The sequence below is a fragment of the Acidimangrovimonas pyrenivorans genome (genome assembly GCF_042643245.1).
Taxonomy (GTDB): Bacteria; Pseudomonadota; Alphaproteobacteria; order Rhodobacterales; family Rhodobacteraceae; genus Acidimangrovimonas; species Acidimangrovimonas pyrenivorans.
In genome coordinates this window covers 110,349-222,895 of record NZ_JBHRSK010000017.1, presented here as the reverse complement: position 1 = coordinate 222,895, position 112,547 = coordinate 110,349, and the positions used below count along the sequence as shown (strand labels likewise).

Here is a 112,547-nt window from a genome sequence, read left to right as displayed (position 1 = left end):
TATCACGCGTTAAGAGGATTTTCGCATTCCCTCGTGATGCTTTTCGAGATTGATGACTTCCTCCGGAAAATCAGGGGCTTGGCTGGCGAGTTCCCGTTCAAGCCGGCCGCAACGCAGCCGCGTCTCCTCGGTCTGCTCGGGCAGCGGCCCGGCCGAATCATGGAAACTGCGGCCGATATGGGCGTCGGCCGCCTCTGTCAGCGCCAGGTAGGTCCGCACGAAGAGCCGCCGCGCCGCCGCGCCCGACCAGCCCTCGGGCCAGGCCGCCCGCGGCAGCCGCGGATCGGCCAGCGCCGCCTGGCGGTAGAGGTGAACCAGCCGCAAGCGCAGCGCCAGGGCCAGCGGTGGCGCCGGGCGGGCACCCTCTGCCAGCGCCCCGGCAACCGGCGCGAAGACATCCAGGAAGGCGCGATAGGCGGCGGCGACCTCCTCGACCGGCCAGTGGCGGGCGGCGAAGTCCGGCACCCGCTCGGCCCCGGCGACGGTTTCGGCCGAGAGCAGCAGGCCCGGCGGCCGGGCGACGTCGCCGCGATTGGGGGCCAGCGCCGTCTCGGGGCCGGTCTGGGCCCAGCCGGGCAGGCTTGCCGCCCGCACCGCCCCCTCGCCCAGCGCCAGCAGCCAGCCGGTCGGCAGCGGCGGCGGCGCGTAGAGCACCCGCGCCGCACCGGCGAACTCGTCCAGCGCCGCCGGGGTCAGCCGGTAATAGCTCTTGCGCCCGATCCGCTCGCCTTCCAGCTGGCCGCCGCTCACCAGCCGCGACACGGCGGTGCGGACAAGGCTTTCGCTGATGCCGTGATCGGCGCAGCACTCGATCAGGGTGCCCATCCACAGCGTGCCGCCGCGCGGGCCGACCACGTCGCCATAGATGGTGACGATCAGACCCGCCGCCCGGGGCGGATCGCCCTCCAGCCCTTGGCGCAGCGCCGCCGGGGCGGCCCCGATCACGTCCAACTTCCGCGGCATCACCGCCTCGCTCCTGCTCTCACGTCACGGAAAACTACCATTTCCGCGGACGAGTGTCATGCTTGATCGACAGGCGGCCGCGTCGACAGGCGTCGGAGATCAGAAGTAATGGCGCAATTGCAGATAGGCGGTCGTCGGCTCGGCGCTGTAGGGGGCGCCGCTGCCGCTGGCGGGCAGGCCGCCGAACTCGGTGCCGCGCCGCCCGACCGGCGCCTGGGCACCGAGGATCAGCGTGGTGTTGTCGCTCAACGACCAGTCGGCCTCGGCGGTAAGGTAGAAGCTGCCGTCGTTCAGGTTGGCGATGACGCCGGGCGAGACAGTCAGCAGCGGCGTCCATTCCCAGGACAGCCCGCCGGCGAGATAGTCGCGCGACACGGTATAGAGCTGGCCACGCAGCAGCCGGGCCGAAAGGTCGGCGGGCAGACCAGCCAGTGCGTTCCCGGTTCCGGAAACGCCGAAGCCGTTATGGAAATACTCAGCGTAGTAAGTGGCGTTGCGGCCGGCGAGCGTCATCGCGCCGCTGATATTGAGCAGGCCCGAAACCTTGGTCGGCCCGGCAGCCTCGTAAGTCGGCACGATCTCGGCATTCCAGGTCGCGCCGCCCAGCGGGCCGGAGAGGCCCAGCCCGGCGGTCCAGTCGCCGCGGTCGCGGGCGGCCAGCAGCGACAGGCCGAGCGATCCGATGCTGCGGTGGTAATGCAGTGCATAGGTGCTGGCACTGCCGCTGATCGGCCCGCCCCCGGCCGGCTTGCGCGGGGCGGCGACGGCCTGCAGGTCGGACCCGTCGTTGAACAGCAGCTGGGCATAGACCATGTCGACGCCGGGCTTGTATTCGGTATCGACCGCGTTGGGGGCGAAGGGATCGACGAGGTCCATCGGGTGGAACACCTGCCCCGCGCCCCAGGTCAGCGCCTGGCGGCCGATACGGAGGACGAAATTCGGCGTCGAGTAGCCCAGCGACAGCCGGTCGATGCGCTGTGTCAGCTGGCGGTCGCCGCTGTCGGTGAGCGTGTCGGACAGGTCGAACAGGGTCGCGGGCGGCGGCGCGGGCAGCAGGGCGGCCTTGCTGCGGTCCAGCGCCACGCCGCGGCCGGCGGCACCGCTCAGGACGTAATGCAGGCTGAAATCCCATTGCCCCCAATGCGGTTCCCATGTCAGTCGCAGATTGCCGTGCAGGTCGGCGCGCGACCGGGTGCCGAGGAAGGCATCGACGCTGTCGGCCTTCGACGTGGCACCGAGGCCGGTGAATTCCAGCCGCCCGTGCAGGCCATTGTCGGCCCGGGCCGGGGCGGCCAGCCCCAAGCCGGCGACGAGGCTGAGCGCGAGGGCGAACAGGCTATTGCGCGGCATCGGCCAGGCTCCCGGTCGTATCGGCGGTGATCCTGCCGTCGACCATCTCGAGCCGGCGGCGGGCACGCTCGATGACGCGGCCGTCATGGGTGCCGATCAGGAAGGTGGTGCCCGAGCGGGCATTGAGCTCGGCCATCAGCGTCACCAGGTCGTCGGCGGTCTTGCTGTCGAGGTTGGCGGTCGGCTCGTCGGCCAGCACGATCGCCGGCCGCGCCACCAGCGCCCGGGCGACGGCGACGCGCTGCTGCTGACCGCCCGACAGGTGCGAGGGGCGCCGGTCCTCCATCCCCGCCAGCCCGACATCGGCCAGGGCGGCGGCGGCACGGTCGCGGCGTTCCTTGGCGCCGACGCCGAGCAGTTGCAGCACGAACTCGATATTCTCCAGCGCCGACAGCACCGGGATCAGGTTGTAGGCCTGGAAGACGAAGCCGATCTTGTGCAGCCGCAGCTCGGCCAGATGGGCGGTATCGAGCCCGCCCAGCTCCTCGCCATCCACCACCACCGTGCCCGAGGTCGGCCGGTCGAGCCCGCCGATCATGTTCAACAGCGTCGTCTTGCCCGAGCCGGACGGGCCCGACAGCGTGGCGAAATCGCCCGCCGCGATGTCGAGGTCGAGGCCGTTGACCGCCGGCACCTCGATCGCACCGTCGCCATAGATCTTGGACACGCCGCGGCAGGTGACGATGGCACGGTCCGGGGTTTGGGCCTGCGAGGGATCAGGTTGCATGGCTCATGGCCTCCACGGGTCTGGAATGGGCCGCCTTGCGCGCGGGCCACAGCGCGATGACGACGCCGAGGACCCAGACGAGGAGCGACATTTCGAAGAATTCGGACGGGGCGAGATGCGGGTAGAGGACATGGCCGGCGCCGACGAACTCGGCCCCGCGGGCAAGGAAACCAAGGTCGATGCCGCCCTTCAGCGCCGCGATGGTGGCGCCCGAGGCGACCATGCCGATGATGACGCCGACCCCGATCAGCAGCGCCGATTCCAGCAGCACCTGCGCCAGGATCAGCCGCGGTCGCATCCCCAGCGCCTGCAGCAGGCCGAACTCGCGCACGCGCTCGAACACCGCCATCAGCTGGGTGTTGACGATGCCGATCGCCATGAAGACGAACATCACCCACAGCCAGATATAGACGAAGGCGGTCATGAAGCTGTCGACGGCGGCGGCCAGCGGCGCCAGTTTCTTCCACGGCTCGACATCCAGCTTCGGCGCCGCGGCGCGCAGCCGGGCGATCTCGGGCGCCAGCGCAGCGCCATCGGCGAGGCGGAAGCTGATCTCGGAGATGCCATCGCCGATGCCCAGCATCTGCTGCGCCGTCTCGATGCCGGTGAAGGCATAGCTGTCCTCGGCCGACTGGTTGCCGGCAAACAGCCCCTTCACCTGGTAGGCGCGCTGGGCAAGGCTGCCATCGGCGCTCTGCGCCATCAGGATGACGCGTTTGCCGACCCGCGTCTTCAGCCGCTGGGCCAGGTGGCGGCCCAGCACGATTCCGGGATCATCGTTGCCGCTCAGATAGCTGCCCTCGACGATCTGCTTCGGCAGGAACGAGATCGCCCGCTCGGATTTCGGCTTCACCCCCAGCAGGGTCAGCGGCAGGGTCTTGTATTCGCTCTGGATCACCGCCGGCACGCGCACCCGCTCGGCCCAGCCCTGCACCTGCGGCACGTTCAAAGCGGCGGTCAGCCCGGCATCGGGCGGCGGCATCCGGCGGTCGACGACCGGATCGTCGAGGTAGCCCCGGGCGTGGATCTGGCCGCTGCCGGTCAGCAGGTTGAGCTGGGCGTCGCGACTCGACTGCGCCCAGGCGTCGAGCAGCGCGGCGAAGACGAGGATCGAGTAGAGCCCGACGGCGACGACGACCAGGGTGATCGCGGTGCGGCGCGGGTTGCGCCACAGGTTGCGCCAGGCCAGCGGGGCGATGAGTTTCAGGGTTTCCATCACGCCGCCCTCATTGCCTCTACCGGTTCCAGCCTGCGGATGCGCCGCATCGGGATCAGCCCCGCCACCGCCACCGAGGCGACGATGACTACGGGTCCGACCAGCGCCGAGACCCAGCTCAGCTCGGGGAACAGCCGTCCGGGCAGGCCCCATTGCGCCATCAGCCCCTCGAAGGCGCCGACGGCGATGCCGGCATGGCCGTACCACAGCGCCAGCCCGCCGCCGAGGATCACCCCGGCGACGGTGCCGATCAGCGCCAGCAGGATCAGCTCGAGCCACAGCATCCGCCCGACCAGCGGCGCCCGCATCCCGATCGCCATCAGCATGCCGAACTCGCGCGTCCGCTCGAGCACGGACATCAGCAGGGTGTTGAGGATGATGAAGACGACGACGACGACAAGGCTGACATACCACAGCATCGAGGTCGAGAAATCGAGGGTGATCGCCTGTTTCAGCCCGGGTTGCAGCCCGCCCCAGTCCTCGACGGTCAGGCCGCTGGCCCTGGCCAGCCGGTCGAGCCGCGGCAAGGCGGCGTTGACCGCGCCGAGACTGGGGCCGACCAGGGCGACGGTATTGGCGGTGTCGCCCATGGCAAAGCTGGCCTGGAACCGGCTCAGCGGCATCTCCGCGATCTGGCGGTCGAGCTCGTTGATGCCGGTGTGGTAAATGCCGACCAGGGTCAGGCTGTCGGCGGCGATGGTGCCGTCGAGGGCCGAGCCCAGCAGGGTCACCTTGTCGCCGAGCTTGAGCTTGAGGTTGCGGGCCAGCGCATCGCCCAGCACCACGGCGCCGGTGTCGCCCGGCTTCAGGTAGCGGCCCTGCTTCACCGTCGTCGCCAGGGTCGAGACCCGCTGCTCGCGCTCCGGCGACACGCCGACGATGGCGGCGCCGTAGCTGCGTTCGCCGTTGGCGAGGATGACATAGGAGGTCGCGCGCGGCGCGGCGGCCGTGACGCCCCTCACCGTCTCGGCCTTCGCCGCCAGCGCCTCGGGATCGGCGATGGTCTTGCGGATATCGGGATCGTCGGCATAGCCCGGCGGCTGGATCCGGGCGAAGCCGTCGAAGATGCGCAGGGCGTTGGACTTCATCGTGTCATAGACGCCCAGCTGGAACGACAGCATGAAGACGAGGAGGGCGGCGGCCAAGGCCATGGTCAGCAGGCTCAGCGCGGTGCGCATCGGCTGCCGCCACAGGTTCCGCCATGCCATTTCGAACAGCATCTCAGTCCCGCGGGTTCTGGAGGTTGGAGCGGGTGAAGACGTAGGCCGGGATCGGGATGTTGAACCGCGCCTGCGTCGTGACCAGCTGCGTCCACTGCCCCTTCTTGTTGGCCGGCCGCATCGTCACCACCACCGGGTAGTCGCGGCCGCCGATCCGGCCGACCTTGTCGGTCGTCATCTGGCGCACGACCTTCATGTCCTGGTCGAAGAAGGTCTCCTGCAGCAGCACGCCGTCGTCGCGCACCTTGGCCTGCTGCTTGCCCCAGACCACCGGCGCGCCGGGCTTGGGCAGCGCCTCGACCGTATAGACGGTATGGCCGCCGGCATGGCCGCTGCCGACGATCTTGTGCGTGTATTCGGTCAGGATGTCCTCGGCCTTCGACAGGTCGTTGTAGGAGAAATCCGATCCCATCCAGGACTGCGCCAGCATCGAGGCCGGCAGCTTGATCACTTGGTTGAGCTTGGGATTGAAGATCAGCGTCGTCTTGCCCAGCTTGAGCGTGGCGTTGCCGGCGTCCTTGGCCGGGGCGGTGAAGCGCACCAGCGCCTTGTCGTGCCCCTGGGTCCAGCCCTTCATCGTCAGGTGGCGCTCCCAGCCCGGCCGGTGAATGGTCATCGTCACCGTGGATTCGGACGAGTTGGCGCGCCAGTTGTCGAAAGCGGCGCGCAGCAGCGCGGTGGCATCCGCCGCCAATCCCGCCCCGGCGCTGAAGGCCAGTGTCGCAGCCCCCAGAACCACCGCCGCCGCGCCTTTCGCGATGAGCTGTTTCATCCGCTGCCCTCCTTGCCATGCCCCGCCCCGGCAACAGCCGGGCCCGAGCAGTCTACCAATATCCGCACCAATATTGTGGACCGGGTGGTCCACACCTCTGGTCGATACGCCCGACGAGTGCTACATGTCAAGCCATGAGCCGCCCCCGTTTCGATAAACTCGACCCCGCGCGCCAGCAGCGCCTGTTCGACAACGCCGCCGAGGAATTCGGCGACAAGGGCTATGACGGGGCCTCGCTCAACCGGATTCTCGAACGTTCGGGGATGAGCAAGAGCTCGCTCTACTACTACTTCGACGACAAGGCGGACCTGTTCACCACGCTGGTCGAACGCTCGGTCGGCTTCATGCTGCGCGAGATCGGCGGCTTCGATCCCGCCGACCTGACCGCCGAGACCTATTGGAGCGAGATGGAGGCGCTCTATCGCCGCTCGGTCGGGATGATGAACAAGAGTACCTGGTACGTGAAGATGGGGCGGATGTTCTACCGGCTGCGCGGCGACCCCAAGAAATCGGCGCCGACCGGGCGCCTGTTCCAGGCGGCACGGCACTGGGTCGGCGTCATCGTCGCCCGCGGCCAGGAACTGGGCGTGGTTCGCCGCGACCTGCCCGACTCGCTGCTGATCGACAGCGCGATGGGGCTGGGCGAGGCGCTCGACCGCTGGATCGTCGCCCATTGGGACGACTACAGCCCCGACGAGCGGCTGCAGATGGCCGAGCAGCATATCGGCCTGTTCCGCGCCCTGCTCGCCCCGCCGGTCGCGCCTGCGGCCGACTAGCGGCACCGCTGGCCCCGGCACTGCCCCCGCGCTAACAAGATGGCATGACACCAACCGGCGATACCTCCGCCCTTTCGGCGGCCCTCGACTACCTGGCGCGCGGCTGGGCGCCGGTGCCGATGGCGCCGCGCAGCAAGCGGCCGCTGGTGCCGTGGCGGGCCTACCAGGACCGCGCCCCGGGCGAGGCGGAGCTGCGCGGCTGGTTCGCCCGCTGGCCCGCGGCCGGTGTGGCGCTGGTGACCGGCGCCGTTTCCGGGCTGGTGGTGCTGGATCTCGACCCCGGCCATGGCGGCGCCGAGTCGCTGGCGGCGATCGAGGCGCGCCACGGCCCGCTGCCGGAAACGATCGAGGCGCTGACCGGCGGCGGCGGCCGGCATTTCTACTTCGCCCATCCCGGCGGCGAGATCCGCAACCGCGCCGGGCTGGCGCCGGGGCTCGACCTGCGCGGCGACGGCGGCATCATCATCGCCCCACCCTCGATCCATCCCAGCGGCAATCCCTATCGCTGGCGCCCCGGCCACGCCCCGGGCGAGGTCGCGCTGGCGCCGATGCCGGTCTGGTTGCTGCGGCCGCGCTTCGGTCCCGGGGACCGGCCCGGCCATTCCGTCGCCCATTGGCGCGAGCTGGTCCACCAGGGCGTGGCCGCCGGCCAGCGCAACGCGACCCTGGCCTCCTTCACCGGCCACCTGCTGTGGCACGGCGTCGACCCCGACGTGGTGCTGGAACTGCTGCTGGCCTGGAACCGGACCCGCTGCCGCCCGCCGCTGGCCGACGAAGAAGTGATCCGCACCGTGCGCTCGATCGAGCAGACCCACCGCCGCAACCGCGCACCCGGCGCGGAATAGCGGCCACGCCCGTCGCGGTTCTTGCGCAAAATCAAAGTAATGTCGCCCCGGGCCGATAGGCTGCCCGCATCAAGGACAAAGGTGCCCCGTGGACCCAGCAGACGACCGTTCCTTCCCGCGCGCCCTGGCCGATGCCCTGGGCCGCCTCGTCTTTCCCACGGTCGCCCTTTTGCTGGCGGCCGGGGGCGTGGCCCATTTCGCCGCCCGCCCCGAATTGACCGAGCTGCTGTGGATCGCCGGCACCGTGCTGGCGCTGCTGGCCATGCTGGTCGATATCGCGGTCCACCTGCGGCGCGGCGAATTCGGGCTCGACCTGATCGCGGCGCTGGCGATGGCCGGGGCGCTGGGGCTGGGCGAATACCTGGCCGGGATCATCATCGCGGTGATGTTCACCGGCGGCGAGGCGCTGGAAAGCTATGCCCAGCGCCGCGCCCGGCGCGAGCTGACGGCGCTCTTGGGCCGGGTGCCGCGCAGCGCCGCGCGCTATCGCGACGGCGCCATCGAGGAGGTGCCGCTGGAGGCGCTGGCGGTCGGCGATCGCGTCCTTGTCCGCCATGGCGAGATCGTCCCCGCCGACGGCACGGTCAGCGGCGGTGGCGCGGTGCTGGACGAATCCGCCCTGACCGGCGAGGCGCTGCCGGTCCATCGCCGGGACGGGCAGGCGGTGATGAGCGGCTCGGTCAACTCCGGCGACCCGTTCGACCTCGAGGTCTCGGAACGGGCCGAGCAGTCGACCTATGCCGGCATCATCCGCATGGTCCGCGCGGCGCAGCTGGCCAAGGCGCCGATGGCGCGGCTGGCCGACCGCTTCGCGCTGGCCTTCCTGCCGCTGACGCTGGCGATCGCCGGCGGCGCCTGGCTGGTCAGCGGCGACCCGACGCGGGCGCTGGCGGTGCTCGTCGTCGCCACCCCCTGCCCGCTGATCCTCGCCGTCCCCGTCGCCATCATCGCCGGGGTTTCGCGCTGTGCCAGTCGCGGTGTGCTGGTCAAGGGCGGCGTCGCGCTGGAAACGCTGGCCCGAGTCCGCACCGTGATGCTGGACAAGACCGGCACGGTGACCGGCGGCAGCGCCCGGCTGGTCGACCTCAAGGTCCGCGACGATCAGGACCCGGCCGAGATCCTGCGCCTCGCCGCCGCACTCGACCAGGGCTCGCAGCATGTCGTGGCCGAGGCGCTGGTCGCCGCCGCGCATGAGCGCGGGCTGGCGCTGGAAACCCCGGCGGAGACGCGCGAGACCCCCGGTGCCGGTATCTCGGGCCGGATCGGCGCCCGGCGGGTGGCGGTCGGCGGCTGGGATTTCGTCACCGCCGATCTGCCCGTCTCGCGCTTTCAGGACGAGATCGGCAGCTGGATCCGCAAGGAGGGGACGGTCAGTGTTCTCGTCGCCGTCGAAGGCGATCTGGTCGGCGCCTTCATCCTGGCCGACGAGGTCCGGCCCGAGGCCGGCACCGTGCTGCGCCAGCTCCGCGCCGCCGGGGCAGAGCGCATCGTTCTCGCCACCGGCGACCGCGCCGACATCGCCGAGAATGTCGGTTCGTTCCTCGGTGTCGACCGGGTGATCGCCGGTATGCGACCGGCCGACAAGATCGCCAATGTCGAGGCCGAGAAGCGCGCCCACGGCCCGGTGATGATGGTCGGCGACGGGGTCAACGACGCCCCGGCGCTGGCGGCGGCCGATGTCGGCGTGGCGATGGGCGCGCGCGGCGGCGCGGCCTCGTCCGAAGCGGCGGACGTCGTCATCGTGCTCGACCGGCTCGACCGCGTCGCCACCGCCATCGGCATCGCCCGGCGCTCGCGCAGCATCGCCCTGCAAAGCGTCTATGCCGGCATGGGGCTGTCGGTGACGGCGATGATCGTCGCCGCCTTCGGCTACCTGACCCCGGTCGAGGGCGCGATCCTGCAGGAAGCCATCGACGTCGCCGTCATCCTCAACGCCCTGCGCGCCCTCGGCCCCTCGGTCCGGACCCGCTTCGGCCGCGCCCGGATGCCGTCGGGCGAGCTCGAATCTCTGGAAGAGGAACATCGCGAACTGATGGACGTGCTCGACGCGATCAATGCCGCCGCCGAGCGCGCCCGGCGCATCCCCGGCTCCGAGCTGCTGCTCGAGCTGGAGGCGCTGGAGACGATGCTCAACGAGCGGTTGCTGCCGCATGAGGTCAAGGACGACCGCGAGGTCTATGCCCGCATCCGCCGGGGCACGGCCGATGCCGACGCGCTGGCCGGAATGAGCCGGACGCATATGGAAATCCACCGCATGGTGCGCTCCCTGCAGACGATGCGCGAGGCGATCGGCGGCGAACCGAGCGAGATCGAGCGTTACGAGTTGCAGCGCCTGCTGCACGGGCTGGCCGCCATCACCCGGCTGCATTTCGCCCAGGAAGAGGAAATCTACCGCTCGCTCGAGGCCGGCTGAGCCGCGCCCCACGCGTCCGGCCCGGCGCCTTGACCTGCATCAATGCCGGTCGCCGCACAACCTGCCATTGAAAGGCCGCAATTCGCCGGCAGATTTCGGCGAGACCTGGAAACCCGCCCAAGCGAGCCCGGCCCGATGATTTTGTCCCCCCGTTCTTTTCAGCCCGCGCTTCCCTGCCCGCCGGAAGCCGACCATGCCCCCTGCCCCTGCCGCGCCCTGATCGAGGAGCGGATGGCGCCGGACCCGAAGGCCGTCCTGGCCGCCTTTCTCGACCTCGACGTGACCGAGACGGAGATCGCGCGCTATTTCGGCATCCCGCAAGCCTGCATCGAAAGCTACCTCGCGGCCTAGGGAGCGGCCTAGGGGGCGGCCTCCGGGTGGCCTCTCCCGTCGCGGCAGGTTGCCGGCTGGCCCCGCCTGCGATCCTTCAGGCAGGCCGCGCGCTCATGCCCCCGACCCGAGCGCCGGGATGGGATCTGCCGCCTCGAAGTTCATGAAGTCCCTGCGCAGCCGCCTGGATTGGCGCTTGGCCTTGCTGTTCCACGCCAACTGGCCAAGAGACACGGCAAGACGCCCGAGCCGCGCCTCGAAAGAGAGCTGCGCCCGCCGGTCCTGCCGGTGCCGGGCCTCGTAGTCCGCCAGCAGCTCCGCACGGCCGTCACGCAACAGGCCGCGGACCAGCTGCGGCTGCTGCCGCAGACCTTCCGCCAGGATCGAGAAGCCCGACAGCACCCCCTTGGTGACGGTCGTGAAATAGAGCCGGCGCGCGCTGGCCAGCGCAAGCAGATCGGTGAGGGTGTCCAGATTCGCGTCGAATGCATTGTCCCGCGCGAGGGAATGCAGCGATTGCCCGCCCGTCTCGGGGACATCGAAAAGCGTCATGATCCGGGCACAGCCCCGCAGCAGTTCCGGCGCCTCGGCCTGCACCGCCCGGCTGTCGGTGCAAAGCAGCACGCGCCGCCCCCGCAACGCCGGCGCGATCCGTCTCAGGAACCTGCGGTAATCCGTCTGGTAGTCGCTGTGCCGAACGTGCACCGCGTCATAATCCGCCCCGAGCCTCTCGAGCCTTCGAAGGATTTCCGACGCCACCTCTTCGCTGAAGGCAAGATGGCGCAACAGGTTGAGCGCCGCCACGCCGCCGCCGCCCTGCTCGTAGACCAGCAGGTCCTCCCGGTGGTCGCGCGAGAAGTCGAACAGGACCGGAAGATCGCCGCCATCGAGCCGGAACCTGTTGTCAACGAAACTTGTCCGATAGCTCGCCAACCGCCCCGCCACCTCGGGAGGGACGACATACTGGAGCCGGTCGAGCGCCGCGGCGACGTCCTTCGACCATGGCAGCAGCTCCGGACCGAAATGCGGCAGGGGCTTGAAATAGCGGTGGAAGTCGTCCTTGAGCCCGCCCCGGCTCATGTCGACGACAAGACGGCGCCGGTGTTTCGCGGCATAAGCCCGGCACGCCTCGAGCTGAACCAGCGCATCGTTCAATCCACCTCGCGGACGACACAGCAGGAATTTTTCGGAAGTCATTCGTTCAGTCCCGGCATTCGCTGGATCACATCAGCCCCGCGGCCTCCCGGCCTTGGCCCCGGCCCGTGCAGCGGCGACGATCCCACGAGCTCTGCGTCAATCGCGCGATTTCAGGTGCTTGCGGCACAACAATGCATAGCCTTCCATCCTTGAATTTCAAAGCTTTTCTCCAGCCCCTGCAAACTCTCGCCGAGCCCGGCCGGGCCCGTTGTAGCGTTATACGGCGATGGCGGCCCCCCGTCTTCAGGGAGGTGCAGCTGCCGCTCCGCTCGCGCCGGGGGCCAGCGGACTGCCCCGACACGCAGCGACAGCCCAGCCAGCCGAGCGGTTACGGGCGAGCTGAGGACGCTCGCACCGATGCGACCTGCGGTGCCGGAGGGCCATGCGGGCTCCGGGTCGCGCGGCAAGGAGACGGGGTGGAGCGAAAGGGCGCAGCAGATCGCCGCGCTGCCCCCCGTTCAGCCTGCCCGATATCCGGGCCCTGGCCGGCGACGCGCAGCGCCATGGCGACGCGGCGCTGGTGCGGCGGTTGACTATGCCCAAGGAGCCTGCCGGCGAAATGGGGGCGGCAGGCTCAGATCAGCCCGGCGCGCAGCAGCTTGGTCCCGGCGCGGCGGGTGAAATCGGCGCCCTTCCGGGGCAGCAGGCGATTGGCGGCGCCCTGGCCGAATTTCCGCAGCCCCCGCAACGTGCCGCAGGGCCGCGTCCAGCGCTCGAGCGAGCCTTCGCAGAGCGGCCGGCTGCGGTTCGAGAATTCACGTTTGTAACGCTGGGTGCCGCGGCCGAAATCGAGCTCGATCATGCCGGTTGCCGCCGCCTCCTCGATGCAGAGCAGCATCAGGATCAGACCCGGCGAGTAGCTGCCCAGTTCCTCGTCATAGGTCGGGAACCACCAGTGCCAGACCCGCGCCGAGCGCAGCCCGAAATGCACCGCGACCAGCCGGTCGCCGGCATAGAGCGTCGACAGGTAGCCGCCGAACTCCGGCTCCTGCGTGGCGCGCAGATCGTCGATCAGCCCGGCCAGCCAGGGTTCGGCCAGAAAGCCGCGCACGCCTTGCTTGCCGAGCGACCGCGCCTTCCAGTCGAGGAAACTCTGCCACGCGGCGGCCGAGGGATCGTGGGCCAGGAAGCGCAACTCGCCAAGCTCGCGCGTGAGCTTGCGGCGCTTGCGTTCGAGGGTCTTCAACGCGCTCGACCGGGCCCTGACCTCGCCGCGCCAGGCCTCGATCCCGTCGGACAGGTCGGCGCGGGGCGAGGCCGAGTGCCAAAAGGCGCCGGCGGCGAAGGGGGCCTGTTCGGCCAGCGCGTGGTTGAAGTCATAGGCCCCGAGGCCCGCGGCCACCAGCAGGTCGCCGGCGTCGGGCAGGCTGTCCGGCGCGGCGATCACGCCCTGATAGTCGGAGATCTGCCCGCCGACCGGGGCGCCGCAGCCGCCGGGCTTGCGGTGAAAGGGAAACAGGCCGGTGACGGTATTGCCGTCGCGCAGCACCGCGACGCGCAGATCGGGCCGATGGCGTCCGACCGCCTGGGTGAAACCGGGCGAAAAGAACGGATTGGCCAGGGCAGGCGACTGCGCCTGCAGCGCGTGCCACCGCGCGACGAGGTCCGGGCTGAGGGCGTCGGCCGGGAGGGTTTCGAAGGGTTCAGGCACGGGAAGCGGCAGGAGCAAGGATCATGGAAGGCCCGGCCGCAGCGGCCCGGGCCGGAGAAGAGGCGAAGCGTGACCGCAGGCTAGAGGATAGTGCCGACCGGGTCCAAGGGTTTTGCCGCATCTCCACGGTCAGCGCCGGCACACATCGATCACCACCCGCCCGGCGGCAGCGTCGAGGTGATGGCAGCCGATGAGACCGGGGAGGAAATCGGCCGAGAGATGGCGAATACGGCGCTCCTCGTAGCTGGTCGGGCTCAGCGCGACGATCTCCATCAGGTTCAGGCCGCGCCCATAGCTCCGGCCGCTGTTGTCCTGCGAGGGCCGCAGGAGTCGGCCGCCGATCTCGACCACCCGTCCGCCGCCGCGGGCGACCTCCGAGCCGATGACCACGGGGTTGAGCGGATGAGGTTCGATCCATGTCAGATCGGGTCCGTCGATGCGGAACAAGTGCAGCTCGCTCGACAGGTCACCGATGCTGTCGTTGCACAGGTTGGCGAACAGCCACCAGTCGGCGCCGTGCTGCAGCAAGACGGGATCCGCCGCTCCGACGCCGTCCAGGGTGGTCGCATGCAGGGTCCAGCCGGTCGGAAAATCGGTGCACCGCCAGATTTCGATCCGGCCGGCCTGATGCGTCTCGGGCATCATGAAGATCTCGCCGGCATGGCGAAAGATGAAGGGAAAGGACAGGTGGTAGGGGCGCGTCAGCGCGGGGCCGATCTCGGTCAGCCCGTCGTCCTCGATCCGGCCGACGGCGATATGGCCCAGCCCGTCGCGATAGGAATAGGATTCGAAAAAGCAGTAGAGCGCCTGATCGTGTTCGAACAGGAAGGGATCGGCGCGATAGTGCCGGTTGCGGTTGGGAGCCTCGACCGTGCGGGCGGGATCGAAATCCTCGATCTGGCCCGGCCCCAGCCGCAGCGAAAACGGACGCGGGGCGCCGCCGAGACGATGGCGCAGCTTGCGCGCCGCGCGCCCCGAGGCTTCGCCGAGGATGCGCGCGGCATAGCCGGGCAGGCTGCCGCCGCCGGGCGGTCGTGGCGGCCGCTCCGCGAGGCCGAGATCGGCCGGGGCCCCGGTCAGTGCCAGGCGGGCGAGTTCGCGCAGGATCATCTGCATCGACTTTTCGCGGGCGAAATCGAGGCTGCGCCCCAGCAGCAGCTTGGGCTGAAACGCGGCCCTCGCCACCAGGCGCGGCTCGGCCCCGGCGGCGGGCAGCCGGACGAGGGCGCAGGGCAGCAGCGTTTCCCCGCGCAGGACCGCGCCGCTCGCCGCGCCATCGGCCGGGTCGTCGACCGACAGGCGCCACAGCCCCGTGGTGGCACGGTCGGCAAGGCCCTCGGGCGAGGCGCCGCTGAGGTCGAGGACGACATCGCAGGGCGCCAGCTCAGCGGCGTCGGCGGGAAGCGGGACCGGGTCGGGCCGGCCCGCTTTCCACTCCGGGGGGCCGGCGCGGTCCGGCACCGCGACCGCCCGCCGTTCGAGCCGCAGCGCCCAGCCGGGCGCACCGGACAGATCCGCGCTTTCAGGGCCGGTGAAGACCTGCTGCAACACAAACCGCGGGTCACCGACCAACGCGTTCAGCAGGCGGCGGCTGGCTGGGCAATCGACGCGACGCGCCGCCAGGATCACCGTCACCCTTGGCGCCGTCCTGATGCCCTCAGTCGATTCCGGATGCTGCACCGCCACCCTCCGCGCCCATTTCTTCCAGTCTGCAGACAGGTGGCGGGCTGACAATAACCCATAAGGCGTACATGAAGCGGGAAAATCGCCCAGGGGGCCGTGACGCCTGCATCCCTGATCTCGAGGCGAGGAGACCATTGTCGGCAAAGGCGACTGCAGCGATGGGCGCAAGCGGACCCCGGTCGCGCACCGCCGTTGCCGCCATGATCGGGATCGAGAAGCGCCGCCGCCGTGCCGCCAGTACCGATCACGCCTGCCTGTGCTGCCGGAAGATCTTCGCCTCAGAGGGCCCGCATAACCGCCTGTGCGACTATTGCCGCCAGGGCGATGCCGACTGCTTCGCGGATTGGTCGACACGGACGCCTTCTGACGTCGGACGGGCCAGTTTCCTTGAAGAGCATTTCTGCGAGCTATTTCAGAGTGTTACTGGCGATCCCACGAGGACTCGAACCCCGAACCTGCTGATTAGAAGTCAGCTGCTCTATCCAGTTGAGCTATGGGACCGCTGGCCTCTATTTGCGCGAGCGGCCGGCCTGGTTCAAGCAAAACCTCCGCGCGCGCCCCGCAGGGCGCCCCGGTCAATCCAGTTTCAGGGTCATGAAGACGCTGTTGGGATCCTCGCGGTAATCGGCGAAGGGCGGGCAGGTCTCGAAACCGGCGGCGGCGTAGAGCGCGCGGGCCGGGGCGAATTCGGGCTCGGCGCCGGTTTCCAGGCTGATCCGCACCATGCCGTCGGCCCGCGCCGTGGCGACGAGGTGGTCGAGCAGCCGCCGCGCCAGACCGCGGCCGCGCGCCTCGGCGGCGATATGCATCGACTTGATCTCGGCCAGCCCGCCGGCGTGCTCCTTGAGCGCCCCCATGCCCAGCAGCCGGGCGCCCTCGCGCAGGGTGAAGAAGCGGATGCCCGGCCCGGCCAGTTCGGCCGGTTCCAGCGCGTGAACGCTCTCGGGCGGCGAGGTGTCGCGCATCAACTGCAGGTGGCGGTCGAGCAGCACACCCACCTCGGGCGACAGCGGATCGTCGGGGACAATCATCAGCTCGGTCTCGGTCATTTGGCGTTCAATGCCCCCATGTCCTGCCCGTTGATCAGCAGATGCCCCGCGGACGAGGTTTCCAGCTTCCATTCCAGGCCGCCATCGGCATCGGGCCTGGCCAGCCCGCGGGCCATCATCATCGCCGGCACGATCTGCCGTTTGACCGCATCCGGCGCGGCGTTGAGCTTGTCGAGCACGTTGGCATAGCCCGTGGCGTTGATCAGGCCGGTAATCGTCGGCGCCGCGTTGGCCAGGCCGACCTGCATGTCGCCGGCCATCGCCAGCGAGTAGCCCGCGCCCGTCACGCCGCTCGACTTGGTCGAGAGCGTCAGCGTGCCGGACGGAAAGATCGCCTTGGTGAAGGCAGCGTCGCCGGGGTCCTTGGCGTCCGCCTTCGCCGCGTCGATCGCCAGCTTCGCCAGCTTTTCGAGGTTGTAACCCGTCACCGTAGCGTCGACGCGCAGCGTCTTCGGCAGCAGCGAGGAGGCCCAATCCGGCAACAGGCCTTCGGGCGGATGCAGCCCCTCGGCGGTCACTGCCGCGCTCAGCCGGCCGTCGGGCACGATCCCGTTCATGCCGACCTTCACCCCGACCTTGTCGAGGCTGACCGGCCCTTGCGGCGTTTTCGTGGTGAAATCGTCCAAGCCGACCGACAGCTGCAAGTGGTCGAAAACCGGCAGGAGGGCGGAGACCTTGGTCAGCAGTTCCGCCCGCCCCGCCTTGATCTCGGCTTTCGACGGGTGCGCGACGAGCCAGCGAACCAGCGCAGAGATCTCGGCCTGTCGCATACCGGTGCCGACAACGGTCTCCGAGAACCTGTCGGCTGTTATGTCAAGCGGCTCTGCCCCCTGGCCGGAGGCGGCATCGGGGCCGGTGGCGGGCCCGCTTGCAACCTGTTCACGGAAATCGTGGCCGGTCTCGGTGAACCTGATGTCGAGTCCGCTGGCCCCTTGCGTGACCACGGTTTCAGCATGCAACTCCGCGACCTGATGGGCGGTCTTGGTGCTTTCCTTGCCGTCCAGGAACGTCCGCTGCACGCCGGAGAGCTTCTTCATGTCGGCCACGGCATGGGTCATCGCCATCAGGTTGGCATCGAACACCCCGGTCTGGGTCGCGCTGGCAATGTGCATTTCCTGCGCCAGGCGGCCCTTGAGCGACAGCTTGATGTCTATCGGCTGCGCCGGCATATCGACGCCCCACAGCCCATTCCCCTGGTCGGCCAGTTCAACATCGATGGGCGCGATGGTGACGCTGACAGGCTCCGGCAGGGTGGCGAGCGCCCGCGACAGATCGAGATGCAGGTGGTAGCTGTCGCCGTCGGGCGTCACCGAGACGGTGCCCGGCGCCTTGCCCAGATAGGTCTGCAGCGCCGCTTCGATGTGCCGGCTTTCGGCCTCGGTGGCGGTGCCCGCAAAAGCCGGCACCGTTGCCAGCACGGCAAGGCCGAGCCCCGCCGCGACAGAATGAATTTTCATGAAACCGCCTCCCGAAATCGTATCACCGGCGCCGCCCCGAATGGCCGCGCCGGCCGATCTTGGAGGTCCGACCGGTGCTTGTCCAGCCCGGTCCGGCGGCCGGGCTCAGTGCGTCCAGACGGTGCGGCGGTCGGTGGCGAAATTCTCGCCATAGCCGCGGGCGCGGATGTTGGGCTTGCGCTGGTGCGGCCTGGCGACGGTGTAGTCGAGCCCGTGCTCGCGCGCGTAATCCTCGGCCTCTTCCAGCGTCTCGAAGCGCAGCCGCACCTGGCTCTGGGTGTCGGCCGAGCTGGTCCAGCCCATCAGCGGGTCGAGGTTGCGCGGCGCCGCCGGATCGAATTCCAGCACCCAGTTATGGGTCTTGGCGGTCCCGGACTGCATGGCGGTTTTCGCGGGCTGATAGATGCGTGCGCGCATGGTTCCCTCTCGGCTTTGGTCGGCCCGTTATCGTGAATGTTCGCCACCGGCGCAAGGGCTTCGATGCGCCGCTCCGCGCGCCGGCCGCCGCCCCGCCGGAAGCGCCCCGATCTCCGGCCTGCGACAGTCTGGCTCTCGACAGTTACACCCGCTTATGCGCATATGCGCATATAAAGGAGTTCAACGGATGATTCTTCCGATTCTCACCGCGCTTGCCGAACCCACCCGGCTGGGGGCGATGCGGCTGCTAGGGGACGGCGGCGAGCATTGCGTCTGCGAATTGATGGCCAAGCTCGACGCCACCCAGTCACGGATGTCGCGCCATATGGGGGTGCTGAAAGCCGCCGGTCTGGTGACCGACCGCCGCGATGCGCAATGGGTTCGCTACCGCGTCAATCCCGATCTCGCGCCCGAACTGCGCCGGGTGCTCGAGGCCGTGCTGGCGGCCGCCTCCGACAATGAAAGGAACGCCGCATGAGCGTGATCCCGCAGGAAACCCCGCAGGGCGGGATGCCCGGATGGACCTCGAGCGCGGCCGTCGCCGCCGGCGTCGCGGCCTGGTGGGTTGTCTACCGCCAGCTTCCGGCGCTGTCCGAATGGATCGTCTCGCTGCTGCCGGTCGATCGCGCCGGCCATGCCGGCGAAGCCCTGGCCTTCTTCTTCTACGACGTGCCCAAGGTGATGATGCTGCTGACGCTGATCGTCTTCGCCATGGGCGTGGTGCGCAGCTTCTTCAGCCCCGAGAAGACCCGCGCCCTGCTCTCGGGCAAGCGCGAGGGCGTCGGCAACGTGATGGCCGCCGGGCTGGGCGTGCTGACGCCGTTCTGCTCGTGCTCGGCGGTGCCGCTGTTCATCGGCTTCGTCTCGGCCGGCATCCCGCTCGGGGTGACATTCTCCTTCCTGATCGCCGCACCGATGGTCAACGAGGTGGCGCTGATCCTGCTGATCGGCCTGGTCGGCTGGCCCGTCGCCCTGGTCTACCTGGGCTTCGGCCTCGCCATCGCGGTGCTGGCCGGCTGGGTGATCGGCCGGCTGCATGTCGAGGGCTGGCTCCAGGACTGGGTCCGCGACATCCATTCCGGCGCCGCCACCCCGGGCGCGGTCGAAAGCGAGGCCCTGACCCTGCCAAACCGCTATCGCCAGGGCATCGAAGCAGTGCGCGAGATCTTCGCCAAGGTCTGGCTCTGGATCATCCTCGGCATCGCCATGGGGGCGCTGATCCACGGCTACGTGCCGCAGGACCTGATGGTGCGCATCATGGGGGCGGGCACCTGGTGGTCGGTGCCGGCCGCGGTGCTGATGGGGGTGCCGATGTATACCAACGCCGCCGGCGTGATCCCGATCGTCGAGGCGCTGCTGGGCAAGGGCGCGGCGCTTGGCACGGTGCTGGCCTTCATGATGTCGGTGATCGCGCTGTCCCTGCCCGAGATGATCATCCTGCGCCAGGTTCTCAAGCTGCGCCTGATCGCCGTGTTCATCGCCGTGGTCGCCAGCGGCATCCTCGGCGTCGGCTTCCTGTTCAACGCCCTGCTCTGAGGAGAGAGAAATGAAGGACATCAAGGTCTACGGTCCCGGCTGCAAACGCTGCCAGACGACCGAACAGATGGTCAAGGACGCGGCCGCCAGGCTGGGCGTCGAGGTCGCGGTCGAGAAGGTCACCGACATGGCCGCCATCGCCCGCGCCGGGGTGATGGCGACCCCCGGCATCAGCATCGACGGCAAGCTGGTCCATGCCGGCGGCCTGCCCGACGCCGCCAAGCTCGAGGACTGGCTGCAAGCCGGCTGAGCGGCCGCGCCCGGCCCTCCGGCTGCGCCGCGCCCTGCGCGCCGCGACGGCGAGGGGCTGTCTGCCCCTCGCGCTCCCCGAGGATACTTTTCCTGAGAGGAAGGAGAGACACCCCCCTTCCTCTCAGCGAAAATATCCCGGGGTCCGGGGCAGAGCCCCGGTCCTTCCGGCCGTTTCCGTGTCCCGGGGTTGAACCGGAACAAAAACAGATCAAATCTGGGGCAGCCCCGAGGAATCAGCCATGCCCCACAACAATACCAACGCCCCCGTCGCGCGGCCTGACGTGCTCACCCGCCCCAAGCTGGAGGGCGGCAAGCGGTTCGTGATGCAGACGCCGTTCAAGCCGGCCGGCGACCAGCCGACCGCGATCGCCGAGCTTGCGGCCGGCGTGACGGATGGCGAGCGTGACCAGGTGCTGCTGGGCGCCACCGGCACCGGCAAGACCTACACCATGGCCAAGGTGATCGAGGAGACCCAGCGCCCGGCGATCATCCTCGCCCCGAACAAGACGCTGGCGGCCCAGCTCTATGGCGAGTTCAAGGGCTTCTTCCCCGACAACGCGGTCGAGTATTTCGTTTCCTATTACGACTACTACCAGCCCGAGGCCTACGTGCCGCGCTCGGACACCTATATCGAGAAGGAATCGATGATCAACGAGCAGATCGACCGGATGCGCCACTCGGCCACCCGGGCGCTGCTCGAACGCGACGACGTCATCATCGTCGCCTCGGTCTCCTGCATCTACGGCATCGGCTCGGTCGAGACCTATTCGGCGATGACCCAGGACCTGGTGACGGGCGAGGCCTACGACCAGCGTCAGGTCATGGCCGAGCTGGTCGCCCAGCAATACAAGCGCAACGACCAGGCGTTCCAACGCGGCTCGTTCCGGGTCCGGGGCGACAGCCTGGAAGTCTGGCCCGCCCACCTCGAGGACCGGGCCTGGCGCTTTTCCTTCTTCGGCGAGGAGCTGGAGGCGATCACCGAATTCGATCCCCTCACCGGCGCCAAGACCGACACCTTCAAGCAGATCCGGATCTACGCCAACTCGCATTACGTCACGCCGCGGCCGACGATGCAGCAGGCGATCATCGGCATCAAGAAGGAGCTGCGCCAGCGCCTCGACCAGCTGGTCGCCGAGGGCAAGCTCTTGGAAGCGCAGCGGCTGGAGCAGCGCACCAGCTTCGACCTCGAGATGCTGGAGGCCACCGGCGTCTGCAACGGCATCGAGAACTACTCGCGCTACCTGACCGGCCGGGCGCCGGGCGAGCCGCCGCCGACCCTGTTCGAGTTCATCCCCGACAGTGCCATCGTCTTCGCCGACGAAAGCCACGTCACGGTGCCCCAGATCGGCGGCATGTATCGCGGCGACTACCGGCGCAAGTTCACCCTCGCCGAGCACGGTTTCCGCCTGCCGTCGTGCATGGACAACCGGCCGCTGAAATTCGAGGAATGGGACGCGATGCGGCCGCAATCGGTCTTCGTCAGCGCCACCCCCGCGGCCTGGGAGCTGGAGCAGACCGGCGGCGTCTTCACCGAGCAGGTGATCCGCCCCACCGGCCTGCTCGACCCGGAGGTGGAAATCCGCCCGGTCGAGATGCAGGTCGACGACCTGCTCGACGAGGTCCGCAAGGTCACCGCCAACGGCTACCGCACCCTGGTGACGACCCTGACCAAGCGGATGGCCGAAGACCTGACCGAGTACCTGCACGAGCAGGGCATCAAGGTGCGCTACATGCATAGCGACATCGACACGATCGAGCGGATCGAGATCCTGCGCGACCTGCGGCTGGGGGCCTTCGACGTCCTGATCGGCATCAACCTGCTGCGCGAGGGCCTCGACATCCCCGAATGCGGGCTGGTGGCGATCCTCGACGCCGACAAGGAGGGCTTCCTGCGCTCGGAAACCTCGCTGATCCAGACCATCGGCCGCGCCGCCCGCAACGCCGACGGCCGTGTCATCATGTATGCCGACCGCATCACCGGCAGCATGGAGCGGGCGCTGAAGGAGACCGAGCGCCGGCGCGTCAAGCAGATGGCCTATAACGAGGAACACGGCATCACGCCCGAGACGGTGAAGAAGAATGTCGAGGACGTTCTCGCCGGGCTCTACCAGGGCGACACCGACATGAACCGGGTGACGGCCAAGATCGACAAGCCGATGCACGGCGCCAATCTTGAGGCCCATCTCGACGGGCTGCGGGCCGACATGCGCAAGGCGGCCGAGAACCTGGAATTCGAGGAGGCGGCAAGGCTGCGCGACGAGATCAAGCGGCTGGAAGCGGTCGACCTCGCCGTCTCGGACGATCCGCTGGCCCGGCAGTCGGCCGTCGACGACGCGGTCGAGGCCGCCGGCGCGGCGAAAGGGCGGAGCACCGCCGGGCGGCCGGGGCAGAGAGGTGGGGTTAAGAGGAAGCGGGGGCGGTAAGACGCGTGAGCACAGACGAAACCAAAGACGTTCTCCGTCGGGCAGAAGAAACCTTGATGACAGCCGAATTTGGTCTGACAGACCTCTCTTCGAAGGATAAAAGGCGGCGAATGGTTGGGCTGCGCAATGTTATTGTGTTCGGGCGCTCTGTGACGTTCGTGCTTCAAAACCTTCGCGGTAAAGAAGCTAGGTTTGATGCTTGGTATGAACCAATTGTTGAACAAATGAAGAGCGATCCAGTGTTTCGGTATTTCCTCAACGCACGAAACAAACTGGAGAAACAAGGGCGCCTGAACACAACAACGGCCGCAAGCATTACATCCTTTTCATCGTCCGACATTGAGAAGTTTGGACCTCGGCCGCCCGGCACCGTAGGCTTCTTTATCGGTGATCAGCTCGGAGGTTCCGGGTGGGAGGTTGAGCTGCCTTCTGGAGAGACAGTAAAATACTATGTTGAGTTACCAAGTGAGATTGGAAGCGTAGAACAAACATTTTCTGATCTTGACGATGATCTGTATAGGCCAATCCAAGGCAAGACAGTCGATGAACTGTGCTCCGAATATATCCGCAAACTGTCTGCAGTCTTGGATTCAGCCCGATCCGAGTTTTTGTATGAACCACCGGCACAGTGGGTTGGGAAAAAGAGGCTTCCCAGCTATCTCAGGATCGTGAAGTAGCCCTTCAAACTCGTGGACCATTCCGCACAACACGATCAGATACGTTTTCACTCCCCTCCCCAATACAAAAGCGGGGACGCCAAGCGCCCCCACCCGTCACCCACCCATCACTTCCGGCTGGCCTTCATCATCCACAGTTCCTTCTCGTGCCATTCCAGCCGGTCGGTCAGCAGCCCGGCCGAGGGCTCGTCGCCGGCCTCCTGGGCCGTGGCGATGGCGGTGCGCAGCTCGTCGGCCAGCGCCTCGTGGCCGGCGATCAGGGCGGCGACCATGGCGTCGGCCGATTGCGCCGGCGCCGGGGCGTCTCCGGCCAGCGCCACCAGTTCGGCCAGCGAGGCCGGGGCATAGGCGCCGAGGCTGCGGATGCGTTCGGCGATCTCGTCCAGCGCCTCCCACAGGTTCTGGTACTGCTCCTCGAAGGTGGCGTGGAGCTGGCGGAATTCCGGCCCTTCGACATTCCAGTGATAGGCATGGGTCTGGGCATAGAGGCCGAAGCTCCCGCCCAGGATGCGGGACAGGGCGTCGATATTGGCTTGCTTGGCGGTCATGGGATCACTCCTTGTCGGTAATGGGTTGTGTCAGAACGGCCTTGGAAAGGGCCCCGGCAATCCTGCTGCCGGGGCCGGGCGCACCGGTCAGAGGGTGCGGGTCGAGAAATACCAGTCGACAGTGTCATAGCCCTCGTCGGCGCGCGCAAGGGCACCTTCGGGCGTCGCCGGCGGCGGCACGATCACCGCGTCGCCCGGCCGCCAGTTCTCGGGCATGGCGCATTTGTTCTCGTCGGCGGTCTGCAGCGCGACCAGCAGCCGGTGGATCTCGTCGACCGAGCGGCCGGCATTCATCGGGTAGTAGACCATGGCGCGCAGCACGCCCTCGGGGTCGATGATGAAGGTGGCGCGCACCGCCGCCGTGTCCGAGGCGCCGGGCTGGATCATGCCATAGGCCTGGGCCACGGCCATGTTCAGGTCGGCGATGATCGGGAACTTGATCTCGACGCCGAACTTCTCCTTGATGTTCAGCATCCAGGCGATGTGGCTGTAGTGGCTGTCGATCGACAGGCCGAGCAGCTCGGTATTCCGGGCGGCGAACTCGTCCTGGCGCTTGGCGAAGGCGATGAATTCGGTGGTGCAGACCGGGGTGAAGTCGGCCGGGTGCGAGAACAGGATCAGCCACTTGCCCTTGTAGTCGGCAAGGGTCTTGCGGCCGTCGGTCGTGGGGGCGTCGAAGGCCGGCGCCGGGGCGTTCAGTTGCGGCATCTGCGGTTGGATCACTTCGGACATTTTCAGGTTCCTCATGCGGGTTTCTGTCTTGCGGTGACCCAGATTTAGGGGCTGGCGTATGATTGGTGAAATTGATTATACATCTATCAGTAATAGAGGCCTTCTATATGATTCCAGGCATCACCCTGCGCCAGCTCGGCTTCCTTGTCGCGGTGGCGGATACTCTGAATTTCTCGCGTGCCGCAGAGACCTGCTTCGTCACCCAGCCGACGCTGAGCGCCGGGCTGAAGGAGCTTGAGGAACGGCTGGGCGTGGTGCTGGCCGAGCGCACCAAGCGTTCGGTGATCCTGACCCCGGTCGGCAAGGAGATCGCGGCGCGGGCAAGGGCCGTGCTGCTGGCCGCACGCGAGATCGAGGAACTGGCCAAGGTCCAGGCGGCGCCCGAGGGCGGCGAGCTGCGGCTGGGCGCGATCCCGACCATCGGCCCCTACCTGATCCCGCGCGCCCTGCCCGGGATCCGCAGCGCCTTCCCCGACCTGCGGCTGCTGCTGCGCGAGGAGATGACCGAGCAATTGCTCGACGGGCTGCACAAGGGGCGGCTCGACCTGATCCTCTTCGCCCTGCCCTTCGACGCGCCGGGGATCGAGGTGATGGAGCTGTTCGACGACGGCTATCACCTGGCCGCGCCGCCGGGCAGCTTCGGCCCCGATCCGGTGCGCGGCGCCCAGCTCGACGGCGCCAAGCTGATGCTGCTGGAGAAGGGCCATTGCCTGCAGCGCCACGCGCTTTCGGCCTTTCCCGACCGCGATATCGAGCAGGACGAGAGCTTCTCGGCGACCTCGCTGGCGACGCTGATCTCGATGGTCAGCGAGGGCTTGGGGATCACGCTGCTGCCCGACCTGGCGCTGGATGCCGGGGTGCTGGGCGGGCAGGAGGTGGCGATTGCGCCGCTGCCCGACGCCTGCCCGCGCCGCGTCGTCCTGGCCTGGCGCGCGACCTCGGCCCGGGGTGCGCTGTTCCGCAAGCTGGGCGAGATCCTGCAGCGGACGCGGCAGCTGACCCGGCAATAGGGCCTCGAGACCCGGTGCATCCAGGAAAAGGGGCCGCTCGCAAGAACGGCCCCCGCAGTCGATCCCGGTGTCGGCGGTCAGGCGGTCTGGTCGTCCAGCTTGGCCTCCGGCGCGTTCTTCTTGACCGACTCGATGCCGTTGTCGCGGGCGCTTTCGCTGCTGTAGGATTCGCTGGTGCCGATCACCTGGCCGTTGGTGGCCTTGAGGTTGAACATCGGCTTGCCCGACGACGTCTCCTTGCGCTCGTAGCGTTCGTCCACCGGGGCGTTCTTGCGCACCGAGGCGATGCCGTTCTCGGCGCTTGCCTTCTGCTTGTAGCCCTCGCTGACGAGGATGATCTCTCCGTTCCCGGCCTTGAGCCGGAAGCGATACTCGCCCGCCTTGTCCTGATAGAGCTCGAATTTTCCGGCCATCGTCATACCCCTTGAAAGAAATCCGTTTGCCGAACCGATTTGAGGCAAAAACGCGGGGAATGGCAACGAATTCCTGTCCCGGGCCGTCAGCCGCGCCGGCGGGCGGGCGCCGGTCAGAAGCGCAGCAGATGGGCGCGGCCGTGGTCGAACAGCCGCCGGTTCAGCGCCTCGGCCTCGGCCAGCCCGGCCTCGAGGGCGAAGACGAAGGCCTGGGTCAGGTAGAAGCAGGCGGCAGGGATGTCGCCCACCGCCTCGCGCGCGTCCCCGGCCCGGGTGTAGAGGGCGACCAGCGCGGCCGCATCGCCCTCGGCATGCGCCGCGAGCAGCTTGCGGTCCAGCTCCGCCAGTTCCACCGGCCCCGCTCCCACGCCTAGGACCCGGGCGCCGAGGCCCTGCGGCCGGCCTCGACCTGCGTCGCGACCCAGTGGTGGAAGTTGTGCGTCGGCCCGTCCATCGCCGGAGAGAAGCGGCCGCCGTCGAACAGCGCGCCATGGCGGCCCTTCTGCATGCCCTCGACGACGAAGACGTCCTCTTCGAACACCGTTTTCCACAGCTGCGCGTTCGCGGCGCGCAGGCCGCCCAGCTCGGGCGTGCTCCCGGTCGGCCGGGTGTAGTAGAGCTCGATCGTCTCGACCGTGCGCTCGCAATCCACCGGGTCGAGCACGAAGGCGAAGGCATGGTCGCGTTGCACGCCGAGCATCACGTTGGGATAGACGACGATGTATTCCGCGCCCTGCTCCCATTTCTCGCCCAGACCGGCGAAATCGGGCAGCGTCCGGCCTTCGTCGTCGGTGAGCTGGCGATAGACATGGGTGCCCTGCCCCGAATACCGGCCCAGCCTCTCGATGTTGTAGTGGTCCTCGAGCCGCGAATAGCTGTTCAGGCCCGGATGGACCCAGGGCAGGTGGTAGCTTTCGCAGAAATTCTCGACCGCCAGCTTCCAGTTCGCGGCCAGCTCGAGCCGCACGGTCGAGCCCTCGCCGCCATGATACATCGGCTGGTCGAATTCCTTCCAGCGCCCCATCAGCTCGCCATGCACGTCCTCGAATGCGGGCGCGGTGCCGTCGATATTGACGAAAACCACGTCGCGCCAGACGAAGGAGCGGATGCGGATCAGGCCCAGCTCCTCCTGCCTGATATCGGTATGGGTGTTCTGGCCCGGGCCGCCGACATGCGGCGTGCCGCGCAGCGCGCCGTTCAACCCGTAGCACCAGCTGTGATAGGGGCAGCGGATGGCGCCGCGGATTGTCCGCGGCGCCTCGACCAGGATCATGCCGCGATGGCGGCAGGTGTTCTGGAACACGTTGATCGACCCGTCGCGGTCGCGCACCATCAACAGCGGCATGCCGAGGAAATCCACCGGCCGGGCGTCGCCGGTCTCGGGAATGTCCTTGCCGAAGCCGATGCCGGACCAGTTGGCGAACAGGACCGAGCGTTTCTCTTCGGCGAAAACGGCCGGGTCGGTGTAATGCGCGTTCGGCAGGCCATTGGCGACATTGACCGATTGCAGGACGGAACCAAGGGGGCCGTGCTTGTTCATCCGACATCCTCCTGAGCGGGCACGCCCGGAAAAATGCGGCACGGGGGCGACCCCTCTCAATACGGGAAAAGCTAAATCTGGGGTGAACCCGGCTCACCTGAGCCCGCTGTTCACCTCCTGCACGATCCAGTCCCGCAACCGTCGCGCGGCCTCGGACAGCTCTTCTTCCGGCCGCCCGACGAGATGGAAGCGGTGGGCGGCGGCGCTGACATGGGGCCCGATCGGGTGGAGCTGCCCCGTCATCAGCAAGGGCCGCACGAGGCGCTGCCACCCCAGCGCCAGCCCGGCGCCGTCCTGCGCCGCCTGCAGCGCGACCGAGTAGTTGTTGACGCGGATGCCGGGCGCGATCGGCCCGTCATAGCCCAGCCCGAGAAACCAGTCCTGCCAGGTGGCCCAGCTCTTGTTGTTCGACTCGAGATGGATCAGGCGCTCGCCCGCCAGGGCCGCGAGCGCGCAGCCCGCCAGGCGGTCGGCATGTTCCCTGTCCCCGACCGGCAGCAGGTGATCGCGGAACAGTTCGGTCTGGGTCATGCGGCTGTCCGGCTCGCGGCCGTAGCGGATATAGAGGTCGACCTCGTTGGTGTTGAGGAACTGCTCGTCCTGGATGCTCTGGTTGACGTCGACATCCGGGTGCGCGCGCCAGAAGCGGATCACCGTCGGCGACAGCCAGAGCGAGGCGACGGCCGAGGTCGAGCCGACGGTGACCTTGTTGCCGCTATGGCGGTCCTGGATGCTCTTCAGGCATTGCGAGACCTTGGCGAAGCTCGACGCCAGCGCCTCGTAGAGGCTTTCGCCCTCGGCGGTCAGCTCGACCCCCCGGTGCTTGCGCCGGAACAGCTGCGCCCCCAGTTCGCCCTCCAGCGCCTTGATCTGGTGGCTGACGGCGCCCGGCGTCACCGAAAGCTCCTGCGCGGCGTTCTTGAAACTGAGGTGCCGCGCCGCCGTCTCGAAGGCGGCGAGCGTCGTCAACGGCGGCAGATGGTAGTAGCGGCGGGACATGGCCTCACGCTCCGGCTGCGCGCTCGGTTGAGATCGCTTCAATCGAGCATGAGATTTTCTGCCATCGAAGGCGCGGCCCTGTTCGCCGGAATGCGACCGGGGCGACGGGGTCAGCGACATCCTGCGCCCGCACAGCAGGCAGGAGAGCCGAATGGAAACGCACCGCGCCGGCCTCGTCGGCAAGACGCAGCTGAGCCCGGGCAGCGCCGATTTCCGCTTGCAACTCGAACCCGGACGGTGCACCGGCCTCGAGCCTGGCGCCCTTGGCTACAGCAGCCGCAGCCGGAAGGCGCAGAATTGCAGTTTCCTGGCAGTCTCATGGCAGTCTCGACACCTGGCGCGGGCCCCGGTTGCCCATCCGCCACACTTGCACGACTTCCGCCACCAGCAGGCCGCTGAGGGCGGCGGCACAGTCAAGATGAACAAAATATCATTTGTCAGAATATAATGACATATGTATCTTCACCGACGAAACCGACCCTGACCGCAAGACCGAAAGCGAGACCCCGCCGTGGAAAACCAGAAGACCACCGAAGAAGTCGCGCGCGGCATCCGGCGCCGCGTCTTCGAGCATTCGATGCGCAACAATGGCGGCTATCTCAGCCAGGCCTGCTCGGCCGCCGAGCAGCTCGCCTTCCTCTACAACGAGGCGCTCAATCTCGGACAGCCGACCCTGCCGGAAGTGCCGCGCCCCTTTGGCGGCGTGCCCTCGGCAGACAATCCCGACTATGTCACCGGCGCCGGCTATAACGGCCCGTTCGAGCCGCATTACGACCGGCTGTTCATCGCCCCGGCCCATTACGCTCTGGTCGCCTATGCGACGCTGATCGAGGTCGGGCGGATGGCACCCGAGGGGTTGGAGATGTTCAACAAGGACGGCTCCTCGGTCGAAATGATCGGGGCCGAGCATTCGCCGGGCATGGAGGTCCATAACGGCACGCTGGGGATCGGCCTGTCGACCGGCGCCGGCCTCGCCTGGGGCCGCAAGCGCAAGGGCGAGCCTGGCGAGGTCTGCGTCTTCATGTCGGATGGCGAGGTACAGGAAGGCCAGACCTGGGAGGCGGTGCAGGCCGCCGCCCATCACGGCATCGACAATCTGTGGGCGATCATGGACGTCAACCGCCAGCAATGCGACGGCGCGATGGACAGCGTGATGGAGGTCGGCGACATCGCCACCAAGCTGCGCGATTTCGGCGCGGTGGTGGTCGAGATCGACGGCCACGACCTCGATGCGATGCGCCAGGCGAAAGCCGAGCCGCATGAGGGCCGGCCGCTGATCATCCTCGCCAATACCTCGCCGACGCAGGGCATGAGCTTCCTGCAGCGCCGCTTTCCGCGGCTACACTATGTGCGCTTCAAGAGCGAGGAAGAGCGTGCCGAGATGAACCGGGAAATCGCCGCCGAGCTGGGCATCGCCCCGATCGACTACGGCCACTGAGGAGAGACGCGATGGTCGAAATGGTCAACCGCCCCTATGCGGGCGCCTTTGAGAAATACGCGGTGCAGCATCCCGAGGTGCTGTGCCTCTCGGCCGACCTCACCTCGAGCTGCGAGATCGACGGCTTCCGCGACCGTCATCCCGGGCAGTTCCTGTCGATGGGCATGGCCGAGCAGAACATGCTGAGCTTCGCCGGCGGGCTCGGCCTTGCCGGGTTCCGGCCCTTCATCCACACCTTCGGCGTCTTCCTCTACCGCCGCCCCTATGACCAGCTGATGGCCTCGATCGCCTATCCCCGGCGCAAGGTGCGGCTGATGGGCTTCCTGCCCGGCGTCACCACTCCCGGCGGCATGACCCACCAGGCGATCGAGGACATCTCGATCATGCGCACCATCCCCAACATGACGGTGCTGGAGGCCGGCGACGCGACCGAGGTCGAGGGCATCGTCGAGGCCGCCGACAGCATCGACGGGCCGGTCTATTGCCGGGTGCTGCGCGGGTCGGTGCCGCGGTTGTTCGACAGTCCGCTCAAGGTGGGCGAATTGCGGGTGCTGTCCGAAGGAACCGACGTGCTGGTGATCACCGCCGGCATCACCACCGAGGAGGCGATCCGCGCCCGCGGCGCGCTCGAGAAGGCCGGGGTATCCGTGCGTCATCTCCATCTCAACACGCTCAAGCCCTTCGACGCGGCAACGATCCTCGCCCATGCCGCCGAGGTCCGCCACGGCATCGTCACCCTCGAGAACCATCTCGTCGCCGGCGGCATCGGCTCGATGACCGCCGAGGCGCTGGCCGAGGCGGGGATGGCGAAGCGGCTGATCCGGCTCGGCCTGCAGGACACTTACGCCCATGGCGGCTCGCGCCCCTATCTGATGAAATACTACGGCATGGACGCGCTGGCCCTGGTCCGCGCGATCGAAGAACTGACCGGGCAGCAGACCGGTATCGGAGAAGAGGCACTTGAAGCGGTGCGGGTCGATGCGGTCCATTCGGCGGTGAAGGCCGAGGCGCTGTGATGCGGTTCGCCGTCAGCTACCGCATCTTCGCCGCCGATCCCGCCGAGGCGCGGGCGCGGGCCGAGGGCATCGCGCTGGAACAGACCGTCGAGATCCCGCGCGACGTGGTGCCGGCGGGCTTTGTCGAGGACGAGATCCTCGGCCGGATCGAGGAGATCGGGCGCGAGGGCGAAGGACGGTTCCGCGCCACGATCTCCTACAGCCCGGCCAGCGCCGGGGACGAGATCACCCAGTTCTTCAACGTCATCTTCGGCAATTCATCGATCCAGCGCGGGCTGCGGGTGATCGGGATCGAGCCGGGCGAGGAGATGGCCCGCCGCCATCCCGGCCCGCGCTTCGGCAGCGCCGGCATCCGCGCGCTCTGCGGCCGGCCCGCCGGCGGGATGATCGCGCCGGTGCTGAAACCCCAGGGGCTCGACGCCGAGGCGCTGGCCCGCATCGGCTATCTCTGCGCCAGGGGCGGGGCCGATATCGTCAAGGAAGATCATGGCATAACCGACCAGCCGATGGCCCCGTTCCGCGAGCGGGTCGAGAAGACCGCCGCCGCGGTCGCCCGGGCCAACGCGGAGACCGGGCGCAGGGCGCTCTATTTCCCGTCGCTCGCCGGTCAGGCAGACGAGCTCGAGGCCAATATCCGCTTCGCCAAGGCGGCCGGGGCGGACGGGCTCCTGATCATGCCGGGGCTGCTGGGCTTCGGCGTGGTTTCGCGGATCGCGCGCGACCCGGCGCTGAACCTGCCGGTGATGACCCATCCCAGCTTCCTCGGGCCCTATGTGCTGTCGCCCGACACCGGCTTCGACCACGGGGTGATCTTCGGCACGCTGCAGCGCATCGCGGGGGCCGACATCTCGGTCTTTCCCAATGTCGGCGGCCGCTTCGGCTTCAGCGTCGCGGAGTGCCGCCAGATCGCCGACGCCTGCCGCGTGCCCGAAGGCCCCGGCCGGGCGATGCTGCCCAGCCCCGGCGGCGGCATGAGCGTCGAGCGGGCGGCGGACATGGCGGCGATGTATGGCCCGGATGTGGTCTATCTGCTCGGCGGCTCGCTGCTGCGGCTGGGCGAGCGGATCGGCGAGGGCATCGCGGCGATGCGCGCCGCGCTCGACGCGGCCGAGGCGGAGCGGGCCTAGAAGGTCGTCCATCTGCCCCGGCCTCTCGTTGCCATTCGACCGGAAAGGCAAGCCGCGCCGGAGCACGCAGCCCGCAAGCGCGTGCAAGGTGCCCTAGAAAATCACGCCCTTGCGCAGGATGAAGCAGCCGAAGGGCCGCGTCTCGGTGCAGCGCAGCACGGCGAAGCCCCCGGCCGCGCGGGCGTAGAAGTCCTGCCGCCCGATCGAGCCGATGGCGCCGCCTTCGGGCATCTCGGCCTCCAGCACCGCCAGCGCCTCGGCGTGCACCGGGTCCGGCTGGTCCCCCTTGCCGTCCACCTCCATCCACAGCGCGCCGGCGGGCACGAAAGGGTCGAGCGGCAGCAGGGCGCAGATCAGCGAAATCGCCTGCGGCGCAGTGAAGCCCGGCAGCTCGACCACCCGGCCCGAGACGGTGGCGGCGGCGGTCGAATGGGCGGGGTAGTTGCAGTCGACCACCGCGATCTCGTCGCCATGGCCCATCCGCATCAGCGTGTCCAGCAGCTCTGCCGGCATCCGCGGGTCGATCCCCTTGAGCATGATATCCTCCCGATAGGAATGGGCCGGGGCCCGAAGGCCCCGGCCCGGCTGCCGTGAGTGGTCGGTGGTCTTAACGCTGCGGCAGCGGCATCCAGGCCGGCACCGAGACATCGGCATGGGCGAAGGCCGGAACCTTCTTGCCCAGTTCGGCCATGTTCTTGATATCCAGATCGTTGAGCATCTTCTGGGTGATCAGGGTCGGCGGCACGATCACGTTGTGGCCCGGATCCTGCCCGGCCAGCAGCATCGCCAGCGAGCGCACCGAGACCTCGCCGACCACCGCCGGGTTGGTCGCCGCCGTCGCCTTCCAGGCCGAGCCCGGCTCGCGCATCGACTGGATGTCGGCGGTCGAGATATCGGCCGAGTAGATCGAGACCCGGTCCGACATGCCGGCCTCGTCGACCGCGATCTTCACGCCCTTGGCGAATTCATCGTAGGGGGCGAACATCACGTTGATGTTGGGATGCGCCGAGAGCACCGAGCGCGCCTGGTTGGCGACCGAGTTGGCGATCGGGTTGTCGAGCGTGCCGAATTCGGCGACCTGCTTGATCCCCGGATTGTCCTTCTTGACCTGCACCCAGGTCTCGTTGCGGCGGTCGAGCGGCGCGATGCCGGGCACATAGACATAGCCGGCGGTGAAGCTGTTGCCATTGTCCTTGATCGCCTGCTCCAGCGCCAGCCGGGCGAGGTCGCGGTCGGACTGCTCGATCTGCGGGATCTTCGGGTTGTCGACATCGACGTCGAAAGCCACGACCTTGATCCCGGCCGCTACCGCGCGCTGCGCGGCGTTCTTCATCGACTCGGTCAGCCCGTGCTGGATGATGATCCCGTCGACGCCCAGCGCGATCGCCTGATCGACCATGTCGGCCTGCAGCGCCGCGTCCTGGCGGCTGTCGAAGATGCGCAGATCGACGCCGAGCGCCTTGGCCTGGGCCTGCACGCCGGACAGGTAGGCCTCGAAGAAGTCGCCCGTGGACAGGTAGCGCACCAGCGCGATCTTGACCTTGCCCGGGTTGTCGAACGGCTTGGGCATGTCGGCCGCCCAGCCAAGCGACGGCATCAGCGCCACGGCCCCCATCAGGCCGGCAAATGTTCTTCTGTTAATCATGTATTCCTCCCGAGGTCCTTGTTGTTCGGATTCAGCCGCGCCCCCGGCCTCCTCTGCCGGAAAGCGCGAAAGTGAAGACGAGCGCGACGACAAGCACGGCGCCCTTGACGAAATCCTGGGTGTAGTAGGGGGCGTTCATCATCGTCAGACCCTGCAACAGGATGCCGACGAAAAGCGCCCCGACGGCAGTGCCGAAGGCGTTGGGCTTGGAAGCGCCGAGCACGGCGAAGCCGATCAGCGCCGCCGCGACCGAGTCGAGCAGCAGGTTGTTGCCCGAGGCGACGTCGCCCCGCCCCAGCCTGGCAGCCAGCAACACGCCCCCGAAAGAGGCCAGCGTGCCCGAGATCATGTAGGCGAGGATCTTGTAGCGGTCGACATTGGTGCCGGCCAGGCTGGCCGCCTGCGCATTCGACCCGATGGCATACATCAGCCGACCGTGGCGGGTGAGTTCGAGGAACAGCCAGACGCCGACCGCGATCACCACCAGGAAGATCACCGACAGCGGCACCAGGTTCGGCGCGAAGAAGTCGACACGGTGGCGGCCGAGCATCAGGAAGGTTTCCGAGAAATGCCCCTTGGCGACATCCCCATCCGACAGCGTCATCCCGGTCGAGATCGAGCGGCCCTGGGTCGGGATGCGCTGCAGCCCGACCAGCAGGAACATCATCCCCAGCGTCGCCAGCAGGTCGGGCACCTTCATCTTGACGATCAGCAGCCCGTTCACCAGCCCGACGACGGCGCCCATGGCCAGGCAGAGCAGCACCGCGGTCACCGCGCTCTGCTCCCAGACCACCATGACATAGGCCGACAGCATCAGCGCCGAAGTCGCCACCGCGCCGATCGAGAGATCGAAGCCGCCGACAACGAGGGTCGCGGTCACGCCAAGCGCGAGAATGCCGGTGATCGCCACCGATTGCAGGATGAACACCGCGCTGAACGGGGTGAGGAAGCCGTCAGCCATGGTGCCGAAAAAGGCGATCAGCCCAGCCATCAGCGCGAGGAAGCCGTATTTGATGGCGATGTCGATGAGAGTGCTGCCCTGCGTCATCTCAATTCCCTTCGGCGCGTGTCGCGGCGGCATCGACCACTTCGGCCATGATCGCGGACACGTCTATGTTTTCGTTTCGGTGTTCGCCGACGATCGAATGCTCGCTCATCACGAAGATCCGGTCGGCGATCTCGAGCGCCTCGTCCAGCTCGGCGACGAAGACGATCGTCGCCCGGCTGCCGGCGGTCTCGCGGATCTTGTGGCCGATGTCGCGCCGGGCCTGGATATCGACGCCCTGGAACGGCTCGTCGAGGATCAGCAGGCGCGAGGCCTCGGCCATCCAGCGCGCCACCATCACCTTCTGCTGGTTGCCGCCCGAGAGCGTCAGGATGCCGTCGCCCGGCCCCTGACAGACAACGCCCAGCGTGTCGATCATCCGCCGCGCCGCGCCCCGTTCCGAGCGCCTGCTGACAAAGGACATCCGGCTGTGGCGGCGGGTGAACGGCAGGGAGATGTTGCGGGTGATGTCGAAATCCGCGACCACGGCGTTGACCAGCCGATCCTTGGGGCACAGGAAGACGCCGGCCTCTATCGCGGCGCGGGCGCTGGCCGGCCGATGCGGCTTGCCGTCCAGCGTCACGGCCCCCGAGAGCGGCCGCTCGAGCCCGAACAGAACCGAGGCCAATTCGGACTTGCCGCTGCCGACGAGGCCGGTGACCGCGATGACCTCGTTCTCGCGCGCGGTCAGCGAAAAGGGCCGCGCGCCCTGCCGCAGCACCAGATCGCTTACCTCGACGACCGTGCGGCCCGGCGTCGGGACGGCGATATCGACCTCGGTGATCTCATGGCCCAGCATGGCGCGGACCGATCCGGAATAGTCCAGCGGCTTCTCTTCGAACAGGCCCGAGATCCGGCCGTCGCGCATCGAGACGATGCGGTCAGCGAGGCGGCGGATGTCGGACATGCGGTGCGAGATATAGAGCACGGCGACGCCGCGGTCGCGCAGCCGCTCGATCAGCGCGAACAGGCGCTCGGCCTCGAGGGCGGACAGCGACGAGGTCGGCTCGTCGAGGATCAGCAGTTGCGGATCGCGTGCCATGGCGCGGGCGATGGCGACCAGCTGGCGGTCGGCGAGCGTGAGGTCGGCTACCTGATGGCCGACGTCGATCTTCAGCCCGACCCTCAGGGCGATCTGGCGCGCCTCGTCCCGCATCCGGCGACGGCGCAGGAAGAAGCCGGCCCCGTCCGCCAGCGTGTCGAGCAGCAGGTTCGAGGCGACGTCGAGATCGGGCACGACGCCGTCATTGATGTTCTGGTGCACGGTCACCACCCCGGCGCGCAGCGCCTCGGACGGCGAGGCCGGCGCGAAAGGGCGATCCCCCAGCATCACCGTCCCCTCGTCGGCCGAATGCACGCCGCAGAGCACCTTGACCAGGGTCGACTTCCCCGCGCCGTTCGCGCCCATCAGAACGGTGACCTGGCCGGCCGGAATCTCGAGGTCGATCCCGCGCAGAACCTTGTTGCGCCCGAACGCCTTGTGCAGACCGGACAGCCGGATTGCGGCTTTTTCCAAGACGAATTCTCCTCCACTCGGCTTGAAGCTACCGCCGCAATCTTTCAAATGTCAATACAATTTGACAATTGCGAGAAAACTCGGAATTCTGCGCCCGAAGACACGCAGGCGGCGTCCGCGAAGCGCCGCGCGAGGGAGGACACCATGAGTGATGAAAGCTATGAAGCCCTGAGACCGGACACGCTGGCCGAGCGGCTGGGGGCGATCGACGCGATCCGCAAGCGAGTCGGCGATCCCGCCAGTTGGCAGGTGCGGGAGGTCGGCGACGGCAACCTCAACCTGGTCTTCATCATCGACGGCGCGGCAGGCAGCGTGATCGTCAAGCAGGCCCTGCCCTATGTCCGCCTGGTGGGCGAGGCCTGGCCGCTGCCGCTCAGACGCGCCTTCTTCGAATACAACGCGCTTGTTCGGCAGGCGGCGCGCGATCCCGGCGCGGTGCCCGAGCTGTTCCATTTCGACGAGGCCCAGGCCATGGTGGTGATGGAATTCCTCAGCCCGCACGTGATCCTGCGGAAAAGCCTGATGGAAGGCCGGCGCCACCCCGATCTGGGCGCGGTGCTGGGACGGTTCTGCGCCCGCACCCTGTTCCGCGGCTCGGATCTGTCGATGAAGACCGCCCAGCGCAAGGCCGACCTGGCGCTTTTCGCCGGCAATGTCGAACTGTGCGACATCACCGAGAATCTGGTGTTCTCCGACCCCTATTTCGCGGCCGAGATGAACCACCATACGCCGGGGCTCGACCCGATCGTGGCGCGGCTGCGCGCCGATATCGACCTCAAGATCGCCGCCCAGCACATGAAGGCGGCCTTTGCCAACAACGCCGAGACGCTGCTGCATGGCGACCTGCACACCGGCTCGGTGATGGTCAGCGACAGCGAGACCCGGGTGATCGACCCGGAATTCGCCACCTATGGCCCGATGGGCTTCGACATCGGGATGCTGATCGCCAACTTCCTGATGGCCTATTACGCCCAGCCCGGCCATGCCGAGGCCCCGGGCGCGCGCGCCGACTATCAGGAATGGATCCTCTCGGTCGTCGACGAAATCTGGGCGACTTTCAGCGACGAGTTCACCCGCCTGTGGCGCAGCGAGCGGACCGGCATCCTCTATCAGGCCAGCCTGTTCGAGGATCAGGGCCACGGCTTCGGCGCCGAACAGGCGCGGATCGAGCGGCTGGCGGCGATCTGGCGCGACACGCTCGGCTTCTGCGGCATCGAGATGCACCGCCGGACCCTGAGCCTCGCCCATATCGCCGAGTACGACCAGATTGCCGACGAGGCCAGCCGCGCGGCCTGCGAGGCGCGCGGCCTGGTGCTGGGCCGCGCCCTGGCCGTGGGGCGCGCCAATTTCAACGGGATGGCCGAAGTGCTCGGACTCGCCCGCCAGATCAACGGAGAGGACTACCTATGAAAATCGACGGCAAGCATTTCCGCTCGATCTGGCGCATGCCGACGGGAGAGGTGCAAATCATCGACCAGCGCTGGCTGCCGCATGATCTGCGCATCGTGACGCTGGCAACCCGACAGGATTTCGCCGACGCGATTCGCGAAATGTGGGTGCGGGGCGCACCGCTGATCGGCGCGACGGCGGCCTATGGCATGGCGGTGCAGATGGCCGCCGATCCCTCGGATGACGCGCTGAGGGAAACCTGGGAAATCCTGCACGAGACCCGGCCGACCGCGATCAACCTGAAATGGGCGCTCGACGAGATGACCCGGGTGCTGGCGCCGCTGTCCGCCGGGGACCGTGCCGCGGCGGCCTTCGCCCGCGCCGACGAGATCTGCGAAGAGGATGTCGAGACCAATCGCCAAATCGGCCTCAACGGGCTCGAGATCATCCGCGAGATCGCCCGCAGGAAAGGCGGCGGCCGGGTCAATGTGCTGACCCATTGCAATGCCGGCTGGCCGGCGACGGTCGACTGGGGCACCGCGACCTCGCCGATCTACCACGCCGTCGAGGACGGCATCGACGTCCATGTCTTCGTCGACGAGACCCGGCCGCGCAACCAGGGCGCCCAGCTGACCAGCTGGGAACTGAACAGCCACGGCGTCAGCCACGACCTGATCGTCGACAATGCCGGCGGCCACCTGATGCAGCATGGCGAGGTCGATCTGGTGATCGTCGGCACCGACCGGACCACGGCGCGCGGCGACGTCTGCAACAAGATCGGCACCTATCTCAAGGCGCTGGCGGCCAAGGCGAACGGGGTGCCGTTCTACGTCGCCCTGCCCTCGCCGACGATCGACTGGACCGTCAGTGACGGGGTCAAGGAGATCCCGATCGAGGAACGCGGCGGCGAGGAAGTGACGCATGTCCAGGGCCGCGATCCCGAGGGACGCATCATTTCGGTGCAGATCTCGCCCGATGGCACGCCGGCGCGCAATCCGGCCTTCGACGTCACCCCGGCCGAACTGGTGACCGGGCTGATCACCGAACGCGGCGTCTGCCCGGCCACGGAAGAGGGGCTGGCGGCGATGTTCCCCGACCTCAAGGGGCGCTGAGCGCGCGGGTGGGACGGCGCCGGCGCATGTGACGCCGGCAGCCGTCAGGCCCGCCTTGGGGGCACGGGCCGCCGGGAGGCAGGCCGGCCAGCCTTCCCGCCGGTCTCAAAGCAGGATGCCGGCCAAGGCAGCGCGCGCTCCGGCACATCCGGCAAGAGCCACGGGGCGCGGGCTGTCTAGGCGCTGGCAAGCAGCGCCTCGGCAACCCCGAGGCTGGTGACCATATGGCTGACATAGCCGCCGCGAATGGCGGCCAGAGAAGCCTCGACCTTGTCGAGCCCCGGCGTCACCAGGATACCCATCTCCAGCCCGACCAGCCGTTCGAGCGGAATGCCGATCATCCGCGGCTCAAGCGGGCCGTCGATGCCGCGGCCCGTGCCGTCGATGAAGCGGCCGCAAAGCACCGCCTGCGCGCCGCGAGCGACATACCATTCCAGATCCTCCTGCGACGCCACGCCGCTGCCGACGACATGGCTGTCTGGCAGGCAGGTGCCGACCGAGAACAGGAACTTGTTGCAGGTCTCGAGCCGGGCGAGCTGATCGTGGATGATCGGCTCGGCGCGCAGCTCGGCCGCCAGCTCGGCCCGTGACAGGATCGCCGGGGCATGCAGGTTGTAGCAGCGCGCCCCCAGCCGCTGCGCCAGCCGGGTCGAGCAGGCCTCGGCGGTGAAGCCGTAGGGTGTGGCCATCGAGCCGACCAGCTGCAGGACCGCCAGATCGTCGATCCGGGTCTCGGCGGTGGCCTCTGCCAGTTCGTAGATCGTCCGCCCCCAGGCGACGCCAAGCCGGTCGCCCGGCGCCAGCAGCTCGGGCAGCCAATCGGCCGCGCCCTGCACCACACGGTAGAAGGCGGTCTCGGTATCGGCGCTTTCGTCCGGCACCACATAGGCCGCCTTGAGCCCGAAGGCCTGGCACAGCTCGACCGCCGAGCGATGGGTGGTGAAGGCCTCGGAATTCAGCGAGATGCGGACAAAGCCCTGCTCGCGCGCCTCCTGAAGATAGTTGACGATGGTCGCGCGCGAGATGCCCAGGCGGTCGGCGATCTCCTTCTGGTTCAGCCCCTGCTGGTAATACATCCACGCGACCTCGATCACGACATTCTCGCCGCTGATCCGCCCCGTCGTCCTGCGTTTTGTGCCGGCCATCGCCTCCCCTCATTTTATTTATGACAGATGCCTTTGACTTTTGTATAACAGCCGCGAGAAATCAACAAGCGGCGCGCTGTGCCGCCGGCTGACCGCAACAGGAGCTTTGGAATGATCGCAAATCGTTGGCAAGACAGTGACGCACGCGCACTGCAGGACGCAGCGGGCCCGGCCCCCGAGGCAAGCGAGCTGGCGCTGCGAGTCTACAGCTCGCGGCTGATCGGTGCCGACCCCGACCTGGTGATGCACGGGGGCGGCAACACCTCGGTCAAACTGACGGCGTGCGACGTCTATGGCGACGAGGTCGAAGTGATTCACATCAAGGGGTCGGGCTGGGACCTGGGCACGATCGAGGCCGCCGGCCTGCCGGCGGTCCGGCTGGCGCCGCTGATGCGGCTGCGCGAGCTGGCGGCGCTGTCCGATGAGGACATGGTGAATGTCCAGCGCTCCAACCTGCTCGACTCGACCGCGCCCAACCCCTCGGTCGAGACCCTGCTGCATGCCTACTTGCCGCATAAATACGTCGATCACACCCATGCCACCGCCTTCCTCGCCCTCGCCAACCTGCCCGAAGTGGCCGAGGCGACGCGCGAGATCTTCGGCGACCGCCTCGCGCTGGTTCCCTATGTCATGCCCGGCTTCGCCCTGGCCAAGCTCGCCGCCGAAACCTACGAGGCCCATCCCGACGTCGAAGGGCTGTTGCTGATCAACCACGGCCATTTCGCCTGGGGACCGGACGCCAGGTCATCCTACGACCGGATCGTCGAACACACCAACATGGTCGAGGACTGGCTGGCCCAGCGCCGGCCCGAGCCGCTGCGCCCGGTGGCGGCCCAGCCCGAGACCGACCGCGCCGCCGCCCTGTCGGCCCTGCGCGGGGCGCTCGGCGCGCATCTGCCCGAAGGGGCGGCGATGCCGGTCTTCGACATCCGCGCCGGCAGCAAGGTGATGTCCTTCCTGGCCCGACCCGACCTCGACAATCTGGCGACGCGCGGCGTGGCGACGCCTGACCATGTGATTCGCACCAAGGGGCACCCGCTGGTGCTGAACGCCGCGGCGGTGGCCGGCGGGGCCGGCCCGATCGGCGCGGCTGTCGACAGCTTCGTGCAGGACTACACCGGCTATTTCGAACGCCAGGCGCCGCGCTTCGGCGGGGCCAAGACGATGCTGTCGCCGCTGCCCAACCTGGCCTGGATGGCCGGCATCGGGCTGGTCGGGATCGGCGCCGACGCCAAGGCGGCCTCGGTCGCCGCCGATATCGGCGAACAGACGCTGCAGGTGATGGGCGACGGAGAGGCCGCCGGCGGCTTCCGACCGATCGGCGAAGACGACCTGTTCGACATGGAATACTGGTCGCTCGAGCAGGCCAAGCTGGGCAAGGGCAAGAAACCCGAGATGCAGGGCCGCGTCGTGCTGGTCACCGGTGGTGCCGGGGCGATCGGGCTGGCCACGGCGCAAGCCTTCGCCGCCCGTGGCGCGACGCTCTTCCTGGTCGACCGCGACAGCACGGCGCTGGAAGCCGCGCTCGACCAGCTTGGCCGCGGCCATGGCGGAATCGCCACGGACATCACCCGCTCGGGCGCTCCGGCCGAGGCGGCGGCCGCCTGCGCGGCGCGGTTCGGCGGGCTCGACATCCTGGTCTCGAATGCCGGCGCGGCGATGACCGGCGACATCGCCACCCTGCCCGACGAAACCCTGCGCGCCTCCTTCGAGCTCAACTTCTTCTCGCATCTCGCCTTCGCCCAGGCTGCCACGGCGGTGTTCCGGGCGCAGGGGCGCGGCGGGCAGATCCTGTTCAACGTCTCGAAACAGGCGGTCAATCCGGGCAAGGGCTTCGCCGCCTACGGCCTGCCCAAGGCGACCACCTTCTTCCTGTTGCGCCAACTGGCGCTCGAGCTTGGAGCCGAGGGCATCCGCGTCAACGGCATCAACGCCGACCGCATCCGCTCGGGCCTGCTGACCCCCGAGATGATCGCGTCGCGCGCGGCGGCCCGCAAGGTCGACGAGGCGACCTATCTGGGCGGCAATCTGCTCAAGCGCGAGGTCGAGGCGCGCCATGTCGGTGAGGCCTTCGTCATGCTGGCACAGGCCGAGCGCACCACCGGCCATGTGATGACCGTCGACGGCGGCAATATCGAGGCCGCGCTGCGCTAGGCCCCGACACGCGGCCCTTCCGCAGCGAGGGCGCCGCGAAAATCTCCCGACGCCCGTCGGGAACCGGGCACGACGGAAACGGCGGGGAGAACTCCCGCCGTTTCTTGTTCCGTTTCTTGTTTCGGCGGGCGTTGTTGCACTGGTCCGGGACAGATCGAGCCGCAGCACCGGAGAGACCGGTTCTGTTCTGACCGGTTGGTCGTGCGGTGGCGGGGGGCAGAGGGCTTCGGCATGGATCAGAACCTGCACGCAGGATTCGCGGGATGAGCCCGGATCACCGACAAGTGCCACAACGCCCGGTGGCAGAGCCACTTTGACCGGCTCCAGGTAGAGAATTGATGGCGCCGTCGTTTACATCTTTGCCGAGATTGCCCAGTGTTCTTAAGCGAGTAACCCGTATGTGGACGCTTTGGAGCCGGCGCTGTGCAAGGTATCGAGTTTGATCTGGGATTAGCCCTTTCATTTTGCATTGGATGCTTGGATGGAAGGGGCGCGGCGAAAGTCTCCTTTTCGAGCGTGCCGGCGGCCACGTGCACCAGGGTGTCAGACTGATGCTTGCATGGCTCCCGGGGATACCTGTCGAGCGCCTGCGCTGGGCCGGATATCTATCTATTATTGCGGCAATATTTCTAACCTGGCCGGGCTCGTTCCCACTCGATGACGCCTACATAAGCCTTCACAACGCGCAATCTCTGCTCGCCGGATGGGATTACACCTTCGATACCGATCCTCTCGTCGGAGCAACCAGCCCAGTGCATCTGGCTTTGCTGTCACTTTTCGGGTTGGTTTTGCCGCTTCCTCTCGCGGCGATAGTTTTATGCGGCATTGCCGCCATTCTATACGCGGCGGGCTTGGAAGCGCTCGTCGTCAAGGCCGGTGCCAGAGGATGGAGGATTCCGGTGCTGGTCGGCATTGGCCTCCTCATCGGCACACTCCCAATTCAGCTGGCAAACGGTCTCGAAACCGGGCTCGCGATGGCCACCGTCGCATGGCTGGTCGCCCTCGAGGACGACAGGAGATTGCCCTTGCTTGCCGGCCTTGCGCCTTTCATACGCCCGGAACTCGGCCTGCTTTCCGCGGCGGTCATCTTGCGGCGGATCATTGGGCGGCCTCCAGCGGAAAGCGTGAAGATCGTGGCCCTCGCGATGGCTTCCGCGATGCCGTGGACGATATGGGTCTGGCTCGTGACCGGCCACCCCTTGCCGACGACCGCGAGCGCGAAGATTGCCTTTTATGCCGATACCGACACGCCGCTTTTCGAGCGCCTCCATGCACTCGGGTTTGCACTGCTCGAGTCGAAGCTGGCGCCGTTGGTTGCGCTTGGCAGCGTTGGTTTCTTGCGAAGCGGGGGATGGCCTTGCAAAGTCTTCGTCGCCGGGGTGCTTGGCGTTTCCATGACGGAGCTGCCACACTCGGTTGACTTCAACGATGCGCGCTATCTTGCGCCTCTCATGCCGATATTCGTAGCTGGTCTTGCTGCCTGGCGTCGGACCGAAAGCGCGATTGTCCTGGTCGCAGCCTGGACGCTGTTCTGGGCCCCTTCTGACTTGCATCGCCTTCAGTCCGAGCGGCAATTTGACAAGAGGCAGCTGGCCTTGGTCGGCCAGATGACGGCACCACTGCCGGCAGGGGCACGGGTCTTGATACATGATGCCGGCATGGTCGCCTGGGCCGCGCCGCGCTTGCATCTTGTCGATGCGGTCGGACTGGAGACCCCGAGCAGCATCTCGTGGCACGAGAAGTTCACCAAGGAAGCCTGCGCATGGTCGCGCGCGCTGGATCACATCGCGCGCGAAGGCAGAGTTCACTATGCGCTGATCCTGGAACAGCCGTTCTGGCGATGCATCGGAGAAAACCTGGCGCAGGCCGGTTGGCGGCTCACGCCTCTGCCGAGCAGCGGCAGCGTATACCAGTTGTTTAGGTTGACGGCCCCTGCGTCGATCGGCGAACGGGATCGCAACAAGGGGTAGGCGCAGAGGGGCGGGTGCCTGCCGGACCAGGCTGATTGTCCCGGCGCAAGCGGACGGGCGGCCGCAGGGCGAAGCGGAAGACCGGCCCGGGTAATGTGGCGCGCGTGACGGCGGCCCTGATGCGCGCCAGGGGGACAATGCTCTTGTCCCATACGGACTGGCCGTCGTCTCAATGACATCCGCCCGGAGCGAGATACCCTGATGCTCCCGAGAAACGAGCAACAGCAGCCCCGACTGGAGCTGCTGTTGCAATTTTATTGGTGCAAGAATTGCAGCCGGAAGGCGCAGAATTGCAGATTTACGGTTGGCTCAACACATCAACACTGTCCCGTCGGCTACAGTTTAGCCAAATCCTCCCCGAGGAGGAAAAATTCTCCAACAAAATCAATGATGAAATTTCGCGGGACCCGATTTCGGCGGCGAAAATTGCCAAAGAGTCGAAGAACAGCGAGCCGAACTCTTGCAGGGTCAGCGGCCCGGGCCCAAATGCGCCGCGGTGTTCCGGATATGAAAAAGGCCGCCCCGAGGGGCGGCCTTCCGTGAACTAACGAGATTTGGGTGATCTACAAATCAACGCGCCGGTAGTAGTCGCGCGGAAGTCGGCTCAATTCTGCGATCGGCGCGATCCCTTGATCGAGAAGTTCCTTCTTCACCTCGCGCGGCGTCTTCCCTTGGTTTTCCGCCAGTTCCACCAAGCTCACATAGTCCTGCGCGAAGCGCTCGACCTCTTCGGAGGCATACCGAAACCGAATAGTCCCCCGCGCGTTCGCGAGCGGCGTTCCATTGAGGAACGGGCGTCCGGTATCGTCGCACTGCGTTCGCAAGGCGTTTACATGCGACGACGTCAGACCAAATAGCGATGCAACCTTATCTTGGGCGAAGCCAAGATCTTCGCCGTTCTTTGATGAGACTTCGCGCACCTCATCCGGATCGACGAGCACGGAGCGGAAGCGGAGTTCTTCCGGGAGAAGCTCAAGCCTTTCCAGCTTTCCGTCCAGCACCAGTTGGACGATGTCGACGACCGGCAACCGCGCGATCTCTGAGGCGGCGATCAGATCCAGCATGCCGTCGCTCGCAACCGCGACAGCCTGACCTCGGGTCCGGAACCGCACCAGGAAAGTCTCGAGCTCGTCGATTGCGACGCCAGTCAGAACGCCGCCGCGATCGCCCAGATCGGGGCACAACTGACGGACGATCCCTTGTCGAACCAGAGCCTGCGCTTGGGTCCGGTTGCAGTTAAGGTACTCGGGCACCCTCTTGATCGGCAGCGAATTCCGGATGCGCAGGGCCAATGCTTCAGCCTCGGAAGCATCGGCACAAGCCGAATTATCGATCGTATCTTCGTTCTCGATGGATAGGAGGCCCGCCCGGGATAGCGCACGGTTCAGCGTCTTCGGATGCAGACCCGTTGCCTTGGAAAGGCTGCAGACCGAATGAAACCGGCGGCGGTCGACGATCTCACCGAAGAGATTTGTCCCGGCCTCAATGGCCATGGTATCCAAGATGTACTCGCGAACGACCGTGCGGATCGGCCCGCGATCCCGGTTGCTCTTGTTGAATTGCAGCCATTGGTAAAGCCGTCCGAAGACTGCTTGGGGGCCACCTTTCTTGTCGCCTTCACGGTGGTCCTGACGGATCTGATCCATCGCCAAACGGAGGCCCTCCTCGCCTTTCGCAGCAGCCTCGAATCCGGCAGCGCCTGCTTGATCCCATTGCGCGTCGGTCAGGTGGTCGAGTTTGCAGTGGGCGCCGAACTCGAGGCAGGCACCGACCATTTCGCAGGCCTTGGCGGCTTGATCTATCGTCTGGCCATCGAGCCATGCCGGACCGTGGGCGCCGTCGAACCGGTTCTCGACATAGAGCTGCAGAGGAGAGACCTTCCTCTGATCAGATTCATCAACCAGCCGTGCGAGTTCAACATCGCTCGGAGCGACGATGGCCATATCCTGAAAACCCTGCGAGTAGTGGGTGTTGCGCGTACGGGAGAGCTCGATCCCATGTTTCGGGCAACTCCTGACCGGCATGAAGAACCAGTTCACGCGACCCACGCGCATACTGGCCGAGAGGTTGCCCGGCCCGGTGTCATCGAGCAGGCAGGCCGGGCAGAAGGTCGTGAAGGCACTCGCGCTGAAATGCGTGCCGAAGCGTTCTCCCCGGTGGACGAAGGTGCGGTCGCGTTCGTGAACATACGCCCCCTCGCGGATGCGTTCCTTGGAAACGCCAGTCATGTCGCGCAGGCGCTCGACAGAGGAAGTAGAGCATTTCACGACGTCCTGTTGGCTGAGTCCGATAGCGGCAAGCCAGTCGCGGCTCTCACGACCGCTGTGGAAGGTCGCCAGACGTGCCACCCAGGAGATCGTACTTTCGCCATCGAGCATCGGAAGGTGCGGGGTAAGGTGCATGACTCAGGCCTTCTCGAGTTTCTTCTTCTGACGGCGCACCCGGGCGTCCTCGAACTCCTCGGCAGCAACATCGAGCGGGACCGAAAGCCAGTCGGGTGTGTCGAAGATGTTATCCACGATCTCGCAGCCCTCCTGCATCGCCCAGGCCTCGGAGAAATGGGCGTCAGTCAGGCTGCTATCCTCGTCGAGCAACGCACATTCGATCGCATTGACGATCGTCTCGACCGCACGCCCGAAACGCTGCCGACTACCCCTGATGAGCCGACTGGCGAGGTCGTCCGAGACTTTCGGCGCGAGCCCCGCGGCTTCGCAATAGCTGCCGATCAGGCTCTCCAGCCCTTCCTCGTCTGCGCCCATCTCGAGGGCGCGAGGCACGATCTTGGTGAAGCGGCGCGACACCTGCGGATCGAGGTTTGCCATTTGCGCCAACTGCTGGGTGCCGCTGAGCACAAGGACGACGCCGTTCTCGCCCTGCATGATTGACTTCAACATGCGGATCGCGTTCTCGGTTTCCTGGATCGACTTCGCGAGGATCAGGTCCTGGGCCTCGTCGAGCCAGAGAACGACGATGCCCAGCAGCTTCAGCCTGTGGCGCACCATGTCCCAGATTTCCCAGACCGGGGTCTTCTCCTTGACGCCGCTCATGCCCGTCGCGTCCAGAATGGCGAGACCAACGCTCTTGAGGGTTGCTGGGCTCGGCACCTGGATCTGAAGGTACCGAGGCATCTGGGTGTCCGGGTTGATACCCAGCGCCGCGGTCCCTTCGAGGACGCGGCGGATCGCGGTCGTCTTGCCGCCACCGGACGGCTCGATGACGAGGACGCCGCGGGTTTCCAGGTCCGCTGTATACTTGGCCGGAACACAACTCGGATTCCCAGTGCCGTCATCCTCCACGATGAGAATACGGTTCAGCTGTTTCCGGAAATCCCGGTCGCGTTCCGTTTCGACGTGAAAGCCACGGAGTTCCTGCACGACTTTCGAGGGGTTGAGGGTGATGGTCATCAGTTCTTGTCCTTGTTCTGGAGAAAGTTGGTGTTGAATTTCATCCGCGGCATGCGCGTGTCTTGAAGGTTGGTCCGGGGCTTGGAGGGCGAAGGCTTTTGTGACGCTTTTCCCGATTTGCGCTTGGGAAGCGTTTCCGCAGCTTCGATGGGCTTGGCCGCACCAATCGCGAGGCGGCTCTGCGGAGCATTTTGCGGCAGTTTCGTCTCCTCTGCCCTGGGCGAGATCACACGGCCACAGCCAATGCCGGCGGGTTGGGTTGTCGACTTCCCGCCCACGTGAAATCCAGCGAAGAGCGATGTTTCGATATTCCTGATGTTCTTCTCGGTCAGGGTGGTATCGACGAGATTTCGAGTGAGGGACTGCTTCGCGACCAGGGCCTCGATGTCATCGAGAGCCTTGAAGACGGTTTCCTCATCCCAATGCCTACGGCTGGCAGAGCGCGCCCGAAGAGCGCGGCGGGCCCGCAACCAGGTGTGCGCGTCGACCCCTTCGAAACGGTCATGGACGGCGGGGACCTCATACCAATTCCCATCGACGAACACTTCGATCGCTCCGAGGTTGGCCTGGTCCCAGCGGACGTCGAGTGCTCGTGCCCCCGTCATCGCGTAATGGGCTGCCAGTGCCTCGGAATGGTAGTTCACCCCCATGACCGTGACGCCCGTCTTGCGCAGGTTGCGTTGCAGCCTCGTTCCGAATGCAAGGCGCATGGTCCGGGTGTCGGGAAAGCCGCGCGCCGGAAAGTTTCCGTCTTCCATATCCGCCTCCCACTGTTCGAGAGGGGTGCGCCCACCGAGCCCTTCGTGGGGCGTGTTATGGTAGATGTCGACGATGTAGCGCACGAGCGCATAGGCTTGAGCGTCAGTATCGAGGCACGCCCGCTTTTCCGAGGGATGGTCTCCACGCTCCGCGACGCTACCGAAGGTACGACCACTGAGCCGTTCCATAAGCTGACCATTGATGGTACCGAAAGCGCGCTCAATGATTCCGCGCATCGAGGGCATCCCGGCGATGGTCCGGGTCAGGCTGATCCCGAGATCCATGCAGGTGCTGTTGAACAACCACGCCTTGAACGCGGCGCCGTTGTCGGTGACCAGGTTCTCGGGAACACCTGCCTGTGACCATGGGGTAAGGGCACCAACGGCATCCGCCCACTCGCCCTTGTCGGTCAACACCATGCGAAGGCACTCCAGCGCCGAACTGGTTTTGGGATCGCGAGTGAGTTTCATTCCGAGGAAGACACGTGTCCGGCAATCGATTGCCGCCACAAGCCACCATCTGCCTTTGCTACCATCGAGCCCAAAGGCTTCGAGGAGTTGAGGGCTCAGGATTCCCTTCAGCCCGGTGCTGGCAAAGAGGCCCATTAGATCGATCTTGCATTCGTCCATCTCGACGCGTTGGAGGGGACGCTCGACCTGCAATCCCGTGCTGACCGGGCGCAGCGATTTGATGGCCTCCTCGCGGCCATAGCGGGCGATCATCACCGTCAGTTTGTCGATCTTATTGATATGTGCTCGCACGGCGTCGCGCCCCGGGGTCCGGAGGCTACTCAGCCCATCCACTTTGCGCTGAGCGTTCTCCTTCTTGAACACCCGCTTGACGTCTTCGGTGGTTGCCTTGATCGATTTGCGTTCAAGCGTGAGATAGCTTTCCCGGATCGTCTGGGTGAGCAGGGCCAGTTCTTCCGGACGAAAGTAGCTGCTGAAATTCCCCGATCTCGTGAGGCGGTCTGCCAGCCCCGCGATGCCCTTCGTGTCGTAGGCTTTGACCATTTTTCGGATGGTCGAGGGATTGGGGACGTCGATTGCCTCAGAGACCTTGTTTCCGCGCGCACGACGTGCCTTTTCGCCGTTTCGGGCGGCATCGTGCTGTCGCATCTCCCGTTCCAAGGCGTGGTCCTGGAAGTAGGATTGCGCCCGCCGGCGGATCTCGTCGAGATGGGCCCTCAGATCATCGTCGTTGTTGCGAATGCCCATCTCCGAGATCATGTCCTTGACCGCTTGCACGAGGGCATGCCGGGTCTTGAGGCGTTTGAGGGCGTCGGGCGGGAGTTCCGCGAGAAGGAGCTCGACGTTTCCGTCGAGGGTCACCTTTTTCTGGTCGTCTGGCAGGTAGTATCCCACCTCATGCTTGATCTTACCCGCGGCGCTCAGCCTCGCGAGGTTAGACATCGCGAATTGCTCCGCCAGCTCCTCACCCTCGGCAGGTCGCAGAACAACGTTGGGACCCGATTTTCCGATAAGGCGGTAAGCCTTTCCTTCGATCGTGAGTCGATCATGGGCATCGATGCGGAATCCCGACTTGACGGGTGTCGGCGACTGGAATTCCTGAATTCCGGTAAAAGCGTTCATCTTGGTTATCCTTTCAGGCGTTGGACGTTTGGTGAGGGCCGCTCGCCTTTGCGAGTTCCCGGCGAAGATTGAAGGCGGCTCGCTCGAGGATCCGTTCCCTGCTCTCCTCCAGGTTCTCGAGGCTGACTTCGCCTTCCTGGATGAGGCCGATGACCGCCTCCAACACGGCGCGCTCCGAATAGAGTGTCTCCAGGTAGGCGCGTGTAGCTTTCGCGATGGAGCCTTCGGCAAAGCTTTCGTAAGGGCCTTCCGACCGTTCTTGCGCTTCCTGCTGGTATCGACCTGCCGAGTTGGCACTGATTTCGGCGGGCGTGGCGTCGCCCCGCCGCCTTGCGTTGGGGTTTTCGAACCGATCACGCGGCTGCCGGGGGAAAGCCTTGGCCCCACTTGCCGCGCCGGGCCGAGCCAGGAAGAATTGTTTGTTGGTATGGGTGTTCATTGTGTCATGCCTTTCCAGATGACGAGGGTGGAGGGAGTGATGCGATCCCGGGCGAATAGTGCGAGTTCGCCGGAGCGGATAAGCCTCAGAAGCGCGCGATAACCGCGCTCCTTGAGGTCGAGCTTGATAGTGAGGTCACGAAGGCTGACGGCGCCCCGGAAGCCTGACGCGATCTCGCGCGCTATGGCGTCGGCCTGGGGGTCTGTGTCGCGGAGCGAGGTCAGGAGTTCAGCGTTGTGCAGCGCCGTCCGGTCGATGTCTGCCTCCGTTAGGAGTTGCACCGCATCGGCGAACTTCTTGCGTTGGACCCAGTAGGCGACAAGCTGCATCTCTTCGAGGAAGCGCCCGGAAGAGAGCCGCACTTCAGGCTTGACCGTGTAGGCAATCCGAGCACCGCCTTGGTAGGTCGCCAGGATGTCGAAGTTGTGCTCCCACTCATCTCTGTAGCCAAAGCGGAACTTGGCCTGCTCCCTCAGCGCAATGATGCCGGGTTGCACCTGCAGCAGTCTTTGGTGGCAAAGTTCGAGATAGGATTCCGCATGAGCGTGGTTTCCGGGACCATCCCCGATTAGCGTGAGCGCGGTGCAGTGCTCCTTTGACGAGAGCCCAATTTCGCGTTCTGCTAAGGAAGGAGCGGGCAATACTCTACCCTCCGAAAAAATCGGCATTTCAAGACCTCTTCGCATGAGGAGACCGTTTGCCGGGAAGGCTCCCGACACTGCCCAAAGGCACCGGTCACGATGTTTAGGTTTCGTGGAAGGAGGCGCGCCCGATCAGGCCGACTGCCTTCCTGTGGCGGAAAACTCAGTCCCGCCGGCTTTCATCAGGTCGAACGGCCCATGGCTCGTTGGTTCCTTCTTCATCCCGATGTGGCGCGCCGTGTTACCGGTTGTGGTCTCTCGGCGTCGTCACCATCGATATTGGTCACTTTGAGTTCAGACGAAGAAGTTTTCCCCGCCGAGCCCGGCTTTTCTGAAGCCCGCTTGCGGCTTCGAAGACGAAGATTGCCTTTCGCCGCGCCTCCAGCAAGCGCCGATTTCAGGCCAAATAAATCTTCAGAAAATGTTTTGGCGCGAAGACGAATGAACCAATGGGGCTTCCAAGCAAAAAGGCATACCATTGATAATATTGCATATTTTTGAAAACACGGGTTCCTGGGCTTTGGGGCCGTTCATCCGCACTCTGGAGCCGTGACTTCGAAGAACCCAAAATGGCCGGGATGGGTGTTGCGTGTTCGCAACCAAGGACAGCGGTAGGCGAAAAGAGAGAGAGGTGGATTTCTCAACTGGAGCCGCCGAAGTGATTCCTCGCTGAGATATCGGCCCTGTGAGCGTCCCGCCGGTATCTGATATATGTGATAGCATCATTCACGAATAACTACTATTGCCATACTCGCTCAGGGCGGCTAAACACGCTCATGCGTGATGCACGAATGAGGTGATTTGCCATGGCCGGGATTTCGAAAGACTACGAGGCACTCTGCCGTCAGGAGGGGGCAATCTGCTTCGGATCGAAAGGAACCGGAAACATTGTCTGCTGCTTTTTTAAGGCCGGCTTTGCGGTTGCAGCGAGCTCACCGTCCGACCATCGAAACTACTTGAATGTCCGCAGCGCGATCAGGCGCCTGCACCGCTGAGCGAAAGGACCGGGACAGATGAAAACCAGCGAACACATGAGTGCGGAAGAACGCCGCGACACCTGGGTTAACCTGTTTGCCGTCAGCGATGGCAGCCACACGTGGGACTTTGCCCAGTGGTATGCCGAACTTCTGTACAACGCCTTGGAATATGTCGAAGGCTTGGTCGGGGCCGAACATGCCGCTCAACCCCTGCTCGATCTCGCAGCGCCTGTTGCCGAAAGTGGAGGCGAAGGTGGCGCGGATTGGCGCGAGGTGCTTGAGGACGTCATGTCCGCAGGAATGGTCTGGCCCATGTCTGAGCGGATCAATCATGCCGGTCTGTATGGCCTTTATGGCGTGACACCCGAGGCTGTGCCCCAGCATGAGAGAGCCGACTGGATCGCAGACATGGTGGCCACCGTTTCTGCATTCGCCGAACGGTCCGACGTGCGCGCCTTGGGTGATGGCAACAATGCGATCCTCCGCATTGCCAACATGGCTTCTTCGCGCCACGCGCTCGACACCGGCACGGGTGAGGTCGATATTCGCTCCATGGCGACACTTGGCGGCGTGTCGGAAGGTCGGGTACGCAACCTGCTGGCTGGTAGCGAGCCGACGCTGGAACGAGGACCACACGGAGGCGTGTCCGCCATGAGCGCTCTGGCCTGGCTGCAGAAGCGACAAGACTTCCTTGCCTCGATCTGGATGGAACAAGAAGGCTCCGATATCGCCGAAACCACCCGACACATCGACCCCGAGCGCATGATCTTCGTCCCTGTCGCACGTGATGGATCGACGTTTCATCCCGGCCTCAGACGAGGCGGCAGCTACCAGATTGGGGCCAAAGGTGAAGAACAGCATTTCGACGGTTTCGACGAGGCGCTTGCCGCATTGAACGCAATGCCGATCCCGCGCTGGCGGCGCCCGAACGAACATGGCAACTGGGGTATCGTCTCGGGGGTTGCGTGGCAACGCGTCGAGCGCAGCGGCGCCGCACAGTAACTATTGAAAGGCCTCACCTATGCGTTTCACTCCTGAAGCCCTGTTGGACGCCCTCCTGTCCGCCGAACCACGCCTGACAACCGAGGCGCCCCGGGACTGCCGCGGACTATACGGACTGATCGATCATGAAGGCCTTCTGCGCTACATCGGCTCGACCAGTTCCGCCAACGAAACCCTGCACAAGCGCATACATCAACGCCATCGCACTGGCTCGGAGAATACCAGCCACTACTTTTCGCACATGTACAACACCGGTCGAATGTGGCGTGACCGGGACGACGCGACGACAAAGTCGGATGGCGACATCGCCAAACGTCTGCGCAACGAATTCATCTCGGATCACTGCCGTGCCGTCTGGGTGGCGCTCTCCGATGATCGGAACATTGCTGCCCTCGAAGCCGAAGTCTTAGCCATTGCACCGCCTGATGCGATCGCGTGGAACAATCGCGGGATGGCCCCCTACGCCGAACCTGGCGAACTGGTTGACGCCACGCTTCGCCGGCTCGGGCTGAGCGATGCCGAACTCGCCGCGCTCGAGCGGCAGCGCCGCCGCAGCTTGGGTGAGAATATCCACCCTGCCCCGCCGTCGAGCAGACGACCGCCAGTTTCTTCTATGCCAAAGGGGCCATTCCGCTTCATCGCGCTCGATGTTGAGACCGCGAACAACGACCGGGGAAGCATTTGCCAGATCGGTCTCGCCTGTGTGCGCGAAGACAACAGCATCGAAACCTGGATGACCTATGTCGATCCCCAAGTAGATACTTGGCTATGGAGTGGCCTGCACGGGATTACGAAAGACATGGTTCAGGGTGCCCCGACTTTCGCACAGGTCCTGCCTGTCCTGGAGGAGGCTCTTAACGGCCACATCATCTATCAGCATTCCGGATTCGACCGTAGCGCCTTCGCGGCGGCCTGCAGTCATGCAGGTCGGGCAATGCCGCCGTGGGAGTGGCGTGACAGTGTGCGTGTCGCCCGGAACGCCTGGCCGGAATTGAAGGGAAACGGAGGTCATGGGCTGGCCAGCCTCAAGGTCCATCTCGGCCTCGACTTCACCCATCACGACGCTTGCGACGATGCACGAGCCGCCGCCGAGGTCGTCCTGAGGGCGGAGGGTTTCCAGCCTGCGGTGCGAGCGAAGCCTGCAAAGGCACCTGACATCCAGATCGACGAATTCGACGTGCTGGAGGAATTTAGCGACGGCAGCGTGGCCCGCGCTTCCAAGCAAACCAAGAAAACGCCGCAGGAGAGGTATTCCGCAGGCCCTGAACGTCGCCTGGGCATATCAACGGTCACGCAGGGCAACCTCGACAATTCGCATATCTATCTGAGGGAATTTTTCGAGAAGTTCCCAGCCGATGCGATCGGAGGCTCCAACCGCGCGGAAGCTGCCCCGCGGGAGATTTCGGTGGATTGGGGCGGTGAGACAGTCGTCGTGACGGACCTCGACGGCAAGAAGAAGTTCTTTCGCAAGCGAGGCTGGGTACGGTCCTTCTTTGAGCGGAACGGAGTGGCCGCGGGAGATCAGGTGGCTATCGATGAAGTCGCTCCCTACCGATATCGGATCTCCAGGGTAACAAGCTGAATGTCCTATTTGTCCGGCTATCCCCACAGATTTGCCCAAATGATACCCTATCAGCATGCGATCTGACAGGCAGCCCATCGTTCGTAGTAGGTCTTGGTATGCTTACAGCCATCGTGGTCACCGGCGCATTTTTCTACGGTGTGCAGATCTTTTTCCACCTTCCCGTCGGAACCGCAGGCACCCTTTCCCTCGGGGTCTGGGCGGCAACGAGTTGGATGTTTCGTCACTCCTGAGGAGCGCCTTAGACCACTTCCCCAGTGCTGCCCTCGGTGATCGGAATGCTTCCGCGATCGGAGCCACGGTCCCAGCTATCGCACCGCCGACATATGACCGCGTGTTCTGGAGTGGTACTCTCGACGCTTCTTGTGCGGGCGGCTCAAACTCGCCCCCACAGCTGACCTCATGACGACGGAGCGAACGCGAACCACCGGAAACGCGTACCCCAATTGTACGCCTCGCTGGTTGACCACGGTGTTGGGCAGGACATAGTCGGAACGAAACACTCTGCAGGGGACAACGATCAAAATGGCCGAGGATGAACCCAACCTGGTCACTTCGAGCAAAAGCCAAAGGGTCGTCGTCGACGGCTATCCCTTCTCGATCGAGATCTACCGGCTTGAAGCTGACAAGACCTGGACACTCGAGGTCGTCGACCACGAAGGGGCCAGCCATGTCTGGGACGACCAGTTTGGCTCCGATCGGGACGCTCGCGACACCGCAATCCAGACTCTCGAAAGCGAGGGAGCCATTGGCTTCATGCGAGGCGACAACGTTGTGCCATTTCGCAGGGGCTAACCTCTCCGCGGGATCGATACTGCAGTCAATTTGAAGTAGTGCGTTCTGGCTGCCATCTGCAAAATCCTGATTTTCTGTCCCCCAACTTCGCCGGTGACGGATGCCGTCTTTGTTCTGGACTGACGCTGGTTCTGCGCGCGCGTTGCGCGAAGCAGCCGGTGAGTTTGCCGTCGATGGGTGGGCAACCGAAGCGGAGGTCGTAAGGTGGATTGTCGAGCGGTATCCCGAACAGCTACCTGAGCAACATGGATGCGGCAGTTGGCGGCAGGTCGTGCATGAGGCCCGCATCTTCGAGCTTCGATATTTTAGGACGGATGGACGGCGCTCTGCGTGTTATTGTGAGGAGGAGTGTTCTGATAACTCGCATGGAGTGGCGTTTGCAGCGTAGTCGCCTGAAACGACAGAAGGAGGTGATCAAGATGGCCCAGTCTGCAAAACTCTCCGACGTCCTGCTCGAGATGAGCGATCTGAGCGAGGAAGAGAAAAGCTTCTGGCTCGCCATGTTCACAGACGCCATGAAGGTGCCCGGCCCAGGCGAAGAGGCTTTCTTCGCTCAGCGCCAGAAATGTGGTCTCGGGGTCGGTCTCGATGGCGTGGGCCGGCTCGCATACGCCAAGAACAAGCCCACTGGACGACAACCAAGATGACGGTGTTCGCAGGAGAGCGCTGATTAGGTAGCCTCCTGGCTTCGTGGATTGTCAATCGCCACCGAATCTTGCCCCCCTATTGGAGTGCCCCCCTTGGCGGGACGGGAACTGGCTCGATTTGGTGTAGCCTCCACACAGCGCAGCCGCGTCGGGCCGGCGTGGTTTTAACTACTCCCGGGTTTTGAAGCGCCAGCTCTCATTCCCGGTTTCGATAATGTCGCAATGATGGGTCAGTCCCGTCGAGGAGCGCGGTCGTCATGAATAAGGAGATCATCAACGGGGAAAGCTGGGAAAAGCGCAAGTTCATCGACGTGAGCTACGCCGCAGAACATTTCCGACGTCACGAGAGACCTGTCAGCGGAAGAGAAGCAGAACCGGGTGCCACCGGGGACCGAGTTCGCGGTGGCCAGGCTTCGCATCGAGAAGGACGCGCAGTTCTTCGATGTCCCGTCTGATGAAGAGATCGTGGTGACCGGTTCGCCGCAGGAGCTCCTGGAGGAAATCCGAGATCGACATGTCTTGCTCACATCGCCGGATCGTTCCGCGTGCTCCAGCACCCGAAGCTTCCGCCAGTTCTCCCGTTGATCCTCTGTCATTGAAAACACCCTCCCTCTCCAAGCAGGAGATTATCAAAGGTGTCTCGCTGGATGATGTCCCAGCTGATGGTGTAGCTGGCGGCGGGCCTCGCGCTCTGATGCGGGCCGAGCAGGTCAGTCGCGCTGCGCGGCAGGCAGGCTGACCATGACATCATCGCAGACCGGCGCGAGCGTTTCCAGCGTCATGTAACGGCCGCGCTGGACGGTCCATTCCTCGGTCTGCTCCATCAGGATCGCGCCGACCAATCTCCGGATCGAGGCCTCGTTGGGGAAGATCCCGACGACATCGGTCCGCCGCTTGATTTCGCCGTTCAGACGCTCGATCGGATTCGTGCTGTGCAACTTCGCGCGGTGCTGGGCGGGGAAGGTCATGTAGGCCAGCACGTCCTCCTCCGCCGTGTCCATGAGCGTGGCCAATTTCGGCAGCTTGGGACGCATCTGGTCCGCCACCAGCCGCCACTGGGTCTTGGCCGCAGCGTGGTCCGGCTGGGCAAAGGCCGTGGCGATGAAGGCCGAGACCACCCTGCGGCTGCTCTTGCCGGCATGGGCCAGGGCATTGCGCTGGAAATGCACCCGGCAGCGCTGCCACGTGGTCGACAGCACCCGCGCCGTGGCCGCCTTGATGCCCTCATGCGCATCGCTGATCACCAGCTTCACGCCCGAGAGGCCGCGGCGGACAAGATCGCGCAGGAACTCGGTCCAGAAGGGCTCCGCCTCGGAAGCGCCGATCGCCATGCCCAGCACTTCGCGGCGGCCATCGGTGTTCACGCCCACCGCGATCGTCACGGCGACAGACACGATCCGGCCACCCTGGCGGACCTTGAGATAGGTCGCGTCGATCCAGAGGTAGGGCCATTCGCCCTCGATCGGACGGGTGAGAAAGGCATCGACCCGCTCGTCGATTTCCTCGCAGAGCCGGCTGACCTGGCTCTTCGAGATGCCGGTGCCGCCCATGGCCTGCACAAGGTCATCCATCGACCGTGTCGACACGCCATGGACATAGGCTTCCTGAATGACAGCCGTCAGCGCCTTTTCCACCGAGCGCCGGGGCTCGAGAAAGGACGGGAAGTAGGAGCCGGTGTGCAGGCGCGGGATGCGCAGCTCGACACTGCCGGCCCGGGTCTGCCAATCGCGATCTCGATAGCCGTTGCGCTGTGCCAGCCGCTCGGGGTTTTTCTCGCCGTAGTCGGCGCCTGTCTTGGCGCCGACCTCCAGCTCCATCAGACGTTCGGCGGCGAAGCCGATCATCTCACGCAGCAGATCGGCATCTCCGCTCTTCTCCACCAGCGCTCGGAGGTCCATCATCGGTTTGGTCATCGGGTCTATCCCTCGGTTCAGGTTGGCTCAGCAACCCGACCCTACCGAGAAACCCGATGGCCACCGACACCTACACCACCACCCGGGACATCACCCATCGAATGTCTGATGAGGCCTGTCGTGCCCTACTATCAGGTTCAGTCCCCGGACTTCACAGATGGAGCTTTCTGGGCATAGCGGACGGTCGTGCCTGATGCAGCGAACGTCCGCTCTCCGCCCTTCCTGCCCAGCTGTCGCGAACGGCCCTTCGCCGACCTTCATGCCGCCCACAGCGGATGGCCAGAGTCCTCCTGTTGTTTATCATCGCAACCAGCCCAGTATGCAGTATGACCAGCCTCCTTGCTGCCACCAAGAAAGTCCGCTGTTGCGTAACAAGAGAAATTTCGATGTACTGGCTTTGCGCAGACGGGCTGACTATTCATTGCTCGGAAGCGATAATTAGGATTGCGGGACGCATGTGATGGAAGACTACAGTATCCGAGGGATAATCGAATCGGTTGGAAGCGGGCAAATTAGGATTCCAGCATTTCAGAGAGGGTTTGTTTGGGACTCTGAGCGTGTCGCGTATTTGATGGACAGTATTTATAAAGGATATCCCTTTGGGGCATTAATGTTTTGGCGGACAAAAGAGCAGTTAAAGTTTGATCGCCAACTTGGACCTTTCGCCCTTCCAGATCCCAAAGAGGACTATCCAGTTGATTATGTCCTCGACGGACAGCAACGCGTGACGTCAATTTTTGGTGTATTTCAGACTGATTACGAACCTATCCAGGGCGAGCACACCGATTGGATGGATATTTTCTTCGATCTGGGCGCGGATGAAACGGCGCAAGATAACCAGTTCATAGCCCTGAAACCAGATCAGGTCGATCCCGGCCGCCATTTCCCACTAAGAACCCTTTTTGACACCACCGCCTATCGCGCTGCCACTGAGGCACTCGAAGGGGATGCGATAAAGATCGTTGATGACCTTCAAGCGAGGTTCAAAGAAACGAAGATACCAGTTCAGGTAACTAAAACCGAAGAGAAGGAAACGGTCGCGATAATTTTTGAGCGCGTTAATCGCCAAGGCGTCGAGTTAGATACACTTCAACTTCTGTCTGCGTGGACGTGGAGTGAAGATTTCCAACTCGCCGATCAATTTGAGGAACTTTCGGAGGTCTTAGCTCCATTCGGCTTCCAGGGCGTGGGTAGTGATACTGACCTCCTACTGAGGTGCTGTGCAGCGATCCTCACTGGAGACGCATCTCCCTCGGCACTGATGAAGTTGAATGGCGCCGAGGTTAGAAAGAAATTTGATCTAATTAAAAATGGAGTACAGTACGCGGTTGATTACCTGCGAAACCAGTTCTCTGTCCAGAAGCTCGACAATCTCCCCTACGTCACGCAGCTTGTGCCTCTTTCAGTTTTCTTCGCTATTGATGGTGAAAAAGAGGCTTCGGTGAGCGATGCTCAAAGAAAAGTAATAAATCGGTGGTTCTGGCGCTCATCTTTTTCTCGGAGGTATAGTTCTGGAGTTCTAAGAAACTTGAAAGCCGACATTGAGCAAATGAACAATCTCAGAAATGATGCAGATTCAAGTCTTGGAGGCTTCGCAACAAACGTTACTTCAGATTTTTTCCTTCAGCACGTTTTCAGGATAAGCAATGTTAACACTAAGACGTTTCTTCTGTTACTTTCCACGAAATCTCCAAGATCATTTATTTCCGGCCAAAAGGTAGACTTGGCGGACACCCTTAAAAGAGCAAATCGCTCAGAGTTTCATCACATGATGCCGCGGAGTTTTTTGGAAAGGAGTGGCCAGAAAGAGCCAATTGGCGATAGCATTCTTGCAAACTTCTGCTTCCTTTCGCGAGCCGATAATCGCAAGCTCGGAGGTGAAGCGCCCTCGGACTACAAACAGAAGATGCCAACTGACGAAGCGGTTCTGGAGTCAATTTTGACGTCTGCGGTAGCGAATGAGCTACTTTGGGACGATAACTATGAAGCCTTCGTTAAGTCACGCGCCGAGAATCTCGCAGTCATTGCCCGAGATCTTTGCCAACTTTAGATATTGTGGAAAGTGTATAGGCCCTGTCGGAGCTTGTTGAACTGCTGGCGCTTCCTGCGCGATAGCTGAGTTTAGGTCCCATGCAACTTCCGATCCTCGGCACTGGAAACTCCAGCGTTAGCACAAGTGATCTGCGATCATCCGCTCTCCGCCCTTCGTGTCAACGATCTTGCTGCGGTCGCCGCCGTCACGCGCACCAATGCCAGCACTCTAAGGAAGGCGTAACAATCACTCCCAAGCGAAGACTTGGACACCGACCTTGCTATTCCGCCGGAGACCATCGAAGGGGGGGCCGAAATGAGACTTCCAATAGGCTTCCCGCGACTTGCCGCTTTGCGCTTTGGATAGCCTTGGGGCACTACAAGGTATCATTGGGCGGGGCTAAGGCCCGCCCAATGAGCAGCTTATCTGTCCACATTGTCCGTGGTCGACTCGAACTCTTGCATCGCTTCCTTGAGAAGCCATGCAATTGCTGTCAGTTCCGCTCCGTGGCGCGTCGTTTTCCAATGTGCACTGTAGGGGTCCACAGGTCGCGCGCGCATGTAGGCTTCTTCACCCTTCATCTGCTCCAGTTGCATATGACGCTGAACATGCCGGCGCATGTTCTTGCATGCTTTGAAGCACGCGGTTTCGTCGGCGCTGGGGTCGAGCATATCGTGGTAGTGTGACACGCTCGGAGAGAAAATGGGCGCCGCCTTATTGGCTTGGAATCGAATGAGCGTCAGCCATTGAGCCGCCATTCGCGCAAGGGCGTGCCCTCGCCCGGCATCCTTACTCGCGCCAATATTCATCACGCGGCCTCCCGCACATTGGAAAGGCCCGCGAGCCGGAGTGCTTCAAGGGCACGGATGCCTCGGTCCAGAGCTTCAGCGCAGAGTCGGGCCTCGTCCGCCCTCGGATCGTCCGGGTGAATGGCGGTAAAGCGGGCGGCCTCTTCACTCTCGATGTCATCCACGAGTTCGAGATTCAGAAGACGCCGCAGGGCATCAAGCTCCTGACGCCGCGCCGTAATGTCGTGACCCGCCCGCGCACAGGCCACCACGATATGGGCCCGCTTGGACCATTTGTGCCCGCCGAGCAGGGTAGCCGCGGCAATCAGGCTATCGCCCTCCTTCCGAAGCCAGCCCAGGAAGAGGCTGGTCTTGTTCAGATTGCGAAGCAGAGCTTGAAGTTCGGGAGTGTGTTGCATGTTTCACCTCTCTGGTGTGTGCGATCCCACGCTTGGATCGCGTCAAGAAATTCCCGATCTGGCACCCTTCGCTCAGTCCTGGGCCTACCGACAACCTGCCCGTTTGCGCCACTGGCGTGATGTTCTCTGCTCCTTGGATGCTGTCCTCTCTGTGTCGTGCTGTTTTCCAATCTCATGGGATGTTACGACGGACGGCGCGGCTTCACCGTAGATGCCGCGACGATTGTCGAGATATCCCGCACCTGCTTGGCCAGGATTCAAAGAAAAACGCGCCGGTCCTGGAGGGGAACAGCGCGCTCTCAAATATACGTTTAATTTCAGACGGTTACGAACCTTGGCTCTGAGACCCCCCAACTTTGGACGTCAAACAGCGTCGTTTTGGCTAAACTGTGCTCAACGGAACAAACACCCCCCGTCCGCGCCCTTCAGCCGCACTTGGAATAGCCGCAGCTGCCGCAGGTCATGCAGCCCTCGACCATCCGCATCTCGTAGCTGCCGCAGCTCGGGCAGGACTTGCCGCGCGGGCGTTCGCCGACCGCCATGACCTCGGCCTTGGGGTCGGTCTTCAGTCCCATGCCCTCGCCGTCGATGAAGCCGATCGAGATCAGGTGATGCTCGATCACGCCGCCGATCGCCGCCAGGATCGAGGGGATGTACTTGCCCTGCATCCAGGCGCCGCCACGCGGATCGAACACCGCCTTCAGCTCCTCGACCACGAAGGACACGTCGCCGCCGCGGCGGAACACGGCCGAGATCATCCGGGTCAGGGCCACGGTCCAGGCGTAATGCTCCATGTTCTTCGAGTTGATGAAGACCTCGAAGGGGCGGCGGTGGCCCGAGATGATGATGTCGTTGATCGTGATGTAGATCGCGTGCTCGCTGTCGGGCCACTTGAGCTTGTAGGTATGGCCTTCCAGCGCCTGCGGCCGGTCGAGCGGCTCGGACAGGTAGACGACATCGGCGCCCAGATCGGCCTCGGGCGCTTTCTCGTCGCTCTCGCTGACCGAGAGGACCGAGCCGGTGACGTCGTTCGGCCGGTAGGTGGTGCAGCCCTTGCAGCCCTGATCCCAGGCGGCCATGTAGACCTCCTTGAAATCGTCGAAGCTGATATCCTCGGGACAGTTGATCGTCTTCGAGATGCTCGAGTCGATCCATTTCTGCGCCGCCGACTGCATCCGCACATGTTCCAGCGGCGCCAGCGTCTGGGCGTTGACGAAATAGTCGGGCAGCGGCGCGTCGCCCTTGAGGTCGCGCCACATCTGCACCGCGTAGTCGACCACTTCCTCCTCGGTGCGCGAGCCGTCCTTCTGCAGCACCTTGCGCTTGTAGGCATAGGCGAAGACCGGTTCGATGCCCGAGGAGACGTTGCCGGCATAGAGCGAGATCGTCCCGGTCGGCGCGATCGAGGTCAGCAGGGCGTTGCGGATGCCGTGGGCGCGGATCGCCTCGCGGACGTCGTCATCCATCTGCATCATGTTGCCCGAGGCGAGGTATTTCTCGGCGTCGAACAGCGGGAAGGCGCCCTTTTCCTTGGCAAGCTCGACCGAGGCGAGATAGGCGCAGCGGGCAATCTGCTTCATCCAGGCTTCGGTCTGGGCCGCGGCCTCCTCCGAGCCGTAGCGCAGCCCCATCATCAGGAGCGCATCGGCCAGGCCGGTGACGCCGAGGCCGATCCGGCGCTTGTTCTTCGCTTCCTCGGCCTGCTGCGGCAGCGGGAAGTTCGAAGCGTCGACGACGTTGTCCATCATCCGCACCGCCATGCGGACGAGGTCGTCCAGCGCCTCGGTGGCGATGCAGGCCCCCTTCTGGAACGGCTTGGTCACCAGCTTGGCAAGGTTGATCGAGCCGAGCAGGCAGGCGCCGTAGGGCGGCAGCGGCTGCTCGCCGCAGGGGTTAGTGGCCGAGATCGTCTCGCAATAGTTCAGATTGTTCATCTGGTTGATGCGGTCGATGAAGATCACGCCCGGCTCGGCATAGTCGTAGGTCGAGCGCATGATCTTGTTCCACAGGTCGCGCGCCTCGACCGTGTGATAGACCTTGCCGTCGAATTTCAGCTCCCACGGGCCGTCGGCCTTGACTGCCTCCATGAAGGCGTCCGTCACCAGCACCGAGAGGTTGAACATGCGCAGCCGGGCCGGATCCTGCTTGGCCTCGATGAAGGCCTCGATATCCGGGTGGTCGCAGCGCATCGTCGCCATCATCGCGCCGCGGCGGCTGCCGGCCGACATGATGGTGCGGCACATCGCGTCCCAGACATCCATGAAGCTCAGCGGGCCCGAGGCGTCGGCGGCGACACCATGGACGATGGCGCCGCGCGGCCGGATGGTCGAGAAGTCATAGCCGATGCCGCCGCCCTGCTGCATGGTCAGCGCGGCCTCCTTCAGCATGTCGAAGATGCCCGACATGCTGTCGGGGATCGTGCCCATGACGAAGCAGTTGAACAGCGTCACCGAGCGCGCAGTGCCGGCGCCGGCGGTGATCCGGCCGGCGGGGAGGTATTTGAAATCCTCCAGCGCGTGGTAGAATTTCTCTTCCCACTCCGCCGGCTTTTCTTCGACCGTGGCCAGCGCCCGGGCGATCCGGCGCCAGCTATCCTCGACGGTGCCGTCGATGGCCGTCCCGTCGGCCTCCTTCAGGCGATATTTCATGTCCCAGATCTGTTCGGCAATCGGGGCGGAGAAACGGCTCATACGGGCGTCCTTCAGGTCTTCGGCATCATTGGAAAAGGCTCTCCGGCGGCACCGGTGAGGGAACCCACGATACGCCGGCCGCTCAGAGGGGTCAACGCATTGAAGGCCGTTCGGCCGCAGTATATTGTGACGGCAAGGAGTCGACATGGCCGATTTTGTGAATCTGATCAAACTTTGCGTCGGAGCCGACCGGGTCGAGGACATGGAAGCCTGGCAGGCGGCCCGGCGGGGCGAGCGGCCGGACTATGTGCCCGAGCACGTCACCCGGATGTGGCCCAAGCGCGAGGCCGAACTGCTGAACGGCGGCTCTTTATACTGGGTTTTCAAGGGGGTGATCGGTGCGCGCCAGCGCGTGGTCGGGCTCGAGGAACGGATCGGCCAGGATGGCATCCGGCGCTGCGCCCTGATCCTCGATCCCCAGATCGTCCGCACCGAAGGGGCCCCGCGCCGGCCGTTCCAGGGCTGGCGCTACCTCGCGCCCGAGGATGCCCCGCGCGACCTCGCCGCCCCGCGCGAAGGCGAGGATTCGCTGCCGCCGGGCATGGCCGAGGCGCTGGCCGAATTCGGAGTGCGGTGAAGGGGCATCGGCCCTTCCTGCCAGAAACCCGCTCAAACGCCGTCACGATAGGCAGAGCGAGGATCGCGCCCGACCTCGAGGCTGGGCGCGGGGACGTTTGCACCGGCATCTCGACGAAGCCCCAGCCGTCGTGTTCGCTGCACCGGTTGCACCATATCGCGCCTGCCCTGGGGGGGGCGAGGTCGGGCGCGATCCGGGGCTGAAGCCCCGGAAAACAGGTAGAGAGGGCCCCCGCCCCCCAGCAGCTCGCCCCACTCAGTCCGCGTCGGCGTCCTGCAGCCCCAGCCGCTCCAGCAGCCCGCGATAGGCCGGGCGGACCTCGGACCAGTCGGCGGCGCGGCTGGCGAACAGGGTCGCCTCGCTGCGGTGGATCAGCCCGTCGGCGAGGATCTTCAGGTGGTTCGCCCGCAGGGTCTCGCCGGTCGAGGTGATGTCGGCGATCGCCTCGGCGGTCAGGTTCTTCACCGTGCCCTCGGTCGCGCCCTGGCTGTCGACCAGCTGGTAATCCGCCACGCCCCGCTCGCGCAGGAACTCGCGCACCAGCCGGTGATACTTGGTGGCGATGCGCAGCCGGTGGCCGTGATGGGCGCGGAAGGCGGCCGCCGCGGCGTCGAGGTCGTCGAGCGTGTCAACGTCGATCCAGAAGGCCGGCACGGCGAGGATCAGGTCGGCATGGCCGAAGCCCAGCCGCGCCAGCTCGGTCGCCTGCTGGTCCCAGTCGGCCAGCTTCTCGCGCACCAGATCCGAGCCGGTGACGCCGAGGTGGATCCGCCCCGCCGCCAGCTCGCGCGGGATTTCCCCGGCCGAGAGCAGCACCATCGAGACGCCGTCGGCGCCGTCGATCCGGCCGGCATATTCGCGCTCGGAACCGCTGCGCCGCATGGTCACGCCGCGCGCCCCGAACCAGTCGAAGGTCTTGTCCATCAGCCGCCCCTTGGACGGCACGCCGATCTTGAGGCTCATGCCCGGCCCTCCCTGGCGGCGTTCAGCTGGGCGACGAGGCCGGGACGGATCACGCCGCCGACCGCCGGGATCTCGCGCCCCTGCCCCAGCACCCGGGTCAGCGCGTCGTAGCGCCCGCCGGTCGCCACCGGCGGCAGCTCGGGCCGGCCCTCGGCATGGAAGCTGAAGACGAAGCCGTCGTAATATTCCAGCGTGCTGCGGCCATGGCTGGCCTCGAAATCGAGCGCGTCGACATCGACGCCGCGCGCCGCCAACGCGTCGAGCCGGCGCGCCAGCCGCTCGACCGCCGCGGCGATCGCCGGCATGTCGACGGCGATGTCGCGCAGCTGGCCCAGCGCCACCGGCGCCGCCGCCCGCAACCCTAGGATGTCGTCGAGGATCGCCGCCTCGCCCGCCGCGATCGCCGGCACCTCGGCCTCGTCGATCAGCGCCTGCGCCCGCGCCGCGACCTCGTCGGGGCCGCGCAGCCCGATCGCCGGGCCGGCCGCCGCCATCATCTCCTCGGCCGAGCTCTTCTTCAGCGCCGCCAGCAGCCGGCTCCGGCTTTCCGCCATCGGCACCCGGCCGCCGAAGCGGTCGAGCAGCGCCCGGAAGCGGCGCGGCCGCCAGACATGGCGCAGCAGCGCCGCCTTGCGCCGGTCGCTGGTGGTCAGCCCGCGCACCGCCGCCGTCAGGATGCCGATATCGCCGGTCGCCGGGCGCAGCCCCAGGGGCGCCAGAACCTCGGCGAAGAGGGCGAAGACCTCGGCATCCGCCGCCTCGGGCTCTTCGCGGGCGAAGAGCTCGAAACCGACCTGGAGGTATTCGCGATGGCGCGGGCCCAGATGCTCCTGCTTCCGGAACACCTCGCCCATGTAGCAATAGCGCGCCGGCTCGGCCCCGCCTTCCATGTGCATCTGCACCACCGGCACGGTGAAGTCGGGCCGCAGCATCATCTCGCCCGCCAGCGGGTCGTCGGAGACATAGGCGCGGGCGCGGATATCCTCGCCATAGAGATCGAGCAGGGTCTCGGCCGGCTGCAGGATGTCGGCCTCGACCGGCCGCGCCCCGGCTTCGCGGAACTTGGCGAACAAGCGTTCGGCTTCGATCCGGACGCTTGCCTTGTCGCTGGTCATGTCGGGCATCGGCTCAGGCCCCGTTCAGGATGCGCTGCACGGCGGCGACCAGATCGGCGCGCGGCACCTCGGTCTGGGCCGGTTGCGACTTCCACTCCTCGAGGCTGGCCTCCTGCGCGATCCTGGCGCCCAGCACCAGGTCCTTGATCTGGACGACGCCGCCCGCGGCCTCGTCGGCACCCTGGATGATCGCCACCGGAGAGGCGCGCTTGTCGGCATACTTGAGCTGGTTGCCGAAGTTCTTCGGGTTGCCCAGATAGACCTCGGCGCGGATGCCGGCGTTGCGCAGCTCGTTCGCCATCGCCATGTAATCGGCCATCCGGTCGCGATCCATCACCGTGACGACGACCGGCCCGCGCGCCGCCTCGCCGCCGATCCGGCCCTTGGCCCGCAGCGCCGCCAGCAGCCGGTCGACGCCGATCGACACGCCCGTCGCCGGCACCGCCTGCCCGGTGAAGCGCTTGACCAGATCGTCATAGCGCCCGCCGCCGGCGACCGAGCCGAACTGGCGCTTGCGGCCCTTCTCGTCGAGGATTTCGAAGGTCAATTCGGCTTCGAAGACCGGGCCGGTATAGTAGCCCAGGCCGCGGACGACTGAGGGGTCGATCTCGATCCGGTCGGCGCCGTAGCCCTGCGCGGCCATGAAGCTCGCCATCGCCTCCAGCTCGTCGATCCCCTGGGCCCCGATCTCGGAGCCGCCGACCGCGGCGCGCAGGTTGGCCAGCGTCTCGGCGGCCGTCGCGGCGCGCGAGGTCAGGAAGGCAATGACGGGCTCGGCCTGGTCGGCGCTGAGGCCGACGCCGTCGATGAAGGCGCCCGAGGCGTCGAGCCGGCCCGTCGTCAGCAGCTCGCGCACCCCGGCCTCGCCGGCCTTGTCGAACTTGTCGATGGTGCGCAGCACCTCCTCGCGGCGCTCGCCCTCCTCGGTCAGGCCCATGGTCTCGAGCACGCCGTTGAGCACCTTGCGGTTGTTGACCCGCACCAGGTAGTCGCCGCGCGGAATGCCGACCGCTTCCAGCGTGTCGGCCAGCATGCCGCAAATCTCGGCATCCGCGGCCACCGAGGCCGAGCCGACCGTGTCGGCATCGCATTGATAGAACTGGCGGAACCGCCCCGGCCCCGGCTTCTCGTTGCGCCAGACCGGGCCCATCGTGTAGCGCCGGTAGGGGCTGGGCAGATCGTTGCGGAACTGCGCCGCGACCCGGGCCAGCGGCGCCGTCATGTCGTAGCGCAGCGCCAGCCAGTCGCCGTCTTCCTCCTGCCAGGCGAAGACGCCGGCATGGGGCCGGTCGACATCCGGCAGGTATTTGCCCAGCGCCTCGAGCGTCTCGACGGCCGAGGTCTCCAGCGGCTCGAAACCGTGACGATGATAGACCCCGGCAATCGCGCCGAGCATCTCGCTGCGCTCGGTCACATCCGCGCCGAAATAGTCGCGGAAGCCCTTGGGGGTCTCGGCCCGGGGACGCCGGGGGCCCTTTGCCTTCGCCATGGTTCCATCGCCTTGCTGAGGCCGCGTGCGCGGCAGTCGCCGGTCGTCTAGCGGATGGGCGCCGCCGGGGCAAGGCGCGGGGGCGTCACGCCCCGGTCACGCCCCGGTCACGTCGCCCCGGCGCCACTCCGATTCGAACGAGCGTTTGAGCCCGGCGCCGCCCGGGGGTAGAGTGGTCTCCTCCGATCAAGCGAAACGAAGGCCAGGACGATGCGCGACAAGACCGAAGCAATGGAAGAGCAGATCGCCCATCTGACCCGGACGGTCGACGACCTGTCGGAAGTGGCCGCCCGCCACGCCCGCGAGATCGAGGCGCTGAGCCGGCGGCTGGGGATGCTGTTGGAGCGCGAGGCCGAGCGCGAGCTCGATGCCGGCGGCACCATCCCGCTCGCCGACCAGAAGCCGCCGCATTGGTAGGGCCTCAACCCTTCGCCTCAGACCTTCACCTCGGCCCGCCGCATGTTGCCCAGCACCACCAGCAACCCGATGGCGCTCATCATCGCCGGCGGGATCCAGATGATGATACCGCCGATCTGCTGATCGGTGACCGCGTCGATGCCGGGGAAGTAGCGGCCGCAATAGGCGTAGTAGGGAAAGATGTCGGTGGTCGCGAAGGTGATCAGCGCCCCCAGCACGATCTGCGGGAACATCACCGCCACCGACAGCGCCGCACGCACCCCGAACCGCGCCGAAGCCGGCGGCCGCGGCCGCGTATCCAGCACCATCGCCCAGAACAGGATGCCGTCGACCACCATCGACCAGTTCATCACCTGGTAAAGCCGCTGGTCGAGCATGGCGACGAAATGCACCGGCGGGATCAGCCAGAAATAGAACAGCCCGACGAACAGGATGGTCGCCACCGCCGGCTGCTGGATCACCGCCATCACCGCGCCGACGGGCCGCGACCGCGTCACCCGGCCCAGCCAGTCCGGCCCGCCGGCGACGATCACCGGCCCGGCCATGCTCAGCCCGATCAGCACCGGGCCGACATGGTGCATGACGACATGCTGGATGCGGTTGAGAAAGAACATCCGCTGGGCGACGTATTCATAGCCGGTCTGCACCGCGATCCAGATCAGCAGCACGCCGGCCGCGAAGGCCAGCCGCCGCCACAGCGCCGGCCGCGCCCCGGGCGCCAGCCGCGCCAGCCCGCGCAGGTACCAGAAGACGGACAGCGCCACGGTCAGGTAGATCGGCCAGGAAAACTCGTAAGGCCCGATGACCGGCATCTCGGCCGGGTAGCGCCAGGAGACGGTGAACAGCAGCGCCCCGAGGGCGACGATCGCGCCATAGGCGGCCCAGCCCGCGGGACCGCTGCCCGCGCCTGCCGCCTGCATTTCCGGGGTGGTCTCGCTCATCCGCCTGCCCGTTTCCGCCCGTGCCCGCCCTGAGGCCGAGGGACGCTCCGGCGCCCGATTGTTCGGCAAAAGGCGAAACTCCTTCAGCCAGTCGCAGAAACGTTCCGCTTGCCAACTGGCTTTCGTCACGGCTTCATGACAGAAGGGAACAAGGGCGCGCAAGTCGCTTTACGCCGCATCGGGCGGTTGCGCAATGGCCTTGGACGGGGAGAAGGCGGCAGGTTCAATGACATGTCCGAGATCGCGTTTCTGCTGAATGGAACGCCGGTTCGCGTTGCCGACGAGGCGCCGACGCGGACCTTGCTCGACTGGCTGCGCGAGACGCGCGGCCTGACCGGCACCAAGGAAGGCTGCAACGAGGGCGACTGCGGCGCCTGCACGGTGATGGTCACCGACGCCGAGGGCAGCCGGGCGCTGAACGCCTGCATCCTGTTCCTGCCACAGCTGCACGGCAAGGCGGTGCGCACCGTCGAGGGCCTCGCCGGCCCCGACGGCAGCCTGCACCCGGTGCAGCAGGCGCTGGTCGACCATCACGGCAGCCAATGCGGCTTCTGCACCCCCGGCATCGCCGTCTCCCTCGCCGCCGCCCACCTGCAGGGCCGCACCGACCACGACGACGTGCTTGCCGGCAACCTCTGCCGCTGCACCGGCTACGCCCCGATCCTCCGCGCCGCCGAAGCCGCCGTCGACGCCCCGATCCCCGACTGGATGAAAGCCGACCGCAAGGCCCTTTCCGCCTTCATCTTCACGGAAATATCCCGGGGGTCCGGGGGCAGCGCCCCCGGCCCGGTCCGCCCCACCAGCTCGGACGAGCTGGCCGAATGGTACGCCGCCAATCCCGACGCCACCCTGATCGCCGGCGCCACCGATGTCGGCCTCTGGGTCACCAAGCAGCTGCGCGAGCTCGCCCCGGTCGCCTTCCTGAACGGCGTCGCCGACCTGCAGCATATCGAACGCCGCGGCGAGCTGATCGGCATCGGCGCCGGCGTCACCGTCGAGCAGTTGCGGCTGGCGATGGTCGACACCCATCCCGATTTCGCCGAACTGCTGCGCCGCTACGCCTCGGTCCAGATCCGCAACGCGGCGACGATCGGCGGCAACATCGCCAACGGCTCGCCCATCGGCGACGGTCCGCCGGCGCTGATCGCGCTCGGCGCCACGCTCTACCTGCGCCACGGCGACGACATGCGCTCGCTGCCGCTGGAAGAGTTCTTCCTCGACTACGGCAGGCAGGACCGCAAACCGGGCGAATTCGTCGCCGCCGTCACCATCCCGGCCGAGGCCCCCGCCCTGCGCTGCTACAAGCTGTCGAAACGCTTCGACCAGGATATCTCGGCCGTCTGCGGCTGCTTCAACGTCACCGTCCGCAACGGCAAGGTCGCCGCCGCCCGCATCGCCTTCGGCGGCATGGCCGGGGTGCCGAAACGGGCCGCGGCGGTCGAGGCGGCGCTGACCGGCGGGGCCTGGAGCGAAGAGGCGGTGCGCGCCGCGCTGCCCGCCTTCGCCGAGGACTTCACGCCGATGAGCGACATGCGCGCCAGCGCCGGCTACCGGCTGGAGGCGGCGCAGAACATGGCTCTGCGCTATTTCCACGACCTTGCCGGAACCCCGGTCGATGTGCTGGAGGTGCAGCCGTGAGCGTGACCAAACCCCTGCCCCACGACGCCGCGCCGCTCCATGTCACCGGCCAGGCGCGCTATATCGACGATATCCCGACCCCGCGCGGCACCCTGCACCTCGCCTTCGGCCTCTCGGCCGTGGCCCATGGCGAGATCGTGGCGCTCGACCTGTCGGCGGTGCGCGCCGCGCCCGGTGTCGTCGCCGTGCTCGCGGCCGAGGATTTCGACACGGTGCCCGACGTCTCGCCCTCGATCCATGACGAGCCTCTATTGGCCGACGGCGCGGTGCATTACGTCGGCCAGCCGGTCTTCCTCGTCGTCGCCGACAGCCACCTCGCCGCGCGCAAGGCCGCCCGGCTGGGCAAGGTGGACTACCGGGAACTGCCGGCGCTCCTGACCATCGACGACGCGCTCGCGGCCGACAGCCATTTCGAGGACGGGCCGGTGATCTGGGCCAAGGGCGACGCGGCGCAGGCCATCGAGAAAGCCGCGCATGTCGTCGAAGGCAGTTTCGAGATCGGCGGCCAGGAGCATTTCTACCTCGAGAGCCAGGCCGCGCTGGCGCTGCCGCAGGAAGGCGGCGACATGGTCGTGCATTCCTCCTCCCAGCACCCGACCGAGATCCAGCACAAGGTGGCCGAGGCGCTCGAAGTGCCGATGAACGCCGTGCGGGTCGAGGTCCGGCGCATGGGCGGCGGCTTCGGCGGCAAGGAGAGCCAGGGCAACGCCCTCGCCGTCGCCTGCGCGCTGGCGGCCCGGGCCACCGGCCGGCCCTGCAAGATGCGCTACGACCGCGACGACGACATGACCATCACCGGCAAGCGCCACGATTTCCGCATCGACTACCGCTGCGGCTTCGATGCCGACGGCCGGGTGCAGGGGATCGAGTTCCTGCAGCTGGCCCGCTGCGGCTGGGCCCAGGACCTGTCGCTGCCGGTCGCCGACCGGGCGATGCTGCATGCCGACAATGCCTACCACCTGCCCGACATCCGCATCGAGAGCCACCGGCTGCGCACCAACACCCAGTCCGCCACCGCCTATCGCGGCTTCGGCGGGCCGCAGGGGATGATCGGGATCGAGCGGGTGATGGACCATGTCGCCCATGCCGTCGGCCGCGATCCGCTCGAGGTCCGGCGGCTGAATTTCTACGACGAATGTCCCGAGGCGGCGGGGCTGTCTGCCCCCCCGAGCCCCCCCGAGAGTATTCCCGCAAAGAAGAAATGGCAGACGACGCCCTATCAGATGCCGGTAGAGGATTTCATCCTGCACGGGCTGACGGCGCGGCTGGAGGAAACTGCCGAGTATCGGGCCCGGCGGCAGGCCGTGGACGACTGGAACGCGGCCAGTGCTGTGCTGAAGAAAGGGCTGGCGCTGACGCCGGTGAAATTCGGCATCTCCTTCACCCTGACCCATCTCAACCAGGCCGGCGCGCTGGTCCATGTCTACCAGGACGGCTCGATCCACATGAACCATGGCGGCACCGAGATGGGACAAGGGCTGTTCCAGAAGGTGGCGCAGGTGGCGGCGGCGGCCTTCGGGGTCGATGTCGGGCGGGTCAAGATCACCGCCACCGACACCGGCAAGGTGCCGAACACCTCGGCGACGGCGGCGTCCTCGGGCTCGGACCTCAACGGCATGGCGGTCAAGGCGGCCTGCGACACGATCCGCGAGCGGATGGCGGGGTTCCTGGCAGAGCGTCACCAGGTGAGCCCGGCCGAGGTGTTCTTCGAGAACAGCCGCGTCTTCGTCGGCGATGCCGATTACGGCTTCGACGAGGTCGCGGCGATGGTCTACCAGGCGCGGGTCTCGCTCTCGGCCACCGGCTTCTACGCCACGCCCAAGATCACCTGGGACCGGGTCAAGGGCCAGGGCCGGCCGTTCTACTACTTCGCCTATGGCGCGGCGCTGACCGAGGTCGTCATCGACACGCTGACCGGCGAGAACCGCATCCTGCGCGCCGATATCCTGCACGACGCCGGCGCCTCGCTGAACCCGGCGCTGGACAGGGGCCAGGTCGAGGGCGGCTACGTCCAGGGCGCGGGCTGGCTGACCACCGAGGAACTGGTCTGGGACGACACCGGCCGGCTGCGCACCCATGCGCCCTCGACCTACAAGATCCCGGCCTGCTCCGACCGGCCGCGGGTTTTCAATGTCGATCTCTGGGACGGTGAGAACCGCGAGGAGACGATCTATCGCTCGAAAGCGGCGGGCGAGCCGCCCTTCATGCTGGGCATCTCGGCCTTCCTGGCGCTGTCGGACGCGGTGGCGGCCTGCGGCGACGGCACGGTCTACCCCGCGCTCGACGCCCCGGCGACGCCCGAACGGGTGCTGGCGGCGGTCAAGCGGGTGCGGGGCGATGTTTGATCTCGCCGCCCTCCGCGCCGCGGTGGCGGAACATTGCCGCGTCGCCCGCGTGGTGATCGCCGGCCATGACGGCTCGTCCCCGCGCGAGGCCGGGGCGGCGATGCTGGTCTGGCAAACAGGCAGCTGCGGCACCATCGGCGGCGGCGCGCTGGAATGGGAGGCGATGGCGCGGGCGCGGCGGATGCTGGCGGGCGACGGCGCGCCGCGGCTCGACCGGGTTTCGCTCGGCCCGGCGCTGGGGCAATGCTGTGGCGGCGCCGTGACGCTGCTGAGCGAGGTCTATGATGCCGAGGCGGTGGCGGCGCAGGAGGGGCGAGAGGTGATCGCCCGGCCGGTTTCCGGCCCGGCCGAGATGCCGCTGGCGGTGCGGCGGCTGCTCAACCGGGCGCGGGGGGCGGGCGAGATGCCTTCGGCGAAACTGGTCCAGGGCTGGATGGTCGAGCCGATGGCGCGGCCGCGGCGCGCCCTGTGGATCTGGGGCGCGGGCCATGTCGGGCGGGCGATCGTCGGCATCCTCGCACCACTGCCGGACTTCGCGATCACCTGGGTCGACAGTGGCGCCGAAAGGTTCCCCGATGCAATTCCCGAGGGCGTCACGACGCTCTGGGCCGCCAACCCGGCCGACCTGGCTGCCCATGCGCCGGCGACGGCCGAGCACCTGGTGCTGACCTATTCCCACGCGCTCGACCTCGAGCTGTGCCACCGCCTGCTGAGCCACGGCCATGCCGGGCTCGGCCTGATCGGCTCGGCCAGCAAGCGGGCGCGATTCCGCAGCCGCCTCCGGGCGCTCGGCCACGGCGATGCCCAAATCGCGGGCATCACCTGCCCGATCGGCGATCCGGGGCTGGGAAAACACCCGCAGGCCATTGCCCTTGGCGTGGCGGCGGCACTGATAAGACGTGACAGCGCAGAACAATCCGCTAAGGAGGGCGCAAAATGACAACGGGGACGGAAAAGGTGCTTCTGACAGTCGAAGGGGTGACCAAGGCCTATCCGGGCGTGGTCGCCAATAGCGACGTCTCGTTTTCGATCCGGGAGGGCGAGGTCCATGCCCTGCTGGGCGAGAACGGGGCCGGCAAATCCACTCTGGTCAAGATGATCTACGGGCTGATCAAGCCCGATGCCGGGCGCATGACCCTGCACGGCGGCGCCTTCGAACCGGCCGAGCCGCGCGCGGCGCGGGCAGCGGGCGTGGCGATGGTGTTCCAGCATTTCAGCCTGTTCGACGCCCTCAACGTGGCCGAGAACGTGGCACTGGGGATGGAGAACCCGCCGCCGCAGCGCGAGCTGGCCCATCGCATCCGCGAAGTCAGCGAGGAATACGGCCTGCCGCTCGATCCCGACCGGCTGGTCGGCGACCTGTCGGCGGGCGAGCGCCAGCGGGTCGAGATCATCCGCTGCCTGCTGCAGGACCCCAAGCTTCTGATCATGGACGAGCCGACCTCGGTGCTGACGCCGCAGGAGGTCGATATCCTCTTCGAAACGCTGCGGAAACTGTCGGCCGAGGGCACCGCGATCCTCTATATCAGCCACAAGCTGGAAGAGATCCGGGCGCTGTGCGACGAGGCGACGATCCTGCGCCGGGGCAAGGTGGTCGCCACCTGCACCCCGCGCGAGAAATCGGCGCGCGAGCTGGCCGAGATGATGGTCGGCGAGACCCTGACCCCGCCGGAACGGGCGGCGGCCGAGAAAGGACCGGTGCTGCTCGACGTCGTCGGCCTGTCGGTGCCCTCGCCCAACCCGTTCGGCACCGCGCTGAAGAACATCGCCTTCACCGTCCATGGCGGCGAAGTGCTGGGCATCGCCGGGGTCGCCGGCAATGGCCAGGACGAATTGCTGCTGGCGCTGTCGGGCGAGGTCCTGTCGGCCGAGGAGGCGGTGAGCATCGCCGGCGCGCCCTGCGGCCAGATGGGGCCGAACGCCCGCCGCGCCGCCGGGCTGGTGGCCGGACCGGAGGAGCGGCTGGGCCATGCCGCCGCGCCGGACATGAGCCTGACCGAGAACGCCCTGCTCTCGGCCGCCACCCGCAAGGCGCTGGCCAGGAGCGGCTTCATCGACTGGGGCCGCACCCGCGCCTTCGCCGAAGAGATCGTCGCCGGCTTCGACGTCCGCACCCCCGGCATCGGCGTCGCGGCGCGGGCGCTGTCGGGCGGCAACCTGCAGAAATTCGTCATCGGGCGGGAGATCCTGCAAGAGCCCTCGGTGATCGTCGTCAACCAGCCGACCTGGGGTGTCGACGCCGCTGCGGCCGCCGCGATCCGCCAGGCGCTGCTCAACCTCGCCGCGCGTGGCGCGGCGGTGGTGGTGATCAGCCAGGACCTCGACGAGCTGCTCGAGGTCGCCGACCGCTTCGCCGCCCTCAACGAGGGCCGGCTGAGCACGCCGCGCCCGGTCAAGGGCCTGACGGTCGAGGAAATCGGGCTGATGATGGGCGGCTCGCACGGAATGGAGGTGGCCCATGCTGAGGCTTGAGAAACGACCGGCGCCGTCGCGCGCCTGGGCGGCGGCGACGCCGGTGATCGCGGTGATCGCGACGATGCTCGCCGGCGGGTTGCTCTTCGCCGCGCTCGGCAAGGACCCGGTCGAGGCAATCCGCACGATCTTCTGGGAGCCGCTCTTCGGCCAATACGCCAGCTATTCGCGGCCCCAGCTGCTGGTCAAGGCCGGGCCGCTTGTGCTGATCGCGATCGGGCTGTCGCTCGGCTTCCGCGCCGCGATCTGGAACATCGGCGCCGAGGGGCAATACATCATCGGCGCCATTTGCGGCGCCGCCGTCGGCCTTGCCTTCTACCCGGCCGATCACTGGTACATCCTGCCGCTGATGGTGATCGCCGGCGGCCTGGGCGGCTGGGCCTGGGCGATGATCCCGGCGCTGCTCAAGATCCGCTTCGGCACCAACGAGATCCTGGTCTCGCTGATGCTGGTCTATGTCGCCGAGAACATCCTGTCCTGGGTCTCCTTCGGCCCGCTGCGCAATCCCGAGGGCTACGGCTTCCCGGGCAGCCGCAACTTCCAGAACTACCCGGCGGCCCATAATGCCGAGCTGATCTCCGGCACCGGGTTGCACTGGGGCGTCGTCACCGCCTTCCTGGCCGTGATCGGCGCCTATATCCTGCTCAACCGCCACCTGCTGGGCTTCCAGATCCGGGTCGCCGGCCAGGCGCCGCGCGCGGCCCGCTTCGCCGGGGTCAGCCCGGCGCGGCTGTTCGCCTTCTGCATGGGCACCTCGGGCGCGCTGGCCGGTCTGGCGGGGATCTTCGAAGTCAGCGGCCCGGGCGGCCAGATCACGCCGGACTTCAATTCCGGCTACGGCTTCACCGCGATCATCGTCGCCTTCCTCGGCCGGCTGCACCCGGTCGGCATCCTGCTGGCCGGCCTGTTGATGGCCCTGACCTATATCGGCGGCGAGCTGGCCCAGCTCTCGCTCGGCCTGCCCGCCTCGGCGATCCAGGCCTTCCAGGGCATGCTGCTGTTCTTCCTTCTCGCCTTCGACCTGCTGTCGAATTACCGCATCCGCATCGGGGAGCCCGCGCTATGAGTATCGGTGGAATCGACCTCGTCGTCCTGATCGCCTCTCTGATGGTGGCCTCGACGCCGATCCTGCTGGCCGCGATCGGCGAGCTGGTGGCCGAGAAATCGGGCGTGCTGAACCTCGGCGTCGAGGGGATGATGATCATGGGCGCGATCTGCGGCTTCATCGTCGCGGTCCATTCCGGCAGCCCGGTTCTGGGCTTTGCCGCCGCCGCCGTCGGCGGGGTGGTGATGGCGCTGCTCTTCGCCCTGCTGACCCAGCTGCTGCTGTCCAACCAAGTGGCCACCGGCCTCGCCCTGACCCTGTTCGGCCTCGGCCTGTCGTCGCTGCTGGGCCAGGGCTACAACGGCGTCAAGCCGCCGCCGACGGCGAAGCTCGACCTCGGCCCGCTGAGCGACATTCCCGTCATCGGCCCGATCCTGTTCCACCACGACTGGGTCGTCTACCTGTCGCTGGCGGTGGTCGCCGCGGTCTGGGCGGTGCTGCGCTACAGCCGGATCGGCCTGATCCTGCGCGCGGTGGGCGAGAACCACGACGCCGCCCACGCGCTGGGCTACCGGGTGCGCACCGTGCGCATGCTGGCGCTGGCCTTCGGCGGCGCCTGCGCCGGGGTCGGCGGCGCCTATATCAGCCTCGTCCGGGTGCCGCAGTGGACCGAGGGCATGACCGCCGGCGCCGGCTGGATCGCGCTGGCCATCGTCGTCTTCGCCTCGTGGCGGCCGTGGCGGGTTCTGCTGGGCGCCTATATTTTCGGCGGCGTCACCGTTCTGCAACTGCGGCTGCAGGCGGCGGGCATCGCCATCCCGGTCCAGATATTGTCGATGGCCCCGTATCTGATAACGATACTCGTGCTTGTCATCATGTCGGCCCGCCGCGGCCGCGCCGCGCTGGGCGCGCCGGCATCGCTGGGCCGCATATTCCACGCCTCGAACTGAGGCACGCCAACCGGGCCAACGCGCCCGTCCAATGGGGAGAGTGAAATGAAACGCAGAACGTTCCTTGCCAACACCGCGGTGGCCGGCGCGGCGATGGCCTCGGGCCTCGCCAGCCGGGCCATGGCCGCCGATCCGCTGAAGGTCGGCTTCATCTATGTCGGCGTGCCGGGCGACGGCGGCTGGACCTACCAGCACGACCAGGCCCGCCAGGACTTGGAGAAGCATTTCGACGGCGCGGTGAAGACAAGCGTGATCGAGAACGTTCCCGAGGGCGCCGATGCCGAGCGCGCCCTGACCCAGCTGGCGCTGGCCGGCAACAAGCTGATCTACGCCACCTCCTTCGGCTTCATGGACGCGGTGATCAGCGTCGCCAAGAAATTCCCGCAGGTGAAGTTCGAGCACGCCACCGGATACAAGCTGGCGCCCAACGTCTCGACCTACTCGGCCCGCTTCTACGAGGGCCGCACCGTCATCGGCACCATCGCCGGCCGCATGACCAAGTCGAACAAGATCGGCTACATCGCCTCCTTCCCGATCCCGGAAGTGATCCGCGGCATCAACGCGGCCTACATCGCGGCCAAGAAGGTCAACCCGGATGTCGAGATCAAGGTGGTCTGGGCCTATACCTGGTTCGACCCGGCGAAAGAGGCCGACGCCGCCCAGGCGCTGATCGACGAGGGCGTCGACGTGCTGCTGCAGCATACCGACTCGACGGCGCCGATGGCCAAGGCCAAGGATGCCGGCATCATCGCCTTCGGCCAGGCCTCGGACATGGCACAGTACAAGCCGACGCCGCGGGTCAGCGCCATCATCGACAACTGGGGCCCCTACTACATCGAGCGCACCCAGGCCGTGATCGACGGCAGCTGGAAGAGCAAGAACTCGTGGTACGGCATCGACGAGGGCATGGTGAAGATCGGCGAGATCACCGACGCCGTCCCGGCCGAGGTCAAGGCCGAGGCGCTCAAGGTCAAGGACGAGATCGCCTCGGGCGCGCTCAAGCCCTTCACCGGCCCGCTGAACAAGCAGGACGGCTCGGTCTGGCTCAAGGACGGCGAGAGCGCCGACGACGGCACGCTGGCCGGGCTGAATTTCTACGTCGAGGGCATCAAGGGCGACATCCCGAAGTAAACTTGCCGTGGGCTCCACCGAAAGGCCCGGCCCCGCGCCGGGCCTTTTGCGTTGCCGCGGCCGGTCCGCATGCCCTTTTCCCGGCCGACGTGCTATTGCCCAGGCAGCCCGACCGGAAGGACCGCGCGCCATGCACCCGTCCCGCGACGCCGAAACGCTGGAATTCTACGCCGCCTCGGCCGAGGTCTATGCCGGCAGCGGCCCGGGCGGGGTCAACCGGCACCTGAACGGTTTCCTGCAGCGGTTGCCCGCCGGGGCGCGCATCCTCGAACTGGGCTGCGGCGGCGGCCGCGACGCCGAGGCGATGCTGGCCGCCGGCTTCGCGGTCGAGCCGACCGACGGCACGCCCGAGATCGCCGCCCGGGCCGAGGCGCGCCTGAACCGCCCCGTCCGGGTGATGCGCTTCGATGAATTGCAGGCCGAAGGCGCCTATGACGCGGTCTGGGCCAGCGCCTCGCTGCTGCAAGTCCCCCGCCCCGAACTGCCCGACATCCTCGCCCGCATCCGCCGGGCGCTGAAGCCGGGCGGGCTGCATTTCGCCAGCTACAAGGGCGGCGGCAGCGCGGGCCGCGACCGCCACGGGCGCTACTACAACTACCCGTCCCGCGAAGACATCAGCCGCTTCTACGCCGCCTCGGGCGCCTGGCAGGCGCTGTCGGTCGTCGAGCACATGGGCGGCGGCTACGACCCGGGCGTGCAGGGGCCCTGGATCGCGCTCACCCTGCACCGCCCCGGCTGAACCTTGCCCGCGCGCGGCGGCGAATATGCACAGGTTAACTGCGCCAATTTGACTCCGATCAAAAACATATTCGCAGGATATGATAAATCTGCGGGATCAATCCGGGGCCTCCAGCCCCGCTAGGAGGGGAACCAAATGGCTCACATCGTTGTGCTGGGCGCGGGTCTCGGGGGGTCGATCATGGCCTACGAACTCAAGGACCAGATCCGCAAGGAAGACACCATCACCGTCGTCACCAAGGACCCGAAATACCATTTCGTGCCGTCCAATCCCTGGGTCGCCGTCGGCTGGCGCAGCCAGCAGGACATCGAGATCGACCTCGCCGACACGATGAGACGCAAGGGCATCGCCTTCAAGCCGGTCGCGGCCGAGAAGGTGCACCCGGACGAGAACCGGATCGAACTGGTCGACGGCAGCTCCGTCTCCTACGACTACCTGGTCATCGCCACCGGCCCCGAACTCGCCTTCGACGAGATCGAGGGGCTGGGCCCGCATGGCGGCTTCACCCAGTCGATCTGCCATGTCGAGCACGCGGCGCTGGCCAACCAGGCCTTCGAGGAGTTCTGCAAGAACCCCGGCCCGATCGTCGTCGGCGCGGTGCAGGGTGCCTCCTGCTTCGGCCCGGCCTATGAATTCTGCTTCATCCTCGACACCGAGCTGCGGCGGCGCAAGATCCGCGACCAGGTGCCGATCACCTTCGTCACCTCGGAACCTTACGTCGGCCATCTCGGCCTCGACGGCGTCGGCGACACCAACGGGCTGCTCGAATCCGAGATGCGCGACCACCACATCAAGTGGATGACCTCGACCCGGGTGAAGAAGGTCGAGGAAGGCAAGATGACGGTCGAGCAGATCAACGACGACGGCTCGGTCAAGGCCGAGGTCGAGCTGCCCTTCGGCTTCTCGATGATGTTGCCGGCCTTCCGCGGCATCAAGCCGCTGATGGGGCTCGAGGGGCTGTCGAACCCGCGCGGCTTCACCATCGTCGACCGCCACCAGCAGAACCCGAAATACCCCAACATCTTCGGCGTCGGCGTCTGCATCGCCATCCCGCCGATGGGTCCGACCCCGGTGCCCTGCGGCGTGCCGAAGACCGGCTTCATGATCGAATCGATGGTCACCGCCACGGCGCATAACATCGGCAACGTCCTGCGCGGCCAGGAGCCCGACGAGATGGGGACCTGGAACGCGGTCTGCCTGGCCGATTTCGGCGACAGCGGCATCGCCTTCGTCGCCCAGCCGCAGATGCCGCCGCGCAACGTCAACTGGTCGTCCTCGGGCAAGTGGGTCCACCTCGCCAAGATCGGCTTCGAGAAATACTTCATGCGCAAGGTGCGCAAGGGCACGTCCGAGCCGTTCTACGAGAAGGCGACGATGAAGATGCTCGGCATCGACAAGCTCAAGACCGTCGAGAAGGGCTGACCGGCCGGCGGGAAGGGGACAGACCCCCACTTTCTGCTGACAAATATCCTCGGGGGGCGCGGGGGGCAGACAGCCCCCCGCCCTTTTCGTTTGCGCCGCCGTAAATTCCCTGCCGCGCCCCGCCGCCCCCCTTGCCATCGCCGCGCAAACTTCCAAGATGCGCGCCATGACCTACGACTTCCTCATCATCGGCGGCGGTATCGCCGGCATCTCGGCCGCGGCGCGGCTTTCGTCCCTCGGTTCGGTGCTGCTGCTCGAGTCCGAGGATCAATTCGCCCATCACGCCTCGGGCCGCTCGGCCGCGCTGTTCGAGCCGAGCTACGGCCTGCCCCCGGTTGTCGCGCTCAGCCGCGCCAGCGAGGCACACCTGCGCCATGAAGACGGCGGCGTGCTGTCCCCGCGCGGGCTGATGATGGTCGCCGGCCCCGAGGAAAAGGACGCGTTCGAGAAGGACGCCGCCGGCATGGAGCTCGCCCCGCTGCCGGTCGAGGAGGCGCGCCAGATCGTGCCGATCCTCAACCCCGAGACCGTCGCCCACACCGCGCTGGCCGATCACGCCTGGGACATCGACACCGATCTGCTGATCCAGAACTTCCTGCGCACGGCGCGCGACAACGGCGCCGAGGCGCTGACCAGGGCGCCGGCAACCGCCATCGCCCGCGAAGGTGGACAGTGGCGGGTCGACACGCCGCAGGGCCGTTTCGCCGCCCGGGCGCTGGTCAATGCCGCCGGTCCCTGGGCCGGCCAGGTCGCCGCCATGGCCGGGGCGACGAAGATTTCCTTCACCCCCTATCGCCGCTCGATGGCCCGGATCCCGGCGCCCGGCGGCCACGACATCTCGGCCTGGCCGATGATCTTCGGCGCCGGCGAGACCTGGTACGCCAAACCCGATGCCGGCGCCCTGATCGTCTCGCCGGCCGAGGAACACGCGATGGACCCGCATGACGCCTGGGCCGACGACATGGTGCTGGCCGAGGGGCTGGCGCGCTACGAGGAGCGGGTGACAGAGCCGGTGACGCGGATGCTGGCCAACTGGGCCGGGCTGCGCACCTTCGCCCCCGACCGGGTGCTGGTGATCGGCGCCGACCCGACCGTCTCCGATTTCTTCTGGACCGCCGGCCAGGGCGGCTATGGTTTCCAGACCTCGGCCGGGGCCAGCCAGCTGCTTGCTGACCTCGTCGCCGGCCGCGCGACGGCGCTGGAGGCCGACATCGTCGCCGCCCTCTCGCCCAGCCGCTTCGGATGAGCGGCCTCGTCCTGCCCGACAGCGCGGCCGCCCGCGCCACGGGCTGCGGCGCCTGCCGCATCGCCCCTTCGGCGATGCGCAATGTCGGGCCGATCCTGGCTCAGCTGGAGGCCCATGCCCCGAAGCGCGGCCGGGCGCTGGAACTGGCCAGCGGCACCGGCCAGCAAGTGGTGCGCTTTGCCGCCCGCCGACCCGGGCTGGTCTGGCAGCCGACCGACCTCAACCCCGCCAACCTGGACAGTATCGAGGCGTGGCGCATGGCCGCCGAGATGGCGCATATCCGGCCCGCAAGGCAACTCGACGCCGCGCAGCCCGGCTGGGGCGCCGAGCTCGGGCCGTTCGACCTGATCGTCGAGGTCAACATGCTGCATCTCGTCAGCACCACGGCCGCGAGAACCATCCTGGCCGAGATCGGCGCGGCGCTGGCGCCGGGCGGCCGCGCCTTGCTCTACGGTCCCTTCCTGCGTGGCGGACAGGCGACCAGCCCGGGCGACGCCCGCTTCCATGCCAGCCTGCAGGCGCAGGCTCCGGACCTGGGCTACAAGGATGTCGCCTGGGTCGAGGCTGAACTGAAAAAGGCAGGTCTGAAAATGGTTTGCCGCATGGAGATGCCGGCCAACAATCTTATGTTGGTGGCAGAGCAGCCGCGCTGACGCGCCCATTTCAGCACAGGAGGTCCCGATGGACGACTGGAAGACCCGCATGCACGATCTCAAGAACGAGATCCGCGTTCTCAACAAGGCGATCCCCGAGACGACCAAGGCCTTCGGCGGCCTCAGCAAGTCGGTGCACGACGCCGAAGTGCTGGACCTCAAGACCAAGGAATACATCGCCATCGGCATCGCCCTGGTTCAGGATTGCGAGGATTGCCTGGGCTGGCATGTCGAGCAGCTGATCCGCGCCGGCGGCACCCGCGAGGAACTGGCCGAGGTGCTGGCGATGGGGATCCAGATGGGCGGCGGCCCGGCGCTGATGACGGCGGCACGGGCGCTGGCGGCCTGGGACCAGATGACGGCGGAAGAGGGCGCGTAGGCCGCTCCGGCGCGTCGATCAGGAAAAGCTATCGCTTCAGGTCCGCTCTGCGTTTCAGCGCACGCCGGAGCAAGGCGCCATACCGCCCGGTACGCGCGGGAACCGCGCAGGGCGAGCGCCTGCCCGTCCCGGCGGGCTGGCGAGCGCCCCGCTCATGTTGCGCTCGAGATCAATGCCGATTGTGGGGCCATGGCCGCCTTATCGGTCAACGAAAAAGCCCCCGGACCCTCGGCTCGGGGGCTTCCTCCTCTCCGGCGCCGCGCGCCCTACCCGTCGATGCGGATGCGGGCGTTCTTGGGATCGTAGGGGCTGTCCTCGACCACCTCGGCCGGGAACAGCCTGCCCTGCATCCGCACTTCCAGCTTCTGGCCGACTTCCGCCAGCCCCGGCTCGACATAGCCCATGCCGATCGACTTGCCGAAGGCCACCGAGTAGCCGCCCGAGGTCAGCCGGCCGACCTTGCGGCCGTCCAGCACCAGCGCCTCGCGGCCCCACGGATCGGCATCCGCCGGCCCGTCGATCAGCACGGTGACGCATTTCGAGCGGATGCCCGTCTCGACCATCGCCTGCTTGCCGTGGAATTCCTTGGACAGGTCGACGAACCGGTCGAGACCGGCCTCGAGCGGCGTCGCGTCGCGCCCCAGCTCGTTGCCGAAGGCGCGGTAGCTCTTCTCCTGCCGCAGCCAGTTCTGCGCCCGGGCGCCGACCAGCCGCATGCCATGGGTCTCGCCCGCCTCCATCAGCCGGTCGAACAGGTAATTCTGCATCTCGATCGGGTGATGCAGCTCCCAGCCCAGCTCGCCGGTATAGGCGACGCGGATGGCCCGCACCGGGCACATCTTCAGCTCGATGTCGCGCATCGTCAGCCACGGGAAACGCTTGTTCGACAGCCGCGTCTCGGGCTGGGCATCGCAGACCAGCTCGTTGAGGATGGCACGCGAATTCGGCCCGGCAATGGCGAAGACGCCCCACTGGTTGGTGACGTCATGGATGTCGATCCAGCCGAACTCGTCCCTCTTGTCGGCCGCGGCCTTGAGCAGGAAATCCTGGTCATAGGCCTGCCAGGCGCCTGCCGAGACGAGGTAGTATTCGTTCTCGGCCAGCCGGACGATGGTGTATTCGGTCCGCGTCGTGCCGGCGTCGGTCAGCGCGTAGGTCAGGTTGATGCGGCCGACCGCCGGCAGCTTGTTGCAGGTGAACCAGTCGAGGAAGGCGGTCGCGCCGGGGCCGCGCACGAGGTGCTTGGTGAAGGCGGTGGCGTCGATCAGGCCGGCGGTCTCGCGGACCGCCCTGGCTTCCTCCTCGGCATATTTCCACCAGCCGCCGCGGCGGAAGCTGCGCGCATTGTGGTCGTCGAACTCCATCGGCGCATAGTAGTTCGGCCGCTCCCAGCCGTTGACCTGGCCGAATTGCGCGCCGCGCTCGGCCTGGCGGTCATAGGCCGGCGAGGTCCGCAGCGGCCGGCAGGCTTCGCGCTCCTCGTCCGGGTGGTGCAGGATGAAGACGTGCTCGTAGCATTCCTCGTTCTTGCGCGCGGCATATTCGGTCGTCATCCAGTTGCCGTAGCGCTTGGGATCGAGCGCGGCCATGTCGATCTCGGCCTCGCCCTCGGTCATCAGCTGGGCGAGGTAGTAGCCGGTGCCGCCGGCGGCGGTGATGCCGAAGCTGAAGCCCTCGGCCAGCCACATGTTGCGCAGCCCCGGCGCCGGGCCGACCAGCGGGTTGCCGTCGGGGGTGTAGCAGATCGGGCCGTTGAAATCGTCCTTGAGGCCGACCTCCTCCGACGACGGCAGGCGGTGGATCATGCTCATGTATTCCGCCTCGATCCGCTCGAGGTCGAGCTGGAACAGATCGGCGCGGAAGCTTTCCGGCACGTCGTAAAGGAAGCGGGCCGGGGCGTTCCGCTCATACGGGCCGAGGATCCAGCCGCCGCGTTCCTCGCGCACGTACCACTTGGCGTCGGCGTCGCGCAGCACCGGGTGCTCGGGATTGCCCGCCTTGCGCCATTCGACCAGCGCCGGGTCGGGTTCGGTGACGATATACTGGTGCTCGACCGGGATCGCCGGGATCTTGATGCCCAAGAGCCGCGCGGTGCGCTGCGCGTGGTTGCCGGTGGCGGTGACGACATGCTCGGCGGTGACGACCATCTGCTCCTCGGTCGGGACCAGGTTGCCGCCCTTCTCGCCCATCCTGGTCAGCGTCACCTTCCATTCCGAGCCGGTCCACTCGTAGCCGTCGACCTGCCACTTGCGCTCGATCGTGGCACCGAACTGGCGCGCGCCCTTGGCCATCGCCTGGGTGACGTCGGCGGGGTTGATGTAGCCGTCCTGCGGGTGGAACAGCGCGCCCTTGAGGTCGTCGGTGCGCAGCAGCGGCCAGCGATCCTTCATCTCCTGCGGGGTCAGGAACTCGTGATAGACCCCGGCGGTCTCGGCGATCGAGGAATAGAGCTTGTATTCGTCCATCCGTTCGTCGGTCTGCGCCATGCGCAGGTTGCCGACCACGGCGAAGCCCGCGTTCAGCCCGGTCTCGGCCTCGAGCCCCTTGTAGAAATCGACGCTGTACTTGTGGATATGCGTCGTGGCGAAGTTCATGTTGAACAGCGGCAGCAGCCCGGCGGCGTGCCAGGTCGAGCCGGAGGTGAGCTCGTCGCGTTCGACCATCATCACGTCCCAGCCGGCCTTGGCCAGGTGGTAGAGGATCGACGCGCCGACGGCCCCGCCGCCGACGACCAGAGCTTTGACATGGGTTTTCATCGGGCGACTCCCTCCCCGTGTGGCGTTTTGCTCCTTATGGGGCCGAAGCCGGGGGGACTGGCAATGTGCGCCCGACGCTTGGGTGGAGAAAAGCGACATCGGGGCGTGACGCGCCGTTGTCATGCAAGGCCGACTGCTCCGTGCCCTTTAGTTGCCCGATCTCAGGCTTTCTGCAAAACTACTTGAGGTAGTATCCTTCTGATCGGGAACCACATGAAATATTCGCGAACCGCCTTCCTTGTCGCCTGTATCCTTGCGGCGGCTCCAGGCCACGCAGACCCACGGGACTGCGCCAAGATCGCCAACGACACCGTGCGACTGGCCTGCTACGACGCGATCTTCGGAAAACCGAAAGACGGAACCGAAGACAAGAGCGTCTCGGCACCGTCTTCCGACACCGATCCGGCCGCCGATGCAGGTGATACCGGCAAGTGGCAGATGCGCACGGACACTTCCAAGATGACCGATCAGAAAAGCGTGTTCCTGTCTCTGGAAAGCGAAAACGATGTTCCGGGGCGCTTTGGTGGTGGAGGCGGGCCGGCCACACTGGTCCTCCGCTGTATGGAAAACACCACCGCGCTGCTCTTCAGCATGAACAATCAGTTCATGGCAGACATTCAAGGATACGGACGCGTCGAATACCGGATCGACGATCAAAAAATGGGTCGCGTCAACATGAACGAAAGCACGGACAACTCGATGTTGGGCTTGTGGAGCGGTGGACGGTCAATTCCATTCATCAAGAAGCTGATGGGCCATGACCGCCTTGTCCTGCGCGCCACCCCTTACAACGAGAATACCTATACGGTGAGCTTCGACATCAAGGGGCTGGACAACGCAATAGGCGAACTGCGTCAGACCTGCCACTGGTAGCCTCCCCCTCACATCACCCCCGGCACCACCTGGTCCGGCGGCCTGTGCCCGTCGGCGAAGGTCTTGATGTTGATGATCACCTTCTCGCCCATCTCGACCCGGCCCTCGACCGTGGCCGAGCCCATATGCGGCAACAGCACCACGTTTTGCAGCTCGCGCAGGCGCGGGTTGATCTCGTGGCCGTGCTCGAAGACGTCGAGCCCGGCGCCGGCGATCTCGCCCGCGCGCAGGCCCCGGGTCAGGGCGTTCTCGTCGATCACCTCGCCGCGCGAGGTGTTCACGATCACCGCCGAGGGCTTCATCAGCTTCAGCCGCCGCGCGTTGAGCAGGTGGAAGGTGGACGGCGTGTGCGGGCAGTTGACCGAGACGATGTCCATCCGGCTGACCATCTGGTCGAGGCTTTCCCAATAGGTCGCCTCGAGCTCCTCCTCGATCTCGGGCCGGACGCGCTTGCGGTTGTGATAGTGGATCTGCATGCCGAAGGCGCGCGCGCGCCGGGCCACCGCCTGGCCGATCCGGCCCATGCCGAGGATGCCCAGCCGCTTGCCGCCGATCCTTCCGCCCATCATCGCGGTCGGGGCCCAGCCCTCCCACTTGCCCGACTGCATCAGCGCCAGCCCCTCGGGGATGCGGCGGGTCACCGCCAGCATCAGCGCGATGGTCATGTCGGCGGTGTCCTCGGTCACCACGCCGGGCGTGTTCGACACCAGCACCCCGCGCTGGCGGGCGCTGGCGATGTCGATATGGTCGATGCCGGCGCCGTAATTGGCGATCAGCTTGAGCTTCTCGCCGGCCTGGGCCAGCAGGCTCGCGTCGATTTGATCGGTGACGCAGGGCACCAGCACGTCGGCCCGGCGCATCGCCGCGGCCAGCTCTTCCCGCGTCATCTTGGTGTCCGGATCGCGCAATTCGACATCGAACAGCTCTTTCATCCGGGTCTCGACGACCTCGGGCAACCGTCGCGTCACGACAACACTCAGACGCTGAGCGGGCATTCGGATCCTCCCTACGCTTTCCGTGGCAAGCTCATGATGGCAAAGTGGCGGATAGAGCGGCAAGGCACAAGCACTGCCGGCAAGGGCGACAAAAAGACCGGCCGGCAACGCATGAAAAAACACCGCGAAAGACGGTACGGGCAAAACGGGCAGGCAGCGATGAAACGGCGCGATTTCATGGCATTGACGGCGGCGACCGTCGGTTCCTTCACCCTTGGCGGGCCGCTGGCGGCCTCGGTCCCCGAAACCGGCACCGGGCCGGTGACCGGCCTGCCGCTGCCGCGCTACGTCTCGCTCAAGGGCACGCGCGGCAATGTCCGGCGCGGCCCCGGCCTGTCGAACCGGATCGACTGGGTCTATACCCGGGCCGGGATGCCGCTGCGGGTCACCGCCGAATTCGAGCATTGGCGCCGGGTCGAGGACAAGGACGGGCTGGGCGGCTGGATCTACTACACGCTGCTGTCGGGCATCCGCACGGTGCTGTTCACCGATCCGATGACCGACCTGCACGACCGACCCGATTCGAAAGCCCCGCTCGACGCCAAGGCCGAGGAGGGCGTCGTCGCCCGGCTGCTCGAGGCCAATCGCGACTGGTGCCGGGTCGGCGCCGACGGCAGCCGCGGCTGGGTGCCGAAGGCCGCGGTCTGGGGTGTGGACCCGGACGAGATCATCGGCTGATATGGGCTTGCCCGGCGGTCGGCCGATCGGCTAAGAGCGCCGTCCCGATGTCGGCAGGCGGTGTTTGACCCAGCGCCGGACGCCGGAACGAACCAGTCATGGCAAGCGGCCGCACCCTGCGGCTACCGCCCTGCCCGATGCAAGGACGCAGGCCCGATATGAGCGCGGAGCGCGGAACCCATCTCAACGTCTCGGCCGGGATCGCCTCGGTGAGTGTCGCCGCCGTGCTGGTGGCGCTCAAGCTCTGGGCGCTCGGCGTGACCGGGGCGCTGTCGGTCGCCGCCTCGCTGGCCGATAGCGGGCTCGACCTGATGGTCTCGCTGGGCGGGCTGGCGGCGATGATCTATGCCGCCCGGCCGCCGGACGAGGACCACGCCTTCGGCCACAGCTCGGCCGAGGATCTCGCCGCGCTGGGACAGGCGCTGTTCATCACCGTCTCGGGTTGCGTCATCGGCTGGGCCGCCGTCAGCAGGTTACTGTCGCCCGAGCCGATGAAGCTGGCCGACGAAAGCGCCGGCATGGCGGTGATGACGGTTTCGATCGTCCTGACGGTCGCGCTGGTGCTCTGGCAGCAACGGGTCGCGGCCCGCACCGGCAGCCGGGTGGTGAAGGCGGATTCGCTGCATTACCTCGGCGATCTGTTGCCCAATATCGGCGCCATCGTCTCGCTCTTCGCCTCGGCGCGCTGGGGGCTGACCCAGATCGACAGCGTGGTGGCGCTGGGGGCGGCGGGGATGCTGATCGTCGGTGCCGCCTCGATCGGCAAGGGAGCGTGGGACGCGCTGATGGACCGCCGCGCCGATCCCGCCATCACCGAGGGCATCGCCAGGATCGCCCGCGACTGGCCCGGCGTGCGCGGCTTTCACGACCTCAAGACCCGGACGGCGGGCAGCCGGGTCTTCGTCCACCTGCATATCGAGCTCGACGGCAGCCAGACGCTCTACGAGGCGCACGAGACCGGCGCGGCGCTGCGCCGGGCGATCCTTGACGCCTATCCGCAGGCCGATGTCATCATCCACAAGGATGTCTGGCACGGCGACGACGCGCCGGCGGGGAAGACCGGCTAGGGCAGCGCCTGAATCCCCGCACGTCCCGCCTGCGATGAAGATGGAAGGGGTCCCCTCTGCGCGGATTCAAGGCCACAGGCCGCCGCGCAAGCGCCGGACCGTCACGGCGGTCCGGCGCTTGCACCGCTTGTCCTAGCCCATTGACCGGAGGCGAGAGGCCAGAAACAGCATGCCCGCGCAGGTCAATTGGCGACGGAGGGCTAGCCCTGCTCGCGAAAAGCACCCACCCGGCGCGAACGCCGGGTGGGACGGGTGGTCAGGGCATTCCCGGCATGCCACCGCGCTTACACCGCGTCGGCCAGTCCCCGGCCGCGCAGCAGCGCCTCGACCCCGGGCAGCCGGCCACGGAAGGCGGTGTAGAGCTCCTCGGCCTCCTGCGAACCGCCGGCCGAGAGGATGAACCGCTCCAGCTTCTCCGCCACTTCCGGGTCGAAGGCGCCGCCCGCCTCCTCGAAGGCCTCGAAGGCGTCGGCATCCATGACCTCGGACCACATGTAGCTGTAATAGCCCGAGGAATAGCCGTCGCCCGAGAAGACATGGGCGAAATGCGGTGTCGCGTGGCGCATCCGGATCGCCTTGGGCATGCCGATCCTGGCCAGCACCTCGGCCTGTTTCGCCATCGGGTCTTCCGGCGCCTCGCCCTCGTGGAAGGCAAGGTCGACCAGCGCCGAGGCGACATATTCGACGGTGGCGAAACCCTGGTCGTAGGTCGCGGCATCGAGCAGCTTCTGCAGCATCTCGCGCGGCATCGGCTCACCGGTCTCGACATGGCGGGCATGCCTTTCCAGCACCTCCGGCACCTCGAGCCAATGCTCGTAGAGCTGGCTCGGCAGCTCGACGAAGTCGCGCGCCACCGATGTTCCGGAAATGAAGGAATAGGTCACGTCGGACAGCATCTGGTGCAGCGCATGGCCGAATTCGTGAAACAGCGTCCGCGCATCGTCATAGCTCAGCAGCGCCGGCTCGCCCTCTGCCGGCTTGGCGAAGTTGCAGACATTGACCACGATCGGCCGCATCTCGCCGCCCAGCTTGCGCTGGCTGCGCATGGCCGAACACCAGGCGCCCGAGCGTTTCGATCCGCGGGCGAAGTAGTCGCCGATGAAGACAGCCATGTGCCGGCCCTTGCGCGTCACCTCCCAGGCGCGGACATCCGGCTGGTAGAGATCGGCGTCGATCTCGTGGAAGTCGAGCCCGAACAGCCGGTTGGCGGTGTCGAAGGCGGCGTCGATCATGGCGTCGAGCGACAGGTAGGGCTTCAGCTCGGCCTCGTCGAGATCGTGCAGGTCCTTGCGCCGCTTCTCGGCATAGTAGCGCCAGTCCCAGGCCTCGAGATCGCCGTTGATGCCGTCCTCGTGCATCATCGCGGTCAGCACCTCGGCATCGGCATTGGCCTTGGCCCGGGCCGGGCGCCAGACCTTCATCAACAGTTCGCGCACCGCCTCCGGCGTCTTGGCCATCTCGGGTTCGAGCTTGTAGGCGGCGAAGCTGGGATAGCCCAGCAGATGGGCCCGCTCCTCGCGCAGCTCCAGCACTTCCTTGGCGATGGCGCGGTTGTCATGCGCGTTGCCGTTGGCGCCGTGCGACACCCAGGCCTCGTAGGCCTTTTCGCGCAGGTCGCGGCGGGGCGAATACTGCAGGAACGGCACGATGAGGGACCGGTTGAGGGTGATCGCCGGCCCCTGCAACCCGCGCTCGGCCCCCGCCGCCCGGGCGCTGGCGGTGACGAAATCGGGCAGGCCGTCGAGGTCGGCCTCGGCCAGTTCCATGAACCACTCGGCCTCGTCGGCCAGCAGGTTCTGCGCAAACTCGGTGCCCAATACCGCCAGCCGGCTTTTCACCGCGCGCAGCCGCTCGGCCTGCTCGCCTACCAGCTCGGCCCCGGCGCGGACGAACATGCGGCGGTAGAGGGTCAGCAGCCGGCGCTGCTCGGGCGTCAGGTCGAGCGATTCGCGCTCGATCCACAGCGTCTCGATCCGCTTGAACAGCGCCGGGTTCATGGTGACTTCCGACGAGAAGGCCGACAGCTTCGGCGCCAGCTCGCGCTGCAGCGCCTGCCGCGCCGGGTTGCTGTCCGCCCCGGCGAGGTTGAAGAACACCCCGGCGACCCGGTCGAGCGTTTCGTCCGACTGTTCCAGCGCCTCGATCGTGTTGGCGAAGGTCGGCCGGTCGGGGTTCTCGGCGATGGCGGCGACGGCGGCGCGGGCCTCGACCAGCGCGGTCTCGAAGGCGGGGGCGAAATCCTCGTCGCGGATCTCGGCGAAGGGCGGCAGCTCGAACGGCCCCGCGAAGGGGGCCAGCAGCGGATTGGTCATGGGCGCTCTCCTTTGCCTTCATTGCTAGGCGCGGGCGCGGCGAAGGTCCAGTGCGGCGAAAGCGGCCGCGCGAAGATGTGCGCGGTTGGGGGCCCAGAGCAAGTCGCGCAAGCGCCGGACCGTGGGCTGGCGCCGCGACAGACGAGCGGGGCGCTCTATCGCTGCCGCGTCCGGACGCCTATACGAGCGTTGCGCCAGTTTCACCAGAGCGCCAGACCGCCGGCACGGTCCGGCGCTTGCGCGGTGGCCGTTGGCCTTGACGCCGCGCAAACGGGCTGGCCCAACGCCAGCACGGCAATCATGGCATCAGCAGAGCGGGCGGTCGCCCCTACCCTTGTCCCATCCCGCCGCAGACCGGGCAATCCGCCCGCTTCTCCAGGGTGAATTTCCGGGTCTCGCTCCACAGCCCGTCATAGACCAGCATCTCGCCCTTCAGCGTCTGGCCGGCCCCGGTGATATGCTTGACCGCCTCCAGCGCCATCATCGCGCCGATAACGCCGGGCAGCGGCGCCACCACGCCGGCCTCGGCGCAGCTCGGCACCAGCCCCGGTGCCGGCCGGGCCGGGAAGATGCATTCGTAACAGGGCGTGCCATGGGCCGGATCGTAGAGCGATATCTGCCCTTCCCATTGCGTGATCGCCGCCGCGATCAGCGGAATGCCCAGCTTGGCCGCCGTCCTGTTGGTCAGATAGCGGGTGTCGAAATTGTCCGAGCCGTCAAGCACGAGGTCGTAGCCAGCGAACAGCGCCTCGGCATTCGCCGCCTCCAGCCGCAGCTGATGCGCCTCGACCTCGATATGCGGGTTGAGCGCCCGCATCGCCTGCTCGGCCGAGGCGACCTTGGGTGTCCCGATCCGCTCATGGGCGTGGATCACCTGGCGCTGGAGGTTGGAATTGTCGACCACGTCGTCGTCGACGACGCCGATCGTCCCCACCCCCGCCGCCGCGAGGTAGAGCAGCGCGGGCGAGCCCAGCCCGCCGGCGCCGATCACCAGCACGCGGGCGTTCTTGAGCGCCTTCTGCCCCGGCCCGCCGATCTCGCGCAGCATGATGTGGCGGGCATAGCGTTCGAGTTCCTCGCTCCCAAACGTCCCCGCGGGCCTGTCTGCCATCGTCCTCTCCTTCGCTTGCGTCGGGATCACCCGCGCCGCCGCCCGCATCCGCAGCCGCCCCAGCAGCGCGCGGTAGCCCAGCACCAGCGCCGCCGCGCCGATCAGCAGCACCCAGTTCTGGGCATTGCCGCCGGTGGCGGCGCGGAACGGGTGGCCGTCGGGCAGCCCCAGCTGGGCCAGGATCACCCCGGCCAGCAGCAGCCCGACCATCCCCACCCGCGCCCACACTGGCGCCTTGAACAGCCAGCCCAGCGCCCAGAGCCCGGCCGCCAGCGCAAGAACCAGCCCCATCAGCGCCGCCCGGTCGAGCCGAAGCCGCCAGCGCCGCGCGCGGTCTCGCCCAGCGCCGCCACCGGCTCGAGCCGCGCCTGCACCACCGGGGCGACGACCATCTGGGCGATGCGGTCGCCATGATGCACGGTGAAAGGCTCGGCGCCCAGGTTGACCAGCAGCACGCCCAGCGGGCCGCGATAGTCGCTGTCGATCGTGCCCGGCGCGTTGACCAGGCCGATGCCATGCTTCAGCGCCAGGCCCGAGCGCGGCCGGATCTGCATCTCGAAGCCGGGCGGGATCTCGACCCGCAGCCCGGTTGGCACCAGCGCCCGCGCCATCGGCGCCAGCACCAGCCCCGCCGCCCGGTCCTCGGGCTTCAGGTTGGCGCGGATGTCGGCCCCGGCCGCCCCCGCCGTCTCATAGGACGGCAGCGCGATGGCGCGGTCGGCCCAATCCTCCCATACCACCTGAACGACCGGCACCGTCATGCGAAGGCTCCTGCTTTCATCTTCATCCAAATATCCTCGCCGAAGGCGGCGCGCCCTCGCCGCATTCCCGACATCCGGGCAAAGGCCCCTACTCCACCAGCGCCTTGGCGATCCGCGCCGCCAGCCAGCGGGCGACCTCGTCCTTGCCCATGCGTGGCCAGCTTTCCGAGCCCTCGGCCGTAATCACCGTGACCGCGTTCTCGGCCCCGCCCATGATCCCGGTGCCGGCGCTGACATCGTTGGCGACGATCCAGTCGCACCCCTTGCGCGCCCGCTTGGCGGTCGCGTTCGCGACCACGTCATCGGTCTCGGCCGCGAAACCGATCACAAGTTCCGGCCGCCCCGTTTCCATTTTCGAAACAGTCGCCAGGATGTCCGGGTTCTCGGCGAAATCCAGCGCCGGGGCCTTGCCCGAGCCATCCTTCTTCATCTTGCGCTCCGCAGCATTGGCGACGCGCCAGTCGGCGACGGCGGCGGCGAAGACGGCAGCATCGGCGGGCAGCGCCGCCTCGACCGCCGCCAGCATCTCGCGCGCGGTCTCGACCTGCACCACCCGCACGCCCTCGGGCGGCGGCACCGTTGCCGGACCGGAAACGAAGGTCACGTCAGCCCCCAGCGCCGCCAGCGCGGCGGCAATCGCCGCGCCCTGCGCGCCCGAGGACCGGTTGGCGATGTAGCGCACCGGGTCGATCGGCTCATGGGTCGGGCCCGATGTCACCACCACATGCCGGCCCTTGAGCGGCCCCGTGCCCAGCGCCGCCTCGATCGCCGCGACGATCTCCAGCGGTTCGGCCATCCGGCCGGGACCGTATTCGCCGCAGGCCATGTCGCCGTCATTGGGGCCGACCACCAGCACGCCGTCGCCCCGCAATGTCGCCAGGTTGCGCTGCGTCGCCGGGTGCTGCCACATGCGCAGGTTCATCGCCGGCGCGATCAGCACCCGCTTGTCGGTCGCCATCAGCAGGGTCGAGGCGAGATCGTCGGCATGGCCGCCGGCCATCTTGGCCATCAGGTCCGCCGTCGCCGGCGCCACCACCACCAGGTCGGCGGCGCGGGAGAGCTGGATATGGCCCATCTCGGCCTCCTCGGTCAGGTCGAAGAGCTCGGTGTAGACCTTGTGACCGGCCAGCGCCGACAGCGACAGCGGGGTGACGAACTCCGTCCCCGCCCGGGTCAGCACCGGCACCACCGCCGCGCCGCGCTCGCGCAGCCGGCGGATCAGGTCGAGCGCCTTGTAGGCGGCGATGCCGCCGCCGACGATCAGAAGAATACGCTTGCCCGTCAACATCAGAGGCCCTCCTGTCCTTCCCTTCCGGTTCTAGGGCGCCGGGGCGATGCGCACAACGGCAACCGGCCGGGGCGCTGCCCCGGACCTGGCTGTCAGTTGCGGGTTTGTCGCGAAGCGATTGGCCCAGTGTGAAGCATAGCCTCCTGCCGAAAGCAAACTGCCGAGACCCCAGTGGATCTCGGCAGCGACGCCGTCTTGAGCTGTGTCGTCCGGCCTGAGCTCGATCCGCTGGATCAGGGCGGCCAGATGCTGATGGGCCTGATCGACGAAGTCCGGGTGGCCAAGGAGGTCCTCAAGTCGTCGGAGCACCTCGGCGTAGGCGATGACGGGATCTGGAGGCGGTGCCGCGGCTGCCTGCTGTGCCGCCAGGGTCTCGGAGATCCGGGCCTCCAGGGCCTCGATCTCGGCCTCCAGGGCTTCGATGCGCGGCTGGAGCCGCTTGAACGGGGCGCCCTCCTCGATGGCCTTGAAGTTGTTGTCGAGTTTGCGGCTGAGGTCCCCGCGATGGCGTCGCAGGGCCTTGAGGGTCTGGTCGCGCTCGGTTGGCCGCATCTTCTTGCGCTCGGCGCGGATCGCGGCCTCGAAGCTCTCGGTCAGCTCCGGCGTCAGGAATGCGTGGCGGAGACGGTTGAAGACGCGGGCCTCGATCCGATCCCGGCGGATGCCTTTGCTGTCCCGGCAGATCCCCTTGCGGAAGTTCTTGCAGCCGTAGCGGTTCTGGGCGCGGATGACGTAGGGCTCGCCGCAGCAGCCGCAGACGAGCAGACCGGAGAGCAAATAGAGGTTGCGGTGGGCAGCGCGGGGATTGCCGGCCGCATGGACCTTCTTCGCGCTTCGGTCGAGCTGCGCCTGTGCCGCATCCCAGAGCTCCTGCGGGATGATCCGCAGTTCCGGGATCTCGACCTCGAGGATCTTCTCCGGCGTCGTCGAGACATGCTTGGCGCCGGTCTCCGGGTCGTTCTCGCGATGGGTGGCGCCGTAGCGTGCCTTCCCGATGTAGAGCGTGTTACGCAGGATGCCCTCGCCGCGGGTGACGTTGCCGCGAATGGTGGAGCCGCCCCAGCTGCCGCCGGTCGGCGACGGGATGCCGTCGCGGTTGAGACCGGCCGCGATCGCCTCGCTGGCATGGCCCTCGGCGGTCTCCTCAAAGATGCGGCGCACGATCGCCGCTTCTTCCGGGTCGATCTCGCGATTGATGCCGGTCTCGACATACTTGCGGCTATAGCCGTAGGCGAGGCTGTGGAGCCGATGCTGCTTCTTGAGCACGGAACGGCGACCGCGCTCGGTCTGGGCCGCTGTTGCCTCGCTCTGCGTCTGCGCGGCGAAGCCCAGCATCATCACCGAGAGTTGGGTCTGCACTCCCTCGGAGAGCGAGACGAGGGTTACCTTGCTGAACTCGAGCCGTTCGAAGGTGGTGAGACTGTCGGTCACGCGCCGGCTCATCCGGCTGATCGACTCGATGACGATCACGTCGAGGCGGCCCGCACGAACATCCTCGAGGAGCGCCTGGAAGCCGGGGCGGCGGGCATTCCTGCCGGTCATCTCGGCATCGAAATGCCTGGCGACGACGGTCCAGCCCTTGGACTCGCAATGCTTCTCGGCCATCGCGATCTGGTCGTCGATGGACGTCGGCTTCTGCAGCTCGCTGCTGTAGCGGGCATAGATCGCGGCGCGGAGGGTCATTGGCTGGCTTCCTTGGTGTCGGCACCCGGGGCGGCGTTGGTGTTGGCGGCGCGACGCAACTCGGCCCGGGCAAGGAGCCGGACAAGGCCGATCAGCGCAGTGTCGATCTGGGTGGCGCCGCCGGGGTTGTCGTTGGCGGTGGTGAGCGTGGTGGGGGCCTGCATGTTCTGTCCTCGCGGTCCGGGGTTTCTGGAACGCAGAAAGATCGAGGCCTCCCAGAACTTCAGAAGGAAAAATCCTGCAAGTTCTTGCCGCAATGGAGGTAATGCATTGAGAAATCAGGAAAGAAACGCCCTTCCCCTAATCAAACCCCGCCTCTTCGTATGGCTCCGAAGGTGGGCCGCGGTTCCACCCTGGAAACCGCGGCCCGGCATCGGGGGGCCTTACGTATAGTGCCAACGCAGCTGGGTGAACTCGCGATGCGCAGCGATCAGGTCCGCCGCGCGGGTGGCATGCGTCAGGGCATCCGAGAGATGGCCGGCGAAGGCGTCGGCCGCCTCGTCCCGCTCGAGGTGCTTCAGACGGTCGCTGCAGTGGTTCATCTCGGCCAGGGCTTCCGCGTTGAAGCTCTCGCGCCGGTCGAGCCGAGCCTGCAGTGCGACAATCTCGTCGGAGAGATCGCGCGCCAGGCCAGGCGACATCTCGGGGATCAGGCGCAGCGCCGCGCGCAAGGCCGCGAGGGCATCGGCCCCGAGGTCCGGGATGCGCTTGTAGTCGGGCACCTTCTGGTCGGGCGAGAACAGCAGGACCCGGTGGGTGTTGTTCACGGGGAAGGTGGTCGGAAAGTAGGTGTTGGTCATGAGGATCTCCTTTGGATCGGTTAAGGGCGGCAGCGCCGGCAGAGGACGCTGCCGCAAGGTCCAGCGTCTTCAGCCGGTGATGACCGCCCGCGCTGCCGCCCGGGCCCGCGCCCTGATCAGCGACTTGCGCTCGTCGACACGCGCGCGGCGCCGTTCGACGCGGCGCTCGGCGGCCATGTCCGCCTCGGCTTGCAGACGGGCCTGGACGGCCCGCATCCGCTCGAGCGGACGGCCGGTCAGCCGGCCGAGGACCGGCGTGCGAAACGTCGGGCTGACCGCGAAGCCACCGTTGTTGGGGCGGACGATGACGACGCGATCGCCACGAAAGGCCGTGGCACGATCGAGGCCGGCAGCGATGGCGTCGCGATTGCCGAGCGGGATGGCGTAGCCCTTGCGAGCCTTCTCGGTGACCGAGGTGCCGTAGGCGATTGTCAGCCAGCGCTGACCGGCGATCGTCGCGGTCGCAAGGACGAGGCAGGGGCGGACCTTCGGCTCGTGGCCGGTCGTGCCCTCGTTCGCCGGGAAGCGGAAGGCGACGATGTCGCCGGAGCGGACGGTCTCGGACCAGGGGGCGTCGGCCTGAGCCGGGACGATGGTGGGTGTGTGGAACATGGGGGTTCTCCATTTGAGGATCATCGACACGCTCCCGTCGGGGCCCGCTCGGGCATCCGGTTTGCGGTCGCGCGTCACCCAGACCGCGCGACCGCAAACCGGATGCATTGGCGGCCCATTCCTGCGCAGCTCATCGGGCACCAGCCCGCCGTCAGGTCAGATGCCGCAAAGAGGCTGGAGGGGGTTCGGGGGAGGCGCGCCCAGCGGCCCCTCCCCCGGGCGCAGGGGGTGTCCAGAGGGGGAGCGCAGAGCGACGCCCCTCGGTCCCGCGGAAGCGGCCGGGGAAGTCCAGAGGGGGTGGCGAGCGCCTCTATGGTCCGTCGGAAGACGCCAGGGGGTGGCCGGAGGGGGAGTGGCGAACGACGCCCCAACGGTCCCGCGGAAGGCGCGGGGTCCGGGGCAGCGCCCCGGCGAACGGCTGTTGATACGCGGGGCCGAAGGCCCGAAGTGTCAACTGCTTAGTGAGTATTTGCGTTGCACCATCGGCAACTTGACGTTTGTCGATCAGGGCGGCAGGCGGCGGCGCTATGAAGATATTTTCTGAAGGAGACTGAAACCATGGGGGCGGCTGACCGACAATAAGGTTGTAGGCGCTTAGCGCCTCTTCACCCAGGCAATCACAGCGATTGCCACAGCAATCTGGAGAAAAGCAATGAACGAACAGTATGAAGCTATCGACCCCGAAGACGACTTTGCATTTGAACCGAAATGGGGCGGACACGCTCCGCGCGGAGGTAAGGCGGTCCTGAATCGCGTCCTAAAGGAGGGTACGCGAGTCCCTCTTTTTCTCGGACAGACCTTTATCAACTCTCTCCGAGATGTTGGATACAACACCACCACTTCCGCACTGTGCGAACACGTGGACAACTCGATTCAAGGTGGTGCCACCGAAATCCGCGTCTATTTCCACCAAACCGGTCGTCCGGGTGCCTACTCGATTGATGCGCTTGTATTTGACAATGGGCGTGGCATGGAACCGCATGTCCTGCAGGTCGCAATGTCCTTCGGCGGGTCGATGTACTACGACAATCGTGAAGGCATTGGCCGCTTTGGCGTGGGAATGAAGACGGCAGCTTTGAGCATGTCGCCAGCAGTAGAAGTCTATTCGTGGACCGAACCTGGGGCGATCTACACTATGACTTTGGATGTCAAAGACATCAGCTCAAAAATGTCCAACCTCTTGGAGTTGCCGGAGCCACAACTTCTTGATGCTTTGCCATCGAGCGTTGCGCGCATACTGACCAAGCCGATGGTTTTTCCTCGTTCGCACGCAGAGCAAGATCTGCTAGCCGATGATGAGGATGAGCTTCTCGATCGGATGGGGCGCTCGGGCACCATCATTCACATCCCAGACTGTGATAGGGTAACCTACAAGAAAGCACAGACGCTTGCTGAAGATGCTATTCGAGAGATGTCTCGCATCTACCGGGTTCAGTTGAGCCAAGGTCTCCGGCTTTACGTTAACAACAGGCGCGTCTACGCGTTTGATCCGACCTACTGGGACTTGAACGCTCGCCATACCCACGTCGAAGGTATCAAGGAAAAGCGCAGCAGGTTGATCAAGTCCTGGCCAGAGATCCAGGTGCCGGTAAGTGAAAACAGTGACAGCACAGCTCCAGTGGCTGTTCGACTGTATATGCTTCCGATTGAGGAATGGTACGACCTCCCTCGGAAGACGCTGAAAAATGATCTGCATGTATTCGACGGACACACAGTCTCGTTTATGCGGAACGATCGAGAGGTCTTCAGCGGAACAGTTCGGGAACTGGCCGGTGCTGGTCACGGTGACAACGATTGGCTGCGTATCCAAGTCGACTTCGGTGGTGAACTGGATGAAGCATTCGGCGTCGCAATGAACAAGCAGGGCGTGCGTCCCAAGAAGTATGCCCTCGACTGCATCCGGGAACACATTCGCGAAGAGGTTACGAGGGTTCGCAATCGCACCGCGCAGTTTCGCAAAGAGCGGCGCGCAGTGGACTCTGGGACAAAGGTGAGCGACGCCGAACGTCGAGCTGGTGAAGCTGATGCTTTGCAGGCGAAGCCACTTCCCAGCCCGTCCCCGACCACGAAGGAAGAGGCTGCCGCTCTGGAAGCAAACCTGCGCGGGCTCGCCGTATCACTGAAGCGAAAGGACGAAACCAACGAAGAGGCGTTCGAGCGGATCAAGAACTCGAAGTTTATCACCACGTTCCGGCACGACGAGTATTGGCCATTCTATCATGTGGACTATCAGTTTGGGAAAGTGGTGCTCACAATCAACACGGCTCACCCATTCTTCTCGAAACTGTACGATCCGATCGCTCAGCTCACGGCAAACGGCGGAGCTGACCTGGGTAGCCATTCGGATACGGATGAATACGACGCCGGTGCTGATACTTCCGAGATCTTGGTGGCATTGCAGATGCTCCTATTCAGCCTTGGTCGCGCTCAGAGCCAGATGAGCTTGGAGGGAGACAACCCCGAGCGCGCCAAGCTGTTTGAAGATCTTCGGCGCGAATGGTCGGAGACGCTCAAGACCCAACTAACAGCCCTATGAACCTATGCCGAGCGCTGCCCATGCGGCGCTCGGCATTTTTTGTGCAACCGGGACCCCATTTCGGTTACAATAGTATTGAGGGCCACCGTGCCGATCTGAACTTGGCGCCATCATCGGGCACAGCGACCGCGATGAGGCGTGCAGATCGGACGCGATGCGTACCTCGCCAAATCCTCCGCGTGGCGACAACCGCCCGCACAAACAACAGGAGAAGTACTATGGATGCAGATCCATGGGCGGAGTATGCCCGCCTTCAGTCGATGCTTGGTCGCACGACGAACGCATACAAGGCCGCAGGCATCGAGGCCGCGATGACCGACCTTCTTGAAAGGATCGGGCGCGGTGAAGTTCCCAACGTCGAGCAGGTCAACAACCTCATCGTGAACCGCACCGGGAAAGAGCGCCGCCGTCGCGCTATGATCCATGTGGGCCGTGATGACATTTCGATGGAACGTGAAAGCTGTGGAGTCGCGGACGCGGCTGAGAGCCGTCTCATGCTCATCAAGTGCGCTCAAGCCTGTGGGCCGCGAGATTTCAGTCTACTTGTCCGGCAAGCTCAGGGGTACACGCTCGCTGAGGTGGCCGAACAAACTGGGGCAAAAGTCACGACCCTGAAGACGCGTGCCCATCGCGCCCGCAAGCTGATCCTAGCCTTGGCGGCCTAAGATCTCACAGGCGTGGGCGCTACGGTGGCCACGCCTATCGGCAGGCCCGAGACAATACCGCTCCAGGAACATGTGCATTCTCGGCCGCCTCGGTGCCGACATCGACTTCTCGCTTCCTGCCTTGTTTGGCTTCTGCCGACCTCCGACGATCTTCATGGCGAAGATCCAAGCAGGAGGCCGCCATGTCGTATCAAAGATCGTTCAACCGCACCCGGGCTACGCCCGCGCGCGGCGCCCACCCGGTCGTGCTCCGCTTCGCCGAGCTATTCCCCCACCAGCTTCGCCGCTACCGGCTGCACAACGACCGCAAGCAGCGCGACATGGACCATGTCGATCATGGCCGCACCCACCTCAATCGCACTCTGATCGGCGAGCCGGACTGGTTCGAGTCCTTGGCCGCTGACATCCGCGTCGCCAGCCTCGCCAATATCAACCAGGAGGTCGAAGGGCTCCAGCGGGCCAAGAGGATCGGGGAGGCCAAGAGGCGCCTCCTGGAGGGGCCGAGGGCTCCCTGGCGTCCGTCGAAAGGTGGCCCCTTGCGGGAGTTCATCGTCACCGCCCATCGCGACTGGTTTGAACCGCCGGGCGCCGATGGAGGCAAGCCCCTGACGCAAGAAGAGCAGGAGGCCCGCGCGCAGAAGATCGAGGAGCGCGAACGGCAGTTCGAGACCCGGGTGCTTGAGTGGCTGGATACCCGCTTCGGCGACATGGTCGTCCACGCCCGCGCCGATCGGGACGAGACCACTTTCCACATCCATGGCGTCATCGCGCCATGGACCGAGAAGCACTCGAAACGGAGCGGGCGGCAGAAGCTGCTCCAGCCGTCGTCCCATCCTCTCCTCAAGGACTACGAGAAGGCCCAGGATGACATCGGGGCGTTCTTCGCCGAGATGGGGCTGGTGCGGGGTGAGCAGCGCGCCCTTGCCCGGCGACAGGCGAAGGCCGCGAGGAAGCGCGGGGAGGACGTGGCCGCGCCAGAGCCTCGGGTCCACGTGCCGGCGCATGTCTGGCGTGCCGATGAAGAGCGGCGCCTCGCGCGCGAGGCCGAGGATCTGAAAGCCAAGAGGGCCCGTGTGGAGGCCGAGCGCGTCGAGGCGGCTGCCGCCCGCAAGCAGGCCGAGCTTCAATCAGCGAAGGCGCTCGCAGTTTTCAAGCGCTCCCGCGAGCGCAAGCGCGATGCGGACAAGGTTCTGCAGGTTGCCGAACATCTCGTTGAAGGACATCTGGTTCCCGGTCCGAAGGGTGGGATCACCGTCTCGCAGCGCCTGGCCACGGGCTCGCCGATGCGGCGCCGAGTCCAACAACTCCTCTCGGATCCCGGTGTGCCTGCGCGGCGGCTGATCGCCCGCCTTGGGCAGTCCTACGGAGTGTTCAACCGCATAGCGGCGGCCCGGGCCAACGAAGAAGTCTCCTCCCGTGTCGCGGCGGTCGCACACGCGGAGAAGGCTGTCTCTGCGCTGCGCAGCAGGATGATCGCGGTTCTCCCCGAGCGCTTTCGCAAGCACTTCATCGCCGACACGCTGGCGGAGACGCGGGAGGCCAACCAGGCGATCCGGGCCCTGAAGAAAGGCAGGAATCCTGGCGAAGAGGATGAGCGTCGATGAGGGGCAAAAATCTTCTTTCACTCCGTCGGGTGCGGACCATTTGTCGCCGTGAACCCACACCAACCGAAAGGATCATGACATGACGGTTCACATCCCCCAGAAGCAACAAGACGCGCTCTACAGCCAGTATCTGCGATTCCAGTCGAAGGTCGCCGGGGTCGCCGAGAAGGAACACAAGGCGCAACTCAAGCGGCGGCGCCATGTGCTCGACGCCTTCGGCAAATGGCTCGACGCTGCCCCGCGCGTCGAAATCCTGTCCTTCCTTGAGCGACTCTCCGAAGTGGCGACCGTCGCCGACCGCAAGCGCATCGCCGCTTACCTCGAGCACCTGCCGGAGGAGGAGCCTGATGCGACGGAGGCCGCGAGCGAGCAGGTGCTCGCGGCCTCCCGAAAGTCGCCGGAGGGGACCCACAGCAAGCAGGGGAGCGCCTAAAGGCGAGGGCGTCCCCCAACCTCGCCCCTCGGCCCCGAGCACGCCCGCTCGATGAGGAAGCCCGCCACATTGGCGGGCTTTCTCATGTTCGGGCTCCGAGCCAGCATCCACGGCCTGACGGTGCCGCAACCAACGGTTAGGTCAGGCCCCGGACCCCGGGATATTTGGACTGAGAGGAAAGGGAAAAGTCCCCCTCTATCAGGCAAGATCAGGCAAGCCCCCGCCGGAGGCGTCAGCCCTTGGGCATCTGCGAGTTGCGGAAGGCCTTGCAGGGATCCTCGCGCGGGGTCGGCGGGGTGACGAGCCAGAGGTCGAACGGTTCCTGTGCATCGGCGGGGGCTTCGAGCTGACCAATCGAGAGCACGGTGAGATCGGGCACGGCCAGGGCGAGAGCGGCGGGGATGCCCCAGTCGCGCCGGGCATGGCCCGAGCCGGTGATCATCGCCACCGGGCCGCCGGTCTCTTTCATCGCCTGGACGATGGTGCGGGCGAAGGCGGCGTCGCGCAGACGCTGCGCCGCGACCATACCGCCCAACAGGCTGTCGGGCAGCGCGTTGCAGTGGTCGCGCTGCTGGTTCGCCTCGCGCGTCTGCTGCTGCGCGGCCGGCAGCGGCGTGGTCAGGCCGTAGCGGTCGGCGCCGGGGCCGAAGACCTTGGCCGCGCCCTCTTTCACCGCGCGCCGCACCTGCGCGACCGGCAGCGCGGCGCCGTAGATCTTCGCCTGCGGGGCGGCGGCGAAGATCGGGTAGTAGAGCTTGAAATCCGGCCAGCCGCTGCCGGCCCAGCCGAGCGCCTTTGCCAGCGCGGCCTCGTTGCCCCGGACCTTGGCCGTCGCCCGCGCCGCCTGTTCTGGCGTCAGCATCTCGAAGACCAGCGCCCGCGGCTTCAGCGCGGCGACGGCCGCGGCCTGGTTGGCGTGATGGGTCGGGTTGTCATGCACCTCGCCGAGGATCACCACGTCGGCGGGGGGCAGGTGGGTCAGGGCATCGGGCGTCACCTCGGCCGCCGCAGCGGGCAGGGCGAGCGCGGCGCAGAGGGCGGCGGCCAGCGTCTTCATGCAAGGAAGTGATGCAGATCCCGGTTCCTGGCTTCAAGGCTCTTGCGCATCTTGGCGAAGGCCGCGGCTTCGATCTGTCGCACCCGCTCCTTCGACAGGCCCAGCTCGGCGCCCAGGTCCTCGAGCGTGCGCGGCACGTCGCGCAGCTTGCGCTCGCGGACGATGAACTGCTCGCGCTGGCTGAGCCCGACCATCGCCTCGACCAGCCATTGCCGCAGGGTGCCGACGTCATGCGTCGTCTCGACGATCTCGGCCGCCTGCGCCCGGTCGTCTTCCAGCGCGTCGATCCATTCGCGGCCCTCGTCGTCGGCCGCCTGGGTGGCGTTGAGCGAGAAATCCGAGCCGGCCAGCCGGCCCTCCATCATCTCGACATCCGAAAGCGGCACGCCGACCTCGTGCGCGATCCGTTCGCGCAGCTGGTGGGCATCCAGTTCCTCGCCGTTCTGCTGCGCCTCGCGCTCGAGCTTAGCCTGCACCCGGCGCATGTTGAAGAACAGCGCCTTCTGGCTGCTGGTCGAGCCGGTGCGGACCATCGACCAGTTGCGCATCACGTAATCCTGGATCCCGGCCTTGATCCACCACACGGCATAGGTCGAGAAACGGACGCCGCGATCGGGGTCGAACTTGTCGGCCGCCTTCATCAGACCCAGCCCGGCCTCCTGGATCAGGTCGTTCATCGGCGCGCCGTAGCGGCGGTATTTCGCCGCCATCGAGATCGCCAGCCGCATGTAGGCGTTGATCAGCCGGTGCAGCGCCGCCTCGTCGCGCCGGTCGCGCCAGGCATAGGCCAGCCGCAGCTCGGTCTCGGCATCCAGCAGCTCCGCCTTCATCGCCTGGCGGGAGACAGTCTGATCGCGGTTTCCGTTGTCGAGCGCCATGAAGCCCCCTTTCCGGCCTGCGCGGCCCTGCTACACTCAAGTATATGGGGCGGAGCCCGGGCCGGATCAAAACATTCACGTGAGATATACTATTTGACAGCGTGTTTTTTCCGACTGGCCCCGATTCGCCCCGCTCGAATCGGCATCGAATCGGCGGAGGCGCCCAATGAACAGGCATCTGACCCGCTGGTGGTGGGTGCGGCACGGCCCCACGCATCAGAGATGTTTCACCGGCTGGCGCGATGTGCCGGCCGATCTCAGCGACCATGACCACATTGCCCGACTCGACACCCATTTGCCGCGCGACGCGCTGCTGGTCTCGTCCGACCTGCTGCGCGCGGTGGCGACAGCGGACGTGCTGGCCGAGGGCCGCACCCGGCTGCCCCATGCCGCCGCGATCCGCGAATTCGATTTCGGCGACTGGGACGGCTGCGCCTTCGACGAGGTGCTGCACAGCCAGCCCGAGGCGGCGCGCGCCTTCTGGAAGCACCCGGGCGAGGCGGCGCCGCCGGGCGGCGAAAGCTGGAACGAGGCCGCGTCTCGGGTGACGGGGTTCGTCGACGGTCTCACCCGCACCCATCCCGGCCGCGACATCGTCGCCGTCGCCCATCTGGGGGTGATCCTGACCCAGTTGCGGCGGGCGGGCGAGCTGACGGCGGCCGAGGCGATCACCCAGCATATCGCGCCGCTCTCGGTGACGCGGATCGACGGCGACGGGGTCGAGTGGCAGCTGCGGCAGGTCAATCACGAGGTGTGATCGGCCGGCGGGCAAAATGTCGTTTGGCCGGCGCGGCGGCGCGGTCTAGCCTGCCGCGACCCGTTCACAGGAGGTGCCAATGCCCATCGACCTCGCCCTCGGCGACCGCGCCTATTCCAGCTGGTCGCTGCGCGGCTGGCTGCTGTTCGACGCCTTCGGCATCCCGGTGCGGACGCATTTCGCCCGGCTCTATACCGAGGCCTTCCCGGCGCTGCTGCAGGACTATGCCCCGGCGCGCACGGTGCCGGCGATGAAGCTCGACGACGGCACCGTGGTCGCCGACAGCCTGGCCATCGCCGAGGAGCTGGCGAGCCGTTTTCCCGAGGCCGGTATCTGGCCGGCCGCGCCGCGGGCCCGGGCGGTGGCGCGGCAGCTGGCGGCCGAGATGCATTCGGGCTTCACCGCCCTGCGCGGCGATTGTGCGATGAACCTGCGGGTCTCCTATACCGAAAGTGCACCGTCCGAGGCGGTGCTGGCCGACCTGGCGCGGCTGGAAGCGGTCTGGGCCTGGGCGCGGGCCGAATCGGACAGCGGCACGCCCTGGCTCAGCGGCGCCTACTCGGCGGCGGATGCCTTCTTCGCCCCGGTGGCGGGGCGACTCGCGGGCTACAACCTGCCGGTCGGCGAAGCCGCGGCGGCCTATGTCGAGGCGCATCTGCACCACCCGTCCTTCCGGCGCTGGCGGGCGATGGGGCTGGTCGACGGCCCGGATCAGCCGGTCTATGCCAAGCCCTACCCGACCCGCGCCTGGCCGGGGCCGGAGCCGCTGGCGGCGCAGGCGGTGGTGGCCGGGCCCTCGGTCAACGCCGCCTGCCCCTATTCAGGCGATCCGGTGACCCACTTCCTGGAGATGGACGGCCGCGTCTGGGGCTTCTGCAACGCCTTTTGCCGCGACAAGACCGTGGCCGATCCGGAGGCCTGGCCGGCTTTCATGAAGATGGTGCGGGCGGTGTGACCCGCCGCGCCTGACGCTGCTTCGCCCGGCGGCAACGCCGGGCGGCAACGCCGGGCGGCAACGCCGGGCGGCGCCCGGCCCTCCCCCCGGGAGGGCGCATTCCTCGATCTGCCAAGGGGCTCAGCCCATCCGAATGCCGTGCCCCTCGCGCACAACAGTTTCGTAGCAAGCGCCCACCCAGGGTCGGGCGCCGCCCTCTTCGCCTGCGATCCAGCGCCGGGCGCCTCCTAGAGCACCTGCCCGAAGGCGATCGACAGCTTGGAGACGATCTCATCGATATGGCCGTCCTCGAGGATGAAGGGCGGGGCGAGCAGGATGTGGTCGCCGTTCTGGCCATCGACGGTGCCGCCCATCGGGTAGCAGCACAACCCGGCCTCGAAGGTCGCCTTCTTCAGCGCCTTGTGGACCGCGCGCTCGGGCGCGAAGGGCCGCTTGGTCTCGCGGTCCTCGACCACTTCGATGCCGCGGAACAGGCCGCGGCCGCGAATATCGCCGATATGGGGGTGCTGGCCGAACTCGGCCTCCAGCGCCGCTTGCAGCTTGTCGCCCATCACCCGCGACCGCTCGGCCAGCCCGCCATCGGTCAGCTTGGTCAGCACCGCCAGCGAGGCCGCCGCCGCGGTCGGGTGGCCGACATAGGTGTGGCCGTGCTGGAAGAAGCCCGAGCCCTGGGCGATGGCGTCGTAGATCAGCCCCGAGCACATCATCGCCCCGATCGGCTGGTAGCCGGCGCCCAGCCCCTTGGCGGTCGCGGTGATGTCCGGCGCCACCCCGTCCTGCTCGCAGGCGAACAGGCTGCCGGTCCGGCCCATGCCGCACATCACCTCGTCGAGGATCAGCAGCACGCCGTGGCGGTCGCAGATCTCGCGGATGCGCTTGAAATAGCCCGCGACCGGCGGCACCGCGCCCGCCGTGGCGCCGACCACCGGCTCGGCGACGAAGGCCATCACCGTCTCCGGCCCCAGCCGCTCGATCTCGGCCTCGAGCTCGTTCGCGACCCGCTGGCCGTAGTCGAAGGCGCTCTCGCCCTCCTGCCGACCGCGATAGGCGTAGCAGGGCGAGATATGGGTGGTTTCGATCATCAAGGGCGCGAAGGGCTCGCGCCGCCACAGATTGCCGCCGGTCGCCAGCGCGCCCAGCGTGTTGCCGTGATAGCTCTGGCGCCGGGCGATGATCCGGCGCCGCTCGGGCTGGCCGATCTCGAGGAAATACTGCCGCGCCAGCTTGAGCGCCGCCTCCATCGCCTCCGACCCGCCCGAGACCAGGTAGACCCGGTCGATCCCGGCCGGCGCATGGGCGACCAGCTTGTCGGCCAGCTGCTCGGCCGGCTCGGAGGTGAAGAAGGAGGTGTGGGCGAAGGCCACCTTGTCGAGCTGGGCCTTGATCGCCGCCGTCACCTCGGGATCGCCATGGCCGAGGCACGACACCGCCGCCCCGCCCGAGCCGTCGAAATACTGCTTGCCCGTCGAGTCGTAGAGGTAGACCCCCTCGCCACGCGCCACGGTCGGCAGGACCGCCTTGGTGTGCCGCGGGAAGATATGCGAGCCGGAAGTGCTGGGGGACGTCATGGGGCGATCCTTTCATTGCGTTTCGCCCGGCGGAAGCTGCGCCGTGTGACTCACAAGAAACATACGTTTCAGTGATTGACAAGAACTGAAACACATGAAACGGTCCCGGGATCACAACCCCGGGAGTATCGCGTGACGACAAACGTGTCGATCACCGACAGGATCGCCGCCGAATACGGCGGGCTGAGCGCCAAGCTGCGCGAGGCGGCGGACTATGTCGCCGCCCACCCGCTCGACGTGGCCAGCCGCTCGCTGCGCGCCGTCTCGGCCTCTTCCGGCCTCGCCCCGGTGACCTTCTCGCGCCTTGCCCGCGCGCTCGGCTTCGACAGCTACGAGGAACTGCGCGAACTGTCGCGCGACGCCGTCGGGCAAAGCTACGAGAGCTTCTCGGACAAGGCCGGCCGGCTGCAGGCCGAAGCCGCCGACGGCGCCGGGCCGCCCTTCCTGGCCCGCCAGGCCGCCGCCTGCGTCGCCAATATCGAGGGGCTGAGCCAGCAGATCGACCAGGACCGGCTGGAAGAAGCGGTCGACCGGCTGCACCGCGCCCGCCAGGTGGTGCTGTTCGGCGGCTTCAGCTCGTCCGGGATCGCCGAATACATGGCCTATATGGGCAGCTTCTTCAGCGCCAACTGGTCGATCGCCGGCCGGGTCGGCACCGCGCTGTCGACCGCGATGGTCGATATCGGGCCCGAGGACGCGCTGATCGTGATCACCAAGCCGCCCTTCGCCCGCCGCGCGATCATGGCGGCGCAGATGGCGGCCAAGCAGGGCGCCTATGTCGTCGCGATCACCGACACCCATACCTGCCCGGCCCTGAAACATGCCTCCGCCGGCTTCATCCTGTCGTCGGAGAGCCCGCAGTTCTTCTCGTCCTATGCCGCCACCCTTGTGCTGATCGAAACCATGATCGGCATGCTGGTGGCCCGCGGCGGCCGCAAGGCCCAGGCGCGGATCGGCGAGGTCGAGGCCCGTAACCGTTTGCTGGACGAGTTCTGGCGCGGCTGACCGTAAACCCAACTGCAACATCCAACAGGGGAGTTACTGATGTTTGCGAAACTCAAGTTCACCGCGGCGGCGATGGCCGTGGGTCTGATGGCGGCGCCGATGGCGCATGCCGAGGACTTCATCACCATCGGCACCGGCGGCGTGACCGGCGTCTACTACCCGACCGGCGGCGCGATCTGCCGGCTGGTCAACAAGGACCGCAAGACCACCGGCATCCGCTGCTCGGTCGAATCGACCGGCGGCTCGATCTACAACATCAACACCATCCGCGACGGCGAGCTGGAATTCGGCATCGCCCAGTCGGACTGGCAGTACCACGCCTACAAGGGCGATTCGAAATTCGCCGACCAGGGCCCGTTCACCAAGCTGCGCGCGGTGTTCTCGATCCACCCCGAGCCCTTCACCGTGGTCGCCCGCGCCGATAGCGGCATCAAGACCTTCGCCGACCTCAAGGGCAAGCGCGTCAACATCGGCAACCCGGGCTCGGGCCAGCGCGGCACGATGGAAGTGCTGATGAACGCTCTGGGCTGGACCAATAACGACTTCGCCCTGGCCACCGAGCTCAAGGCCTCGGAGCAGTCGGCGGCGCTGTGCGACAACCAGATCGACGCCATGGTCTACACCGTCGGCCACCCGTCCGGCTCGATCCAGGAAGCCACCACCTCCTGCGACGCCGTGCTGGTCCCGGTCGAGGGCCCGGCGGTCGACAAGCTGGTTGCCGACAACAGCTACTACCGCAAGGCGATCATCCCCGGCGGCATGTATCGCGGCTCGCCCAACGACACGCCGACCTTCGGCGTCGGCGCGACGCTGGTGACCTCGGCCGACGTCTCGGACAAGGTAGTCTACGAGGTGGTCAAGGCCGTGTTCGACAACTTCGACGACTTCAAGAAGCTGCACCCGGCCTTCGCCCATCTCAAGCCCGAAGAGATGATCAAGGACGGCCTGTCGGCCCCGCTGCACCCCGGTGCGGTCAAGTACTACAAAGAGCGCGGCTGGATCAAATAAGCCAACCGCCAACCAGCAAAGGCAGAGAGCGCGCGCCGCTCTCTGCCGTTTCGGTGTAGCCTGAGGGTGGCATTGCCTGCCCCGGCACCGGAGCTTCGACCGCCGGGCGGTCGTCAGGGAGAATACATCAATGTCTGATACCTCGTCCCAGGGCCGCGCCCTGTCGGAAAGCGAACTGCAGGAGCTGGTCACGGCCAGCGATTCCGGCGCCCGCAACCCCATCGGCCCGGTGGGCACCTTCCTCGCCGTCGTCGCGCTGGCCTGGTCGGTCTTCCAGGTGCTGCTGGCCTCGCCGGTGTCGAACCTCGTCCTGCCCTCCGACCTGATCAACAACTCGCGCCAGATCCACCTCGCCTTCTCGATGTTCCTGGCCTTCACCGCCTACCCGGCGCTGAAGTCGAGCCCGCGCCACCGGATCCCGGTGCAGGACTGGATCTTCGCCGTCGTCGGCGCCTTCGTCGCGCTCTACGGCTATTTCTTCTACCAGAAGATCGTCAATTCCGGCGGCCTCGCCGACGACACCGACAAGTGGTTCGCCCTGCTCGGCCTGATCCTGCTGTTCGAGGCGGCGCGCCGCGCCCTCGGCCCGGCGATGGCGATCATCGCCATCATCTTCCTGATGTATGTCTTCTTCGGCTCCTCCGAATGGGTGCCCGAGGTGATCCGCTGGAAGGGCGCCTCGCTGAAGAAGGCGATGAGCCACATGTGGATCACCTCCGAGGGGGTGTTCGGCATCGCCCTCGGCGTGTCGACGAAATTCGTCTTCCTCTTCGTGCTGTTCGGCGCCCTGCTCGAGAAGGCGGGGGCGGGCAACTACTTCATCAAGATGGCCTTCGGCGCGCTCGGCCACCTGCGCGGCGGGCCGGCCAAGGCCGCCGTCGTCGGCTCGGCCGCGACCGGGCTGATCTCGGGCTCGTCGATCGCCAACGTCGTCACCACCGGCACCTTCACCATCCCGCTGATGAAGCGGGTCGGCTTCACCCCGGAACAGGCCGGCTCGGTCGAGGTGGCCAGCTCGGTCAACGGCCAGATCATGCCGCCGGTGATGGGCGCCGCCGCCTTCCTGATGGTGGAATATGTCGGCATCCCCTACGTCGAGGTCATCACCCACGCCTTCGTGCCGGCGATCATCTCCTACATCGCGCTGGTCTACATCGTCCATCTCGAGGCGATCAAACGCAAGATGCCGACGCTGGGCAACAAGACCACCTCGCTGGGCAAGACCGTCGGCGGCATGTTCGGCTTCTTCATCGGCTTCGGCCTGCTGTGCTACGCGGTGCAATACCCGGTGCGCTGGATCAGCGACCTGGTGCCCGAGGGCGCCAGCTGGATCCTCGCCGCGCTGGTCGGCATCGCCTATCTCGGCCTGCTCTGGGTCGCGGCGCAGGAGCCCGACCTCGAACCCGACGATCCGACCGCCGAAGTCGTCGAGCTGCCCGACGTCGCCCATATCTACAAGACCGGGCTCTACTTCCTGCTGCCGATCGTCGTGCTGGTCTACTTCCTGATGATCGAGCTGAAATCGCCCGGCCTGTCGGCCTTCTGGGCCACCGCACTGCTGTTCGTGATCCTGCTGACCCAGCGCCCGCTCAAGGCGCTGTTCCGCGGCGAGAACGAGATGGCCAACGCCTTCCGCGCCGGGGTCGCCGACCTGGTCTCGGGCCTCGTCGACGGCGCGCGCAACATGATCGGCATCGGCCTGGCCACCGCCACCGCCGGCGTCATCGTCGGCACCGTCACCCTGACCGGAGTCGGCCAGGTGATGGCCGACCTGGTCGAGTTCCTGTCGGGCGGCAACCTGATCCTGATGCTGGTCATGGTCGGCCTGCTCAGCCTCGTTCTCGGCATGGGCCTGCCGACGACGGCGAACTACATCGTCGTCAGCTCGCTGATGGCGGGCGTGGTGGTGAACCTGGGCGCGCAATCGGGGCTGATCGTGCCGCTGATCGCGGTCCACCTGTTCGTGTTCTACTTCGGCATCATGGCCGACGTGACACCACCCGTCGGACTGGCGAGTTTCGCGGCCGCCGCCGTCTCGGGCGGGGACGCGATGAAGACCGGCTTCATCGCCTTCTTCTACTCGCTGCGCACCGTCGCGCTGCCCTTCATGTTCATCTTCAACACCGACCTGCTGCTGATCAACGTCACCTGGTGGCAGGGCATCATCGTCTTCATCGTCGCCACCGTCGC

The 112,547-nt window shown here is 66.6% G+C and carries 100 protein-coding genes, 1 tRNA gene and 1 pseudogene (1 of these 102 only partly in view); 50 read left to right on the top strand and 52 right to left on the bottom strand.

From position 1 onward, the window contains the following. Positions 1 to 9 precede the first annotated feature (9 nt). The 6 genes from ACFOES_RS19220 to ACFOES_RS19195 all read right to left on the bottom strand — a co-directional run bounded on the left by ACFOES_RS19220 (position 10) and on the right by ACFOES_RS19195 (position 6,248). Positions 10 to 963 (bottom strand): PaaX family transcriptional regulator C-terminal domain-containing protein, encoded by a 954-nt coding sequence (locus ACFOES_RS19220; RefSeq protein ID WP_377835016.1) that lies wholly within the window; start codon positions 961 to 963, stop codon positions 10 to 12. Positions 964 to 1,062: 99 nt separating this feature from the next. Further along, a complete protein-coding gene (locus ACFOES_RS19215) occupies positions 1,063 to 2,313 on the bottom strand; it encodes a hypothetical protein (RefSeq protein WP_377835014.1) in 1,251 nt (416 codons plus the stop codon). Next, entirely contained in the window at positions 2,300 to 3,040 is a 741-nt protein-coding gene (locus ACFOES_RS19210; RefSeq protein WP_377835012.1) for an ABC transporter ATP-binding protein, read from the bottom strand. Before ACFOES_RS19210 ends, ACFOES_RS19215 begins: the two co-directional genes overlap by 14 nt. Continuing rightward, positions 3,030 to 4,256 carry an ABC transporter permease gene (locus tag ACFOES_RS19205; RefSeq protein WP_377835010.1) on the bottom strand — a complete coding sequence of 409 codons (1,227 nt, stop codon included), beginning with the start codon at positions 4,254 to 4,256 and terminating at the stop codon, positions 3,030 to 3,032. The genes ACFOES_RS19210 and ACFOES_RS19205 overlap by 11 nt, the downstream gene beginning before the upstream one ends. Further along, the gene (locus ACFOES_RS19200; protein WP_377835009.1) at positions 4,256 to 5,464 is read right to left on the bottom strand and encodes an ABC transporter permease; all 1,209 of its coding nucleotides are present in this window, start codon (positions 5,462 to 5,464) and stop codon (positions 4,256 to 4,258) included. The genes ACFOES_RS19205 and ACFOES_RS19200 overlap by 1 nt, the downstream gene beginning before the upstream one ends. A 13-nt stretch (positions 5,465 to 5,477) precedes the next feature. Then, positions 5,478 to 6,248 (bottom strand): outer membrane lipoprotein-sorting protein, encoded by a 771-nt coding sequence (locus tag ACFOES_RS19195; protein WP_377835008.1) that lies wholly within the window; start codon positions 6,246 to 6,248, stop codon positions 5,478 to 5,480. Positions 6,249 to 6,382: 134 nt separating this feature from the next. Here ACFOES_RS19195 and ACFOES_RS19190 point away from each other — a divergent pair, with 134 nt between their 5' ends. From ACFOES_RS19190 to ACFOES_RS19175, 4 genes are all read left to right on the top strand, one after another. Further along, complete coding sequence (locus ACFOES_RS19190; protein WP_377835006.1) at positions 6,383 to 7,024, top strand: TetR/AcrR family transcriptional regulator; 642 nt, start codon at positions 6,383 to 6,385, stop codon at positions 7,022 to 7,024. Positions 7,025 to 7,068: 44 nt separating this feature from the next. Continuing rightward, positions 7,069 to 7,869, top strand: coding sequence for a bifunctional DNA primase/polymerase (locus tag ACFOES_RS19185; protein WP_377835005.1), 801 nt, complete (start codon positions 7,069 to 7,071; stop codon positions 7,867 to 7,869). A gap of 88 nt (positions 7,870 to 7,957) precedes the next feature. Further along, a complete protein-coding gene (locus ACFOES_RS19180; protein WP_377835003.1) occupies positions 7,958 to 10,282 on the top strand; it encodes a heavy metal translocating P-type ATPase in 2,325 nt (774 codons plus the stop codon). Positions 10,283 to 10,423: 141 nt separating this feature from the next. Beyond that, positions 10,424 to 10,633, top strand: a complete 210-nt coding sequence (locus tag ACFOES_RS19175) for a hypothetical protein (protein ID WP_377835002.1) — start codon at positions 10,424 to 10,426, stop codon at positions 10,631 to 10,633. 93 nt (positions 10,634 to 10,726) lie between these two features. On the opposite strand, the gene ACFOES_RS19170 is transcribed toward ACFOES_RS19175, so the two are convergent. The 7 genes from ACFOES_RS19170 to ACFOES_RS19140 all read right to left on the bottom strand — a co-directional run bounded on the left by ACFOES_RS19170 (position 10,727) and on the right by ACFOES_RS19140 (position 18,066). Further along, positions 10,727 to 11,809, bottom strand: a complete 1,083-nt coding sequence (locus ACFOES_RS19170; RefSeq protein WP_377835000.1) for a hypothetical protein — start codon at positions 11,807 to 11,809, stop codon at positions 10,727 to 10,729. Between the two features lie 574 nt (positions 11,810 to 12,383). Further along, positions 12,384 to 13,460, bottom strand: a complete 1,077-nt coding sequence (locus tag ACFOES_RS19165) for a GNAT family N-acetyltransferase (protein ID WP_377834998.1) — start codon at positions 13,458 to 13,460, stop codon at positions 12,384 to 12,386. Between the two features lie 129 nt (positions 13,461 to 13,589). Beyond that, positions 13,590 to 15,140, bottom strand: coding sequence for a glucosamine inositolphosphorylceramide transferase family protein (locus ACFOES_RS19160; RefSeq protein WP_377834997.1), 1,551 nt, complete (start codon positions 15,138 to 15,140; stop codon positions 13,590 to 13,592). Positions 15,141 to 15,567: 427 nt separating this feature from the next. Continuing rightward, positions 15,568 to 15,644: transfer RNA gene (locus ACFOES_RS19155), tRNA-Arg, on the bottom strand. Between the two features lie 74 nt (positions 15,645 to 15,718). Beyond that, a complete protein-coding gene (locus ACFOES_RS19150) occupies positions 15,719 to 16,192 on the bottom strand; it encodes a GNAT family N-acetyltransferase (RefSeq protein ID WP_377834996.1) in 474 nt (157 codons plus the stop codon). Further along, entirely contained in the window at positions 16,189 to 17,610 is a 1,422-nt protein-coding gene (locus tag ACFOES_RS19145) for a hypothetical protein (RefSeq protein WP_377834994.1), read from the bottom strand. The genes ACFOES_RS19150 and ACFOES_RS19145 overlap by 4 nt, the downstream gene beginning before the upstream one ends. Before the next feature lie 144 nt (positions 17,611 to 17,754). After that, the gene (locus tag ACFOES_RS19140) at positions 17,755 to 18,066 is read right to left on the bottom strand and encodes an ETC complex I subunit (RefSeq protein ID WP_377834993.1); all 312 of its coding nucleotides are present in this window, start codon (positions 18,064 to 18,066) and stop codon (positions 17,755 to 17,757) included. Between the two features lie 187 nt (positions 18,067 to 18,253). Here ACFOES_RS19140 and ACFOES_RS19135 point away from each other — a divergent pair, with 187 nt between their 5' ends. From ACFOES_RS19135 to ACFOES_RS19115, 5 genes are all read left to right on the top strand, one after another. Beyond that, complete coding sequence (locus ACFOES_RS19135) at positions 18,254 to 18,544, top strand: ArsR/SmtB family transcription factor (protein WP_377834991.1); 291 nt, start codon at positions 18,254 to 18,256, stop codon at positions 18,542 to 18,544. Next, positions 18,541 to 19,602, top strand: coding sequence for a permease (locus ACFOES_RS19130; RefSeq protein WP_377834989.1), 1,062 nt, complete (start codon positions 18,541 to 18,543; stop codon positions 19,600 to 19,602). Before ACFOES_RS19135 ends, ACFOES_RS19130 begins: the two co-directional genes overlap by 4 nt. 10 nt (positions 19,603 to 19,612) lie before the next feature. Then, positions 19,613 to 19,852, top strand: coding sequence for a thioredoxin family protein (locus tag ACFOES_RS19125; RefSeq protein WP_377834988.1), 240 nt, complete (start codon positions 19,613 to 19,615; stop codon positions 19,850 to 19,852). 241 nt (positions 19,853 to 20,093) lie between these two features. After that, a complete protein-coding gene (gene uvrB / locus ACFOES_RS19120; protein ID WP_377834986.1) occupies positions 20,094 to 22,277 on the top strand; it encodes an excinuclease ABC subunit UvrB in 2,184 nt (727 codons plus the stop codon). A gap of 5 nt (positions 22,278 to 22,282) precedes the next feature. Then, positions 22,283 to 22,954, top strand: a complete 672-nt coding sequence (locus ACFOES_RS19115; protein WP_377834985.1) for a hypothetical protein — start codon at positions 22,283 to 22,285, stop codon at positions 22,952 to 22,954. A 107-nt stretch (positions 22,955 to 23,061) separates the two neighbouring features. On the opposite strand, the gene ACFOES_RS19110 is transcribed toward ACFOES_RS19115, so the two are convergent. Together ACFOES_RS19110 and ACFOES_RS19105 are read right to left on the bottom strand one after the other, a co-directional pair. Further along, a complete protein-coding gene (locus ACFOES_RS19110) occupies positions 23,062 to 23,502 on the bottom strand; it encodes a Dps family protein (RefSeq protein WP_377834983.1) in 441 nt (146 codons plus the stop codon). An 87-nt stretch (positions 23,503 to 23,589) separates the two neighbouring features. Further along, positions 23,590 to 24,249 carry a peroxiredoxin gene (locus tag ACFOES_RS19105; protein WP_377834981.1) on the bottom strand — a complete coding sequence of 220 codons (660 nt, stop codon included), beginning with the start codon at positions 24,247 to 24,249 and terminating at the stop codon, positions 23,590 to 23,592. Positions 24,250 to 24,341: 92 nt separating this feature from the next. On the opposite strand from ACFOES_RS19105, the gene ACFOES_RS19100 reads away from it, so the two are divergent. Next, positions 24,342 to 25,244, top strand: coding sequence for a hydrogen peroxide-inducible genes activator (locus ACFOES_RS19100; RefSeq protein ID WP_377834980.1), 903 nt, complete (start codon positions 24,342 to 24,344; stop codon positions 25,242 to 25,244). A gap of 77 nt (positions 25,245 to 25,321) precedes the next feature. Here the strand turns inward: ACFOES_RS19100 and ACFOES_RS19095 are convergent, their stop codons facing one another. From ACFOES_RS19095 to ACFOES_RS19080, 4 genes are all read right to left on the bottom strand, one after another. Next, on the bottom strand, positions 25,322 to 25,657 hold the full coding sequence (locus tag ACFOES_RS19095) for a YegP family protein (protein ID WP_377834979.1): 336 nt from the start codon (positions 25,655 to 25,657) through the stop codon (positions 25,322 to 25,324). Positions 25,658 to 25,770: 113 nt separating this feature from the next. Next, positions 25,771 to 26,010 (bottom strand): hypothetical protein, encoded by a 240-nt coding sequence (locus ACFOES_RS19090; protein ID WP_377834978.1) that lies wholly within the window; start codon positions 26,008 to 26,010, stop codon positions 25,771 to 25,773. Between the two features lie 17 nt (positions 26,011 to 26,027). Next, the gene (locus ACFOES_RS19085) at positions 26,028 to 27,197 is read right to left on the bottom strand and encodes an aromatic ring-hydroxylating oxygenase subunit alpha (RefSeq protein WP_377834977.1); all 1,170 of its coding nucleotides are present in this window, start codon (positions 27,195 to 27,197) and stop codon (positions 26,028 to 26,030) included. 93 nt (positions 27,198 to 27,290) lie between these two features. Continuing rightward, positions 27,291 to 28,196: a LysR substrate-binding domain-containing protein gene (locus ACFOES_RS19080; RefSeq protein ID WP_377834976.1), complete on the bottom strand. Its 906-nt coding sequence runs from the start codon at positions 28,194 to 28,196 to the stop codon at positions 27,291 to 27,293. A gap of 151 nt (positions 28,197 to 28,347) precedes the next feature. Here ACFOES_RS19080 and ACFOES_RS19075 point away from each other — a divergent pair, with 151 nt between their 5' ends. The 4 genes from ACFOES_RS19075 to ACFOES_RS19060 all read left to right on the top strand — a co-directional run bounded on the left by ACFOES_RS19075 (position 28,348) and on the right by ACFOES_RS19060 (position 31,777). Next, entirely contained in the window at positions 28,348 to 28,644 is a 297-nt protein-coding gene (locus ACFOES_RS19075; RefSeq protein WP_377834974.1) for a hypothetical protein, read from the top strand. Between the two features lie 63 nt (positions 28,645 to 28,707). Next, complete coding sequence (locus ACFOES_RS19070) at positions 28,708 to 29,634, top strand: transketolase (protein WP_377834973.1); 927 nt, start codon at positions 28,708 to 28,710, stop codon at positions 29,632 to 29,634. Positions 29,635 to 29,645: 11 nt separating this feature from the next. After that, the gene (locus tag ACFOES_RS19065) at positions 29,646 to 30,650 is read left to right on the top strand and encodes a transketolase family protein (protein ID WP_377834971.1); all 1,005 of its coding nucleotides are present in this window, start codon (positions 29,646 to 29,648) and stop codon (positions 30,648 to 30,650) included. Further along, positions 30,650 to 31,777 carry a RuBisCO large subunit C-terminal-like domain-containing protein gene (locus ACFOES_RS19060; RefSeq protein WP_377834969.1) on the top strand — a complete coding sequence of 376 codons (1,128 nt, stop codon included), beginning with the start codon at positions 30,650 to 30,652 and terminating at the stop codon, positions 31,775 to 31,777. The genes ACFOES_RS19065 and ACFOES_RS19060 overlap by 1 nt, the downstream gene beginning before the upstream one ends. Before the next feature lie 93 nt (positions 31,778 to 31,870). Here the strand turns inward: ACFOES_RS19060 and ACFOES_RS19055 are convergent, their stop codons facing one another. The 4 genes from ACFOES_RS19055 to ACFOES_RS19040 form a co-directional block, all read right to left on the bottom strand. Further along, positions 31,871 to 32,314, bottom strand: a complete 444-nt coding sequence (locus ACFOES_RS19055; RefSeq protein ID WP_377834968.1) for an RbsD/FucU family protein — start codon at positions 32,312 to 32,314, stop codon at positions 31,871 to 31,873. 70 nt (positions 32,315 to 32,384) lie between these two features. Next, a complete protein-coding gene (locus ACFOES_RS19050; protein WP_377834966.1) occupies positions 32,385 to 33,422 on the bottom strand; it encodes a substrate-binding domain-containing protein in 1,038 nt (345 codons plus the stop codon). 31 nt (positions 33,423 to 33,453) lie between these two features. Further along, positions 33,454 to 34,470: an ABC transporter permease gene (locus ACFOES_RS19045; protein ID WP_377834965.1), complete on the bottom strand. Its 1,017-nt coding sequence runs from the start codon at positions 34,468 to 34,470 to the stop codon at positions 33,454 to 33,456. A 1-nt stretch (position 34,471) separates the two neighbouring features. After that, entirely contained in the window at positions 34,472 to 35,983 is a 1,512-nt protein-coding gene (locus ACFOES_RS19040) for a sugar ABC transporter ATP-binding protein (protein WP_377834963.1), read from the bottom strand. A 144-nt stretch (positions 35,984 to 36,127) separates the two neighbouring features. On the opposite strand from ACFOES_RS19040, the gene mtnK reads away from it, so the two are divergent. Together mtnK and mtnA are read left to right on the top strand one after the other, a co-directional pair. After that, entirely contained in the window at positions 36,128 to 37,393 is a 1,266-nt protein-coding gene (mtnK, locus tag ACFOES_RS19035; RefSeq protein WP_377834962.1) for an S-methyl-5-thioribose kinase, read from the top strand. Next, on the top strand, positions 37,390 to 38,484 hold the full coding sequence (mtnA, locus tag ACFOES_RS19030; RefSeq protein ID WP_377834960.1) for an S-methyl-5-thioribose-1-phosphate isomerase: 1,095 nt from the start codon (positions 37,390 to 37,392) through the stop codon (positions 38,482 to 38,484). Before mtnK ends, mtnA begins: the two co-directional genes overlap by 4 nt. A 176-nt stretch (positions 38,485 to 38,660) precedes the next feature. Here the strand turns inward: mtnA and ACFOES_RS19025 are convergent, their stop codons facing one another. Beyond that, on the bottom strand, positions 38,661 to 39,629 hold the full coding sequence (locus tag ACFOES_RS19025) for a sugar-binding transcriptional regulator (protein WP_377834959.1): 969 nt from the start codon (positions 39,627 to 39,629) through the stop codon (positions 38,661 to 38,663). 111 nt (positions 39,630 to 39,740) lie between these two features. Here ACFOES_RS19025 and ACFOES_RS19020 point away from each other — a divergent pair, with 111 nt between their 5' ends. Both ACFOES_RS19020 and ACFOES_RS19015 read left to right on the top strand, forming a co-directional pair. Then, entirely contained in the window at positions 39,741 to 41,783 is a 2,043-nt protein-coding gene (locus tag ACFOES_RS19020) for a bifunctional aldolase/short-chain dehydrogenase (protein ID WP_377834957.1), read from the top strand. 473 nt (positions 41,784 to 42,256) lie between these two features. Further along, positions 42,257 to 43,753, top strand: a complete 1,497-nt coding sequence (locus ACFOES_RS19015; RefSeq protein WP_377834956.1) for a hypothetical protein — start codon at positions 42,257 to 42,259, stop codon at positions 43,751 to 43,753. 563 nt (positions 43,754 to 44,316) lie between these two features. On the opposite strand, the gene ACFOES_RS19010 is transcribed toward ACFOES_RS19015, so the two are convergent. Genes ACFOES_RS19010 through ACFOES_RS18990 form a run of 5 tightly spaced genes read right to left on the bottom strand, consistent with a single transcriptional unit; the run spans position 44,317 to position 50,615 of the window. Then, positions 44,317 to 46,131: a TniQ family protein gene (locus ACFOES_RS19010; RefSeq protein WP_377834955.1), complete on the bottom strand. Its 1,815-nt coding sequence runs from the start codon at positions 46,129 to 46,131 to the stop codon at positions 44,317 to 44,319. 27 nt (positions 46,132 to 46,158) lie between these two features. After that, positions 46,159 to 47,157, bottom strand: a complete 999-nt coding sequence (locus tag ACFOES_RS19005) for a TniB family NTP-binding protein (RefSeq protein ID WP_377834954.1) — start codon at positions 47,155 to 47,157, stop codon at positions 46,159 to 46,161. Continuing rightward, positions 47,157 to 49,508 carry a Mu transposase C-terminal domain-containing protein gene (locus ACFOES_RS19000; RefSeq protein ID WP_377834953.1) on the bottom strand — a complete coding sequence of 784 codons (2,352 nt, stop codon included), beginning with the start codon at positions 49,506 to 49,508 and terminating at the stop codon, positions 47,157 to 47,159. The genes ACFOES_RS19005 and ACFOES_RS19000 overlap by 1 nt, the downstream gene beginning before the upstream one ends. Positions 49,509 to 49,521: 13 nt before the next feature. Continuing rightward, the gene (locus ACFOES_RS18995) at positions 49,522 to 49,947 is read right to left on the bottom strand and encodes a hypothetical protein (RefSeq protein WP_377834952.1); all 426 of its coding nucleotides are present in this window, start codon (positions 49,945 to 49,947) and stop codon (positions 49,522 to 49,524) included. Continuing rightward, positions 49,944 to 50,615, bottom strand: a complete 672-nt coding sequence (locus ACFOES_RS18990; RefSeq protein ID WP_377834951.1) for a hypothetical protein — start codon at positions 50,613 to 50,615, stop codon at positions 49,944 to 49,946. The genes ACFOES_RS18995 and ACFOES_RS18990 overlap by 4 nt, the downstream gene beginning before the upstream one ends. A 171-nt stretch (positions 50,616 to 50,786) precedes the next feature. On the opposite strand from ACFOES_RS18990, the gene ACFOES_RS18985 reads away from it, so the two are divergent. The 5 genes from ACFOES_RS18985 (at position 50,787) to ACFOES_RS18965 (ending at position 55,591) form a co-directional block, all read left to right on the top strand. Then, on the top strand, positions 50,787 to 51,089 hold the full coding sequence (locus tag ACFOES_RS18985; RefSeq protein WP_377834950.1) for a hypothetical protein: 303 nt from the start codon (positions 50,787 to 50,789) through the stop codon (positions 51,087 to 51,089). Positions 51,090 to 51,601: 512 nt separating this feature from the next. Next, complete coding sequence (locus ACFOES_RS18980; RefSeq protein WP_377834949.1) at positions 51,602 to 52,567, top strand: hypothetical protein; 966 nt, start codon at positions 51,602 to 51,604, stop codon at positions 52,565 to 52,567. 19 nt (positions 52,568 to 52,586) lie between these two features. After that, a complete protein-coding gene (locus tag ACFOES_RS18975) occupies positions 52,587 to 54,149 on the top strand; it encodes an exonuclease domain-containing protein (RefSeq protein ID WP_377834948.1) in 1,563 nt (520 codons plus the stop codon). 525 nt (positions 54,150 to 54,674) lie between these two features. Further along, positions 54,675 to 54,944 (top strand): hypothetical protein, encoded by a 270-nt coding sequence (locus tag ACFOES_RS18970; protein WP_377834947.1) that lies wholly within the window; start codon positions 54,675 to 54,677, stop codon positions 54,942 to 54,944. A 419-nt stretch (positions 54,945 to 55,363) separates the two neighbouring features. Next, positions 55,364 to 55,591 (top strand): hypothetical protein, encoded by a 228-nt coding sequence (locus tag ACFOES_RS18965; RefSeq protein ID WP_377834946.1) that lies wholly within the window; start codon positions 55,364 to 55,366, stop codon positions 55,589 to 55,591. 168 nt (positions 55,592 to 55,759) lie between these two features. Here ACFOES_RS18965 and ACFOES_RS18960 read toward each other — a convergent pair. The 3 genes and pseudogenes from ACFOES_RS18960 to ACFOES_RS18950 all read right to left on the bottom strand — a co-directional run. Next, a pseudogene (locus ACFOES_RS18960) lies at positions 55,760 to 55,850 on the bottom strand (ATP-binding protein); the annotation flags it as partial. Between the two features lie 95 nt (positions 55,851 to 55,945). After that, positions 55,946 to 56,107 (bottom strand): hypothetical protein, encoded by a 162-nt coding sequence (locus tag ACFOES_RS18955; protein ID WP_377834945.1) that lies wholly within the window; start codon positions 56,105 to 56,107, stop codon positions 55,946 to 55,948. A gap of 194 nt (positions 56,108 to 56,301) precedes the next feature. After that, positions 56,302 to 57,504 (bottom strand): IS256 family transposase, encoded by a 1,203-nt coding sequence (locus ACFOES_RS18950; RefSeq protein ID WP_377834944.1) that lies wholly within the window; start codon positions 57,502 to 57,504, stop codon positions 56,302 to 56,304. Positions 57,505 to 57,964: 460 nt separating this feature from the next. On the opposite strand from ACFOES_RS18950, the gene ACFOES_RS18945 reads away from it, so the two are divergent. Further along, the gene (locus ACFOES_RS18945; RefSeq protein WP_377834943.1) at positions 57,965 to 59,554 is read left to right on the top strand and encodes a GmrSD restriction endonuclease domain-containing protein; all 1,590 of its coding nucleotides are present in this window, start codon (positions 57,965 to 57,967) and stop codon (positions 59,552 to 59,554) included. A 404-nt stretch (positions 59,555 to 59,958) separates the two neighbouring features. Here ACFOES_RS18945 and ACFOES_RS18940 read toward each other — a convergent pair whose 3' ends face one another. From ACFOES_RS18940 to ACFOES_RS18930, 3 genes are all read right to left on the bottom strand, one after another. Then, positions 59,959 to 60,345, bottom strand: coding sequence for a hypothetical protein (locus ACFOES_RS18940; protein ID WP_377834942.1), 387 nt, complete (start codon positions 60,343 to 60,345; stop codon positions 59,959 to 59,961). Next, positions 60,345 to 60,743: a hypothetical protein gene (locus tag ACFOES_RS18935; protein WP_377834941.1), complete on the bottom strand. Its 399-nt coding sequence runs from the start codon at positions 60,741 to 60,743 to the stop codon at positions 60,345 to 60,347. Before ACFOES_RS18935 ends, ACFOES_RS18940 begins: the two co-directional genes overlap by 1 nt. A 425-nt stretch (positions 60,744 to 61,168) precedes the next feature. Then, positions 61,169 to 63,433 carry an adenosylcobalamin-dependent ribonucleoside-diphosphate reductase gene (locus ACFOES_RS18930; RefSeq protein WP_377834940.1) on the bottom strand — a complete coding sequence of 755 codons (2,265 nt, stop codon included), beginning with the start codon at positions 63,431 to 63,433 and terminating at the stop codon, positions 61,169 to 61,171. 145 nt (positions 63,434 to 63,578) lie between these two features. Between ACFOES_RS18930 and ACFOES_RS18925 the strand changes: the two genes are divergently transcribed. Beyond that, positions 63,579 to 64,010 carry a DUF1489 family protein gene (locus ACFOES_RS18925; protein ID WP_377834939.1) on the top strand — a complete coding sequence of 144 codons (432 nt, stop codon included), beginning with the start codon at positions 63,579 to 63,581 and terminating at the stop codon, positions 64,008 to 64,010. Between the two features lie 255 nt (positions 64,011 to 64,265). Here ACFOES_RS18925 and hisG read toward each other — a convergent pair whose 3' ends face one another. The 3 genes from hisG to hisS are packed head-to-tail and all read right to left on the bottom strand — an operon-like array spanning position 64,266 to position 67,577. Next, a complete protein-coding gene (gene hisG, locus ACFOES_RS18920; RefSeq protein ID WP_377834938.1) occupies positions 64,266 to 64,973 on the bottom strand; it encodes an ATP phosphoribosyltransferase in 708 nt (235 codons plus the stop codon). Next, a complete protein-coding gene (locus tag ACFOES_RS18915) occupies positions 64,970 to 66,097 on the bottom strand; it encodes an ATP phosphoribosyltransferase regulatory subunit (protein WP_377834937.1) in 1,128 nt (375 codons plus the stop codon). The genes hisG and ACFOES_RS18915 overlap by 4 nt, the downstream gene beginning before the upstream one ends. A 4-nt stretch (positions 66,098 to 66,101) precedes the next feature. After that, positions 66,102 to 67,577: a histidine--tRNA ligase gene (gene hisS / locus ACFOES_RS18910; RefSeq protein WP_377834936.1), complete on the bottom strand. Its 1,476-nt coding sequence runs from the start codon at positions 67,575 to 67,577 to the stop codon at positions 66,102 to 66,104. Positions 67,578 to 67,787: 210 nt separating this feature from the next. On the opposite strand from hisS, the gene ACFOES_RS18905 reads away from it, so the two are divergent. Beyond that, the gene (locus ACFOES_RS18905; protein WP_377834935.1) at positions 67,788 to 67,994 is read left to right on the top strand and encodes a SlyX family protein; all 207 of its coding nucleotides are present in this window, start codon (positions 67,788 to 67,790) and stop codon (positions 67,992 to 67,994) included. Between the two features lie 17 nt (positions 67,995 to 68,011). Here ACFOES_RS18905 and ACFOES_RS18900 read toward each other — a convergent pair whose 3' ends face one another. Further along, positions 68,012 to 68,935, bottom strand: coding sequence for a cytochrome c oxidase assembly protein (locus ACFOES_RS18900; protein WP_377834934.1), 924 nt, complete (start codon positions 68,933 to 68,935; stop codon positions 68,012 to 68,014). 231 nt (positions 68,936 to 69,166) lie between these two features. Between ACFOES_RS18900 and xdhA the strand changes: the two genes are divergently transcribed. From xdhA to ACFOES_RS18840, 12 genes are all read left to right on the top strand, one after another. Next, positions 69,167 to 70,573: a xanthine dehydrogenase small subunit gene (gene xdhA, locus ACFOES_RS18895; protein ID WP_377834933.1), complete on the top strand. Its 1,407-nt coding sequence runs from the start codon at positions 69,167 to 69,169 to the stop codon at positions 70,571 to 70,573. Beyond that, positions 70,570 to 72,918 carry a xanthine dehydrogenase molybdopterin binding subunit gene (xdhB, locus tag ACFOES_RS18890; RefSeq protein ID WP_377834932.1) on the top strand — a complete coding sequence of 783 codons (2,349 nt, stop codon included), beginning with the start codon at positions 70,570 to 70,572 and terminating at the stop codon, positions 72,916 to 72,918. Before xdhA ends, xdhB begins: the two co-directional genes overlap by 4 nt. After that, positions 72,911 to 73,858, top strand: coding sequence for a xanthine dehydrogenase accessory protein XdhC (gene xdhC / locus ACFOES_RS18885; protein WP_377834931.1), 948 nt, complete (start codon positions 72,911 to 72,913; stop codon positions 73,856 to 73,858). Before xdhB ends, xdhC begins: the two co-directional genes overlap by 8 nt. Then, entirely contained in the window at positions 73,855 to 75,390 is a 1,536-nt protein-coding gene (locus ACFOES_RS18880; RefSeq protein WP_377834930.1) for an ABC transporter ATP-binding protein, read from the top strand. The genes xdhC and ACFOES_RS18880 overlap by 4 nt, the downstream gene beginning before the upstream one ends. Beyond that, positions 75,377 to 76,456, top strand: a complete 1,080-nt coding sequence (locus ACFOES_RS18875) for an ABC transporter permease (RefSeq protein WP_377834929.1) — start codon at positions 75,377 to 75,379, stop codon at positions 76,454 to 76,456. Before ACFOES_RS18880 ends, ACFOES_RS18875 begins: the two co-directional genes overlap by 14 nt. Further along, positions 76,453 to 77,385, top strand: a complete 933-nt coding sequence (locus ACFOES_RS18870; RefSeq protein ID WP_377834928.1) for an ABC transporter permease — start codon at positions 76,453 to 76,455, stop codon at positions 77,383 to 77,385. Before ACFOES_RS18875 ends, ACFOES_RS18870 begins: the two co-directional genes overlap by 4 nt. 45 nt (positions 77,386 to 77,430) lie before the next feature. Then, complete coding sequence (locus ACFOES_RS18865) at positions 77,431 to 78,516, top strand: BMP family ABC transporter substrate-binding protein (protein WP_377834927.1); 1,086 nt, start codon at positions 77,431 to 77,433, stop codon at positions 78,514 to 78,516. Positions 78,517 to 78,646: 130 nt separating this feature from the next. Continuing rightward, positions 78,647 to 79,255: a class I SAM-dependent methyltransferase gene (locus ACFOES_RS18860; protein WP_377834926.1), complete on the top strand. Its 609-nt coding sequence runs from the start codon at positions 78,647 to 78,649 to the stop codon at positions 79,253 to 79,255. A gap of 135 nt (positions 79,256 to 79,390) precedes the next feature. Further along, positions 79,391 to 80,677 (top strand): NAD(P)/FAD-dependent oxidoreductase, encoded by a 1,287-nt coding sequence (locus ACFOES_RS18855; protein ID WP_377834925.1) that lies wholly within the window; start codon positions 79,391 to 79,393, stop codon positions 80,675 to 80,677. A gap of 166 nt (positions 80,678 to 80,843) precedes the next feature. Next, positions 80,844 to 81,923 (top strand): NAD(P)/FAD-dependent oxidoreductase, encoded by a 1,080-nt coding sequence (locus ACFOES_RS18850; RefSeq protein WP_377834924.1) that lies wholly within the window; start codon positions 80,844 to 80,846, stop codon positions 81,921 to 81,923. After that, positions 81,920 to 82,576, top strand: coding sequence for a DUF938 domain-containing protein (locus ACFOES_RS18845; protein WP_377834923.1), 657 nt, complete (start codon positions 81,920 to 81,922; stop codon positions 82,574 to 82,576). Before ACFOES_RS18850 ends, ACFOES_RS18845 begins: the two co-directional genes overlap by 4 nt. Before the next feature lie 28 nt (positions 82,577 to 82,604). Beyond that, complete coding sequence (locus ACFOES_RS18840) at positions 82,605 to 82,955, top strand: carboxymuconolactone decarboxylase family protein (RefSeq protein WP_377834922.1); 351 nt, start codon at positions 82,605 to 82,607, stop codon at positions 82,953 to 82,955. Between the two features lie 266 nt (positions 82,956 to 83,221). On the opposite strand, the gene ACFOES_RS18835 is transcribed toward ACFOES_RS18840, so the two are convergent. Beyond that, positions 83,222 to 85,711 carry a GcvT family protein gene (locus ACFOES_RS18835; protein WP_377834921.1) on the bottom strand — a complete coding sequence of 830 codons (2,490 nt, stop codon included), beginning with the start codon at positions 85,709 to 85,711 and terminating at the stop codon, positions 83,222 to 83,224. 213 nt (positions 85,712 to 85,924) lie between these two features. On the opposite strand from ACFOES_RS18835, the gene ACFOES_RS18830 reads away from it, so the two are divergent. After that, on the top strand, positions 85,925 to 86,584 hold the full coding sequence (locus ACFOES_RS18830) for a type VI secretion system-associated protein TagO (protein WP_377834920.1): 660 nt from the start codon (positions 85,925 to 85,927) through the stop codon (positions 86,582 to 86,584). A gap of 8 nt (positions 86,585 to 86,592) precedes the next feature. Here ACFOES_RS18830 and ACFOES_RS18825 read toward each other — a convergent pair whose 3' ends face one another. Further along, on the bottom strand, positions 86,593 to 87,579 hold the full coding sequence (locus ACFOES_RS18825) for a 2-hydroxyacid dehydrogenase (RefSeq protein ID WP_377834919.1): 987 nt from the start codon (positions 87,577 to 87,579) through the stop codon (positions 86,593 to 86,595). 177 nt (positions 87,580 to 87,756) lie between these two features. Here ACFOES_RS18825 and ACFOES_RS18820 point away from each other — a divergent pair, with 177 nt between their 5' ends. Beyond that, a complete protein-coding gene (locus ACFOES_RS18820) occupies positions 87,757 to 88,257 on the top strand; it encodes an SH3 domain-containing protein (protein WP_377835055.1) in 501 nt (166 codons plus the stop codon). A 158-nt stretch (positions 88,258 to 88,415) separates the two neighbouring features. Then, the gene (locus ACFOES_RS18815; RefSeq protein ID WP_377834918.1) at positions 88,416 to 89,324 is read left to right on the top strand and encodes a cation diffusion facilitator family transporter; all 909 of its coding nucleotides are present in this window, start codon (positions 88,416 to 88,418) and stop codon (positions 89,322 to 89,324) included. A 284-nt stretch (positions 89,325 to 89,608) separates the two neighbouring features. Here the strand turns inward: ACFOES_RS18815 and ACFOES_RS18810 are convergent, their stop codons facing one another. The 8 genes from ACFOES_RS18810 to ACFOES_RS18775 all read right to left on the bottom strand — a co-directional run bounded on the left by ACFOES_RS18810 (position 89,609) and on the right by ACFOES_RS18775 (position 97,891). Further along, the gene (locus ACFOES_RS18810) at positions 89,609 to 91,636 is read right to left on the bottom strand and encodes a M3 family metallopeptidase (protein ID WP_377834917.1); all 2,028 of its coding nucleotides are present in this window, start codon (positions 91,634 to 91,636) and stop codon (positions 89,609 to 89,611) included. A gap of 328 nt (positions 91,637 to 91,964) precedes the next feature. Then, a complete protein-coding gene (locus tag ACFOES_RS18805) occupies positions 91,965 to 93,038 on the bottom strand; it encodes a HesA/MoeB/ThiF family protein (protein ID WP_377834916.1) in 1,074 nt (357 codons plus the stop codon). Further along, on the bottom strand, positions 93,038 to 93,508 hold the full coding sequence (dut, locus tag ACFOES_RS18800) for a dUTP diphosphatase (protein ID WP_377834915.1): 471 nt from the start codon (positions 93,506 to 93,508) through the stop codon (positions 93,038 to 93,040). The genes ACFOES_RS18805 and dut overlap by 1 nt, the downstream gene beginning before the upstream one ends. A gap of 88 nt (positions 93,509 to 93,596) precedes the next feature. Continuing rightward, positions 93,597 to 94,796 carry a bifunctional phosphopantothenoylcysteine decarboxylase/phosphopantothenate--cysteine ligase CoaBC gene (gene coaBC / locus ACFOES_RS18795; protein ID WP_377834914.1) on the bottom strand — a complete coding sequence of 400 codons (1,200 nt, stop codon included), beginning with the start codon at positions 94,794 to 94,796 and terminating at the stop codon, positions 93,597 to 93,599. A gap of 30 nt (positions 94,797 to 94,826) precedes the next feature. Continuing rightward, positions 94,827 to 96,479: a recombinase family protein gene (locus tag ACFOES_RS18790; protein WP_377834913.1), complete on the bottom strand. Its 1,653-nt coding sequence runs from the start codon at positions 96,477 to 96,479 to the stop codon at positions 94,827 to 94,829. Then, positions 96,476 to 96,643, bottom strand: a complete 168-nt coding sequence (locus ACFOES_RS18785) for a hypothetical protein (RefSeq protein ID WP_377834912.1) — start codon at positions 96,641 to 96,643, stop codon at positions 96,476 to 96,478. Before ACFOES_RS18785 ends, ACFOES_RS18790 begins: the two co-directional genes overlap by 4 nt. A 219-nt stretch (positions 96,644 to 96,862) precedes the next feature. Further along, the gene (locus tag ACFOES_RS18780; RefSeq protein ID WP_377834911.1) at positions 96,863 to 97,279 is read right to left on the bottom strand and encodes a hypothetical protein; all 417 of its coding nucleotides are present in this window, start codon (positions 97,277 to 97,279) and stop codon (positions 96,863 to 96,865) included. Between the two features lie 69 nt (positions 97,280 to 97,348). Next, positions 97,349 to 97,891, bottom strand: coding sequence for a hypothetical protein (locus tag ACFOES_RS18775; RefSeq protein ID WP_377834910.1), 543 nt, complete (start codon positions 97,889 to 97,891; stop codon positions 97,349 to 97,351). A gap of 652 nt (positions 97,892 to 98,543) precedes the next feature. Between ACFOES_RS18775 and ACFOES_RS18770 the strand changes: the two genes are divergently transcribed. From ACFOES_RS18770 to ACFOES_RS18755, 4 genes are all read left to right on the top strand, one after another. After that, on the top strand, positions 98,544 to 100,427 hold the full coding sequence (locus ACFOES_RS18770) for an ATP-binding protein (protein WP_377834909.1): 1,884 nt from the start codon (positions 98,544 to 98,546) through the stop codon (positions 100,425 to 100,427). Positions 100,428 to 100,645: 218 nt separating this feature from the next. After that, entirely contained in the window at positions 100,646 to 101,092 is a 447-nt protein-coding gene (locus ACFOES_RS18765; protein WP_377834908.1) for an RNA polymerase sigma factor, read from the top strand. A 182-nt stretch (positions 101,093 to 101,274) separates the two neighbouring features. Next, positions 101,275 to 102,696 carry a plasmid recombination protein gene (locus ACFOES_RS18760; RefSeq protein WP_377834907.1) on the top strand — a complete coding sequence of 474 codons (1,422 nt, stop codon included), beginning with the start codon at positions 101,275 to 101,277 and terminating at the stop codon, positions 102,694 to 102,696. A 79-nt stretch (positions 102,697 to 102,775) separates the two neighbouring features. Then, entirely contained in the window at positions 102,776 to 103,129 is a 354-nt protein-coding gene (locus ACFOES_RS18755) for a hypothetical protein (RefSeq protein ID WP_377834906.1), read from the top strand. A 232-nt stretch (positions 103,130 to 103,361) separates the two neighbouring features. Here ACFOES_RS18755 and ACFOES_RS18750 read toward each other — a convergent pair whose 3' ends face one another. Together ACFOES_RS18750 and ACFOES_RS18745 are read right to left on the bottom strand one after the other, a co-directional pair. Then, positions 103,362 to 104,186: a ChaN family lipoprotein gene (locus ACFOES_RS18750; protein ID WP_377834905.1), complete on the bottom strand. Its 825-nt coding sequence runs from the start codon at positions 104,184 to 104,186 to the stop codon at positions 103,362 to 103,364. Beyond that, positions 104,183 to 105,064, bottom strand: a complete 882-nt coding sequence (locus ACFOES_RS18745) for an RNA polymerase factor sigma-32 (RefSeq protein ID WP_377834904.1) — start codon at positions 105,062 to 105,064, stop codon at positions 104,183 to 104,185. The genes ACFOES_RS18750 and ACFOES_RS18745 overlap by 4 nt, the downstream gene beginning before the upstream one ends. A 166-nt stretch (positions 105,065 to 105,230) precedes the next feature. Here ACFOES_RS18745 and ACFOES_RS18740 point away from each other — a divergent pair, with 166 nt between their 5' ends. Together ACFOES_RS18740 and ACFOES_RS18735 are read left to right on the top strand one after the other, a co-directional pair. After that, positions 105,231 to 105,821 carry a histidine phosphatase family protein gene (locus ACFOES_RS18740; RefSeq protein ID WP_377834903.1) on the top strand — a complete coding sequence of 197 codons (591 nt, stop codon included), beginning with the start codon at positions 105,231 to 105,233 and terminating at the stop codon, positions 105,819 to 105,821. A 79-nt stretch (positions 105,822 to 105,900) separates the two neighbouring features. Continuing rightward, positions 105,901 to 106,776 carry a glutathione S-transferase N-terminal domain-containing protein gene (locus ACFOES_RS18735; protein ID WP_377834902.1) on the top strand — a complete coding sequence of 292 codons (876 nt, stop codon included), beginning with the start codon at positions 105,901 to 105,903 and terminating at the stop codon, positions 106,774 to 106,776. Between the two features lie 227 nt (positions 106,777 to 107,003). On the opposite strand, the gene ACFOES_RS18730 is transcribed toward ACFOES_RS18735, so the two are convergent. Beyond that, positions 107,004 to 108,344, bottom strand: coding sequence for an aspartate aminotransferase family protein (locus ACFOES_RS18730; RefSeq protein ID WP_377834901.1), 1,341 nt, complete (start codon positions 108,342 to 108,344; stop codon positions 107,004 to 107,006). Between the two features lie 132 nt (positions 108,345 to 108,476). Between ACFOES_RS18730 and ACFOES_RS18725 the strand changes: the two genes are divergently transcribed. The 3 genes from ACFOES_RS18725 to ACFOES_RS18715 form a co-directional block, all read left to right on the top strand. Continuing rightward, positions 108,477 to 109,349 (top strand): MurR/RpiR family transcriptional regulator, encoded by an 873-nt coding sequence (locus ACFOES_RS18725; protein ID WP_377834900.1) that lies wholly within the window; start codon positions 108,477 to 108,479, stop codon positions 109,347 to 109,349. A gap of 39 nt (positions 109,350 to 109,388) precedes the next feature. Continuing rightward, positions 109,389 to 110,357 (top strand): TAXI family TRAP transporter solute-binding subunit, encoded by a 969-nt coding sequence (locus ACFOES_RS18720; RefSeq protein ID WP_377834899.1) that lies wholly within the window; start codon positions 109,389 to 109,391, stop codon positions 110,355 to 110,357. A 130-nt stretch (positions 110,358 to 110,487) separates the two neighbouring features. Next, positions 110,488 to 112,547, top strand: the 5' portion of a protein-coding gene (locus ACFOES_RS18715; protein WP_377834898.1) for a TRAP transporter permease. 559 nt of this gene lie beyond the right edge of the window; the window shows 2,060 of its 2,619 coding nt (coding positions 1–2,060); it begins with the start codon at positions 110,488 to 110,490; its stop codon lies beyond the right edge, outside the window.

Bases quoted from the DNA above. Each gene is read 5' to 3' on its own strand.
- ACFOES_RS18765 (WP_377834908.1), top strand. From the start codon at position 100,646: ATGGATGCAGATCCATGGGCGGAGTATGCCCGCCTTCAGTCGATGCTT.
- ACFOES_RS18750 (WP_377834905.1), bottom strand. From the start codon at position 104,186: ATGAAGACGCTGGCCGCCGCCCTCTGCGCCGCGCTCGCCCTGCCCGCT.
- ACFOES_RS19010 (WP_377834955.1), bottom strand. From the start codon at position 46,131: ATGCTCGATGGCGAAAGTACGATCTCCTGGGTGGCACGTCTGGCGACC.
- ACFOES_RS19020 (WP_377834957.1), top strand. From the start codon at position 39,741: ATGATCGCAAATCGTTGGCAAGACAGTGACGCACGCGCACTGCAGGAC.
- mtnA (WP_377834960.1), top strand. From the start codon at position 37,390: ATGAAAATCGACGGCAAGCATTTCCGCTCGATCTGGCGCATGCCGACG.
- ACFOES_RS18815 (WP_377834918.1), top strand. From the start codon at position 88,416: ATGAGCGCGGAGCGCGGAACCCATCTCAACGTCTCGGCCGGGATCGCC.
- ACFOES_RS18985 (WP_377834950.1), top strand. From the start codon at position 50,787: ATGGCTCGTTGGTTCCTTCTTCATCCCGATGTGGCGCGCCGTGTTACC.
- ACFOES_RS18835 (WP_377834921.1), bottom strand. From the start codon at position 85,711: ATGAAAACCCATGTCAAAGCTCTGGTCGTCGGCGGCGGGGCCGTCGGC.
- ACFOES_RS18840 (WP_377834922.1), top strand. From the start codon at position 82,605: ATGGACGACTGGAAGACCCGCATGCACGATCTCAAGAACGAGATCCGC.
- ACFOES_RS19185 (WP_377835005.1), top strand. From the start codon at position 7,069: ATGACACCAACCGGCGATACCTCCGCCCTTTCGGCGGCCCTCGACTAC.
- xdhC (WP_377834931.1), top strand. From the start codon at position 72,911: ATGTTTGATCTCGCCGCCCTCCGCGCCGCGGTGGCGGAACATTGCCGC.
- ACFOES_RS18775 (WP_377834910.1), bottom strand. From the start codon at position 97,891: ATGTTCCACACACCCACCATCGTCCCGGCTCAGGCCGACGCCCCCTGG.
- coaBC (WP_377834914.1), bottom strand. From the start codon at position 94,796: ATGTTGACGGGCAAGCGTATTCTTCTGATCGTCGGCGGCGGCATCGCC.
- ACFOES_RS18955 (WP_377834945.1), bottom strand. From the start codon at position 56,107: ATGTCGATCTCGGATTTCCTCCAGGAGCTCCTGCGGCGAACCGGTCAC.
- ACFOES_RS19055 (WP_377834968.1), bottom strand. From the start codon at position 32,314: ATGCTCAAGGGGATCGACCCGCGGATGCCGGCAGAGCTGCTGGACACG.
- ACFOES_RS18850 (WP_377834924.1), top strand. From the start codon at position 80,844: ATGACCTACGACTTCCTCATCATCGGCGGCGGTATCGCCGGCATCTCG.
- ACFOES_RS18845 (WP_377834923.1), top strand. From the start codon at position 81,920: ATGAGCGGCCTCGTCCTGCCCGACAGCGCGGCCGCCCGCGCCACGGGC.
- ACFOES_RS18820 (WP_377835055.1), top strand. From the start codon at position 87,757: ATGGCATTGACGGCGGCGACCGTCGGTTCCTTCACCCTTGGCGGGCCG.
- ACFOES_RS19075 (WP_377834974.1), top strand. From the start codon at position 28,348: ATGGAAACGCACCGCGCCGGCCTCGTCGGCAAGACGCAGCTGAGCCCG.
- ACFOES_RS19105 (WP_377834981.1), bottom strand. From the start codon at position 24,249: ATGAGGAACCTGAAAATGTCCGAAGTGATCCAACCGCAGATGCCGCAA.
- ACFOES_RS19205 (WP_377835010.1), bottom strand. From the start codon at position 4,256: ATGGAAACCCTGAAACTCATCGCCCCGCTGGCCTGGCGCAACCTGTGG.
- uvrB (WP_377834986.1), top strand. From the start codon at position 20,094: ATGCCCCACAACAATACCAACGCCCCCGTCGCGCGGCCTGACGTGCTC.
- ACFOES_RS18720 (WP_377834899.1), top strand. From the start codon at position 109,389: ATGTTTGCGAAACTCAAGTTCACCGCGGCGGCGATGGCCGTGGGTCTG.
- ACFOES_RS18785 (WP_377834912.1), bottom strand. From the start codon at position 96,643: ATGCAGGCCCCCACCACGCTCACCACCGCCAACGACAACCCCGGCGGC.
- ACFOES_RS19200 (WP_377835009.1), bottom strand. From the start codon at position 5,464: ATGGCATGGCGGAACCTGTGGCGGCAGCCGATGCGCACCGCGCTGAGC.
- ACFOES_RS18730 (WP_377834901.1), bottom strand. From the start codon at position 108,344: ATGACGTCCCCCAGCACTTCCGGCTCGCATATCTTCCCGCGGCACACC.
- ACFOES_RS19125 (WP_377834988.1), top strand. From the start codon at position 19,613: ATGAAGGACATCAAGGTCTACGGTCCCGGCTGCAAACGCTGCCAGACG.
- mtnK (WP_377834962.1), top strand. From the start codon at position 36,128: ATGAGTGATGAAAGCTATGAAGCCCTGAGACCGGACACGCTGGCCGAG.
- ACFOES_RS18760 (WP_377834907.1), top strand. From the start codon at position 101,275: ATGTCGTATCAAAGATCGTTCAACCGCACCCGGGCTACGCCCGCGCGC.
- ACFOES_RS19015 (WP_377834956.1), top strand. From the start codon at position 42,257: ATGCTTGGATGGAAGGGGCGCGGCGAAAGTCTCCTTTTCGAGCGTGCC.
- ACFOES_RS18905 (WP_377834935.1), top strand. From the start codon at position 67,788: ATGCGCGACAAGACCGAAGCAATGGAAGAGCAGATCGCCCATCTGACC.
- ACFOES_RS19140 (WP_377834993.1), bottom strand. From the start codon at position 18,066: ATGCGCGCACGCATCTATCAGCCCGCGAAAACCGCCATGCAGTCCGGG.
- ACFOES_RS18865 (WP_377834927.1), top strand. From the start codon at position 77,431: ATGAAACGCAGAACGTTCCTTGCCAACACCGCGGTGGCCGGCGCGGCG.
- ACFOES_RS18995 (WP_377834952.1), bottom strand. From the start codon at position 49,947: ATGAACACCCATACCAACAAACAATTCTTCCTGGCTCGGCCCGGCGCG.
- ACFOES_RS18900 (WP_377834934.1), bottom strand. From the start codon at position 68,935: ATGAGCGAGACCACCCCGGAAATGCAGGCGGCAGGCGCGGGCAGCGGT.
- ACFOES_RS18870 (WP_377834928.1), top strand. From the start codon at position 76,453: ATGAGTATCGGTGGAATCGACCTCGTCGTCCTGATCGCCTCTCTGATG.
- ACFOES_RS18930 (WP_377834940.1), bottom strand. From the start codon at position 63,433: ATGAGCCGTTTCTCCGCCCCGATTGCCGAACAGATCTGGGACATGAAA.
- ACFOES_RS18980 (WP_377834949.1), top strand. From the start codon at position 51,602: ATGAAAACCAGCGAACACATGAGTGCGGAAGAACGCCGCGACACCTGG.
- ACFOES_RS18940 (WP_377834942.1), bottom strand. From the start codon at position 60,345: ATGAATATTGGCGCGAGTAAGGATGCCGGGCGAGGGCACGCCCTTGCG.
- ACFOES_RS18790 (WP_377834913.1), bottom strand. From the start codon at position 96,479: ATGACCCTCCGCGCCGCGATCTATGCCCGCTACAGCAGCGAGCTGCAG.
- ACFOES_RS18970 (WP_377834947.1), top strand. From the start codon at position 54,675: ATGGCCGAGGATGAACCCAACCTGGTCACTTCGAGCAAAAGCCAAAGG.
- ACFOES_RS18830 (WP_377834920.1), top strand. From the start codon at position 85,925: ATGAAATATTCGCGAACCGCCTTCCTTGTCGCCTGTATCCTTGCGGCG.
- ACFOES_RS19000 (WP_377834953.1), bottom strand. From the start codon at position 49,508: ATGAACGCTTTTACCGGAATTCAGGAATTCCAGTCGCCGACACCCGTC.
- ACFOES_RS18880 (WP_377834930.1), top strand. From the start codon at position 73,855: ATGACAACGGGGACGGAAAAGGTGCTTCTGACAGTCGAAGGGGTGACC.
- ACFOES_RS19095 (WP_377834979.1), bottom strand. From the start codon at position 25,657: ATGGCCGGAAAATTCGAGCTCTATCAGGACAAGGCGGGCGAGTATCGC.
- ACFOES_RS18915 (WP_377834937.1), bottom strand. From the start codon at position 66,097: ATGCCCGACATGACCAGCGACAAGGCAAGCGTCCGGATCGAAGCCGAA.
- ACFOES_RS19065 (WP_377834971.1), top strand. From the start codon at position 29,646: ATGGTCGAAATGGTCAACCGCCCCTATGCGGGCGCCTTTGAGAAATAC.
- ACFOES_RS18740 (WP_377834903.1), top strand. From the start codon at position 105,231: ATGAACAGGCATCTGACCCGCTGGTGGTGGGTGCGGCACGGCCCCACG.
- ACFOES_RS18965 (WP_377834946.1), top strand. From the start codon at position 55,364: ATGGCCCAGTCTGCAAAACTCTCCGACGTCCTGCTCGAGATGAGCGAT.
- ACFOES_RS18805 (WP_377834916.1), bottom strand. From the start codon at position 93,038: ATGGGGCTGGTTCTTGCGCTGGCGGCCGGGCTCTGGGCGCTGGGCTGG.
- ACFOES_RS19060 (WP_377834969.1), top strand. From the start codon at position 30,650: ATGCGGTTCGCCGTCAGCTACCGCATCTTCGCCGCCGATCCCGCCGAG.
- ACFOES_RS19005 (WP_377834954.1), bottom strand. From the start codon at position 47,157: ATGACCATCACCCTCAACCCCTCGAAAGTCGTGCAGGAACTCCGTGGC.
- ACFOES_RS19190 (WP_377835006.1), top strand. From the start codon at position 6,383: ATGAGCCGCCCCCGTTTCGATAAACTCGACCCCGCGCGCCAGCAGCGC.
- ACFOES_RS18950 (WP_377834944.1), bottom strand. From the start codon at position 57,504: ATGACCAAACCGATGATGGACCTCCGAGCGCTGGTGGAGAAGAGCGGA.
- ACFOES_RS19050 (WP_377834966.1), bottom strand. From the start codon at position 33,422: ATGATTAACAGAAGAACATTTGCCGGCCTGATGGGGGCCGTGGCGCTG.
- ACFOES_RS19210 (WP_377835012.1), bottom strand. From the start codon at position 3,040: ATGCAACCTGATCCCTCGCAGGCCCAAACCCCGGACCGTGCCATCGTC.
- ACFOES_RS18855 (WP_377834925.1), top strand. From the start codon at position 79,391: ATGGCTCACATCGTTGTGCTGGGCGCGGGTCTCGGGGGGTCGATCATG.
- ACFOES_RS18925 (WP_377834939.1), top strand. From the start codon at position 63,579: ATGGCCGATTTTGTGAATCTGATCAAACTTTGCGTCGGAGCCGACCGG.
- ACFOES_RS19220 (WP_377835016.1), bottom strand. From the start codon at position 963: ATGCCGCGGAAGTTGGACGTGATCGGGGCCGCCCCGGCGGCGCTGCGC.
- ACFOES_RS18810 (WP_377834917.1), bottom strand. From the start codon at position 91,636: ATGACCAATCCGCTGCTGGCCCCCTTCGCGGGGCCGTTCGAGCTGCCG.
- ACFOES_RS19130 (WP_377834989.1), top strand. From the start codon at position 18,541: ATGAGCGTGATCCCGCAGGAAACCCCGCAGGGCGGGATGCCCGGATGG.
- ACFOES_RS18945 (WP_377834943.1), top strand. From the start codon at position 57,965: ATGGAAGACTACAGTATCCGAGGGATAATCGAATCGGTTGGAAGCGGG.
- ACFOES_RS19170 (WP_377835000.1), bottom strand. From the start codon at position 11,809: ATGACTTCCGAAAAATTCCTGCTGTGTCGTCCGCGAGGTGGATTGAAC.
- hisS (WP_377834936.1), bottom strand. From the start codon at position 67,577: ATGGCGAAGGCAAAGGGCCCCCGGCGTCCCCGGGCCGAGACCCCCAAG.
- ACFOES_RS18755 (WP_377834906.1), top strand. From the start codon at position 102,776: ATGACGGTTCACATCCCCCAGAAGCAACAAGACGCGCTCTACAGCCAG.
- ACFOES_RS19100 (WP_377834980.1), top strand. From the start codon at position 24,342: ATGATTCCAGGCATCACCCTGCGCCAGCTCGGCTTCCTTGTCGCGGTG.
- ACFOES_RS19195 (WP_377835008.1), bottom strand. From the start codon at position 6,248: ATGAAACAGCTCATCGCGAAAGGCGCGGCGGCGGTGGTTCTGGGGGCT.
- xdhA (WP_377834933.1), top strand. From the start codon at position 69,167: ATGTCCGAGATCGCGTTTCTGCTGAATGGAACGCCGGTTCGCGTTGCC.
- ACFOES_RS19110 (WP_377834983.1), bottom strand. From the start codon at position 23,502: ATGACCGCCAAGCAAGCCAATATCGACGCCCTGTCCCGCATCCTGGGC.
- ACFOES_RS18780 (WP_377834911.1), bottom strand. From the start codon at position 97,279: ATGACCAACACCTACTTTCCGACCACCTTCCCCGTGAACAACACCCAC.
- ACFOES_RS18860 (WP_377834926.1), top strand. From the start codon at position 78,647: ATGCACCCGTCCCGCGACGCCGAAACGCTGGAATTCTACGCCGCCTCG.
- ACFOES_RS18825 (WP_377834919.1), bottom strand. From the start codon at position 87,579: ATGCCCGCTCAGCGTCTGAGTGTTGTCGTGACGCGACGGTTGCCCGAG.
- ACFOES_RS19025 (WP_377834959.1), bottom strand. From the start codon at position 39,629: ATGGCCGGCACAAAACGCAGGACGACGGGGCGGATCAGCGGCGAGAAT.
- ACFOES_RS19080 (WP_377834976.1), bottom strand. From the start codon at position 28,196: ATGTCCCGCCGCTACTACCATCTGCCGCCGTTGACGACGCTCGCCGCC.
- ACFOES_RS19215 (WP_377835014.1), bottom strand. From the start codon at position 2,313: ATGCCGCGCAATAGCCTGTTCGCCCTCGCGCTCAGCCTCGTCGCCGGC.
- ACFOES_RS19045 (WP_377834965.1), bottom strand. From the start codon at position 34,470: ATGACGCAGGGCAGCACTCTCATCGACATCGCCATCAAATACGGCTTC.
- ACFOES_RS18935 (WP_377834941.1), bottom strand. From the start codon at position 60,743: ATGCAACACACTCCCGAACTTCAAGCTCTGCTTCGCAATCTGAACAAG.
- hisG (WP_377834938.1), bottom strand. From the start codon at position 64,973: ATGAGCCTCAAGATCGGCGTGCCGTCCAAGGGGCGGCTGATGGACAAG.
- dut (WP_377834915.1), bottom strand. From the start codon at position 93,508: ATGACGGTGCCGGTCGTTCAGGTGGTATGGGAGGATTGGGCCGACCGC.
- ACFOES_RS18975 (WP_377834948.1), top strand. From the start codon at position 52,587: ATGCGTTTCACTCCTGAAGCCCTGTTGGACGCCCTCCTGTCCGCCGAA.
- ACFOES_RS18875 (WP_377834929.1), top strand. From the start codon at position 75,377: ATGCTGAGGCTTGAGAAACGACCGGCGCCGTCGCGCGCCTGGGCGGCG.
- ACFOES_RS19150 (WP_377834996.1), bottom strand. From the start codon at position 16,192: ATGACCGAGACCGAGCTGATGATTGTCCCCGACGATCCGCTGTCGCCC.
- ACFOES_RS18745 (WP_377834904.1), bottom strand. From the start codon at position 105,064: ATGGCGCTCGACAACGGAAACCGCGATCAGACTGTCTCCCGCCAGGCG.
- ACFOES_RS18990 (WP_377834951.1), bottom strand. From the start codon at position 50,615: ATGCCGATTTTTTCGGAGGGTAGAGTATTGCCCGCTCCTTCCTTAGCA.
- ACFOES_RS19085 (WP_377834977.1), bottom strand. From the start codon at position 27,197: ATGAACAAGCACGGCCCCCTTGGTTCCGTCCTGCAATCGGTCAATGTC.
- ACFOES_RS19135 (WP_377834991.1), top strand. From the start codon at position 18,254: ATGATTCTTCCGATTCTCACCGCGCTTGCCGAACCCACCCGGCTGGGG.
- ACFOES_RS18770 (WP_377834909.1), top strand. From the start codon at position 98,544: ATGAACGAACAGTATGAAGCTATCGACCCCGAAGACGACTTTGCATTT.
- ACFOES_RS18735 (WP_377834902.1), top strand. From the start codon at position 105,901: ATGCCCATCGACCTCGCCCTCGGCGACCGCGCCTATTCCAGCTGGTCG.